Annotated in this window: 105 protein-coding genes, 6 pseudogenes and 2 CRISPR repeat arrays; of the genes and pseudogenes, 57 read left to right on the forward strand and 54 right to left on the reverse strand. The window is 70.2% G+C overall.

Going from position 1 to position 114,637, the window contains the following annotated elements:
• The first annotated feature begins 7 nt into the window (after positions 1–7).
• A CRISPR array of direct repeats spans positions 8–951; the repeat unit is 28 nt; unit sequence AAGTCCCCACGCAGGTGGGGGTGAGCCG.
• Positions 952–1,059: 108 nt separating this feature from the next.
• Both ACIBM5_RS33070 and ACIBM5_RS33075 read left to right on the forward strand, forming a co-directional pair.
• Positions 1,060–1,908 (forward strand): IS5 family transposase, encoded by an 849-nt coding sequence (locus tag ACIBM5_RS33070; protein ID WP_396010306.1) that lies wholly within the window; start codon positions 1,060–1,062, stop codon positions 1,906–1,908.
• Positions 1,905–2,354, forward strand: coding sequence for a hypothetical protein (locus tag ACIBM5_RS33075; protein ID WP_396010307.1), 450 nt, complete (start codon positions 1,905–1,907; stop codon positions 2,352–2,354). Before ACIBM5_RS33070 ends, ACIBM5_RS33075 begins: the two co-directional genes overlap by 4 nt.
• A 57-nt stretch (positions 2,355–2,411) precedes the next feature.
• Positions 2,412–2,806: direct repeats of the CRISPR family, unit length 29 nt; unit sequence GAAGTCCCCACGCAGGTGGGGGTGAGCCG.
• A gap of 395 nt (positions 2,807–3,201) precedes the next feature.
• Here ACIBM5_RS33075 and ACIBM5_RS33080 read toward each other — a convergent pair.
• Positions 3,202–4,833 (reverse strand): annotated as a pseudogene (locus ACIBM5_RS33080) (ATP-binding protein); the annotation flags it as partial.
• 110 nt (positions 4,834–4,943) lie between these two features.
• Here ACIBM5_RS33080 and ACIBM5_RS33085 point away from each other — a divergent pair.
• Entirely contained in the window at positions 4,944–5,249 is a 306-nt protein-coding gene (locus ACIBM5_RS33085) for a hypothetical protein (protein WP_396010308.1), read from the forward strand.
• Between the two features lie 76 nt (positions 5,250–5,325).
• The gene (gene ctaD / locus ACIBM5_RS33090; protein ID WP_396010309.1) at positions 5,326–7,047 is read left to right on the forward strand and encodes a cytochrome c oxidase subunit I; all 1,722 of its coding nucleotides are present in this window, start codon (positions 5,326–5,328) and stop codon (positions 7,045–7,047) included.
• Positions 7,048–7,287: 240 nt separating this feature from the next.
• Here ctaD and ACIBM5_RS33095 read toward each other — a convergent pair whose 3' ends face one another.
• From ACIBM5_RS33095 to ACIBM5_RS33110, 4 genes and pseudogenes are all read right to left on the reverse strand, one after another.
• On the reverse strand, positions 7,288–8,391 hold the full coding sequence (locus ACIBM5_RS33095) for a sensor histidine kinase (RefSeq protein ID WP_396010310.1): 1,104 nt from the start codon (positions 8,389–8,391) through the stop codon (positions 7,288–7,290).
• Positions 8,384–8,584, reverse strand: a pseudogene (locus ACIBM5_RS33100) (response regulator transcription factor); the annotation flags it as partial. The gene ACIBM5_RS33095 and the pseudogene ACIBM5_RS33100, both read right to left, overlap by 8 nt.
• A 434-nt stretch (positions 8,585–9,018) precedes the next feature.
• On the reverse strand, positions 9,019–9,330 hold the full coding sequence (locus tag ACIBM5_RS33105; RefSeq protein ID WP_396010311.1) for a hypothetical protein: 312 nt from the start codon (positions 9,328–9,330) through the stop codon (positions 9,019–9,021).
• Positions 9,331–9,529: 199 nt separating this feature from the next.
• Positions 9,530–9,931 carry an Imm7 family immunity protein gene (locus tag ACIBM5_RS33110; protein ID WP_396010312.1) on the reverse strand — a complete coding sequence of 134 codons (402 nt, stop codon included), beginning with the start codon at positions 9,929–9,931 and terminating at the stop codon, positions 9,530–9,532.
• 158 nt (positions 9,932–10,089) lie between these two features.
• Here ACIBM5_RS33110 and ACIBM5_RS33115 point away from each other — a divergent pair, with 158 nt between their 5' ends.
• From ACIBM5_RS33115 to ACIBM5_RS33130, 4 genes are all read left to right on the forward strand, one after another.
• Positions 10,090–11,070, forward strand: coding sequence for a sigma-70 family RNA polymerase sigma factor (locus ACIBM5_RS33115; RefSeq protein WP_396010314.1), 981 nt, complete (start codon positions 10,090–10,092; stop codon positions 11,068–11,070).
• Between the two features lie 240 nt (positions 11,071–11,310).
• Entirely contained in the window at positions 11,311–11,721 is a 411-nt protein-coding gene (locus ACIBM5_RS33120) for an SgcJ/EcaC family oxidoreductase (RefSeq protein WP_396010315.1), read from the forward strand.
• Positions 11,722–12,494: 773 nt separating this feature from the next.
• Positions 12,495–13,757 (forward strand): cytochrome P450, encoded by a 1,263-nt coding sequence (locus ACIBM5_RS33125; protein WP_396010316.1) that lies wholly within the window; start codon positions 12,495–12,497, stop codon positions 13,755–13,757.
• A 744-nt stretch (positions 13,758–14,501) separates the two neighbouring features.
• Positions 14,502–15,011, forward strand: a complete 510-nt coding sequence (locus ACIBM5_RS33130) for an excalibur calcium-binding protein (RefSeq protein ID WP_396010317.1) — start codon at positions 14,502–14,504, stop codon at positions 15,009–15,011.
• 57 nt (positions 15,012–15,068) lie between these two features.
• Here ACIBM5_RS33130 and ACIBM5_RS33135 read toward each other — a convergent pair whose 3' ends face one another.
• The 7 genes from ACIBM5_RS33135 to ACIBM5_RS33165 all read right to left on the reverse strand — a co-directional run bounded on the left by ACIBM5_RS33135 (position 15,069) and on the right by ACIBM5_RS33165 (position 19,325).
• Positions 15,069–15,497, reverse strand: coding sequence for an RICIN domain-containing protein (locus ACIBM5_RS33135; protein ID WP_396010318.1), 429 nt, complete (start codon positions 15,495–15,497; stop codon positions 15,069–15,071).
• 125 nt (positions 15,498–15,622) lie between these two features.
• Positions 15,623–16,234 carry a TIGR03086 family metal-binding protein gene (locus tag ACIBM5_RS33140; RefSeq protein ID WP_396010320.1) on the reverse strand — a complete coding sequence of 204 codons (612 nt, stop codon included), beginning with the start codon at positions 16,232–16,234 and terminating at the stop codon, positions 15,623–15,625.
• A 276-nt stretch (positions 16,235–16,510) separates the two neighbouring features.
• Complete coding sequence (locus ACIBM5_RS33145; RefSeq protein ID WP_396010321.1) at positions 16,511–16,936, reverse strand: hypothetical protein; 426 nt, start codon at positions 16,934–16,936, stop codon at positions 16,511–16,513.
• The gene (locus tag ACIBM5_RS33150; protein ID WP_396010322.1) at positions 16,933–17,397 is read right to left on the reverse strand and encodes a hypothetical protein; all 465 of its coding nucleotides are present in this window, start codon (positions 17,395–17,397) and stop codon (positions 16,933–16,935) included. Before ACIBM5_RS33150 ends, ACIBM5_RS33145 begins: the two co-directional genes overlap by 4 nt.
• Before the next feature lie 204 nt (positions 17,398–17,601).
• A complete protein-coding gene (locus ACIBM5_RS33155; RefSeq protein WP_396010324.1) occupies positions 17,602–17,940 on the reverse strand; it encodes an NIPSNAP family protein in 339 nt (112 codons plus the stop codon).
• Between the two features lie 158 nt (positions 17,941–18,098).
• Complete coding sequence (locus ACIBM5_RS33160; RefSeq protein WP_396010325.1) at positions 18,099–18,575, reverse strand: flavin reductase family protein; 477 nt, start codon at positions 18,573–18,575, stop codon at positions 18,099–18,101.
• 318 nt (positions 18,576–18,893) lie between these two features.
• Positions 18,894–19,325, reverse strand: a complete 432-nt coding sequence (locus ACIBM5_RS33165) for a DUF2000 family protein (protein ID WP_396010326.1) — start codon at positions 19,323–19,325, stop codon at positions 18,894–18,896.
• Positions 19,326–19,374: 49 nt separating this feature from the next.
• Here ACIBM5_RS33165 and ACIBM5_RS33170 point away from each other — a divergent pair, with 49 nt between their 5' ends.
• Positions 19,375–20,277 carry an AraC family transcriptional regulator gene (locus ACIBM5_RS33170; protein WP_396010327.1) on the forward strand — a complete coding sequence of 301 codons (903 nt, stop codon included), beginning with the start codon at positions 19,375–19,377 and terminating at the stop codon, positions 20,275–20,277.
• A 361-nt stretch (positions 20,278–20,638) separates the two neighbouring features.
• Here ACIBM5_RS33170 and ACIBM5_RS33175 read toward each other — a convergent pair whose 3' ends face one another.
• Positions 20,639–21,391, reverse strand: a complete 753-nt coding sequence (locus tag ACIBM5_RS33175) for a TetR/AcrR family transcriptional regulator (protein ID WP_396010329.1) — start codon at positions 21,389–21,391, stop codon at positions 20,639–20,641.
• An 86-nt stretch (positions 21,392–21,477) separates the two neighbouring features.
• Here ACIBM5_RS33175 and ACIBM5_RS33180 point away from each other — a divergent pair, with 86 nt between their 5' ends.
• Together ACIBM5_RS33180 and ACIBM5_RS33185 are read left to right on the forward strand one after the other, a co-directional pair.
• On the forward strand, positions 21,478–22,899 hold the full coding sequence (locus tag ACIBM5_RS33180) for an MFS transporter (protein WP_396010330.1): 1,422 nt from the start codon (positions 21,478–21,480) through the stop codon (positions 22,897–22,899).
• Between the two features lie 264 nt (positions 22,900–23,163).
• On the forward strand, positions 23,164–23,811 hold the full coding sequence (locus tag ACIBM5_RS33185; RefSeq protein WP_396010331.1) for an NAD(P)-dependent oxidoreductase: 648 nt from the start codon (positions 23,164–23,166) through the stop codon (positions 23,809–23,811).
• Positions 23,812–24,014: 203 nt separating this feature from the next.
• Here ACIBM5_RS33185 and ACIBM5_RS33190 read toward each other — a convergent pair whose 3' ends face one another.
• On the reverse strand, positions 24,015–24,647 hold the full coding sequence (locus ACIBM5_RS33190) for a TetR/AcrR family transcriptional regulator (protein WP_396010333.1): 633 nt from the start codon (positions 24,645–24,647) through the stop codon (positions 24,015–24,017).
• Between the two features lie 98 nt (positions 24,648–24,745).
• Here ACIBM5_RS33190 and ACIBM5_RS33195 point away from each other — a divergent pair, with 98 nt between their 5' ends.
• A complete protein-coding gene (locus tag ACIBM5_RS33195) occupies positions 24,746–25,693 on the forward strand; it encodes a TIGR03620 family F420-dependent LLM class oxidoreductase (RefSeq protein ID WP_396010334.1) in 948 nt (315 codons plus the stop codon).
• A gap of 246 nt (positions 25,694–25,939) precedes the next feature.
• On the opposite strand, the gene ACIBM5_RS33200 is transcribed toward ACIBM5_RS33195, so the two are convergent.
• Together ACIBM5_RS33200 and ACIBM5_RS33205 are read right to left on the reverse strand one after the other, a co-directional pair.
• Positions 25,940–26,707, reverse strand: a complete 768-nt coding sequence (locus tag ACIBM5_RS33200) for a DNA polymerase beta superfamily protein (RefSeq protein WP_396010335.1) — start codon at positions 26,705–26,707, stop codon at positions 25,940–25,942.
• A 199-nt stretch (positions 26,708–26,906) separates the two neighbouring features.
• Positions 26,907–29,504: an ATP-binding protein gene (locus ACIBM5_RS33205; protein WP_396010336.1), complete on the reverse strand. Its 2,598-nt coding sequence runs from the start codon at positions 29,502–29,504 to the stop codon at positions 26,907–26,909.
• Between the two features lie 337 nt (positions 29,505–29,841).
• On the opposite strand from ACIBM5_RS33205, the gene ACIBM5_RS33210 reads away from it, so the two are divergent.
• Positions 29,842–30,942: a hypothetical protein gene (locus tag ACIBM5_RS33210; RefSeq protein ID WP_396010337.1), complete on the forward strand. Its 1,101-nt coding sequence runs from the start codon at positions 29,842–29,844 to the stop codon at positions 30,940–30,942.
• A 201-nt stretch (positions 30,943–31,143) separates the two neighbouring features.
• Here the strand turns inward: ACIBM5_RS33210 and ACIBM5_RS33215 are convergent, their stop codons facing one another.
• On the reverse strand, positions 31,144–32,091 hold the full coding sequence (locus ACIBM5_RS33215; protein ID WP_396010338.1) for an alpha/beta hydrolase family protein: 948 nt from the start codon (positions 32,089–32,091) through the stop codon (positions 31,144–31,146).
• 154 nt (positions 32,092–32,245) lie between these two features.
• On the opposite strand from ACIBM5_RS33215, the gene ACIBM5_RS33220 reads away from it, so the two are divergent.
• Positions 32,246–32,617, forward strand: a complete 372-nt coding sequence (locus ACIBM5_RS33220) for a MerR family transcriptional regulator (protein WP_396010339.1) — start codon at positions 32,246–32,248, stop codon at positions 32,615–32,617.
• 165 nt (positions 32,618–32,782) lie between these two features.
• Here the strand turns inward: ACIBM5_RS33220 and ACIBM5_RS33225 are convergent, their stop codons facing one another.
• From ACIBM5_RS33225 to ACIBM5_RS33235, 3 genes are all read right to left on the reverse strand, one after another.
• Positions 32,783–34,078: an MFS transporter gene (locus ACIBM5_RS33225; protein WP_396010340.1), complete on the reverse strand. Its 1,296-nt coding sequence runs from the start codon at positions 34,076–34,078 to the stop codon at positions 32,783–32,785.
• Entirely contained in the window at positions 34,075–34,674 is a 600-nt protein-coding gene (locus tag ACIBM5_RS33230) for an ArsR/SmtB family transcription factor (RefSeq protein WP_396010341.1), read from the reverse strand. The genes ACIBM5_RS33225 and ACIBM5_RS33230 overlap by 4 nt, the downstream gene beginning before the upstream one ends.
• An 895-nt stretch (positions 34,675–35,569) precedes the next feature.
• The gene (locus ACIBM5_RS33235) at positions 35,570–36,886 is read right to left on the reverse strand and encodes a M48 family metallopeptidase (RefSeq protein ID WP_396010342.1); all 1,317 of its coding nucleotides are present in this window, start codon (positions 36,884–36,886) and stop codon (positions 35,570–35,572) included.
• An 842-nt stretch (positions 36,887–37,728) separates the two neighbouring features.
• On the opposite strand from ACIBM5_RS33235, the gene ACIBM5_RS33240 reads away from it, so the two are divergent.
• Together ACIBM5_RS33240 and ACIBM5_RS33245 are read left to right on the forward strand one after the other, a co-directional pair.
• A complete protein-coding gene (locus tag ACIBM5_RS33240) occupies positions 37,729–38,202 on the forward strand; it encodes an SRPBCC family protein (RefSeq protein ID WP_396010343.1) in 474 nt (157 codons plus the stop codon).
• Between the two features lie 46 nt (positions 38,203–38,248).
• Positions 38,249–38,389 carry a hypothetical protein gene (locus ACIBM5_RS33245; protein ID WP_396010344.1) on the forward strand — a complete coding sequence of 47 codons (141 nt, stop codon included), beginning with the start codon at positions 38,249–38,251 and terminating at the stop codon, positions 38,387–38,389.
• Between the two features lie 132 nt (positions 38,390–38,521).
• On the opposite strand, the gene ACIBM5_RS33250 is transcribed toward ACIBM5_RS33245, so the two are convergent.
• The 4 genes from ACIBM5_RS33250 to ACIBM5_RS33265 form a co-directional block, all read right to left on the reverse strand.
• On the reverse strand, positions 38,522–39,754 hold the full coding sequence (locus tag ACIBM5_RS33250; RefSeq protein WP_396010428.1) for an FAD-dependent monooxygenase: 1,233 nt from the start codon (positions 39,752–39,754) through the stop codon (positions 38,522–38,524).
• Between the two features lie 149 nt (positions 39,755–39,903).
• A complete protein-coding gene (locus tag ACIBM5_RS33255; protein ID WP_396010345.1) occupies positions 39,904–40,644 on the reverse strand; it encodes a maleylpyruvate isomerase family mycothiol-dependent enzyme in 741 nt (246 codons plus the stop codon).
• Entirely contained in the window at positions 40,641–41,477 is an 837-nt protein-coding gene (locus tag ACIBM5_RS33260; protein ID WP_396010347.1) for a fumarylacetoacetate hydrolase family protein, read from the reverse strand. The genes ACIBM5_RS33255 and ACIBM5_RS33260 overlap by 4 nt, the downstream gene beginning before the upstream one ends.
• Complete coding sequence (locus ACIBM5_RS33265; protein WP_396010348.1) at positions 41,474–42,628, reverse strand: cupin domain-containing protein; 1,155 nt, start codon at positions 42,626–42,628, stop codon at positions 41,474–41,476. Before ACIBM5_RS33265 ends, ACIBM5_RS33260 begins: the two co-directional genes overlap by 4 nt.
• A gap of 73 nt (positions 42,629–42,701) precedes the next feature.
• On the opposite strand from ACIBM5_RS33265, the gene ACIBM5_RS33270 reads away from it, so the two are divergent.
• Positions 42,702–43,475, forward strand: coding sequence for an IclR family transcriptional regulator (locus ACIBM5_RS33270; RefSeq protein ID WP_396010350.1), 774 nt, complete (start codon positions 42,702–42,704; stop codon positions 43,473–43,475).
• Between the two features lie 104 nt (positions 43,476–43,579).
• On the opposite strand, the gene ACIBM5_RS33275 is transcribed toward ACIBM5_RS33270, so the two are convergent.
• Entirely contained in the window at positions 43,580–44,341 is a 762-nt protein-coding gene (locus tag ACIBM5_RS33275) for an IclR family transcriptional regulator (RefSeq protein WP_396010351.1), read from the reverse strand.
• A gap of 69 nt (positions 44,342–44,410) precedes the next feature.
• Between ACIBM5_RS33275 and ACIBM5_RS33280 the strand changes: the two genes are divergently transcribed.
• From ACIBM5_RS33280 to dmpG, 3 genes are read left to right on the forward strand one after another with little or no spacing between them, the layout of a single operon-like run.
• Positions 44,411–45,229, forward strand: coding sequence for a 2-keto-4-pentenoate hydratase (locus tag ACIBM5_RS33280; protein ID WP_396010352.1), 819 nt, complete (start codon positions 44,411–44,413; stop codon positions 45,227–45,229).
• On the forward strand, positions 45,226–46,227 hold the full coding sequence (locus ACIBM5_RS33285; protein ID WP_396010353.1) for an acetaldehyde dehydrogenase (acetylating): 1,002 nt from the start codon (positions 45,226–45,228) through the stop codon (positions 46,225–46,227). The genes ACIBM5_RS33280 and ACIBM5_RS33285 overlap by 4 nt, the downstream gene beginning before the upstream one ends.
• Positions 46,224–47,228, forward strand: coding sequence for a 4-hydroxy-2-oxovalerate aldolase (gene dmpG, locus ACIBM5_RS33290; RefSeq protein ID WP_396010354.1), 1,005 nt, complete (start codon positions 46,224–46,226; stop codon positions 47,226–47,228). Before ACIBM5_RS33285 ends, dmpG begins: the two co-directional genes overlap by 4 nt.
• Before the next feature lie 401 nt (positions 47,229–47,629).
• Here dmpG and ACIBM5_RS33295 read toward each other — a convergent pair whose 3' ends face one another.
• Together ACIBM5_RS33295 and ACIBM5_RS33300 are read right to left on the reverse strand one after the other, a co-directional pair.
• Positions 47,630–49,108, reverse strand: a complete 1,479-nt coding sequence (locus ACIBM5_RS33295; RefSeq protein ID WP_396010355.1) for an APC family permease — start codon at positions 49,106–49,108, stop codon at positions 47,630–47,632.
• Between the two features lie 74 nt (positions 49,109–49,182).
• Complete coding sequence (locus tag ACIBM5_RS33300) at positions 49,183–50,406, reverse strand: amidohydrolase family protein (RefSeq protein WP_396010357.1); 1,224 nt, start codon at positions 50,404–50,406, stop codon at positions 49,183–49,185.
• Positions 50,407–50,694: 288 nt separating this feature from the next.
• Between ACIBM5_RS33300 and ACIBM5_RS33305 the strand changes: the two genes are divergently transcribed.
• From ACIBM5_RS33305 to ACIBM5_RS33330, 6 genes and pseudogenes are all read left to right on the forward strand, one after another.
• Positions 50,695–51,390 carry a GntR family transcriptional regulator gene (locus ACIBM5_RS33305; protein WP_396010358.1) on the forward strand — a complete coding sequence of 232 codons (696 nt, stop codon included), beginning with the start codon at positions 50,695–50,697 and terminating at the stop codon, positions 51,388–51,390.
• A gap of 489 nt (positions 51,391–51,879) precedes the next feature.
• Complete coding sequence (locus ACIBM5_RS33310; protein WP_396010359.1) at positions 51,880–53,214, forward strand: VWA domain-containing protein; 1,335 nt, start codon at positions 51,880–51,882, stop codon at positions 53,212–53,214.
• A gap of 448 nt (positions 53,215–53,662) precedes the next feature.
• Positions 53,663–53,938: a hypothetical protein gene (locus tag ACIBM5_RS33315; protein ID WP_396010360.1), complete on the forward strand. Its 276-nt coding sequence runs from the start codon at positions 53,663–53,665 to the stop codon at positions 53,936–53,938.
• A gap of 38 nt (positions 53,939–53,976) precedes the next feature.
• The gene (locus tag ACIBM5_RS33320) at positions 53,977–54,990 is read left to right on the forward strand and encodes a hypothetical protein (RefSeq protein WP_396010362.1); all 1,014 of its coding nucleotides are present in this window, start codon (positions 53,977–53,979) and stop codon (positions 54,988–54,990) included.
• Between the two features lie 1,012 nt (positions 54,991–56,002).
• Positions 56,003–56,374, forward strand: coding sequence for a peptidase inhibitor family I36 protein (locus ACIBM5_RS33325; RefSeq protein ID WP_396010363.1), 372 nt, complete (start codon positions 56,003–56,005; stop codon positions 56,372–56,374).
• 530 nt (positions 56,375–56,904) lie between these two features.
• A pseudogene (locus ACIBM5_RS33330) lies at positions 56,905–57,169 on the forward strand (Tn3 family transposase); the annotation flags it as partial.
• Positions 57,170–57,253: 84 nt separating this feature from the next.
• On the opposite strand, the gene ACIBM5_RS33335 reads toward ACIBM5_RS33330, so the two are convergent.
• Complete coding sequence (locus ACIBM5_RS33335; protein ID WP_391582390.1) at positions 57,254–57,808, reverse strand: TetR/AcrR family transcriptional regulator; 555 nt, start codon at positions 57,806–57,808, stop codon at positions 57,254–57,256.
• A gap of 260 nt (positions 57,809–58,068) precedes the next feature.
• Here ACIBM5_RS33335 and ACIBM5_RS33340 point away from each other — a divergent pair, with 260 nt between their 5' ends.
• Positions 58,069–59,250, forward strand: a complete 1,182-nt coding sequence (locus ACIBM5_RS33340) for a 4-hydroxybenzoate 3-monooxygenase (RefSeq protein WP_396010364.1) — start codon at positions 58,069–58,071, stop codon at positions 59,248–59,250.
• Between the two features lie 759 nt (positions 59,251–60,009).
• On the opposite strand, the gene ACIBM5_RS33345 is transcribed toward ACIBM5_RS33340, so the two are convergent.
• On the reverse strand, positions 60,010–60,351 hold the full coding sequence (locus tag ACIBM5_RS33345; RefSeq protein WP_396010365.1) for a hypothetical protein: 342 nt from the start codon (positions 60,349–60,351) through the stop codon (positions 60,010–60,012).
• 280 nt (positions 60,352–60,631) lie between these two features.
• Positions 60,632–62,107, reverse strand: coding sequence for an ATP-binding protein (locus ACIBM5_RS33350; protein WP_396010366.1), 1,476 nt, complete (start codon positions 62,105–62,107; stop codon positions 60,632–60,634).
• Between the two features lie 670 nt (positions 62,108–62,777).
• Here ACIBM5_RS33350 and ACIBM5_RS33355 point away from each other — a divergent pair.
• Entirely contained in the window at positions 62,778–63,884 is a 1,107-nt protein-coding gene (locus ACIBM5_RS33355) for a hypothetical protein (protein ID WP_396010367.1), read from the forward strand.
• 423 nt (positions 63,885–64,307) lie between these two features.
• Here the strand turns inward: ACIBM5_RS33355 and ACIBM5_RS33360 are convergent, their stop codons facing one another.
• Entirely contained in the window at positions 64,308–64,553 is a 246-nt protein-coding gene (locus tag ACIBM5_RS33360; protein WP_396010368.1) for a hypothetical protein, read from the reverse strand.
• Between the two features lie 927 nt (positions 64,554–65,480).
• The gene (locus tag ACIBM5_RS33365) at positions 65,481–67,094 is read right to left on the reverse strand and encodes a HEAT repeat domain-containing protein (protein WP_396010369.1); all 1,614 of its coding nucleotides are present in this window, start codon (positions 67,092–67,094) and stop codon (positions 65,481–65,483) included.
• A gap of 517 nt (positions 67,095–67,611) precedes the next feature.
• Here ACIBM5_RS33365 and ACIBM5_RS33370 point away from each other — a divergent pair.
• A pseudogene (locus tag ACIBM5_RS33370) lies at positions 67,612–67,938 on the forward strand (DUF6508 domain-containing protein); the annotation flags it as partial.
• Positions 67,939–67,955: 17 nt separating this feature from the next.
• Here the strand turns inward: ACIBM5_RS33370 and ACIBM5_RS33375 are convergent.
• Positions 67,956–68,117, reverse strand: a complete 162-nt coding sequence (locus tag ACIBM5_RS33375) for a hypothetical protein (protein ID WP_396010433.1) — start codon at positions 68,115–68,117, stop codon at positions 67,956–67,958.
• Here ACIBM5_RS33375 and ACIBM5_RS33380 point away from each other — a divergent pair.
• Positions 68,094–68,312 (forward strand): hypothetical protein, encoded by a 219-nt coding sequence (locus tag ACIBM5_RS33380; RefSeq protein ID WP_396010434.1) that lies wholly within the window; start codon positions 68,094–68,096, stop codon positions 68,310–68,312. The two genes, ACIBM5_RS33375 and ACIBM5_RS33380, sit on opposite strands and share 24 nt — an antisense overlap.
• Before the next feature lie 616 nt (positions 68,313–68,928).
• Positions 68,929–69,465, forward strand: coding sequence for a GNAT family N-acetyltransferase (locus ACIBM5_RS33385; RefSeq protein ID WP_396010370.1), 537 nt, complete (start codon positions 68,929–68,931; stop codon positions 69,463–69,465).
• 761 nt (positions 69,466–70,226) lie between these two features.
• On the opposite strand, the gene ACIBM5_RS33390 is transcribed toward ACIBM5_RS33385, so the two are convergent.
• On the reverse strand, positions 70,227–70,730 hold the full coding sequence (locus ACIBM5_RS33390) for a hypothetical protein (RefSeq protein WP_396010371.1): 504 nt from the start codon (positions 70,728–70,730) through the stop codon (positions 70,227–70,229).
• Between the two features lie 551 nt (positions 70,731–71,281).
• Here ACIBM5_RS33390 and ACIBM5_RS33395 point away from each other — a divergent pair.
• Together ACIBM5_RS33395 and ACIBM5_RS33400 are read left to right on the forward strand one after the other, a co-directional pair.
• Positions 71,282–71,497, forward strand: a complete 216-nt coding sequence (locus ACIBM5_RS33395) for a hypothetical protein (RefSeq protein WP_396010372.1) — start codon at positions 71,282–71,284, stop codon at positions 71,495–71,497.
• 4 nt (positions 71,498–71,501) lie between these two features.
• A complete protein-coding gene (locus ACIBM5_RS33400) occupies positions 71,502–72,008 on the forward strand; it encodes a hypothetical protein (protein WP_396010373.1) in 507 nt (168 codons plus the stop codon).
• A 368-nt stretch (positions 72,009–72,376) separates the two neighbouring features.
• On the opposite strand, the gene ACIBM5_RS33405 is transcribed toward ACIBM5_RS33400, so the two are convergent.
• On the reverse strand, positions 72,377–72,559 hold the full coding sequence (locus ACIBM5_RS33405; RefSeq protein WP_396010436.1) for a hypothetical protein: 183 nt from the start codon (positions 72,557–72,559) through the stop codon (positions 72,377–72,379).
• 41 nt (positions 72,560–72,600) lie between these two features.
• Between ACIBM5_RS33405 and ACIBM5_RS33410 the strand changes: the two genes are divergently transcribed.
• The gene (locus ACIBM5_RS33410) at positions 72,601–73,128 is read left to right on the forward strand and encodes a hypothetical protein (RefSeq protein WP_396010437.1); all 528 of its coding nucleotides are present in this window, start codon (positions 72,601–72,603) and stop codon (positions 73,126–73,128) included.
• 196 nt (positions 73,129–73,324) lie between these two features.
• Here the strand turns inward: ACIBM5_RS33410 and ACIBM5_RS33415 are convergent.
• Positions 73,325–73,725, reverse strand: a pseudogene (locus tag ACIBM5_RS33415) (RidA family protein).
• 101 nt (positions 73,726–73,826) lie between these two features.
• Between ACIBM5_RS33415 and ACIBM5_RS33420 the strand changes: the two are divergent.
• The 6 genes from ACIBM5_RS33420 to ACIBM5_RS33445 all read left to right on the forward strand — a co-directional run bounded on the left by ACIBM5_RS33420 (position 73,827) and on the right by ACIBM5_RS33445 (position 78,756).
• On the forward strand, positions 73,827–74,210 hold the full coding sequence (locus tag ACIBM5_RS33420; protein WP_396010374.1) for a winged helix-turn-helix transcriptional regulator: 384 nt from the start codon (positions 73,827–73,829) through the stop codon (positions 74,208–74,210).
• A gap of 442 nt (positions 74,211–74,652) precedes the next feature.
• Entirely contained in the window at positions 74,653–76,110 is a 1,458-nt protein-coding gene (locus ACIBM5_RS33425; protein WP_396010376.1) for a radical SAM protein, read from the forward strand.
• On the forward strand, positions 76,107–77,123 hold the full coding sequence (locus ACIBM5_RS33430) for an aminotransferase class I/II-fold pyridoxal phosphate-dependent enzyme (protein WP_396010377.1): 1,017 nt from the start codon (positions 76,107–76,109) through the stop codon (positions 77,121–77,123). Before ACIBM5_RS33425 ends, ACIBM5_RS33430 begins: the two co-directional genes overlap by 4 nt.
• The gene (locus tag ACIBM5_RS33435) at positions 77,120–77,260 is read left to right on the forward strand and encodes a hypothetical protein (RefSeq protein ID WP_396010378.1); all 141 of its coding nucleotides are present in this window, start codon (positions 77,120–77,122) and stop codon (positions 77,258–77,260) included. The genes ACIBM5_RS33430 and ACIBM5_RS33435 overlap by 4 nt, the downstream gene beginning before the upstream one ends.
• Positions 77,257–77,859: a hypothetical protein gene (locus tag ACIBM5_RS33440; protein ID WP_396010380.1), complete on the forward strand. Its 603-nt coding sequence runs from the start codon at positions 77,257–77,259 to the stop codon at positions 77,857–77,859. Before ACIBM5_RS33435 ends, ACIBM5_RS33440 begins: the two co-directional genes overlap by 4 nt.
• Before the next feature lie 267 nt (positions 77,860–78,126).
• Positions 78,127–78,756, forward strand: coding sequence for an alpha-ketoglutarate-dependent dioxygenase AlkB (locus tag ACIBM5_RS33445; RefSeq protein WP_396010381.1), 630 nt, complete (start codon positions 78,127–78,129; stop codon positions 78,754–78,756).
• A gap of 56 nt (positions 78,757–78,812) precedes the next feature.
• Here the strand turns inward: ACIBM5_RS33445 and ACIBM5_RS33450 are convergent, their stop codons facing one another.
• Positions 78,813–79,556, reverse strand: a complete 744-nt coding sequence (locus tag ACIBM5_RS33450) for an alpha/beta fold hydrolase (protein ID WP_396010383.1) — start codon at positions 79,554–79,556, stop codon at positions 78,813–78,815.
• Positions 79,557–79,634: 78 nt separating this feature from the next.
• The gene (locus tag ACIBM5_RS33455) at positions 79,635–79,943 is read right to left on the reverse strand and encodes an ArsR/SmtB family transcription factor (RefSeq protein WP_396010384.1); all 309 of its coding nucleotides are present in this window, start codon (positions 79,941–79,943) and stop codon (positions 79,635–79,637) included.
• 61 nt (positions 79,944–80,004) lie between these two features.
• On the opposite strand from ACIBM5_RS33455, the gene ACIBM5_RS33460 reads away from it, so the two are divergent.
• Positions 80,005–80,988, forward strand: coding sequence for a zinc-binding dehydrogenase (locus ACIBM5_RS33460; protein ID WP_396010385.1), 984 nt, complete (start codon positions 80,005–80,007; stop codon positions 80,986–80,988).
• Positions 80,989–81,374: 386 nt separating this feature from the next.
• A complete protein-coding gene (locus ACIBM5_RS33465) occupies positions 81,375–82,277 on the forward strand; it encodes a hypothetical protein (protein WP_396010387.1) in 903 nt (300 codons plus the stop codon).
• A gap of 19 nt (positions 82,278–82,296) precedes the next feature.
• On the opposite strand, the gene ACIBM5_RS33470 is transcribed toward ACIBM5_RS33465, so the two are convergent.
• The 6 genes from ACIBM5_RS33470 to htpX all read right to left on the reverse strand — a co-directional run bounded on the left by ACIBM5_RS33470 (position 82,297) and on the right by htpX (position 87,751).
• Positions 82,297–82,743 (reverse strand): hypothetical protein, encoded by a 447-nt coding sequence (locus ACIBM5_RS33470; protein ID WP_396010388.1) that lies wholly within the window; start codon positions 82,741–82,743, stop codon positions 82,297–82,299.
• 277 nt (positions 82,744–83,020) lie between these two features.
• A complete protein-coding gene (locus ACIBM5_RS33475) occupies positions 83,021–83,899 on the reverse strand; it encodes a hypothetical protein (RefSeq protein WP_396010390.1) in 879 nt (292 codons plus the stop codon).
• A gap of 65 nt (positions 83,900–83,964) precedes the next feature.
• Positions 83,965–84,495 (reverse strand): SigE family RNA polymerase sigma factor, encoded by a 531-nt coding sequence (locus ACIBM5_RS33480; RefSeq protein ID WP_396010391.1) that lies wholly within the window; start codon positions 84,493–84,495, stop codon positions 83,965–83,967.
• A 669-nt stretch (positions 84,496–85,164) separates the two neighbouring features.
• Complete coding sequence (locus ACIBM5_RS33485; protein WP_396010392.1) at positions 85,165–85,770, reverse strand: peptidase; 606 nt, start codon at positions 85,768–85,770, stop codon at positions 85,165–85,167.
• Between the two features lie 500 nt (positions 85,771–86,270).
• Entirely contained in the window at positions 86,271–86,831 is a 561-nt protein-coding gene (locus ACIBM5_RS33490; RefSeq protein WP_396010393.1) for a hypothetical protein, read from the reverse strand.
• Entirely contained in the window at positions 86,831–87,751 is a 921-nt protein-coding gene (htpX, locus tag ACIBM5_RS33495; RefSeq protein ID WP_396010394.1) for a zinc metalloprotease HtpX, read from the reverse strand. The genes ACIBM5_RS33490 and htpX overlap by 1 nt, the downstream gene beginning before the upstream one ends.
• An 851-nt stretch (positions 87,752–88,602) precedes the next feature.
• On the opposite strand from htpX, the gene ACIBM5_RS33500 reads away from it, so the two are divergent.
• From ACIBM5_RS33500 to ACIBM5_RS33520, 5 genes are all read left to right on the forward strand, one after another.
• Complete coding sequence (locus tag ACIBM5_RS33500; RefSeq protein ID WP_396010395.1) at positions 88,603–88,989, forward strand: hypothetical protein; 387 nt, start codon at positions 88,603–88,605, stop codon at positions 88,987–88,989.
• A gap of 24 nt (positions 88,990–89,013) precedes the next feature.
• Positions 89,014–89,430, forward strand: coding sequence for a hypothetical protein (locus tag ACIBM5_RS33505; protein WP_396010396.1), 417 nt, complete (start codon positions 89,014–89,016; stop codon positions 89,428–89,430).
• A gap of 269 nt (positions 89,431–89,699) precedes the next feature.
• Complete coding sequence (locus ACIBM5_RS33510) at positions 89,700–89,894, forward strand: hypothetical protein (RefSeq protein ID WP_396010397.1); 195 nt, start codon at positions 89,700–89,702, stop codon at positions 89,892–89,894.
• Positions 89,895–90,408: 514 nt separating this feature from the next.
• Complete coding sequence (locus tag ACIBM5_RS33515) at positions 90,409–91,023, forward strand: hypothetical protein (protein WP_396010398.1); 615 nt, start codon at positions 90,409–90,411, stop codon at positions 91,021–91,023.
• Positions 91,020–91,520, forward strand: coding sequence for a hypothetical protein (locus ACIBM5_RS33520; protein WP_396010399.1), 501 nt, complete (start codon positions 91,020–91,022; stop codon positions 91,518–91,520). Before ACIBM5_RS33515 ends, ACIBM5_RS33520 begins: the two co-directional genes overlap by 4 nt.
• Positions 91,521–91,589: 69 nt before the next feature.
• Here ACIBM5_RS33520 and ACIBM5_RS33525 read toward each other — a convergent pair whose 3' ends face one another.
• Positions 91,590–91,853, reverse strand: a complete 264-nt coding sequence (locus ACIBM5_RS33525; RefSeq protein ID WP_396010400.1) for a hypothetical protein — start codon at positions 91,851–91,853, stop codon at positions 91,590–91,592.
• Between the two features lie 29 nt (positions 91,854–91,882).
• On the opposite strand from ACIBM5_RS33525, the gene ACIBM5_RS33530 reads away from it, so the two are divergent.
• Positions 91,883–92,254 (forward strand): hypothetical protein, encoded by a 372-nt coding sequence (locus tag ACIBM5_RS33530; RefSeq protein WP_396010401.1) that lies wholly within the window; start codon positions 91,883–91,885, stop codon positions 92,252–92,254.
• Between the two features lie 990 nt (positions 92,255–93,244).
• On the opposite strand, the gene ACIBM5_RS33535 is transcribed toward ACIBM5_RS33530, so the two are convergent.
• Positions 93,245–93,385: a hypothetical protein gene (locus tag ACIBM5_RS33535; protein WP_396010402.1), complete on the reverse strand. Its 141-nt coding sequence runs from the start codon at positions 93,383–93,385 to the stop codon at positions 93,245–93,247.
• 379 nt (positions 93,386–93,764) lie between these two features.
• Between ACIBM5_RS33535 and ACIBM5_RS33540 the strand changes: the two genes are divergently transcribed.
• On the forward strand, positions 93,765–95,912 hold the full coding sequence (locus ACIBM5_RS33540; RefSeq protein ID WP_396010403.1) for a HEAT repeat domain-containing protein: 2,148 nt from the start codon (positions 93,765–93,767) through the stop codon (positions 95,910–95,912).
• Positions 95,913–96,439: 527 nt separating this feature from the next.
• Here ACIBM5_RS33540 and ACIBM5_RS33545 read toward each other — a convergent pair.
• The 6 genes from ACIBM5_RS33545 to ACIBM5_RS33570 form a co-directional block, all read right to left on the reverse strand.
• Positions 96,440–97,057 (reverse strand): hypothetical protein, encoded by a 618-nt coding sequence (locus ACIBM5_RS33545; protein WP_396010404.1) that lies wholly within the window; start codon positions 97,055–97,057, stop codon positions 96,440–96,442.
• A 160-nt stretch (positions 97,058–97,217) separates the two neighbouring features.
• Positions 97,218–97,622: a hypothetical protein gene (locus ACIBM5_RS33550; RefSeq protein WP_396010405.1), complete on the reverse strand. Its 405-nt coding sequence runs from the start codon at positions 97,620–97,622 to the stop codon at positions 97,218–97,220.
• Positions 97,623–97,882: 260 nt separating this feature from the next.
• Positions 97,883–99,355 (reverse strand): hypothetical protein, encoded by a 1,473-nt coding sequence (locus ACIBM5_RS33555; RefSeq protein ID WP_396010406.1) that lies wholly within the window; start codon positions 99,353–99,355, stop codon positions 97,883–97,885.
• Between the two features lie 261 nt (positions 99,356–99,616).
• Positions 99,617–99,781, reverse strand: coding sequence for a hypothetical protein (locus ACIBM5_RS33560; protein ID WP_396010408.1), 165 nt, complete (start codon positions 99,779–99,781; stop codon positions 99,617–99,619).
• Between the two features lie 576 nt (positions 99,782–100,357).
• On the reverse strand, positions 100,358–101,761 hold the full coding sequence (locus tag ACIBM5_RS33565; protein WP_396010409.1) for an alpha/beta hydrolase: 1,404 nt from the start codon (positions 101,759–101,761) through the stop codon (positions 100,358–100,360).
• Positions 101,762–102,366: 605 nt separating this feature from the next.
• A complete protein-coding gene (locus tag ACIBM5_RS33570) occupies positions 102,367–102,888 on the reverse strand; it encodes a hypothetical protein (protein ID WP_396010410.1) in 522 nt (173 codons plus the stop codon).
• Positions 102,889–103,612: 724 nt separating this feature from the next.
• Here ACIBM5_RS33570 and ACIBM5_RS33575 point away from each other — a divergent pair.
• From ACIBM5_RS33575 to ACIBM5_RS33605, 7 genes and pseudogenes are all read left to right on the forward strand, one after another.
• Positions 103,613–103,918: pseudogene (locus ACIBM5_RS33575) on the forward strand (replication-relaxation family protein); the annotation flags it as partial.
• Positions 103,919–104,114: 196 nt separating this feature from the next.
• Positions 104,115–104,411: a hypothetical protein gene (locus ACIBM5_RS33580; protein ID WP_396010438.1), complete on the forward strand. Its 297-nt coding sequence runs from the start codon at positions 104,115–104,117 to the stop codon at positions 104,409–104,411.
• 425 nt (positions 104,412–104,836) lie between these two features.
• The gene (locus ACIBM5_RS33585; protein WP_396010411.1) at positions 104,837–105,475 is read left to right on the forward strand and encodes a replication-relaxation family protein; all 639 of its coding nucleotides are present in this window, start codon (positions 104,837–104,839) and stop codon (positions 105,473–105,475) included.
• On the forward strand, positions 105,469–105,768 hold the full coding sequence (locus tag ACIBM5_RS33590) for a hypothetical protein (RefSeq protein ID WP_396010412.1): 300 nt from the start codon (positions 105,469–105,471) through the stop codon (positions 105,766–105,768). The genes ACIBM5_RS33585 and ACIBM5_RS33590 overlap by 7 nt, the downstream gene beginning before the upstream one ends.
• An 830-nt stretch (positions 105,769–106,598) precedes the next feature.
• The gene (locus ACIBM5_RS33595) at positions 106,599–109,919 is read left to right on the forward strand and encodes an RHS repeat-associated core domain-containing protein (RefSeq protein WP_396010414.1); all 3,321 of its coding nucleotides are present in this window, start codon (positions 106,599–106,601) and stop codon (positions 109,917–109,919) included.
• 65 nt (positions 109,920–109,984) lie between these two features.
• Positions 109,985–110,116, forward strand: a complete 132-nt coding sequence (locus ACIBM5_RS33600) for a hypothetical protein (RefSeq protein ID WP_272923975.1) — start codon at positions 109,985–109,987, stop codon at positions 110,114–110,116.
• 7 nt (positions 110,117–110,123) lie between these two features.
• Entirely contained in the window at positions 110,124–110,366 is a 243-nt protein-coding gene (locus tag ACIBM5_RS33605; protein WP_396010415.1) for a hypothetical protein, read from the forward strand.
• 546 nt (positions 110,367–110,912) lie between these two features.
• Here the strand turns inward: ACIBM5_RS33605 and ACIBM5_RS33610 are convergent.
• On the reverse strand, positions 110,913–112,418 hold the full coding sequence (locus tag ACIBM5_RS33610) for an ISL3 family transposase (protein ID WP_396010429.1): 1,506 nt from the start codon (positions 112,416–112,418) through the stop codon (positions 110,913–110,915).
• A gap of 825 nt (positions 112,419–113,243) precedes the next feature.
• On the opposite strand from ACIBM5_RS33610, the gene ACIBM5_RS33615 reads away from it, so the two are divergent.
• Positions 113,244–113,753 carry a hypothetical protein gene (locus ACIBM5_RS33615; RefSeq protein ID WP_396010417.1) on the forward strand — a complete coding sequence of 170 codons (510 nt, stop codon included), beginning with the start codon at positions 113,244–113,246 and terminating at the stop codon, positions 113,751–113,753.
• Here the strand turns inward: ACIBM5_RS33615 and ACIBM5_RS33620 are convergent.
• Positions 113,695–114,504 (reverse strand): IS5 family transposase, encoded by an 810-nt coding sequence (locus ACIBM5_RS33620; protein ID WP_396010418.1) that lies wholly within the window; start codon positions 114,502–114,504, stop codon positions 113,695–113,697. The genes ACIBM5_RS33615 and ACIBM5_RS33620 overlap by 59 nt on opposite strands.
• Positions 114,505–114,637 lie beyond the last annotated feature (133 nt).

The following is a 114,637-nucleotide window of genomic DNA, read 5'->3' on the forward strand; positions in this document are numbered from 1 at the left end:
TCGAGTCAAAGTCCCCACGCAGGTGGGGGTGAGCCGGGCAAGAGGGACAAGGTGAAGGGGTGGGCCGAGAAGTCCCCACGCAGGTGGGGGTGAGCCGTCGCGGTAGCGCACGGCGCCTTCGATCGAGTCAAAGTCCCCACGCAGGTGGGGGTGAGCCGGGCAAGAGGGACAAGGTGAAGGGGTGGGCCGAGAAGTCCCCACGCAGGTGGGGGTGAGCCGCCTCGCCGACTACCAAGACCGGTTCACCGCGTGAAGTCCCCACGCAGGTGGGGGTGAGCCGCGCGTGGTGCTGTCCGACCCGGTGTACAACCAGAAGTCCCCACGCAGGTGGGGGTGAGCCGATGACGACCGAGACCGACCGGCGCGAGCGCGAGAAGTCCCCACGCAGGTGGGGGTGAGCCGATGACGACCGAGACCGACCGGCGCGAGCGCGAGAAGTCCCCACGCAGGTGGGGGTGAGCCGATCACGCCCGCGTTGTCGCACCGCGGGCATACGAAGTCCCCACGCAGGTGGGGGTGAGCCGCAGGCCGCTTGACCAGTGATCAACCGTCAGGCGAAGTCCCCACGCAGGTGGGGGTGAGCCGTCGGTTGTGGACTTGGCCGGTGGGACCCGGACGAAGTCCCCACGCAGGTGGGGGTGAGCCGGTCTATGGCACCCAGCCGGGCGCACAGCCCACGAAGTCCCCACGCAGGTGGGGGTGAGCCGGTTTGTGGGCGCATGGTGCGCGCACTCGGCCGGAAGTCCCCACGCAGGTGGGGGTGAGCCGCAGGCGACGTGGACGCCAAGCGTCGCCCGGTCGAAGTCCCCACGCAGGTGGGGGTGAGCCGTCGCTCTCCCGTTCGTTCGTGATCCACTCGCCGAAGTCCCCACGCAGGTGGGGGTGAGCCGCCGGCGTTGGTCCCGATCTCGGCGTACCCGGTGAAGTCCCCACGCAGGTGGGGGTGAGCCGACCTCAGAGGGCGGTCTGTGAGTCTTTGATGGGTTCTGTCGTCACCTGATGGTGTGGACGGCGGCGGAATCCGTCGGCCCCCGGCTGCTGATCTGTTGGTGTGATGATGTGAGTGAACGCAAGCCGTACCCGAGTGACTTGTCGGACGAGCAGTGGGCTCTGATCGAGCCGGTGATCACCGCGTGGAAGGGCCGGCACCGCTCGGTCAGCGGCCACGAGGGCGCCTATGCGATGCGGGAGATCGTGAACGCGATCCTCCACCAGGGCCGGACCGGCTGCCAGTGGGCCTACCTCCCGCACGACCTGCCGCAGAAGAGCGCGACGTACTACTACTTCGCCGCCTGGCGGGACGACGGAACCGACCAGGTCGTCCACGAACTGCTGCGCTGCCAGGTCCGCGAGAGGGCCCGCCGATTAGAGGACCCGACCCTGGTGATCCTGGACACCCAGAGTGTCCACGCCGCCGCCGGGGTCCCCACCGCGACCACCGGCCTCGATCCGGCCAAGCGGGTGTCGGGTCGCAAACGCGGACTGGCCGTGGACGTCCTCGGCCTGGTGATCGCCGTGGTCGTCGTCGCCGCCAACACCCACGACAACGCCGCAGGTATCGCCCTGCTGGACCGGGTCGCCGAGCACACCGGCGGCACCGTCCGCACGGCGCTGGTGGACCAGGGCTTCAAGAACCGGGTCGTTGCGCACGGCGCCGGCCTGGGCATCGACGTCGAGATCGTCGAACGCAACCCGCAGCAGAAGGGGTTCGTCCCGCTGCCCAAGCGCTGGAGGGTCGAGCAGACCTACGCGATCCTGATACTGCACCGGCGCCTGGTCCGCGACTACGAGCACCGCCCCGCCTCCTCCGCCTCCCGCGTCCACTGGGCGATGACCCACGTCATGGCCCGCCGCCTCACCGGCACGAACACCCCCACCTGGCGCGAACCGCAGGCGGTGGCAGCGTGAACATCGAGCCCCTGCTCGACGCACTCGGCCTCCAGGAGGACGCCGCCCACGCACTCGCCGACGAATTACGCACCCGGATCACACACTTGCAGAGCCGACTGAGGGACGCCGAGACCCACCTCGAACACCTCGCGATCACCCGCAGGACCGTCACCGCCCTCGCCGACCGGATCCCCACACAGAGCGCCTCACCCGACCTGCCCGACCACCCGGACTACCCCCGCATCCTCAACGTCTGCAACGACGCCGACGGCCCACTGCGAGCCCGAGACGTCTGCGAAGCACTCGACCACCAACCCCTCCCGAAGAACATCGAAGGCACCCGCGCCAAGCTGAAACGCCTGGTCAAGCTCGACCTTCTCACCGAAGTCGACACCGGCAGCTTCACCACGAAGCAGCAGCCGACAGACCCCGCAACCACCAGCCCCGCTCCAGCCTCACCCTGAAACGGACATCAATTCACGAACCGTCCTCTCAGAAACCAACAAATCCAAATCGATACCGAAGTCCCCACGCAGGTGGGGGTGAGCCGCAGCTGCTCAACCCGGAGACCTGGTGTGCTACGAAGTCCCCACGCAGGTGGGGGTGAGCCGCTGTCCAGCCGGCTCATCGACACCCTGACCACGAAGTCCCCACGCAGGTGGGGGTGAGCCGACGTCGACTGGCGGGCCTACTCCGGCCTGGACGAAGTCCCCACGCAGGTGGGGGTGAGCCGTGGATCGGAATGGCCGGGGATTGGGCGGCGAGGAAGTCCCCACGCAGGTGGGGGTGAGCCGCGGAGGCGGGGGCCAATCCTTGATCTGGCGGTGAAGTTCCCACGCAGGTGGGGGTGAGCCGGCAACGAAGGTGGCCGGCACGGTCGTGCGCAAGAAGTCCCCACGCAGGTGGGGGTGAGCCGGCCGTCTGCAGGGCGGAATGGGGTTGGGTTCGAGGCTTGGGGGAGTCGGGATGGCCTTTTGCCCGCCTCCGCTGGGGTGCGGTGTGAAAACTGGGCTTGGGTGCGGCTGCTGTCGGTGGGTGGCTTCGGAGTTCGAGGGGGCTTCGGCTATCGACGCCAGGCCGTGATGAGGTCGGCGGGCCCCAGCGGAGGTCGAGCGGTTCGGTCGGGACGTCGGAGGCGATTCCGGACAGGGAGACCACGGCCAGGGCGGTCGAGCCGAGGGTGAAGCCGGGGACCTGCGGAGCGGCTGCGGCGAGGTCGGCCATGTCGTGGCGGTCGAATGGGCTTGACAGCCATTTGATGGAGCCGACCAGACGGATGTGGCGGGCGACGGGTGCCCGGTCCGCGCCCACGATGTCTACCTCGGGATCGAAGCGGCGGTTCCACCAGCCGCCGACCGCCTCGATGTCGTCCCACGGCAACCGGCCGTCGCCGGCGGCGAGTTCGAGCGCCTCGCGCACCAGTGGTTCGACGGCACGGCCGCGCCACGCTGCCCAGCGGCGCTCTACGAGCCGGTACGCGGCTTCCGGCCGGCCGCGTCGCACCTGCTCCTGCGCTCCGCGCAGGACGGCGAGGTACAGCCGCAGGTTGCTGTCATGGATCCGATACAGCGCTGGTTTGCCCGGTTGGGTGGAGATCGGTTCGTCCGTCGCGAGGACGCGTTTCTCCTCGACGAGGCGGCGCAGTACGGGGGACAGCGAGCCGGATGGGATGGCGCCGCTCCTGCCGCCGGCGGTTGCCGCGATGTTCGCATGGGTGCGGTTGCCGCCGCCGACGGCCTCCAGTACGCGCCGTGTCTGGTCCGGGGCGGGGAATTCGGCCAGTAGCGAGGACTCGGGGACGCCGAAGATCGGAGAGGCCGGGTCCGCGCACTCAGCCCGGAGGAACGAGAGCGCGGGGGTGCCGTGGGGCCAAGCGCGCAGGATGCCGGGCAGGCCGCCGCAGACCAGGTGCGCGTCGATGGCGTCGGCGGCTTCGAGCCCGAGTGCGTCCGCGGTCTCGGCCGGGTTGAGCGGGCCGAGAACCAGGTTGTCCGCGCGACCGTAGAACGGCCGGTCGTACGCGGTCAGCCGCTCCATCATGTGGAGATCGCTGCCCAGGAGCAGCAGGAGCACCGGGCGCTTGGACAGCAGGCGGTCCCATGCGGTCTGCAACGCTCCGTCGAAGAGGTCGTCCTGCTCTGCGAGCCAGGGGAGTTCGTCGATCACCACGATGGTGGGCCGATCGGGGCAGGACGGCGGCCAAGGACCGGAAGGCGTCGGGCCAACTGCCCGCGCCGCCCGACGGGACCAGCTCGGAGTCTCCCGGCAGCGACGATTCCGCCAGTCGGTCAGGAAGTCCGCAACCGCCTCGACCGGCGAAGCGCCCTTGGTGGCGGTGAAGAACATGTACGGCGCCCCGGCCGCGTCGCAGAACTCCTGGACCAGGCGCGACTTGCCGACCTGCCGCTGACCGCGCAGCGCGAGCGCGGCTCCGGCACCGGTGGTTGCGACCCGCTCGAGACGCTTGGACAACAACGCCAGCTCGGGGGGAGATCGGGCGTTCAAAGCCCGATGTCCGCATCCGGGCGTCGCGTCCAGGTCCACTCTCGCGGCCGGCGAGGAGTTCGCGGATGCGTTCCAGGCGGGCCAGGTGGGCTCGGCCCATCCGCGCCCCAATGCCCCGGCTTCCTCGCGAGCGGCCGGGCCGGTCCGACGTGGTGCCGGGCCGCACGATCCGCACTGCCCCCGGCCCCCACCACGAACGCCGCCCCGGCGATCCAGGCCTTCTGGGAGCGCGTCTCCGGCTGTGACCAACCGGTCCACGAGGAGAACGAAGAGAACCGACGAGACACGAAGAGACACCACAAGAACGACGAGACGACAAGAACGACGAGACGACGAGAACGACGAGACGACGAGAACGACGAGACGACGAGTAACGAAGAGAAGCGCAGCGGCCAGCCGCCCCGTCGGCGCCGGACCGTGTCCGATGTCCCACGGCATGCCGGCGGGGGAGCCGTTCGGCTGAACGTCGCCTGGTGGTGCATGGATCGGTGGGGTAGGGGAACGGGGTGCGCGTTCGCCGCGACGTGTTGTCGCGGTGCCGTGAGGGGATGGCTGTGGACGCACGGTTCCTGAGTGAGGACGAGCGGCGGGCGTGGTCCGCCATCGAGGCCGAGTTGCGGCTCGACGCGGTGTCGCGTCGATCGCCGCAGGCCTTCGCCGCTCCGCTGTCGGAACGCCGGCTGCGCGTGATCGCGGGCGCCGCGATCCTGATTCCGGTGTCGTTCGCATGTGGCGTAGTGGCGGTGACGAGGTTGGCGCACCCAGTGGTTCTCGCTCCGGTCGCATCGCTCGCCGTACTGGGAGCACTGCTTATGACGGCGTGGATCGTACGCAGTCATCGCTGTCGCCCGTGATCGGCGTCCCCCCTCCGGTGCGCCGGTCGACCGTCTCGACGCGGCTCCTTCTTTCCGACTCTTCCGTGGAGCGTGCATGACCGACGTCCAGGCCCCGGTGTCGCCTTCCGGGCCCCGCACCGTGGTTCCGCGCTCTTCTCGTCGCGGCGCGATCGTGGTGAAGTGGCTGACCACCACCGATCACAAGACCATCGGCACCCTGTACCTGACGACCTCGTTCCTCTTCTTCCTGTTCGGCGGCGTGCTCGCGCTGGCGATGCGGGCGGAGTTGGCGCGCCCGGGCAACCAGTTGCTCACGAACGAGCAGTACAACCAGGCATTCACCATGCACGGCGCGATCATGCTGCTGATGTTCGCAACGCCCCTGTTCGCCGGGTTCACGAACTGGATCATGCCGCTCCAGATCGGCGCGCCCGATGTGGCGTTCCCACGCCTGAACATGCTCGCGTACTGGCTCTACCTCTTCGGCTCGCTGATTGCGGTCGCCGGTTTCCTCACGCCGCAGGGAGCGGCCGACTTCGGCTGGTTCGCGTACACCCCGCTCAGCGGAGTAGTGCGCTCGCCCTCCGTCGGCGGCGACATGTGGATCATGGGACTGGCCATGTCCGGATTCGGCACCATCGTGGGCGCGGTCAACTTCATCACCACGATCGTGTGCATGCGCGCGCCCGGGCTGACGATGTTCCGGCTGCCGATCTTCTGCTGGAACGTGCTGTTGACCTCGGTCCTGGTGATCATGGCCTTCCCGGTTTTGGCGGCGGCCCTGTTCGCGTTGGAGGCCGACCGCAAGTTCGGCACCCACGTCTTCGACCCGGCCAACGGCGGCGCCCTGTTGTGGCAGCACCTGTTCTGGTTCTTCGGCCATCCCGAGGTCTACATCATCGCGCTGCCGTTCTTCGGCATCGTCACCGAGATCCTCCCGGTTTTCTCCCGCAATCCCGTCTTCGGCTACAAGGGCCTGATCGCCGCCACCATCGCCATCGCCGGCCTGTCGGTCACCGTCTGGGCCCACCACATGTTCCCCACCGGCGCCGTGATGCTGCCGTTCTTCTCCTTCATGACGTTCCTCATCGCCGTCCCCACGGGTGTGAAGTTCTTCAACTGGATCGGCACCATGTGGCACGGGTCCCTGTCGTTCGAGACGCCCATGCTGTGGTCGATCGGCTTCCTGGTCACGTTCCTGTTCGGCGGCCTCACCGGCGTCATCCTCGCCTCGCCGCCCCTCGACTTCCACGTGACCGACTCGTACTTCGTCGTGGCCCACTTCCACTACGTCGTCTTCGGCACCGTCGTGTTCGCCATGTTCGCCGGATTCCACTTCTGGTGGCCCAAGTTCACCGGCAAAATGTTGGACGAGCGACTCGGGAAGATCCACTTCTGGACGCTGTTCGTCGGCTTCCACACCACCTTCCTCGTCCAACACTGGCTCGGCGCCGAAGGCATGCCCCGCCGGTACGCGGACTACCTCGACTCCGACGGCTTCACCACGCTCAACACGATCTCCACCCTCGGCGCCCTCCTCCTCGGCCTGTCCACCCTGCCCTTCCTCTACAACGTCTGGAAGACGCACAGGTTCGGACGCGAGGTGGTCGTGGACGACCCCTGGGGCTACGGACGCTCACTGGAGTGGGCGACCACCTGCCCGCCGCCCCGCCACAACTTCACCAGGCTGCCCAGGATCCGTTCCGAATCACCGGCCTTCGACCTGCACCACCCCGAGATTGCCGTCCTGGACTACGAGACCCAACGCGGCATCGAGGGCGTCCTGGACGTCAACCCCGACAAGATGGGGAAGTAGCGACAACGAGCGATCAGCCCGACCGCTCGCCGCTCGCCGCTCGCCGCTCGCCGCACGGCGGACGGAGGACGGCGGGCGGAGGACGGCGGACGGCGGACGAGGAGTTGCGGGTCCACGAACCCGCCGGCCGTCTGCTCGGGCGCGCCGGCGGCTTCGTGGTGCGGAGGAGTTCGTGCGGCGCTTCAGCACCGGACGCAAACCGGAGCCGAATGCCAGAGCCGCACGCCGGAGCCGAACGTCCTACCCTCCCCGTGGAAGTCGGATCGTGACGAGGAGACCGCCGGTGGGGCGGGGGGTGAGGTCGAGGGTCCCGTCGTGTGCTCGGACGATGCTGTGCACGATGGCCAGCCCGAGGCCGACGCCCGCCTGCTCGTCGGCGCGTACGCGTCCTGTTCCGCGTTGAAAGGGTTCGGTGAGGGTCGGTACCAGTTCCGATGGGAGCGAATGGCCCGTGTTCTCGACCCGCAACACGCTTGCGCCGTGCTGCGACTCGGTGTGGATCGTGACGGTGCCGTCGGCGGGGAGGTTGTGGACGACGGCGTTCTGGACGAGGTTCGTCACCATCCGCAGGAGCAGCGCCGCAGAGCCGACGGTCTGTGTTGTCTCGCCGGTGACGTCGAGCGTGATCCGGCGCTTTTCGGCGAGCGGAAGCAGTGTTTCGGCGGCTTCTTCGACGATGAGGGAGAGGTCGACGGGCTCGCGGGTGAAGCTCCCGTGGTCGGCGCGGCTGAGCAACAGGAGCGCCTCGGTGAGGTCGATCGCCCGCGTGTTGACAGTGTGGAGGCGTTCGATGACTTTGCCCTGGTCCGGCGTGGGGTCGTTGCGGGCGGCGTCGAGGAGCGTCCGGGAGATTGCCAGCGGGGTGCGCAGTTCGTGGGAGGCGTTCGCGGCGAACCTTTGCTGTTCGGCGACGTGGTTCTCCAGTTGTTCGAGCATGATGTCGAACACGTCGGCGAGTTCGCGGAATTCGTCTCGGGGGCCTTGCAGGCGGATCCGGTGGGACAGTGATCCGTTCGCGGCCAGCCGTGCCGCGGATGCGATCCGGGTGAGGGGTGCGAGCATTCGGCCGGCGAGGATCCATCCTCCCAGGAGGCCGACCACGAGGAGGCAGGCCAGTGCCGTGGCCGCGGCGGGGACGAAGCCGCGCAGGAGGTCGGAGCGGCCGGGTCCGACGATGATCACGCCTCCGAACTTCTTCTGGAGGCTTGGGGCGTCGTCGTCTCGTACCCAGCGCAGCATGAACACCCAGACCACGGCCAGCAGGAGCACGCCGGCGACGAGGAGGAATCCGGCGTAGCTGAGGGTGAGTTTCAGTCGGGCGCTGAGCCTTGGGCGTCTATTCATGAGTGCCGCCAGGGTGGGTGGTGTCCATGCCGGTGTCGATTCGGTGGCCGACGCCGGGCGTTGTGGCAATCAGCCAAGGTTCGCCGAGTCGTTCGTGCAGGGCGGTGACGGCGATGCGGACGGCGTCGGTGCAGGGGTCGGGGTTGGCGTCCCGGGTCCGCTCCGGTGGCTCTTTGCCACTGATGACGTCGCCACTGATGACGTCGCCACTGACGACGTCGCCACCGATGGCACCGCCTTCGGCGGCGATCGCTGCCGGTCGGAGGTCGTCACGGACGGCTTCGGCCGGCAGGAGCTCGTCCTCCACGATCAGCACGCACATCCACGAACCCTAAACAGGGCGGCGTATCGCCGACGTATGCAAAGCATGCAATCCGGCACGCCGCTGCCATGCCGCGGTACGCCCCGGTACGCCTTTGCGCGGCGCGGCATGGTCGCGGCCCGGCCGGGATGCGCTGGGCGACGCGGACGGTGCAACCGAAAGCGGATCCGTCATCTCACGCTCTCCCATCTCGTGCGATCACCGACCGCGATGAGAACATCTCACAGAGCGCCGGACGGAGCCACCGCCGACGCCGGTACCTCCCCACCATCCGCGCGCCTGCGCCACCGCGGCGCACAAGGCCCTCAGCTGGTCGCTTTGCCTTCGCCGATCTCGTAGGGCGGAGACTGGCGGTTCCGGACTGCGTCGAACTTGTCGATGATTCGGCGGAGTTCGCGGGCACCGCGAGGTGACAGAGCCTGCGTCACGGTGTCGAGGAGCGCACGGGCTACGAGAGGGTTGCCGCAGCAGTACCAGTGCACGTTGCCCCACTCGTAGTCATGCCACTGTTCGCGCTGGGGGCGCTGGACGTAGTCCTTCCACAGCCGCACGGCCGAGCCGACGTCTCCCGGCTCCAGGTAGTTGCGGGTGCGCTCGAGCCGGAAGATCTCCGACAACGTGCGTGCCGACAGTCCGTCGATGGCAGACGTCGTCTCCTGCGCCCTGTGGCGGGACTTGCCGGCTTGGATGTGCCCTGGCCGTCTACGCGGCATGGGCCTTTCGGTTTGTCGTCACGCCGCACATGTTGTCACATTTGGATTCGGCCTTGGCGCGCATTTCGTGATGCCGAGCGCCGCCCAGATGTCCCCGATGGACCTAACCTTGGAAGGGATCTTCGAGCACCGGGATGCACGGCGACAGCAGCGAGTCCGAGTACTCGGTCAGTTGCCCACGAACCATCCTGATCACGCGAACCTCGTTTTCGTGGCCGGGGTCCTCGTCGTCCCGCACATGCAGAAGGCCGTAGGAGCCTGGCGCCCGATCGCCGACCTCGGCGAAGAACGCCAGGATCGCTGCGTCACGATGGTTCGGGAAGCCGCCAAAGTGGATGAATACCTCTCCGTTCATCCAGCGCAGATCCAGCAGGTAGGGACTGTCGATCTCCCGGATGCGTTCCTGGATGCCCTCGGCGACCCTTCGAAGACGATCGTCGCCGTGGTCCGCATCCTCGGTGCCCGCACTGGGCTGAACGTTGATCCACCCGTGATATTCGAACATCTTTCGGACCCTACAGGTCCTCGTCGCAACGGACATGAGTGAAGGGCTCGCGGGCGGCACCCGGGCGAGGGACTTGGATGCGGTGCCCGACCGGGCCGCAGAGGCGTGTGATCGCCTCGCGGGTATCGTGCCCGTGACAGAGGCAGAGGGGTGTGGGTGTGACGGCCGAGGTTGCGGGTTTCGATGCTCTGGTCGAACCGTTTCGTTCGGAGTTGCTGGCGTACTGCTACCGGATGCTCGGCTCGGTCCACGACGCCGAGGACTTGGTCCAGGAGACGTACCTGCGGGCGTGGCGGGCGCGGGAGCGGTACGACGAGACTCGCAGTTCACTGCGTACCTGGCTCTACCGGATCGCGACGAACGTGTGCCTGACCGCCTTGGAGGCCCGCGGCCGCCGACCGCTGCCGTCGGGTCTGGTGGCCGCGTCGGAGCCGCTCGCACCGCTGGTGCCGGGAGAGAACCTCGCCTGGCTCCAGCCCCTGCCGGATTCCTTGGTGGACGCGGGCGATCCGGCCGGGATCGTGATCGACCGCAGCAGCCTGCGCCTGGCGTTCGCCGCCGCTCTGCAGTACCTGTCGGCGCGTCAGCGGGGTGCGCTGATCCTGCGTGACGTGCTCGGTTTCTCGGCGGCGGAGGCAGCGGAGATCCTCGGCGCCACCGTCGTATCGGTGAACAGTTCCCTGCAGCGGGCGCGTACCCGGGTGAAGGAGGTCGGGGGTCGACAGGAGCTTCGTGGCGAGCCGTCGACGGCCGAGCAGCGCGCCTGGGTCGATCGATACATGAAGGCGTTCGAGCAGGCCGACGTCGAGGGTCTCAAGCGGCTGCTCACCGAGGACGTGATCATGGAGATGCCGCCGATGCTCAACTGGTTCGCCGGTCCCGGCAAGTACGGCATGTTCATGGAGTGGGTCTTCGAGGTCGCCGGTACGGACTGGTCCCTGCAGCCCGTCGCGGCCAATGGGCAGCCCGGTTTCGCCGCCTATCGGCGCGTCGGTGACGGGTACGAGCTGCACACGCTGCAGATCTTCACCGTCACCGCCGCGGGCATCAGCCGGAACTCGGTGTTCCAGGATCCCGAGGTCTTCGCGTCTTTCGGCTTGCCGGCCCGACTCGACGCCGGGGGACTCGCGACCTCCTGATCGCCGCCGAGCAGGGTCCGATGACGACCGCGGCCGACGAGGCGGCATGGGAAGCCGCGATCGGACTGCTTCGGGCGGCCAGGACACGGTTCGGAGGGGGCGGCGGTACGGCAATCTCTCCGGGCCGAGCATGCCTCGACATCTTTTTCCCGCGGGCGCGATGAGTTCCGACGCCGCCGCCGGTATGTAGTGACGAGTTCGCCGGAACACCCCCGGCGGACCGTTCACAAGGGAGATCCGATGTCCGACAGTCGTGCTGAGGACAGGGCCGCCATCCAGGCCGTCCTGATTGACTCCTACAAGGCGTGGGAGGGCGGCGACGCCGAGGGCATGGTCGCCGACTACACCGCGGACGCGACCGCCATCATGACCGGCTCGCTCCGGGACAGCCGTGAGGTCATCCGCGAGAACATGGCGCTGGCCTTCGCCGGGCCACTCAAGGACACCTCGACCTACAACAGGCAGCTCAGCCTGCGCTTCGTCGGAAGGGACGCCGCGATCGTCGTCAGCGAATCCGGCATCCTGTTCCCCGGTCAGACGGAGGTTCCGGACGCCGGCAAGGTGAACGCGACCTGGGTCTTCGAGAAACGGGACGACCGGTGGCTGATCGCTGCTTACCACAACAGCCCGGTAGTGGCGCCCGGGCAGTGAACCGGCGGTGAACCCTCCCTCGTAACCGACAGTGACGGCGTGTCGTGGGACGCACGACTACGCCGACGTCGCGCCGACACGGACGCCGACGCCCCCGGCCGGCCCCGGGCCTGCGCAGGCCCGGACCTGCACCGACAGACAGCGCGCCCGGGGTCGGCCGGGGGCGCAGCCATGGTGGACCATACGCAGGGCGGATCCGTGTTACGTATGGGCCACCGGCCACTGGCCGACGGCCACCAGCCGACGGCCACCAGCCGACGGCCGACGGCCGGGCCGTCGGGGGATCGGAGCAGCCTCGGCTCTCCTGGCCCACCCGGGCCGACCCGCCGCTGCACTTGGCCCGGCCCGGCCCGGGCCCTCGCCGGCCGCCGCTGTCTCCGGCGCGGCTACCTCGGTCCCGTGGGTCAGGGTCCAGCCCACCGGGAATCCCCGCGGAGGCATCTCGTCCCGGAACGCGGAGGGGCGGGCGTGGCGAGGGGGAGGGTTCGCGGGCGTTGCGGGCGTCGCGAAGGGGAGGATTCGCGGGCGCTGCGGGCGCTGCGGGCGCTGCGGGCGCTGCGGGCGCTGCGGGCGTCGCGAAGGAGGGAGGGTTCGCGGGCGTCGCGTAGGTGGCGGGCCTTGCGGGCGTCACCGGTGTCTCCGGCCCCGGGGTGGTCGTCGAACGCTCATACACCCGGCACGCGTTGCCATGCCGGCCTTGTGCCCGCTCTGCGGCTCGACCATTCTCGACGGAGAACGAGAACGTGTTGCGGAAAACTTCACGGGGGGCACGGATGGAACTCGACGACGCCGTACTGCACTTCCCGTTCGCGAGCGGGCCCGGTGGCACCCAGCCGGAGGAGTTCCGCGAACTGCGCGCCGGTTGCCCCGTCGTGCCGGTGATCCTGCCGTCCGGGGACCGTGCATGGCTGGCCAGTCGGTACGAGGACATCCTGACCGTCCTCGATGACCCGCGGTTCAGCCGCGATCTCTCCCGCGCCGGCGCCCCGCGACTGGCCGAAGGCTTCGACGCGTCGCTCGTCAAGGACATGATCGTCGGCATGGACCCGCCGGAGCACACCCGGATCCGGCGGATCGTGCAGGGCGCCTTCACGCCGCGCCGGATCCGTACGTGGGAGCCGCGAGTGCGGGCGGTCGCCGAGCGGCTCCTCGACGACTTCGCCGCCGGCCCCGGACGGACCGGCGACCTGTACGAGGGGTTCGCGCTTCCGCTGCCCATCCGGATCATCTCCGAACTGCTCGGGATCCCGGACGACGACGCGGCCGACTTCCGGCGCTGGACCGAGACGGGATTGTCGCTGACTCGCTGGACGCGCGAGGAGATGCTCGCGGCACACCGCGAATACGTCGACTACGTAGGCGCGTTGATCGCGGCACGACGAACCGCCGGCGTGGCCGACGGCACGGGCAACGGCACGGGCAACGGCGCCGGTGACGACGAGCGTCAGGGGGACCTCCTGGACGCCTTGGTCGGCGCCCGCGACCAGGATGACCGGCTGAGCGAGCACGAACTCGTGCAACTCGTCCGCGCGTTGATCTCCGCCGGCCACGAGACCACCGCCACCGTGTTCACCCGCGGCCTCTACACGCTACTCACCCACCCCGAGCAATTCGCGCTGCTGCGCGCCGAACCCGAACGCCTGGATGCCGCCGTCGAGGAAATCCTGCGGTACGTGCCGCCCGGCTCCGGCGGCACCCCGCGCATCGCCACCACCGAGATCGAAATCGGCGGCGTCCGGGTCAAGCCGCACGAAGGGGTCATCGCCCCGTTCGGCGCCGCCAACCACGACCCGGCCAGGTTCGCCGACCCGGACACCTTCGACATCGCCCGCGTCGACCCGCCGAGTCACATCGCGTTCGGCCACGGGCCCCACCACTGCCTGGGCGTCCACCTCGCCCGGCTCGAACTACGGGTCGCATTCGAGACAGTGCTGCGCCGTCTACCGGGCCTCGAACTAGCAGTACCAGCAGAGGAGTTGGCGTGGTCGGAGGGCCTGCGAGTGCTCAAGCTGCAGGCCCTCCCGGTGCGCTGGTGATCCGCCGACACACGGCGCACCGATCGGCCCGGCACGAGCTCGGCGATCACCGCGAACGGGGCTCCGAACGGGTCGAGGGCCTGCGTATCGCGCTGCGCAACAGCAAGCAGGGGGCGCAGCGAGCAGCGACCACGACCATGCGTCGTGTCCGCCACCATCGACGAACCGGCGCCTTCGAAGCGGAAATCACCTTCGAATCACCCGAATCACCCATCCGCGGGCTCTGCCTGGCCTCCGCCCCCGACCGCCGCGCCCCCCGGGGGACGATGAGCGCCATTGCGCCCCTGCGTCGTCCAGCGTCGGGCGTCAGGCGGCGGGCAGTGGGGGTACAGGGCGTGGGCGTACGCACCAGACATCGCGTCGGTGAACGTTGCCCGGGACGTCGGTGACGACGATGTCGACGTCGATCGCCGACATGCGGTCGAAGCCCACGGGGGTCGGGGGTCGGGGCAAAGACTTCCATCAACGGGATCAAATGGCGTGCTTTGCCGCGGCGTTCGGTGTTGGCGATGCGCCGGATTGATGACGTTGTGCAGTGAGTTGACACATCCGTGACAACCACCCGGCTCACCCGGGCGCCGCGTTATCTCGCTGCCGGATCGTGTTTGATGTTCGAGCCTTCGAGTGGGTCGTGATCGGGGGCAGTGCCCTTCGAGGTGGCCCAACTCCTCCGGTGGCGTGGGGGCAGTCTGCGGCGGATGATCGTCGTGACCGTTCGATCACCTTCCGTATTGGAGTTGTGTCGTGCGTATTCGTCATGCCGCCTGCGCGGCCGTCCTGGCCTCCCTCGCCGTGCTGCCGTTGGCCTCTTCGGCGCAGGCCGCGCCGGGGGATCGGGACTGCGCGGACTTCGCCACGCGCGAACTGGCCCAGGCCGCGTTCGACCTCGACCCCTCGGACCCCGAACGGCTGGACGCCGACAACGACGGCCTGGCCTGCGAGGACCGACCCTCGGCCCCCGCCGGCGCGTCGACCGCGACCACCCCCGGTACCGCCGCCGTGCCCGGGACCACCACGACCGTCCCGGCCCCCGCGGGTGTCGTCGACGCCGCCGACGCCGTGACCGGCCGCACGCCCGCCGGCGGAGTGGACACGGGCTTTGGGCCCGTCGCCGGCGACGATGCCTGGTCGGCGGCGGGAGCAGCCCTGATCGCCGGTGGTGCTTTGATCGGTGTCGGGGCCTTCGTGGCTCGACGTCGGTCCAACGCCGGTGTCGATGTCACCGCCACGCCCCTGTCCACCGTGGCGACATGACACCGGCCGGCCTCGTCCCGTCGGGACGAGGCCGGCCGGTCGCGGCGGGTCATGCCGTTACACGTCGTACGGCAACGTCCAGCGTATGCCGGGCTGTCCGACACAATCCCAGAGCTGGGCGCGGGCACCGTTGGACCTGGAGGAGTTCTCGGTCTCCAGGCACCGGTTGCTGGTCCAGCTGACGATGTCCGACGACTGGGTGCCGGACTGCCAGAAGAACGCCCAAAGCGAGCCTTGTTGGCCGACGCAGCTCCACTGCTGGACACGAGCGCCGTTGTAGCCGTTGGAGTTCTGGACTTCCAGGCACTTGCCGCTGTTCTTGTTCACGATCTTGTAGAGGCCGTTGGTCTGCCGCACCGGGTACCAGTCGTCGCCGCGCCGGGAACCGCGCGACCATTGCTGGACACGAGCACCATTGGCGGTGGAGGAGTTCTCGACTTCCAGGCACAGGCGGCTGTTCGTGTTGACGACACGATCGAAGTCCACCAGACGACCGTTGTGTTCTCCCCGCAGGGACCGTCGAGCACGCACGCGCGTATCACCTCGCGCTCGCAGCGGACGCGACTCCGCCAGGAGAGACGAGGGTGCCGTGGGTCGTGGACCCCCGGGTTTTACGACTCGGGGTTTCGGCCCATGCGGTGCAACAGTCGGTCCTGTGGCGATGCGTCCCGGGCGGGTTCCCCGTCGGGTGCCGCGAAGAAGCGATGCGTCGTTTCGGCGGCGACGGGGGTCTCCGCCAGGCCTGCGTAGATTTCGTCGAGATGGGAGCCGATCCACCCGACCAGCCCCGCATCCAGGGCGTCGTCGACGCCGATCGCCCGGGCCAGATCCCACGTGTGGATCACGCTGTCCGTGGTTCGCACGGCGATCGCCTGCTGCCCGTTTACCCGACCCAGCGGATAGTCGAGGACGCGCTCCAACGCGCCGGGCAGTGCGAACGCGGCTGCGCATTCGCGCACCGATCGGATGTACGCGGCGACCGGATCCGCACCCGACGCGTCCTCGTCGCGGAGGCGAATGAAGTCCGCGCCGGTACCGCCGTGAAGGAGTTGAACGTAGCCGACGTTCCCCCGGGTCATGTGGTTGACCAGTTGACGTACATCCCACTCACTGCAGGGAGTGGGCCACGTCCACTGTTCCGGCCGCACCATTCGCAGGCGTCGCTCGAATTCTCGGCCGGCGAGGACGAATCGGTCGATGAGTCCCTCGCTTGAGTTGAGCACGCATCCCAGCATGGTCGCGAAGGTAGCCCACGGCCGGCGGAAATCGGACCTCGCTTTTGCCCATGGCCCGGCCCGGCGGGCGTTGCGCCGGCAGGGCGCAGCGGCGATGCCTCGCACGATCGTTGTCCGACCCTGGACGGAGCTTCCGGGTTGTGCGGCGGGGCCAGGAGTTCCGGTACGCCCAGGACGGTGTCGTGGGGCGTGAACGTGCGGGCGAGGTCGCTGACGAGGGTGGCTTAGCGGGGCCGGGCGTCGAGGGTCGTGTTGGAGCGGTTGTTACGAGCCGGTGCATGCCGTGAATGCCAGGGCGTAGCACAGGGCGTCCTCGCCGATCGCCGCCGGGAGTGCGGGAATTCCGGTGTTCGCGGCGGCCTGGCGCCATGCCGCGCCCAAGATGGCGCCGCCCACCGAGGCGCCGGCTCCGACGAGGGCTGCGATCGTTGCCGCACCGCCCGTACGACGCGCCAACATCGCGGCGGCCGTTGCTCCGAGCAGGACACGCGGAGCCAGGCCCGGCAGGCTCAGTCGGGACGGGACGTCGGGGCGCTTGTCCGCGACGAGTTCGCCGATGGCGGCCGAGCCGACGGCGAGCCGGGACAGCTTGCCTGCGCCGCGAGTGGTCAAGCGAACGGCCGTGACCCCTGCCTGGCTTCGGCCGCCGCTGGCCACACCCACCAGGAAGGCCCGCACGAGGGCGCTCACTTGCGGTCCATCGTCGCGAGCGCCGCGTACGTCGTGAAGCCGTAGGCGATGTGCGGCACGATGTCCGCGATCCAGTCGGCCGTCGACCACGTACGCGGGTCCGACACCCGCAGTCCGGCCATCGGGCCGTTGGCGGCGATCATCGCGGCGGCGCCCACGAGCAGCGAACCCGCCCAGATCGGCGGCCGTAGGCCGATGCCACGCAGCGCGCCGAAAGCGGCGCCCACGCCTACGCCGGTCGCGATGCCCGACAGCGCGCCGAGCCCGGTCAATCGGTTCGCGCGCGTGTCGGAGTCGCCCTCGACCGGGCGCCCGATGCGGCGCGCGATGGTTGCGACGGTGCGTTGTGGCGTTTCACTGGCCGGGCGCGCCCGGCCGGCCATGTCGGCGTAGGTGACCGCATCGAGGGCGGTGGTGCCGGCCGCGCCGGCGGCGGCACCTCGCAGGATCCCTGAGAGCATGACCACCCGTTGCCCACGCGCCGTATCGGCAAACCGTCGTCGAGCGACCCGTCCAGATCCGCGTCGGCCGATTCGCCGCCGTTCCACAGAGCTGTCCGCCCTCCGCTGCCACCCGGTCGTCCATCCGTGCGCGAGTCCCGCGCCCGGCAGCGCACACTGCCCGGAGCCGGCAAGCCGTGCGTCCGCCCGCCGGTGTCGATTCCGTCAATCCCGCGGCACGGCTTCGGGACCGACGTCCCCCGGCAGCAACGGCCGCATGAAGGTGCGCTCGTAGCGCACGACACAACCGCTCTCGTCACGAATGCGATCCGCGGCCACGAAGTCGGGATCCACGCCGAACAGGTCGCGGTACTGCTCGTAGGCGGCCAGGCTCGGGAAGCTGAACAGGGCCAGGGCCCGGTCGCTCGCCCCCTCGGCAGGCAGGAAGTAGCCATGGTGGGTCCCACCGTGGCGGCCCACCAGTTCCATCCAACAACGCCCGAACCGTTCGAACGCCTCGATTTTGGCGGGATCGATCGTGTAGTCGACGACGCAGGTGATCACCCGAACATCCTTCCCATTCGAAGAGGCTTTCGGCACGGTTCGTCCTTCGACCGCAGGTCTCGAACGTCGCCCGGCGATGTGTTCGGCGCGGGGGCGTCCACGGTGGGGCTCGGGAGACGCCGCCCACCGCACGCAGCGCGTCTGCCGTCGCCCGGGGGTCAGTGCTCCGGATGGCCCGGGGCGAGGTCTCGGACATCGGTGTAGGTCAGCAGGTCGGTCGGGGTCGGGTCCGGATGTCCCGGGGCCTCGATCGGAGCCAGGACGATCCCGGTGTGGTCGCCGAGGTCGACCGCGTCCACGACCCGACCCACGAAGCGCCGGGGGCAGTCGGTCAGCAGCGGGACGCCGGCGGGGCCCTCGGTCCACGCGCAGTGCGCGAACTTGTCCATTCGGTCGCCGGTTTCCTCGCCGAACAGGGCCGCGAGCGGGTGTAGAGACGAATCCGGCGCGTGTACCGCGAGTACGGGCGCGGCGGTGGCGACGCCGTGGGTGTGGTTGAGGGTGGAGACGCAGACCAGGAACCGAGGCGGTTCGATGCTGCACTGGGTGGCGAAGCCAACCAGGCAGCCGGAGCGCTCGCCGGTGTCCGCTCGGGCCGCGGTGACGATGAACATCGGGTAGTCGAGTGCCGCCACGAAAGCATCGAAATCGGCGCGAACACCGGGATCGGGATCAGGATCGGGATCAGGATTGGGACCGGGATCGAGACCGGCAGCGGAATCGGTACGGAGATCGGGACCCACCGGCTCCGTGTGACCGCTCCGCGAGTCGTCCACCATGTCCACCATGTCCACCTTCCCCGTACCGCTCGTACCGCTCGTCACGACCGGAGGGTTACTGCCCACCACCATCGGTCCTACGCTCCCGCGCGTACTGCCCACCACGCGAACATCGCCGCGCCGGAAGCGCGTGCGTACCTGCGTGTCGCTACGGCCCGCGATGGGTGCGGCTGGTTACGGATGCATCTCCGCCCCCTTGAAGACCTTGTCGACCACGTTGCGCGGCCCGTGCACGGCCAAGCCGACCAGATCCAACCGCTCCCGCCGGACGCCCCGTACCGCCGCCCGGTTGTCCCGGTCGTTGCCGGTGGCGAAGAGGTCGGCGGTGAACACCGCCACCGGCAGGCCGCGACCCACCGCCCGGGCGTTGGCCGAGGCGAGCAGTTCACCGCTGCCCTGGAAGACCAGTACCGGCTGCCGGAACATCGGCAGATAGGTGGTGTCGTCGGCATCGGCATAGGGTTCGCCGATCACCTCGGGAATCCGTGTACCAAGGCCGCTGACCAGGAACGCGGTGACGTTCAACCGCTGCCATACGGCCAGGTCCGCGCGCAGGAGCACGGCGATCTTGGTGTCGAAACGAACGGGTGCGAGCTGGGTTTCCATGCCCGCATCGTGTCCCTGGCGGACGGTGATCGTCTTGTACGATCCTGACATGGTTGCCGGCTCGGAGATCGTGGCGTGGCGGCCGTCGGTGGCCGGGGTGAGCGAGGTGCTGCACGCCCACATGACCGATCACGCGTACCCGATGCACACGCACGCCGCGTGGACGCTGCTGATCGTCGACGACGGCATGGTCAAGTACGACCTGGATCGGCACGAGCACGGCGTGCTGCGGCGCGCGGTGAGCCTGTTGCCGCCGCACGTTCCGCACAACGGCAGCGCGGCCACCCCGACCGGCTTCCGCAAGCGGGTGCTCTATCTGGACTCCTCCCATGTGGCCGACGACCTGATCGGCCGGGCCGTGGACCATTCGGTGCTCGACGACCACGCACTGCATGGACGGGTGCATCGACTGCACACCTTGCTGCTGCGACCGGGCGAGGAATTGGAGGCGGAAAGCAGGCTCGCGTTCATCGCCGAGCGGTTGCGTGGGCACCTTCTGGGCCGAGTCGCCGCACCTACCGTCGTGCGTGACGCCGGATTGGCCCACCGTCTGCGCGATCTACTCGACGAGCGTTTCGTCGAGGGCGTCACCCTCGGTGCGGCGTCCGAACTGCTGTACGCCCACCCCACCCATCTGGTCCGCGCCTTCAGTCGGGAGTTCGGCATGGGCCCGCACCAATACCTGACCGGACGCCGAGTCGACCTCGCCCGCGCCCTCCTGCTGGACGGCATGCCGCCGCACACCGTCGCCGTGACCGCCGGCTTCTACGACCAATCTCATCTGAACCGCCACTTCAAGCGCACCCTCGGCATCAGCCCCGGCCGCTTTGCCCGCACCGGGGCACGTTTGATGACCGCCGCCCGGCCGAACGCGCGGAGCACGGCGAGCACGGCGAGCACGGCGAGCACGGCGGCCGGTACCACCGCGTCGACGCCGGGCGCCAACGGCTGAGGGCCGGCACCCGTTCGGTCCCCGCTTGGTCCCGCCGGTCCCGATCGATCCGATCGGTCCCGCGCGGTGACGCGTTAGACGGCGCACGCGGCCCACCACCGACAACGCCCGCCGTTGCCTTGCCGCCCACCGCTGCGCCTTCGGTGGGGCGGATGCCGACTCTCCGAGCCGCTCGATCTGTCCGGGCCCGAGTTCGGCGCGTGTGGCCGCTCGCCGGTGCCGGTGCCGCTGCGCCCGGGCTCCGATGTGTTCCACGCCGACGGTGTACCCGCCACCGGCTCCTCGTGGTTCCACCCCATGCCGCCGGGAACAGCCGTACCTCGTTGGCGGCCCACTGCCAGGCGACGGCTCATCCCCGCAGTCACATCGGCGTGGGTGCGGCGGTGTCGTCCCGGTCGGATGTGGGCCGGCTGGGGGGTTGGGCGAGGAGGCCGTCGATGATCACGCGCAGTTTCCACGCGGCCCTGGCGTTCCGGTCGCCGCCGGTGAGCGTCGGTGCCAGGGCTTGCAGGGTGGGGTACCGCTCGGCGGGCAACGCCCGGAAGGTGGCGTCGAGTCGGGCGGTGAACGTCTCGGGTTCGGTCGGGTCGGCGGCGGACGAGGGTTGTGTGGGGGCCCGCCGAGGCCGCGGGTCGTCGGCGTTCTCCAGGGCGGTCGAGTAGATGTACTGGCCGAGCAGGTCGATGGCCCAGGAACAGGCGTCGTCGTCGAGGCCGCCCGCCCGGAGCAGGCGCGCCGCCTCCTCGGTCAGGCGCAGGCCGTGCGGGCCGGGGAGGGCGTCCCGCAGGCCGACGGAGGCGATGTCGTTGTGGCCGGCCAGGGCGGCGACGATGCGCCCGACGAGCAGTTCGAGGCGGGTACGCCAATCCCCGTCGTCCTCGTCGGGCACGACCACGTCGGCCACCGCGTGGTCGAGGACGAGTGCCATCAACTCCTGCCGATCGCGCACGTAGACGTAGAGCGAGGCGGGACCGGTTTCGAGGGCCTGGGCGACGCGCCGCAGGCTCACCGCTTCGCAGCCCAACTCGTCGACCAGCGCCATGGTGGCGGCCAGGACGGCGTCCAGGCCGAGCATGGATTTCGAGGGGCGGGAGCGCGAGCGGGCTTGCGGCATGGCACAACCCTACCTTGACGAATGCTGTTCGTTAAGGGCATCCTGCTTGACGAACAGTGTTTGTTAAGCCTGGTTGGGAGACCCCCGTGACCGTTCCTGCTTCGACGTCGGCCGCCCGCGCGGCACCGCCCGCGGCCCATCCGCATCGGTGGCGGATCCTGGCGGTGGTGCTGCTCGCGCAGGCCCTGGACCTGTTGGACGCGACCGTGATGAACGTGGCCGCCCCCTCCGTTCGTGCCGGGCTGGGCGGCGGCGCGGCGATCATGCAGTGGCTCACCGCGGGGTACACGCTCGCCTTCGGCGTCCTGCTGATTGTCGGTGGTCGGCTGGGCGATCGGTGGGGTCGGCGGCGGTTGTTCGTCCTGGGCGCCGCCGGGTTCACGGTGGCCTCCGCGGTGTGTGCGGCGGCGCCTTCGCCGGCCGTGTTGGTGGCGGCTCGGGTGGCGCAGGGTGCGCTCGGCGCGTTGATGATCCCGCAGGGGTTCGGCGTCCTGAGCGCGGTGTTCGACGAACGCGAACGCGGCCGCGCGTTCGCGACGTTCGGACCGGTGATGGCGCTCGCCGGCGTCGGCGGCCCCGTCCTCGCGGGCGGCCTCATCGCCCTCGACCCGGGCGGACTCGACTGGCGGCTGATCTTCCTGATCAACCTTCCGCTCGGCGCACTGGCCGTGGTCGGGGCGCTGCGGTGGATGCCGGCCGACCCGGGGGACCCGCTGGTGCGGATCGACCCGCCGGGTGCCCTGCTGGTCGCAATGGGGTCCGCGCTCGTCGTCCATCCGCTGATCCAGGGCAGGGAAGCGGGTTGGCCGTGGTGGATTTTCGCGGAGATCGCCGCCGGCATCGTGGCCTTCGCCGCCTTCGGTCGACGTCAACGCACCAGCCGCTCGCCGGTCCTGGTGCCCAGCCTGCTGCGCAAACCCGCGTTCGTCGGCGGCCTCGCGGTCACCGCCGCATTCTTCACCGGCCTCGGCGGACTGCTGCTCGTCCTCTCCCTCCACCTCCAACTCGATCTCGGCCGGTCCGCGTGGGAGACCGCGCTCTCCCTGTCGCCGCTCGCCATCGGCATCGGGCTCGCCTCACTCGCGGCCCCGGCGGCGGCCGTCCGGCTCGGCCGCTCACTCCTACAGTTGGGGCTGGGGATCGAGGCCCTCGGCACGCTCGGCCTTGCCGCGGTGGCCGCGTCGGGAAGTCCCGCCTGGGCGCTGTCGATACCCACCCTGGTCGTGGGCCTGGGCGTGGGACTGGTGTCCGGCACTCTGGTCCGGTCGATCCTGGCGGCGGCCGAACCCGCCGAGACGGGCAGCGCATCGGGCACCCTCAACGCCCTCCAACAACTCTCCACGGCCCTGGGCGTCGCGGTGTTGGGCACCGTGTACTTCGCCACCCACGACCCCGGCGCCCCCGACCCGGGGGCGGACGGCCTGGTCATCGGCGCTCTCGTGGTCACCGCGACCTGCCTGCTCGGCGCAGCCCTCGTACTCCTGCTGCCCCGTACTCGCACCCCGTAGCCGAAAGACGGACGGGCCACGCCCGGGGTCGTCCCGGATCGGCCGGTATTCGGGCGCGCTTGTGCACCTGTGCACTCATACGCCCCTGCACTCATATGCCCGTGCGCCCGACGCCTGTGCGCCCGACGCCTGTGCGCCCGACGCCTGTGCGCCCGACGCTCGTACGTCCTGCGCACGTACGCCCGACGTCCGTGCACCCATACGCCCCTGCGCCCGACGAGCAACCCGCACCAACCCGCCCATCGACCACGTGAGGACCCCATCATGAGCAATGTCATCGTCTTCGGAGCCAACGGCCGCACCGGACACCTCGTCGTCCGGGAAGCCCTGCGCCTGGGCCACGACGTCACCGCCGCGGTGCGCGAGCCGGCCCGGTGGCAGCCTCCGGCCCCGGAAGACTCGCCCGGTACGGGGAAGGCGAACGTCGTGCGGGCCGACGTGCGCGACACCGCCGACGTACGCGCCGCCGTCGAGGGCCACGACGTCGTGGTCTCCGCGATCGGCCCGCCGGGGCGGCACGCGCACCGGCTCTACTCCGACGCGGCGCGGACCCTGGTGGCCGCGATGGAAGACGCCGGCGTACCCCGGCTGATCGCGGTCACCTCGGGCGGAGTCCACCACCGCGACCCCAACTTCCCCTGGTGGTACCGCAATCTCGTCACCCCCCTGGTTCGGGAGTTGTACGACGACATGCGGCTGATGGAAACGATCGTCCGCGGAAGCACCGTCGACTGGACCTTCGTCCGCCCGGCCCGATTGCAGGACGAACCCCCCACCGGCAACTACCGTGTCCTCGACGCGAGCAACCCCAAGGGCGGCCGGAAGGTGACCCGCACCGACCTCGCCCGTTTCATCGCCCGCGAACTCGACGAACACCGCTGGTCCCACGCCGCCCCAACCCTCGCCGAATGACCCACGAGGCTCGGGCGCGCCGGCCCACCGTCCACCGCCGAACGATCGATCGCCACCCGGCACCGCACACGCACGGTGCCCCCGCACCAACGGGCGCAGGCGATCACGGTGGTTGGGTGACACTTCGTTCCGCGGCCCGACCCGGTTGTTGCACAGGTGCCGGCGATCCGGGACGGGTACGTGGGCGGTCGTCCGGGACCGCGTCAGGGTGCGGGCGTTGTGCCGGCCGCCGCGTGTGCGGAGTCCAGGACCAGGCCGAGCAGTCGTTCGGGTCGGCTCGGACCGTCGTCCCGCGTGGTGGCGAGGGCGATCCCGGCGACGAGTTGGACGAGGTCGCCCGCGTCGACGTCGGTGCGTGCCGTTCCCTCGCGTTGCGCCCGGGAGAGCACGGTGTCGGCGGCGTCCAGGACGATGCGGTGGCAGTCGATGCCGAAGTCGACGGTTTCACCGAGCATCGCGACGACGCCCATGCCTTGGTGGAGTCGTGCGTGCGCGAGCAGGGCCGCGAACCAGGCGGCGAGCGCGTCGTCGGGTGTGTGTGACTCGCACAGGGCGTCGGCGAGGCGGCTGAGGGCCGTCACGCGGTCTTTGACGATCGCGACCATCAAGGCCTGGCGGTTCGGGAAGTGCCGGTAGAGCGTGCCGGGACCGACCGCGGCGCGTCTGGCGATCTCGTTGAGCGAGGCCTCGGGTCCGCTTTCGGAGAAGACCTCGCGGGCGGCGGTGAGGATGCGTTCGCGGTTGACGCGCGCGTCCGCGCGCGACGCGACCGGGGTGGGCGGAGGCACCGAGGCCGCCGTGTCGGTCGAGTCTTCGGCCTGGTCGCGCTTTGTCATCGCGTCCGCCTTCCCACTGGCTATCCGGAGAGCTTCTCCGTATCGTATCCCGAGACGTAAGCGGAGAGGTTCTCCCCTTGTTGCGCGAGGAGTATTTCATGCACGACGACAGGCACGCCGACCTCGGTCCCGTAGGTGTCTGGACCTTCGCGTTCGACGCGCAGCCGGCCGGGGCGGTCCGTGACGCGGCTGCGGAGATCGAGGAGTTGGGCTACGGCGCGATCTGGTTCGGCGAGGCGTTCGGCCGGGAGAGCTTCGGCCAGGCGTGGCTGCTGCTGTCCGCGACGACGCGCCTGACGATCGCCTCCGGCATCGCCAACATCGCCTTCCGTGATCCGATCGCCGCGGCGACCGCGAGCCGCACACTCGGCGACGCCTTCCCGGGCCGCTATCTGCTCGGGCTCGGCGGCCATCGGGTCGACGACACCGTCCACGACCTCGACGGCTACCCGATGCCGGCGCGCGGCCGTGCGGTACACACGATGCGCGCCTATCTCGACTCGATGGACGCGGTGCCTGCGCACGGGCCCCGCCCCGATCCGGCGCCGCGGCGCGTGTTGGCGGCGTTGGGTCCGAAGATGCTGGAATTGGCCGCGGAGCGCACCTGGGGTGCGCACCCGTACTTCGTGCCGGTCGCGCACACGCGGAGCGCACGGCAGATCATGGGCCCGGACGCGTTCCTCGGTGTGGAACTCGCCGTGGTGTTGGACACCGATGTGGCACGGGCGCGCGAGTTGGCCACCACGCATGTGGCGATGTACGTCCAGAGCGCGCCGCACCAGCAGGCCAACGTGCGCAGGCTGGGATTCGGTGACGAGGACATCGTCGGGGGGCCGAGCCGGCGCCTGGTCGACGCGATCGTCGCGTACGGCGACACGGATGTGCTCCGGCAGCGGGTGCGCGAGCACTTGGACGCAGGCGCCGACCACGTGTGCGTGCAGGTCCTTACAGCGGCCCCGGGCGAACTCCCCGTCCGGCAATGGCGCGAGCTGGCGCCTGCGTTGACCGACCTGGGCACAGGCGCCGCGGCGGCGGCGTCTCGATGACAGTGCTGCGGCGGGCGGCCGAAGGTGCCCCGGCCGCCCGTCCGCGTCGCCCGCCGGGCGGAGCGGCCCGCACGCGCCGTTGCGAAGCGGAAGTCACCATCACCATCGGCGAGTACGGCACGGCTACCGCTTCGGCGGCAGCGACCGGGACCTGGGCGACGTGGACCGACGCCCGCTCCGACCGACGCGGTTCGTGGCCTCGGACGATGTCCCTTCCACAAGCGCCTCGCCCACGCACGTACCGGCTCAGAGTCCGGCCAGGCGTACTCTCACCAGGAGGTCGTGGAGCGCGTCGTATCCCTCGGGCCGTTCCGCAAGCGCGGATGCCTCGTGCGCGTCGTCCAGCGCTGCCCGCAGCCGTTCGATGTCCGCTCGCACCGCGTCGGCCGCGACCAGGCCGTCCAGGGCCCCATGCTCCGCCTCGCGTTTCGCGGCCACCAGGTCGCCCAGGTACGCCGGTGCCGCGTCCGGGCACAGGTCGGCGAGTTTGCGCAGGTCGGCGACCACCTGTCCGGTCCTCATCAAGTGGATCCCGGTCAGCAGCACCCGGAAGGTGTAGAGCAGCGGTTTGAGCTCGCCGGTCCGGTCGAACAGCCGCGACTGGGTGCGGGCGAACCCGGCGTAGTGGTGCGCGTGGTGTCGGGTCACGAGTCCGGGGGCGAGCGTCACCAACTCGGCATGCGCCGCCGTGGTGTGCACGACAAGCGGCGAGAGCAGTTGCTCCAGGACGTAGCCGTTGCGGCGCAGGAGCAGCCGCACGAACTTGCCCAGGTCGTGGGTCACCAGGTCGTTCTCCACGCCGTCGGCCCGCCACATGCGCGCACGCGTGTGCTCGCCCTCGCGCAGCCCGACCAACTCGGCCGCAGGCAGGAGGTGTACGCCCCGCAGGTCGACGTCGGAATCCTCGGAGGGAAACCCGTACAGGTGCGCGCCGGACACGGTGGCGAACACGAGCGGATCCGGCTGGTCGGCCGCGATCGCCGCGAGGCGTTCCAGCTCTATGTCCAATGCCACGACGGGCCCTTCGAGACGGCGCTGCGAGAACCGGCATCCTAACTCGCGCCCCGAGGTGCGCCTTCCCCGGCAGTCCACCGCCACGGCGTCGGCGACGTGGTGGTCTCCGAAGCGGATCGGGGAGGCGTACCGGGCTGCGTGGCGATGGCGCGTGTGGCGCCACCGTCCGAGTAGGGCCCCGGCAACACGATCTGCTGCGTCATGTTCTCGGGTGTGGGCCCAACAGGCCTGCGGCGCGGGCGGTTTCGGTGGCCTCGCGGCGGGATGTCGCGCCCAGTTTGTCGAGGATCGCCGCGACGTGGTGTTCCACGGTCCGCACCGACAACACCAGGTGCCGGGCGATCTCGGCGTTCGTGCGACCTTCGGCAAGCAAGTCGAGGACGTGCGATTGGCGGGTGGTCAGTCCCGCCGGATGGGTGCGGGTGGCGGGTACGGGGCCGCGGGGCACGCGGCGCAGTCCGAGGGCGCGCAGTCGGGCGCGGACCAGGTCGGCCGCGGCCGAGGCGCCGAGTCCGTCCAGTATGCCCAGTGCCGTCAGGGTCGGGTCGAGTTCCCCGGACTCGGCGAGTTCCAAGGCCTGTTCGTAGGGTGCCCCGGCGGCGGCGAAGCCCTGCGCGGCAGTTCGCCAGTCGCCGCGCAGGCTCGCCGCGTACGGCTCCGGGCAGCCCTCGAACGGCTCGGCCGCCGGCCCCGATCGGGCCAGATGCCACAGGAGTTCGGCGCGGAAGGATTCCCTGCCGGGCCGGTCCAGACACGGCAGCAGCACGTCGCGGACGACGCCGGCGGCTTCCGGCCGCCGGGCGAGCCAGGCCCATTCGGCGTAGGCGATGCCGGCGTAGGCGAGCCCGGGCAGGGAGCGCTGGCGCAACGCGCGATGCCACGCCTGGATCAGCGGTTTCTCGGCGCCGGCGTCGCCGCGGCGGGCCAGGAGCCGCGCGTACGGCGGGACGCTGTAGACGTAGAGCATCCCCGGGTCGTCGACACCCTCCACGAGTGCCCGCAGTCCCTGCTCGGCGGACGCGGTCTCGCCGCGTCGCATCAGGGCCAGACAGCGGTGCACGTCCAGGTTGTAGGCGTGCGACCAGAAGCCGCATTCGCGAGTGAACGCCAAGCCCTCGTCGACGCACCGGTCCAGATCGGCCAAGTCGTCGAAGCGGTAGAGCAGTTCGGCGAGGTTGGTATAGGCGCGGGCGGCACTCTCGTGGGACCCGTCGTGCAGGGCGCCGGCCAGGCTCTCGCGGACGCAGCGCAGCGCGGAGGCCGGTTCGCCCAGGTCCGCCCGGGCCACCCCGAGGTAGTTCAGGCACAACGAGATCAGCTCCGAGCAGCCGTGTTCCCCGGCGAGCCGCCGCGCCTGGTCGAGGACGCCGACGGCGCGTTCGCTGTGGCCGGTCAGCGCGAGCAGCGCTCCCTGGTGGGTGAGCGCGGATGCCAGCGCCGGGGTGCGGCCGAGCGGGGCCAGGACGCGGACCGCCCGGGACACGGCGTCCTCGGCGGCGTCGGTCTCGCCGGTCATGTAGTGGTGGCGCGAGAGCCGGACCAGGGCCCGGCCGAATGCCGCCGGGTCCTCCAGCGCTTCGTACCGGCGCACCGCCTCCTGGCCCGCGCGTACCGCCGAGGCGAAGCGGTGGGCGTTGTACAGCTCCCAGGCGTAGTCGTCCATCAGGCCCGCGCGGTCCGCGGCGGTGAAGCGGTCGGGGTGGCGCAGCGCGGCCTCGAAGTGCGTGAGCGCCTGCCGGTGCGAGCCGACGCGCGCCGCCTCCCGGGCGGCGGCCGGGGCGTGGGCCGCGATGGTCTCGGCGTCGTCGGAGCGTATCGCGTGGTGCAGGAGTCGGTCCCGGTCCGGTTCCCGCCGGGTGAGCAGGGCGCGCACCACGGCGCGGTCGAGGGTACGGCGGCGCAGGGCGGGCAGGCTGCCCTCGATCGCGCGGCGGGCCAGCTCGTGCCGGAACGCCAGCCCCTCGGGCCGTACTTCGACGATGCCGCGCCGTTCCGCCTCGGCCAGGGCGTCGAGTCGGTCGCCGAGCAGTTCCTCGGCGAGGCGCAGGCCCACGTGGGTGGGCACCACGGACAACTGCTCGAGCGCGGTGCGGCAGTCCTCGCCGAGGACACGCACCCGGGCCAGCACGGCGTCCGCGACGGTCTCCGGCACCTCTCCGGGGGTGTCGGCGAGGACCTCGGTGACGTAGAACGGGTTGCCGCAGGTGACGGCGTGCAGGGTCCGCGGATCGCGTCCGGATCCGGCGGCGAGTCGGGCGACGGCGTTCGGGGACAGCGGTCGCAGGGGGAGTCTGCGCACCCGGGCGCGGCTGAGGGCGCCGAGCAACCTTTGCAACGGATGCCGGGTACCCAACTCGTCGTCGCGGAAGGTGAGGACCAGGACCGTGCCGAGGTCGTCGACGCGTCCGGCCAGATAGGTGAGGGCGTCCAGGGTCGCGTCGTCGGCCCAGTGCACGTCCTCGACGACCAACACCGCCGGGCCCGCCTGCGACATTTCCGCGGAGATCGCGGCGAACACGGCCTCGCCCGCCGCCCCTTGGGTGAGGGTCCGCTCCAGGGGACCGCCGGTGCCCGCGGCGGCATCGCGCAACGCGCCGAGCGCGCGCGGCGCCATCAGGTCGTCGCAGGCGCCGACGAGGACCCGCACGTCCGCTCCGACGGCTTCCGTGAATGCTCGGATCAGGCTGGTCTTGCCGATCCCGGCCTCGCCGAACACCAGTACGACGGAGCCCCGCCCGTGCCCGGCATCGTCGCTCGCTGCGAGTAACTCGGCCATTTCCCGGTCGCGTTCCAGCATGGCGCCCCCACCGACATCCTGCCCCGCCGCCGATCCGTTGTCGCCTCGATGTGTGCCCCCCATGGCGGTCACGGCACCGGACGACGCGGCCTCGTCCACCGAGATCCACCGGACACGGCATAGGTGGCCACGCTCCCCAACATAGGTGGCGACCACCGATGCCGACCACCGGTCAACGCCCGTAGAACGGTCGGGTCGACACCTCGCCGGGGGAGCGGCGGCGACGGCCTTCGACCTATGGCGGTCCGCGGTCCGCGGCCCGCGGGCCGGTCACGACGCGAGGCGTCGACGGGCACGGCAAGGCAGCACACAACGGGAATAGGAATATGGGGGAGAAATGACCCAAGTGGAGACCCAAGTGGAGTCCCCGGCGGTCGTCGACCGTAGCGCAGAACCACCGTCCGAACCGGACCGCCGGGTTCAGCGGCCCGCGCCGCGGTTGGACATCGAAGCCGTCGAACCGCCCGTCGAGTCCGACGAGGCGCTGGTCAACAACGCGTTCGCGCTCGACAGTTCCTACATGGGCGTGGCGGTGCGCCCGGGCGGGCCGAGCGGCGGCTGGTTCCGGATCTTCAAGGTGGGCGGCTGGTTCCAGGGTGGCGCGGACCAGCTCGTGGCGATGGACTGGACGCCCGGCTTCGCCACGGTCCACGAAGAGGCCCTGGGCGGAGCGCTGACCTCCGCTCCCGGAGCGACGCTGTGGAAGAACCGCCAGCGCATAGATGTCTTCGCGCGCGGCCTCGACTCGGCGACCTGGCACCACTGGCGCGATTACCAGCAGGGTGTGACCGGCTGGAACGGACCGCACAGCCCGCCGGACAACACCTCGATGACGGCCGTATGGTCGTCCGCGGACCATCTGCTGCACTACGCGGTCCGCGGCACCGACAAGCAGTTCTGGACCGCGACCTGGAACGAGTCGACGTTCTCCTCGTCCGGCTGGGGGTTCACGCGCCCCGGTCCGGTCGAGTTCACCTCGGCCTGCGCGGGGGCCAGTCCCGAGATCGACGTGATGCGGCTGTACGCGCGCGGGGCGGACGGCTACCTGTACCGCACGCAGGGACGCCAGTCGACACCGTCCAGTTGGGAGGCCTGGCACCGGGTCGGCAACCAGCCGGTGCAGCTGGCCAGTGCACCCACCGCGGTGAACTGGGGCTGGTGGGCCGAGGAGATCTTCGCGATGGGCGTGGACGGGCACGTGTGGAACGCCTGGTACCGCGACCAGGAGGGCTGGAACTGGGAGAAGCTTCCCAAGCCCAACAACTCCACGGCCGGGCTCTACCGCCAGGCGACCCCGATCGTGGCGAGCCACCAGGTGGGGACGCTGGACCTGTTCGTCCCGGGTCACACCAAGGAGTTCCTGACCAACCGCTGGAAGGGAACCTGGCACGGGTGGCGAGGCGTGGTCGTGCCGAACCACTTCTATCCGGTGCAGTAACCGCACCGCGCGTCACCCACGTTTCGCGGGTGGATGTGCCGTGAAGCCGGGACACCACCCGCGGAGCAGCGCCGCCCCATGGCTTGCTCACCTCGCAGCCGGAGCCGGTCGGCGGGGCGGCGCCGCCGATCCGGTCGCCGCGGCGCGAAATCGTCGGTCCCACCCCGCCGGCCACCGGGAGGTGGTTCGCTGTCCGGAGCTTCACTTGCACTCGATCCGCCCCAAGGGGGCGACGCTCTCCGACAAAGCCTTCTGCGCTGCCGTCCAGCCGGCGTCCTCGATGCCGAGTGCGTGGCGAAGGTAGGCCCAGGTGACCCGTTGGATCAGGGCCACGCGCTCGGGGTTCTCGTCCGTGGTCTCCCGGACGTCGTAGCCGGCGATTCCGCCGAGGGAGTGCTCCGCCCCGAACAGGGTGAGCAGGCTCTTGCGTCCCGGGCTCAGGTGGTAGGGGTCGGCGAGCCACTCCGGCCCCCTGACGGACAGCGGTGAATCGTCCTTGTCTCCCGCGACCACGAGGGTCGGCGTGGTCATGTGCGCGAAGTCCGGTCCCTTCAACCACGGGAGGTTCTCGGTTGCGTAGGGGGTCAGGTCGGCTCCGCCCCGGCCGGCCGTGGCAAGCAGCACGCCCGCCCTGATCCGCGAGTCGGACAGGTTTTCCGCATTCTCGGTCACCGGATCGAGGACGCGCAGGCCCAGCAGATTGCCCGCCGTCTGGCCACCGAAGGAGTGTCCGGCCGCGGCGATGCGGCTTCGATCCAGGCGCCCGCCGAGACCGGGAACGGCGGCCTCCAGCAGATCGAGCCGGTCGAGGATGCGCTTCATGTCCCGCACGCGGGAGTGCCACAGCCGCGGTGTGCGGGGATCGTCCCGGGGAAGGCCCACGGTCCTGGAGTCGAGATGGGTGGGCTGAATCACCACGAAACCGTGAGCTGCCCAGAAGTCGGCCAGGGGTCCGTAGCCGTTCAAGGACGACCCGAAACCGTGCGAGAAGACGATGATCGGCAGTTCGTTTCCGGTCGTCGGCGCGGAGATTCTCACCCGCAGGCCTTCGCCGCGGCCCGGTGCGTCCAGCACCACCGGCTTCACCGAGACGATCGGGACGGGGGCGGTGATGGGCACGTCCGTGGACACCACGTCTGATGCGGTCATGGGCAGAGCTTCCTTCGCATTTCCGATGGGGAAGGTGTCGAACAAGCCGGTCACGGTCTCGTCCTGCGCCTCGATGTGAGCCGTCGCGAGATACGCTAAAACCTGACGCTGACGTCAGAGGCAAGAAGTGTTGTCCGGCTCACATCGGAGAGACATGCGTATCGGCGAGCTCGCCACCAGGACGGGCGTGAGCGTTCGGGCGTTGCGCTACTACGAGGAACAGAACCTGCTCGCCTCGGAACGCAGCCCCAGCGGCCAGCGACAGTACCCGGACAGCGCGGTCGAGCGCGTCCGATTGATCCAGCAGTTGTACGCCGCCGGGCTGCCCAGCAAGTCGATCGCGGATCTACTGCCGTGTGTCGTGAACGGTGAGGCCACGCCGGAGCTGCTCGACCGGCTTTCGGCGGAACGGGATCGCATCGACAGCCGGATCGGCGACCTGGTGGGAGCCCGGGACAGGCTGAGCACCGTCATCGCCGCCGCCACCGCGAACTGGCGAACAGGCGAACGCTGCCGACCCCGGTAATCGACATGCCGGGCTCTGTGGTTGGGACGGGGGGACGCCCGGCCATCGACCGATTGATGAACAAGATCGGCGCGCATGCGGTCGGAGCGGTGGCGCAGACGCTGACGACGAGCCCGCCGGCCGACCCCCATCCCCGAAGCTTTCGTGACACCTTCCGCGGGAGCGTCACAACGATTCGGGTGCACCCGCCCGAACGGGATCCCCGGTTTTCGGGTGACCCGGACCGCCGGTCGCGGCAGCGGCACGCAGCGCCGCCTCGACCCGGCGGTTGCCGGTCATGGTCGCCGTGACGGCGGTCATCGCGAGGAGGAGGCCGGCGGCGGCGTAGAGCGGGGTCCGTACGTCGTACGCGGTGGCCAGCCAGCCGCCGAGGAAGGCGCCGAACGGGGCGGCGCACATGGCGAGCATGCGGGAGGTGGAGGCGACCCGGCCCATCAGGTGGGCGGGGACGATCGCCTGCCGGAGGGAGGGGCCGAGCACCATCGTGGCGCCCATGCCCGCCCCGCAGACGGCGAGCGCGAGGCCGGCGACGTACGGGTTCGGGGCGGCCGCAAGGCCGAGGATGGCGAGGCCCTCGACGGCGGCCGTGCAGGTCAGCGCGGTGCCGGTGCCCAGTAGTCGGCCGAGGCGGGAGGCGATCGCCGCGCCGAGGAGGCCGCCGGTGGCCTCCGCCGTGAGGAGCAGGCCGAAGCCGAAGGTGTCGATGCCGAGACGGTCGTGCGCGAAGAGGGCGAGTACGGTCTCCACGGCGACGAAGGCGATGTTCCCGACGGCCGGACGCAGCGCGAGTCCGAGCAGCAGCCGGTCACGGAAGACGTACGAGGCCCCGGCCCGCGCCTGCCGCAGCAGCGACTCACGGGCCTGCGGCACGGGCCTGGGCGCGGCGGGCAGCGACCGTACGAGCAGCGCGGAGAGCGCGAACGAGACCGCGTCGGCGAGCAGTGGGACCGCCCGCCCGAGCGCGAGCAGCGCACTGCCCGCGGGTGGCCCCGCGAAGCCCGAGGCGGCGGTCTGGGCGCCGCGCAGGCGGGAGTTGGCGCGCTCCAGGAGCGCGGGGTCGCGGCCGAGCAGATCCGGCAGATAGGCCGTGGCGGCCGTGTCGAAGAAGAGTCCGCCGAGGCCGAGGAGGAAGGCGACGGCCGCGAGCAGCGGAATGCTCAGGACGTCGAGCGCGGCCGCCGCCGCCGGTATCGCGAGCAGCACCGCACGTGCCGCGTCCGCGACCCACATCGTGCGCCGGCGGTCCCAGCGGTCCACCAGTGCTCCGCCGAGCAGCCCGAAGAGCAGCCACGGCAGCGTGCCGGCGGCCGTGACGACGGCGAGCGCCATCGGATTCCGCGTCAACGCCAGCGCGAGCAGCGGCAGCGCGGCATGCGTCACCCCGTCGCCGAGCGAGGACACCGTCTGCGCGGTCCACAGCCGTCCGAACCCGGTCGGCAACTTCCGGATGTCCGAGGTCACTTGGCGTCCCCCTCGGCCTGTTCGGGTTCGGCTTGCTCGGGTTCGGCCTGTTTGCGTTCGGCCTGTTCGCGTTCCGCCTTCTCGTGCGATGCCGGGTGGAACAGGGCGAAGACGAGTGACGCGTCCGGCAGCGACGGATCGGACAACTCCCGGTACTCGTCCGCCAATGCCTCCAGCTGTGCCCCCAGCTCCGCGAACTGCTCGTCGGTGAGCCGCAGATGCGCCATCCGTACGTGCCGCTCACCGTCGACCGGCGCCGCCTCCAGGTCTGCCACCGCATGCCGCATCAGCACATCCGGCCCTCCCTCGCCCGGATCCGGCAACACGATCGACCGCGCGGCCATCGCGTAGTACCGCTCGGTAACCCCCCGCACCTTCCGCGTCCGCACCACCTTCACCAGGCCGGCCCGTTCCAGCAGCCGCACGTGGTAGCTGGAACTCCCCTTGGCAAGGCCGACCCGCTCGGCGATCTGCGTGATCGTCGCGGGCTCGAAGCGGAGCACGGCCATGATCCGGTGGCGCGTGAGGTTGGAGACGGCGCGCAACTGCGCGCCAGTGGTGACGTGAAGCGTCTCGGGAAGATCTTCGGCAGGCATGCGCTCAATGGTCAACGATTCTTGACCATTGAGCAAGGGGGTTTCGTGCGGTTCCTGAATTCGCTGCCTGGCGCGATCGGCCTCGGCCTCGGCCCGAACCTCGACCTGGACCTCGACTTGGACCTGGACCTCGTCCGGTGCGCCGGGCAGGCGGGTCGGAGTGCGCGGTACGCGGCCCAGGCGCGGGCGGCATCGGTCAACGCGCGGGGCCGGGGAGCCGGTTCGCGCCTGGTGATGTCCTCCCGGTATCGCGGGCCCCGACCCCGGCGAAGTCGGTGAGCACCCGACCGGGGATGCCGCGCCGCGGGCAGTCGCGCCGCCCCCGCCCGCGCCGCGGCCGCCAACTGCCCCCTCGGTCGCCCCGTCCACAGCGCGAGTTGCGGGGCGCTAGTGGTCGCCCGCACTCCTGCGGCATCCAACGCTGCGTCACCGGCGACGAAGCACACCGCGATCTGCGTGCCGCCCACGCGCCGGGCCCGCTGCCAGGCCTTCACGGTCCGGACGGGGAAGGCGAGCGTGGGCACCGGTCACGGCGCGGCAGTGGAGCCGGCCGGCCCCCGCCGTCCGCCATGGTCGTTCTCGGTCCCGGTTGCGTTGTTCGCTACGCCGGGTTCGGGGGTGATGCCGAGTCGGGTCGAGTCCTGCTGCCCGTTCAAGCTTGGGCCCGGCGCTCGCGCATGGCTCTGACGGCGGCGTCGTGCGGCGTCACTGTGCCCGATTCCGGGTTGTCTTCGCTGACGGACCCGGGAGCGAACTCGCGAGGAGGGGCCTCGTCGAGGTTTCCCTCCTTGGGAGGTCGCCGCCGGGCCGATTTGCTCGCCGAGTGAGGGCTTTCGTCGTGGTGCGGTTTTCGGGACGGATGTCGGAGGAGGTGGGGAAAGGTGGGCCGGGGGCGTCAGTGTGCCGGTCGGTCCACCTGATCGCGGATGATCCGGCGTGCGGTTGCGGCGCGGACGTCGGCGAGTTCGCCCGCCACGGCCGCCCAGACGCCCTCGTCGACGGGGACGATCCCCTCGAACCGTTCGCCCTCGAGCGCCTGTCGCCGGCGCAGCCGGGTGGGCGGGTGGGTCGCGTCCACGCTGTGTCCGTGCAGCGTTGCGACCCGGCGCAACCGTTCGTACTCCTGTTCCGGGATGCGCGCGATGTGTGCGGCCAGGTCCTCCCACAGCGTGTGTTCGGAGACGGTCTCGCCCCGCCGCGCCCCGGGTCGTCCTCGGGTGTTGGCCGCGACCGCCCGTCGGTGCAGTTCGGTGCGTACCGAGCCTTCGACCAGGAGCAGGTCCAGGAGTTCGACGACCGCCGCCGAGGAGGCGACCCGCGCGGCGGTCCGGTCGGCGAGGTATTCGGCGCGCTGGGTGGCGCGCAGCGTGAGGTGGTCGAGCAGCATCAGCATGCCGTGCACCGCGGTCCGGGGTGGGAACAGCACGATGTCGACCAGGCCGGCGGGCCCGCGTTTCCCGCTCGGGGCGAGCAGGTAGCGCCAACCGTCCAGGGAACGCAGGGCATTGCCGACGACGAGCCCGTGTCGACTGTCGCCGTTCGCGTAGTGGGCGAGTTCGTGGCCCAGGAGCGCGACGCGTTGCCCCGGGGTGAGGATCTCCCACAGGCCGAGCCCCAGGCGCAGGACCCGGCGCTGCCGCAGGCCGTGGGTTCGAACACTCGCGTTGACGTCGGCGTCGACCTCGACGACGTGCACCCCGGTCGTGCCGGTGGCCGCCGCGACTTCGTCGATCAGGGCGAACAGCTGCGGCGCGTCGACCCGTTGCAGGGCCGGCACGTTCTTGTCGAGGGCACCCAGGCGCGGGCGCAGGGTCAGGGCTGCGAGCAACAGCACGACGCCGAGCGCCGGTTGGACCCCGGTGGACCAGCCGAGCACGATCAGCAGGAGGCCGCCGACGGCGAGGCCGAGGGTGATTCCATGCACGGCGAGCGCGGTGGTGAAGGCGAGCACGGCGTAGACGTCACGGCGAGGACGGGCGGCCGGATCTCGCAGGACTTCGGCGAACAACTGCTCCGCGTGCAGGCGTGCCGAGCGCCTGCGCAGTTCCTCGATGCGCCCGTACCGGGGTTCACGGCCGCCGGGGTCGACGTTCCAGTCGCAGCTCGCGCACCATGTCACGAACCGCGGATCGACCGGCATGTCCGCCCCGCAGTCCGGACACGGCTCCGCGTCCGGCTTCGCGTTTTCCACCGACGTGTTTAGTGTTTCCATGATCCCTTCCCCGACGGCCCCTCCCCGGGGCGCCCCACCCTGCCGACGTGCTGACGGCGGCCACGCAGGGTAGCGCCCCGCCGTGAAATCCCGAACGTGGGGGCATGGTTGGGGGGGTCCCACCAGGGTGGGTGGCCACCGCTTGTCCTTGCGCAGCGGCGCGGGTCCGTCGTATCGCCGACGCCGCGGTGTCCTGCGGCCCGGACAAGGTGCCGCTCACCGGCGGCGTATACACGAGCAGGAACGGCATGCGACCGTGCAGATATACCCGCTCGGCGCATCGAGGAGCCGGCCGCTCACCGTTGTGAACAAGGGTGCCTCCAACGGGAGGTTCGATGTCGCGGCGATGTGCGTGAACTCCGTTGTGGCGTGCGGCTGTTCGACTCATGTCAAGACGAACGAGCTGATCGATCCCGGGTAGCGGGGTCTCCCTCAGCGCCGTCTGCGGCGGCGACCAGGTGCCTCTCGGCGGCGGGATATGCGTGAGCACGACGACCGTGCGGCAGCGCGACTCCGTGTCAAACGTCTCGGACGGCCGGCTCGTTGGTGTAGTCAACTCGCGGCGATCAGCGGACAGTTCCACGTGTACGCGATCTGCGCCACGAGATGAGGCGGCGGCGAGGTGGTCAAAGCCACGGTGTCCAGGCCGGTTCCGGTGATGCGTTCGGTTTCGTCGGCGATGGCGGTGAGCGCGGCTCGGCGGAGATCGGGCGGGCAAGGTCGGCGATCCGTGCGGCGGTGCGCTGCGGGTCTCCTCGGTTCGAGCAGGAACGCCGTAGCTTTCCTGGACGAGTGGGTCCGAATCCTGGGGGCAGGGGTGTCTGTAGGGCATGATGATCCGTATGGAGACCCCTGACTCCGCGCTCTCGCGCGCCCCTGCCGCGTACGTCTGCCTGATCGTTCGCAAGCCCGCCGAGGAGGTGTTCCGTGCTTTCGCCGACCCGGCTGTGACCTCCCGATTCTGGTACAGCAAGAGCAGCGGGCCGATGGTTGCGGGCGCCGAGTTGCGCTGGGAGTGGGAGACGTACGGTGCATCGGCCGAAGTCCGGGTCAAGGAGGTCCAGGAGGACCGGCTGATCCGGTTCGAGTGGGGCAACTACGGGCAGCCGACCACCGTTGAGTTGCGGTTCACTCCACAGCCGGCAGGAGCCACGTTCGTCGAGGTCACCGAGACCGGTTTCGAGGGCTCGGGGGATGATGCCCTGCGCTGGGTGAACGACACCGTCGGCGGATTCGCTACAGCCCTGTGCGCCATGAAGGCCCTGCTGGAACACGGCATCGAACTCGGCGCCGTCTCCGACCATCACCCAGTCTGACCGGCACGGCTCGCACGCGGTCAGGGGCCCCTACCTTCCCGGCGCGGTGCGGCGGGGAGGGGAGCGCGAGGCCCGTCCGGGCTTCTTCGGGCACCTGGCCGCGCCGCCCTGTCGTTGGTTGCCGCCTCCGGGTCGGGCGGCGGACGCCGAGGACAAGCCGCTGCGGCTGCGGGTGGCGCCCGAGTGAGGTCTGACGGCCGGCGTTCGTCACCCACGGCCGGCGCCATCGCCTGCCGGCCCCGGCTTCCACCGCGCGGCCCCGTATCGCACCGCGCGGTCGGGACGTCCTCGCGCTCGGGGTCGGGTCGGGCCGGCCGTGTCACCGATTCGTGGCCGGAGCAGTCCCGAGCGGGATCGGTACGAATGCGGGGGGCTCCTCGTCCGGTTCCAGTGCCGTCGGGCCGTACAGCCAGTCGACGAACGTGTAGTCGTGGGTGTCGCGTTCCCGCAGGATCGCGTTGCGCTGTGCGCGGGCGAGCCCGTCGAGGTGCCAGAGTTCGCCCCAGGCCCGGGCGGTGCGCTGTACGCGGTGGCAGTGCTCGGGGCGGACGGCCTGGTAGGCGGCCAGAGCGGCGGTCCAGTCCACGGTTTTGTCGGCCGCGCGATTCCGGGCGGCGTGCCGGGCCAGCACCCAGCCGTCTTCGAGCGCCATGATCGCGCCTTGGGCCAGGTATTGCAGGGGCGGATGGGCCGCGTCCCCGAGCAGGACGATCCGGTCGTACACCCAGGTGTCGATCGGTTCGCGGTCGAACATGCGCCACCACCGGTCGCGCCACATCAGGGGGATGCCCGCGCGGACCCGGTCGGTGGTATCCGCGAAGGCCTCGTCGAGTTCGTCGGGTGTACCCCAATCGTCTTTGCCGGCACGGGCTTTCGGTGACTCGAACACGGCCACCTGGTTGAACATCTCGCCGCCGCGCAGGGCGTACTGCACGAAGTGGCAGCGCGGGCCGACGTGTACGACGACGGCGTTCTCGTGCACATGGTGGTCGCGGACGCTGTCGATGGGAACGGCGCCGCGGTATGCCACGTAGGACGAGCTGACCGGCGTGTCACCGACGAACCGGTCGCGGGCGACCGAGTGCAGGCCGTCCGCCGCGATCACCACGTCGGCGTGCTCGGTGTGCCCGTCGGCCAGGAGGACCGACGGGCGCGGGCCGTCGTGGTGGTACTCGATGACCCGGCTGTCGGTGGCCAGGTCGACGCCGGCCCGCCGGCACGCGTTCAACAGCAGGGTGTGCAGGTCGCTGCGGTGGATCACGATGTACGGGAAGCCGTAGCGTCGTTCCAGGTCGCGCAGATCCAGGCGGGTGAGCTCGGCGCCGTCGACGGCGTCGAACATCACCATGGAATCCGGCACGACCCCGAGCCTCTTGGCCTCGTCCAGCAGGCCGTACTCGTGCAGGATGCGGGTGCAGTTGGGAGCGAGTTGCAGGCCCGCGCCGACCTCGCCGAACTCCGTTGCCTGTTCCAGCACACGGACCCGCAGTCCCTCGCGGGCGAGGGCGAACGCCGCGCCGAGGCCGCCGATTCCGCCACCGACGACGAGCACGTCCGTCGTGTCGCGGGGCGTCGTGTGGCCGGATGTCGAGTTCCCGGGCGCCGGGTCACAAGGCATCGTGCGGCCGGTCGTGCGGCCGGATGTCGGGTAGCCGGACGCCGGGTCGCGAGGCGTCGTGTCGCCGGTCATCGCGTGTGTCCTCACAGCCATGCGCCAAGCGCGGGCGCGGGTTTGCCGGACTCGGTGGGGAGAACCGCGACGCGACCGGTCAGGTATGCGGTGATGTCGGCCAACGGGGCGCGGACCACCACCGGTTCACCATGGCCGGCGAGTCGCCATGTGTGGTCGATGTCGGTGGCCGTGAGATCGACGGTGGGGCCGGACCCGGCGCGGTGCTTCCCGGCGGCTTCGGTGGTCAGCCGCTTCAGGAAGTCCTGGGGGAATGCGTCGAATCCGATGCCCACCGCCAAATCGACCGTGTGCACGCACACTTCGCGAGCCCGGAGCCAGGGGATCTCCCGGGCAGGCAGGACGCGGCCCTGGGCGGTGACCACTTCGTACGTCCACCGGTCGGGGGTGAGCGCGTCGAGGCCGACCGCCAGGTCGGTGGCGGATCGGGTCAACCTGTTCACCAGTTCGGCGCCGGTCATCGTCGCGCCGCGTTCGATGCCGGCCCGACGCTCGTCCGCGGACGTGTACATCGGGGTCGGCTCACCGGTGGCGGCCCACCTCACCAGGTTGCCCAAGGCGTCCGCGTTGCCGGCCACGTGTGCGGCCAGGTGGCGCCGGGTCCAGCCGGGCAGGGGAGTGTGTGCGTCGAACGCGGCTTCGTCGAGTGCCGCGCAGGCGTCGAGGAACCGGGCGGTGCCGAGTCGCATCCAGCGCAGCGGACCGTCGGGCGCCTCATTCACCGGGGCGGCGCCGGCGAGTGCGCCGCTCATCCGGCGTCCGCGACGACACGGTTCACCAGGCGGCCGATGCCGTCGATTTCGGCGACCACCGTCGAGCCCGGGCGCAGGTACCGGTGCGGGGTGCGGGCGTGGCCCACGCCGCCGGGTGTGCCGGTGGCGATCACGTCGCCCGGGTTGAGCCGGATCACCGAGGAGACGTACTCGACCAGCGCGACCGGGTCGAACAGGAGGTCGCCGGTGGTGTCGGACTGCATCACCTCGCCGTCGACGTCGAGTCGCACGTCGAGCACCGGACGTACACCACCGGGCAACTCGTCCGGGGTGACCAGGTAGGGGCCGACGGGTGTGGAGGCGTCCCACATCTTGCCCTGCAGCCACTCGCGGGTGCGGAACTGCCAGTCGCGGCACGTGATGTCGTTCAGCACGGTGAAGCCGGCGATGGCGGCCTCGGCCTCGGCGGTGCTCGCCCGGCGCACCCGTCGGCCGATGACGACCGCGAGTTCGACCTCCCAGTCCAGTTCGGTGGTCTCGGCCGGGTGCGGGATGTCGTCGGCCGGCCCGGTCAGGGAGTCCGCGAACTTCGCGAACAGCGTGGGATGGCTGGGGAGTTCACGCCCCATCTCGTGGATGTGGTTCTTGTAGTTGAGGCCGACGCACACCACTTTGGACGGCTGCGGCACGACCGGGGCGAAATCCGCGCCGGCGAGCGGGAAACGGGTACCGGAGGCGGTCGCGGCCCGCTCGCGCCAGTCCGGGTCGGCGAGCAGTGCGCCGACGTCGGCGGCGCCGAGGTCGACCAGTTCCTCTTCGGCGAGCAGGACGGCACGGGTGCCGGCGGGGGTGCGCAGGGTGGCGAGCTTCATCGGGGGTCCTCGTCGGTGGTGGAGCGGTGGAGTCGCAGGGCCTCGAAGATCGGCGCGTCGCCGAAGCGGAACAGGTCGAGGGCGCCGCTGTCGGAGTCCGTGGTCCCGGCCTCGGAGCGGGCCGAGAACGGTGTCCAGGACGGCACCGTGAACAGGTCGCCGCGAGTCACGGACCAGGTCCGATCGCCGACGGTGATCGAGCCGGAGCCGTCGAAGACCTGGTAGACGGAGGATCCGGTCTCGGTGAACGGGGCGGTTTCGGTGCCGCGGGTGACGCGGTGGAACTCGGCGCGGATCGTCGGCAGCACGTCGGCGCCGGTGGCCGGGTCGGTGTAGCGGACGGCGGCGTGACCGGGTTCCACGACACCCTCGTGGCCCTCCTTCGCCAGTTCCAGTTGGTCGTCGAGCGCCCGGTCGGTCACCGCCCATTTGTAGGAGAGCAGCGGCGAGCCCGGGGCAGCGGCGGCGGGTGCGCGGAGCGGACGCAGCCCCGGGTGACCCCAGAGCCGTTCGGAGCGGGAGCGCTCGGGTGTGATGCGCTCGGCGGCATCGAGTCGGTCCCGGCCGAACTCGAAGAACTGGGTCTCGGCGCTGTACTGGAACGGGATGTCGAGGCCGTCGATCCAGGCCATGGGGGAGGCGGTGGCGTTGTGGTGGGCGTGCCAGTTCCAGCCGGCCTGGGGCAGGAAGTCGCCGCGGTTCATGGGCACCGGGTCGCCACCGACGACCGTCCACACGCCGGAGCCCTCGACGACGAAGCGGAAGGCATGCTGGGTGTGGCGGTGCTCGGGGGCGTCCTCGCCCGGCATGAGGTATTGGATGGCCGCCCACAGCGTGGGGGTCGCGAAGGGGCGGCCGTCCAGGCCGGGATTCGCGAGCGCGAGGGCCCGCCGCTCGCCGCCGCGGCCGACGGGCACGAGTTCGCCCGCCTGCTCGGCGAGCCGGAGCAGGTTCCGCCACTTCCACAGGTGCGGCACCGCCCGTGAGCGCGGGTGGGTCGGCATCAGGTCGCCGATCTCGGTCCACAGCGGGACGAGCAGTTCACGGGCGAATCCCCGGTACAGCGCCTCCAGGGCGGGAGTCGCCTCCGGTGGGTTCGATGCGGATACGGCGGGCGGCTTGGCGCGCGGTTCGACAGGTCCGACGGTCATGCGTATACCGTGACGTCCCGGCGCAGGACAGAAAACAAGATTCTGTTTTGCAGAATGCCCTTCGGGAGGCATCGTGGACAAGCCCCTCAAGACCCCGCCGCCGTACGCCATCACCAGCGTGGACAACGCCCTCAGGACGGCCACGATGTTGCAGCTGGAGGGCCCGATGACGGTCAGCGAGGTGGCCGGGCGTCTGGGCGTCGCCGTCTCCACGGCGCACCGCCTGCTCGCGATGCTCGTCTACCGCGATTTCGCCGTCCAGGCGTCGGACCGCACCTACCGGGTGGGCCCGGTGCTGGAGCTGGCCGCGCACTCGCAGTCCGCCGTCTCCCGGCTTCGTGCCGCGGCGCTGCCGCACCTTCGCCGTCTGGTCGACCTGCTGGGGGAGTCGGCCAACCTGGCCGTACGCACCGGCGAGACGGTCCGGTTCATCGCCAGTGTCGAGTGCGCGCGGGCGCTGCGGGTGGGCTCGCGCGAAGGCATGGTCTTTCCGGCGCACCGCACCACCGTCGGCCTGGTGCTGCTCGCCGAGCTGGACGACGCGGAGCTGGAGTCGCTGTACGCGGCCGAGCGCTGGGAGAACCGGGCCTTCGACGGGCCCGACCTGGACGAGCTTCGCGCCGAGCTGTCCCGCGTCGCCCGCAACGGCTTCGCGGTCAACCAGAGCCGCTCCGAACGCGGCCTGGTCGCCGTGGGGGTGTCGGTGCGCGGCGCGGACGCCACGCCGGTCGGCGGTCTGTCGGTCTCGATGCCGAGCATTCGCTACGACAGGACGCGGGTGACCCGGTTGGTCGCCACGCTGCGGAGCGCGGCGGTCGCGCTGGAACGGGACCTGGTCGCCGGCTGAGCCCCGCGACCGGGGACCTCCGACTCGGCGAGCGCGCCTACCGTGCGCCGGGTGGGCCGTCCTGAACCCCGGACGGCCCGCCCCGGGCGGGTGCACGACGGGGGTCAGGACAGCGCGTCCCGGCGCGCGAGGACGCCGCCCAGGGTGGTCGCCGCGGCGCGCAGCGCGGCCACGTGTGCCTCGGGACGGAAGCGGGGGCTGGGCCCGGCCACGCTGATCGCCGCGACGGGCTCGTCGTCCGGGCCCAGGACCGGCGCGGCCACACACACCAGGCCGACCGCGGCCTCCTCGTACTCGAACGCGACCCCGTTCTCCAACGCGGCCTCCAGCTGGCGGCGCAACAACCCCGGGGCGACCACGGTGTGCGCGGTGCGCCGCGCCAACGGCGCGGAGAGCACGGTGCGCCGCAGGTCGTCGGTGCCGTGCGCGAGCAGCGCCTTGCCGATGGCGGTGCAGTGCATCGGCATCCGGCCGCCGACCCGGGACGGGCTGCGCGCCTGCCGGTGCCCGCCGATCTTGGCCACGTAGACGACGTCGGTGCCCTCGCGCACCCCGAGGTGGACGATCTCGTGGGTGCGTTCGTACAGGTCCTGGAGGAACGGCATGGCCAGTTCGAGCAGGCCGCGTTCGACCGACGCGCGCATGCCGAGCTCGAACACGGTGCCGCTGAGCCGATAACCCGCCGGCAGCCGGTCCAGCAGTCGCAGCGCCACCAGTTCCCCGGTGAGCCGGTGCACGGTGGCCTTGTGCAGGCCCGTGCGGCGCACCAACTCGGCCAGCGGGACGGCGCGGTCGTCGATGGTGAACGCCTCCAGAATGGCGGTCGCCTTGCTCAGGACACTGTTGCGGTCGGGGGTGTCGGGCACCCGTCCAGCGTATCGCTGAGCGAGACGTTTTGGTTGTGCGGCACTCTCGCAGGTCGCGACGATGCCGGTATGACCAGTACCTCCCCCCACGGCGAAGACGCGGTGCGAGCCGCGGCCGAACGGCTGCTCGCGGCCGCCGAAACGGGTAGACCCTGCGCCCCGGTCCGCGACCTGATCGGCCCGGACGACCTGGCCGCCGCGTACGCGGTCCAGCGCCGCGTCGTCGACGACCGACTGGCGCGCGGTGCCCGCGTCGTCGGCCGCAAGATCGGCCTGACCTCCGCCGCCGTCCAGCGGCAACTGGGCGTCGACCAGCCCGACTTCGGTGTGCTCTTCGACGACATGGGCTACGCCGTCGGCGACGTCGTGCCCTACCGCGCGGTGCTCCAGCCCCGCGTCGAGGCAGAGATCGCGTTCGTCCTCGGCGCCGACCTCGCCGACGGACCGCTCGACCGCGCGCACGTGCACGACGCGATCGACCACGCGGTCGCGGCCCTGGAGATCTGCGGCAGCCGCGTGGCCGACTGGGACATCCGCTTCGCCGACACCGTGGCCGACAACGCCTCGTCCGGCGCGTACGTGCTCGGCACCGTCCGCAAGAGCCTCGGCGAACTCGTGCCGCGCGAAGTAGCGATGACCATGACGATCGGCGGCGACGTGGTCTCGACCGGCACCGGTACCGCCTGCCTGGGCGACCCGGTCGAGGCGGTCGCCTGGCTGGCCCGGCAGGCCCGCGACCTCGGCGATCCGCTGCGCGCCGGTCAACTCGTGCTCTCCGGCGCACTGGGGCCGATGCGCCCCGTCGTTCCCGGCGACACCGTCCGTGCCGACATCACCGGCCTGGGCACGGTCGCGATCGATTTCGGCTTCGACGAGGAGGGCTCATGAACAGGACCAAGGTCGCCGTCATCGGATCGGGCAACATCGGCACCGATCTGATGATCAAGGTGCTGCGCACCGCCGAGCATCTGGAGATGGGCGCCCTGGTGGGCATCGACCCGGACTCCGACGGCCTGGCCCGGGCGCGCCGACTCGGGGTCCCGACCACCCATGAAGGAGTCGACGGACTGATCGCCATGCCCGGATTCGCCGACATCGGGATCGTCTTCGACGCCACGTCGGCGAAGGCGCACGTGCACAACGCGGCCCGACTGCGGCCGTACGGCAAGCGGCTGGTCGACCTCACCCCCGCGGCCCTGGGGCCGTACGTCGTCCCCGCGGTCAACCTCGAACAGCACCTCGACGCCGACGACGTCAACATGGTCACCTGCGGCGGGCAGGCCACCATCCCGGTGGTCGCGGCGATCGGCGGCGTGGTCCCGGTCGAGTACGCCGAGATCGTCGCATCCATCGCCTCCAGGTCCGCAGGACCCGGTACCCGCGCGAACATCGACGAGTTCACCGAGACCACCTCGGCCGCGATCGTCGAGGTCGGCGGTGCCCGGCGGGGCAAGGCGATCATCGTCCTCAACCCCGCCGAGCCGCCGCTGATCATGCGCGACACCGTCCTGGCACTGGTGCGCGCGCCCGGCCCCGACACGGCGGACGAGATCCGTCGTGCGGTGGCCGCGATGGTCGCGTCCGTCGCCGAGTACGTACCCGGCTACCGGCTCAAGCAGGAGGTCCAAGTGGCCCCCGTCCCCGCCGACCAGCCGCTGGAAACCCTGCTGGCCCCCGGCGCCGACCGGCCCACCCACCAGGTCTCGGTGTTCCTGGAGGTCGAGGGCGCCGCACACTACCTGCCCGCCTATGCCGGAAACCTCGACATCATGACCTCGGCCGCGCTCCGCGTCGGCGACCGGATGGCGGCCCGCGACGCGGCCCGCGGCACGGCCGCCGGCACCGACCGCGGCACCGCCCGGCAGCACCTGGAGGCCGCCCCGTGAGCACCCCCATCTTCGTCCAGGACGTCACCCTGCGGGACGGCATGCACGCCGTTCGGCACCGGATCTCCACCGCGGACGTCGCGCGGATCGTCGCCGCCCTCGACCGGGCCGGCGTGGACGCCATCGAAGTGGCGCACGGCGACGGGCTCGCCGGCGGCTCGCTCAACTACGGCCCCGGCTCGCACAGCGACTGGGCCTGGATCGAAGCCGCCGCCTCCGTCCTGGAACGGGCCCGGCTGACCACCCTGCTGCTGCCCGGCGTCGGCACCATCCACGACCTGCGGCACGCCTACGACCTCGGGGTGCGCTCGGTCCGAGTCGCCACCCACTGCACCGAAGCCGACATCGCCGCGCAACACATCGCCGCGGCCCGCGAACTCGGCATGGACGTCTCCGGCTTCCTGATGCTCTCGCACATGGCCCCACCGGAGGCACTCGCGGAACAGGCCCGGCTGATGGAGTCGTACGGCGCGCACTGCGTCTACGTCACCGACTCCGGCGGCCGACTCACCATGAACGACGTCGCCGCCAGGGTGCGGGCATACCGGGACGTGCTGCGCCCGGAGACCGAGATCGGAATCCACGCCCACGAGAACCTCTCGCTCTCGGTGGCCAATTCGGTGACGGCGGTGGAGAACGGCTGCCTCCGCGTGGACGCCTCGCTGGCCGGGCACGGCGCGGGCGCCGGGAACTGCCCGTTGGAGGCCTTCATCGCGGTCGCCGACCTCTCCGACTTCGACCACCGCTGCGACCTGTTCGCCCTCCAGGACGCCGCAGACGACCTGGTCCGTCCGCTCCAGGACCGCCCGGTCCGGGTCGATCGGGAAACCCTCACCCTCGGCTACGCGGGCGTCTACTCGTCCTTCCTGCGACACGCCGAAGCCGCGTCGGCACGGTACGGAGTGGACGTCCGCGACCTCCTGATGGAATGCGGACGCCGAGGTCTGGTCGGCGGCCAGGAGGACATGATCGTCGACATCGCCCTGACCCTGTCCGCCTGACCGACCCACAGCGGTCGCCGCCCGATTCGCGAACCCCGCCCGCCCCGGTGCTTCCGTGCGCCGGGGCGGGCGGGGGGAGCGCCGACCCCTCGGCTGCCCTGGTTCGCAGGACGGCACGCCCATCGGCGCCGCCCTCGCACCACCGCCGCGCGACGTGCGCCGGGTGCTCTCTCGGCCATCGCCGGTGGGCCGCGCCCGCGCGGTCAAGGCTGTTGACCGTCGACGGCACGCGCACCCGTGCTGCGGGCGACACCGTCGCCTACCGCCACGGCCACGACGGTCACCGACTCCGAGGCCTCATGATCCGCACCGTCCGGCCCGCCCGGACACGTCGATGCCGCCTCCGCCGACCCCGGGATCGGGTGGGGGGAAGCGGCAACCACGTAAGAGTCCGGGTCCGTTCAGTCGCGCTCGACGTCGGTTGTGGTCAGGAGCGCGTAGCGCTCGGGGTCGGTAAGGCGGATGTGCCGAGCCATGAGCAGCCCGGCGCAGAACACCACCGGCAGCGGCACGAGCAACGCCGCGTCGACTCCGTCGGACGCGCCGGTGAGCAGGTCGAAGTGGATCACCGCGAGCACCGTCAGCAGGACGAGTCCGGCGCACGCGGCAAGTGGCGCGAGTACGACCCGAAAGAGCGAGAAGCCGCGGCGGTTTCGGCGGAAGAACCCGTACACGGCCAGTGCCGCCAGCGCCTGCATGGCCATCACGCCCAGCACGCCCGCGCCGTTGGGCCACAGGAAGGTGACGGTGTACGGGTCCACGTCGGCGAGCGCGCCGACCACGACGACGGCCAGGCCGAACGCGCTCTGCACGAGCACGGCCAGGCTCGGCGACCCGGTCCGCCGGTCGACCCGGCCGAGTCCGCGTGGCAGCAGGCCCTCGCGACCGAGCGCGTACATGTACCGCGTCGCGGCGTTGTGGAACGCGAGGGTGGCGGCGAATGCGCTCGTGATGATCAGCACGTGCATCGAGTCGGCCAGCCACGGCCCGACGAAGTCGGAGCCGGCGGTGAAGACCATGTCGGCGCCGCCGGCGCCGTTCGCGACCTGCACGGACTTCTCGCCGCCGAACGCGCCCATGATCACCCAGACGGTGAAGGCGTAGAACAAGGCCAGGAAGCCGACCGCGATGTAGGTCGCCCGCGGCACGGTGCGGTCCGGGTCGCGCGCCTCCTCGGCGTAGATCGCGGTGGCCTCGAAGCCGGTGAACGCGCCGATGGCGAGCACGAACATGCCCGCGACGCCGTCACCGGACAGCGACGAGGGGTCGAAGACACCCATGTCGAAGGTGGATCCGCCCCGATCGCCGAGCACGCCGATCTCCAGCACGAGCAGGACCAGGACCTCCAGGGCGAGCGCGATGCCGAGCACCTTGGCGCTGAGCGTCACCCGCAGCCACCCGAGCCCGGCCACCCCCGCGACGCAGCCCAGGGCCCAGAGCCACCACGGCAGATCGAGCCCGGTCAGGTCGGCGACGCCCGTCGAGGCGAAGTACCCGAAGCACGACACCAGACCGATCTCGATCAGGTTGTACGACACCACCGCGACGTACGCCGCGCCCACGCCGACGGCCTTGCCCAGGCCGCGGGCGATATAGGCGTAGAACGCGCCGGCGTTGCGCACGTAGCGGCTCATCGCGGTGAAGCCGGTCGCGAAGAGGGCGAGCAGCACACCGGAGAGCACGTAGCCCAGCGGTGCGGCCATACCGCCCATGCCGATCGCGGCGGGCGCGACGCCGGCCATCGCGGTGAGCGGGGCGGCGGCCGCGACCACGAAGAACACGAGGTCGGCGGTGCCGATCGCGGACTTGGCGAGCGCGCCGCCGGAATCGGTGGGCTCCGCGACGGAGGGCGCGGCGGGGGATTGCTGACGGGTCGTCATGGGTGGTGTCTCCGGGGCAGGGGAGGTGACCGGATCGACGGTGCGGGTCGAACCGGTGGTCCGGTGTGGGGTGTTCAGCCGAGCAGGCGACCCTCGGCCGCGACGGTGCGGCCGGCGTGCAGGACCAGGCGGCGGGCGGGGTGCGCGGCGACGGCCTCGGGCACGGACGCGGCCTCGACGACCACCAGGTCGGCGCGGGCGCCGACGGTGAGGCCGTAGTCGGGCAGACCGAGCGCGGTCGCGGCGGCGTCGGTGACCAGGTCCGCGGCCACGGCGAGTTCGTCGTCGGTCATCAGGTCCTGGCGCAGGCCGACAATGGTCGCGCGCTCCAGCATGTCGCCGGTGCCGTAGGGCCACCACGCGTCGCGGATGTTGTCGGATCCGGCGAACACGCGCACGCCGCGGTCGCGCAGTGCGAGGACGGGCGGCATCGAGCCGCTCGGGCCGTTGGTCAGGATCGACACGCCCGCGGCGGCGAGTGCGTCGGCGGTGCGGGCGAACGCGGCCGGTTCGAGGTCACCCAGGCAGTAGGCGTGGCTGACGGTGACCTTCCCGGCCAGGCCGACCGCGGCGGTGCGGGCGGCGATCTCGCGCAGTTGTCCCGCGCCCGACTCGCCGCCGTCGTGCAGGTGCAGGTCGATGCCCGCGCCGTGCCGTTCGGCGAGGCCGAACACGACGTCCAGGTGGCCCTCGACGTCGTTGTCGAAGCCGATCGGATCCAGGCCGCCGATCAGGTCGGCGCCCTCGCGCAGCGCGGCGTCCAACAGGTCGGCCGTGCCCGGCGCGGTCACGATGCCGCTCTGTGGAAACGCCACGAGCTGCACCGAGAGCACGTCGCGAAAGCGCTCGCGAACCTCCACGAGGGCGTGCAGTCCGGACAGCCCGAGCTGCGGATCGACGTCGACGTGCGAGCGCACGTGGCCGGTACCGAGCGCCACGATCCGCCGGACCAGGTGTGCGGCCCGCTCCGCGGTCGGCACCCGGACCCGCTCGCGCAGGGCGCGCTCCGCCGCGACCCGCTCGCGGATCGTGCCGCCGGTGACGTGTGGCTGCCAGTCGCTGCCGAGGAAGGTCTTGTCGAGGTGGACGTGACCGTCGACGAACGCGGGCAGGACGAGGGCGCCGGCGACGTCGATCGTGGTGCCGACCGGCGGCTCGTCGCGGGCATCGCGGTCGCCGACCGGGTCCAGCGCGGCGATCCGGCCTGCACGGATCGTGATGTCGGCGCGGGTGCCGTCCGGCAGGGTCGCGTCGAGAAGCAGGTCGGGATGGGACGAAGTGGGCGACGGAACGGTCAAGGCGGCCTCCTTCAAGGGCGCGGCGGTGGCTCACCGTATCTGGTATACCGAATACCAAACAAGGGTCTCGGACGTCTCGATTCCGTCGCGCGGGAACACTGCGATGATCTGCGAAGGCCGATCGAGGACGACCCGCCCGACCGGTCGGACCGGCGGGGAGGAACGACCTGCCCGACCGGTCGGACCGGCGGGGAGGAACGACCTGCCCGACCGGTCGGACAGGCGGAGAGGAACGACCCGCCCGACCGGTCGGACAGGCGGCGACACGAGTGGGAAGGCGCGGACAGCGTGGAGGACATCGCGGCGGCTCGACGGCGGCCCAGCATCGGCGCCGCCGACCGCTCGCTGCGCGACCAGGTGTACGAGGAACTGCGCGAGCGGATCATCGAGGGCGACCTCGAACCCGGCCGCCGCCTCGTCGAGCGGGAGATCGCCGCCGAACTGGAGGTCTCCCGGGTCCCGGTCCGCGAGGCGGTCCAGCGCCTGGAGGTCGAGGGCTTCCTGACCGTGCACGCGCGCCGCGGCGCGGTGGTCACGCGGCTGCTCGCGCCCGACCTCGCGCACTTCTTCGACGTCCGGGAAAGCCTGGAGGCGCTCGCCGCGGGATTGGCCGCCGAACGCGCCGACGCCGCCGGGTTGGCCCGCCTGGGCGAGTTGTTGTCCGCCGCACACCGGGCCACGGCCGCGAACGACGCGCGGGACATCGCCGCACTCAACGCGGCCTTCCACGCCGAGATCGTCGCGCTGTCCGGCAACCCCATGCTGGTCGGGATCATGGAGCCGCTCAACGGTCGGCTGCGCTGGCTGTTCCGGCTCACCGCCGGCCCCGACGACCACCCCGTGATGTGCCGCGAGCACGAGGCGATGTACGCCGCGATCCGGTCCGGCGACGCCGCGGAGGCCCGCCGCCTTGCCCACGAGCACGTGGTCGCCACCCGCGCCGCCACACTGACGACGCTGCCCGCCGCCGAGCCGAGCGCCTGACCCCGCCGGCCGGCGCCGTGTCACCCGGCGGGCCGAGCCGGGCCGAGGCAGCCGGGGTGGCCGGTGCCTGCACTGTTCTGCCGCGCGCGTGCGGAACCCGGCTCGCTCGGCGACGCGTTCGGCGGCACGGTCGAGCCGTGGCGGTCGCACCGACTGGAAAAGGCCAGGATCGGGGGACGCCGCACCGGTTAGCGAAAGCGGCCTCCGTGCGCAATCGGCCTGGTAGTCGCGGGCGTTGACGAGGAGTTGGCTCGTTACATCCGGGTCGGCGCTCCTCGACGCGACGATTCCGGGCAGGAATCCCGTCAACTCCCGCACGTGGAGGCTGAGTTTGTGCACGGCCGGAGGCGCCGGCCGACGGCTGCTGCTCGCCGTCCGGCCGCTCGGGGTTCGGGGCCCGGGCTCAGGTTTCGGGGCTCGGGGCTCGGGCCTTGGGGCTCGGGCCTTGGGGCTCGGGTCTTGGAGCTCGGGCTTCGGCAGGATGGTGCCATGACATTGCCATCTCTGCGTCAAGGTGCCAACCTGCGTGTCGAATCCACGCGGCTTCGGGTGGAGCTGTCGTGGTCCGCCCGCGCCGGCGTGCCCGACGTCGATGCCTCCGCGCTGCTGCTCACCGATACCGGACGCGTGCGTGGGGACGCCGACTTCGTCTTCTACAACCAGGCGCGCCACCCGTCCGGCGCGGTGACACACCTGGGCCGAGACGAGACCGGCGACGGCATCGTCGATACCTTCGCCGTGGATCTCGCGCTGGTGGAGGAGGCGATTCACCGGGTCCTGCTGTGCGCGTCGGCCGACGGCGGTACGTTCGGCCAGGTCCCGGACCTGCGCCTACGGGTGCTGGACGCGGTGACGGCGGTCGAGATCGCGCGCTTCGACATGACCGCCGGGATCGAGACGGCCTTCGTCGGCGGCGAGTTGTACCGCCGTCACGGGCAATGGAAGTTCCGCGCCGTCGGGCAGGGGTACGCCTCCGGACTCGCCGGACTTGCCACGGATTTCGGCGTCACGGTGCACGACGAACCAGCGGCGGACCCCGTCGTCGGCCGGCCGGTTGCGACACGGCCCGCCGCCGTACCGGCCGGAAACGCCGAGGAAGCCCTTCCGGCCGGCATGCGTGAGCGCCTGTCGCTGCGCAAGGAGCGGGTGGCGGTGAGCCTTCGGAAGCGGGGCGCGGAGGGGATCGCCGCGCGGGTGATCCTGGTCATGGACGCGTCGGGCTCCATGAATTGGCTCTACGAGCAAGGCGTCGTCGCCGACGTGGTGGAACGTATGGCGGCCGTGGCGGCGGAGTTGGAGGACGACGGGGTGATGCAGGCCTGGACGTTCGCCACCGACCCGGTCCGCCTGCCCGACCTGCGCGTGGGCGAACTCCCCACGTGGTTGCGCCTGCACGTGCGTCCGGGGAGCGACGATCCCGAGCAGGGATTGCTGCCGGGCCAAGTCGACATGGTGGCGCTCGGCTTCGGCAACGAGGAGCACAAGGTGATCGCCGAGGTGCGCTCGTACGTCCGGGAGAATCCGTCCTCGGCCCCCACGTTGGTGCTGTTCTTCTCCGACGGCGGCATCTACTGCGACGACGAGATCGAGCGCGAACTCCGGGACGCGTCCGGGGAACCGGCGTTCTGGCAGTTCGTGGGACTCGGCGACGCGAACTACGGCGTCCTGAGGCGCCTGGACACGATGCGTGGCCGCCATGTCGACAACGTCGGCTTCTTCGCGATGGACGACATCGGCGACGTTCCCGATCAGGAGTTGTACGACCGGCTGCTTTCCGAGTTCCCCTCGTGGATCGAGGCGGCGCGGCGCAAGAACATACTCTGAGCGAGTGCCGTTCCGGGCACCGGCCGAGGACCCGTCCGGATCGCCGTGGCGCGGACGGGGCTCTCGGCTCGGCGCACTCGGCGTCCTCGGCGCCGTCGGCGCCGTCGGCGACGGGCGTCAGGCAGGCGAGCCGGGGGAGCGGGGCGTGTCCGCGAGGTACGTCGGGGTCTGGGCCGGCGGGACCTCCTCGGCGGTGAGCTTGCGCAGACCCGCGAAGCGCGCCGCCGGTGGGATACGTGTCCTCGGCGGCCACCAGGCCGTCGGCGTCGAAGGCTCGGAAAATGGCCATGCGTGACTCGTACAGGTAGTAGGCGTCCGGGTCGTCGATGTCGCGGCCAATGGCGGTTACGAAGCGACCCGGCTACGACGAACGCCGCATGCACACGGCGCTGTTGCTGCTTGCCGGTGCCGGTGCCGGGGGGTCAGGTCGGAACCGGGGCGGGACCACGTGCTCTTCCGGGCGGAGGCCAGCGGTGCCCTGCTGAAGCCCTTCGACGACGGGTGGCCCGCGGTGCTGTCGGTGGGCCGCGACGGAGCCCGTTTCACCGATTGCGCGGATCTGGCCGAGACGGTGGCCGGCCTGCGCCCGACCGAGGACCGGTTCTACGCCCTGATCGAGCGCATGGCCGAGGACGAGGAGCAGGCGGACAGCGAGTCGGACGGCCCGTTCCACTGCGAAGCCCCGCGCGACCCGCTCTTCATCGACCCGGAGGTGCTGCGGTAGCGGAGCCCGGAGCAGATCGGGCAGGGCGCGTAGGGCGGGTGGGACGCGTGCGCGGTTGTGCTGCGTCCTGTTCGCGAACTCGTTTCTCGTCGTGTCGCGGGGCGCCGGCGAATTCCTCCAGCGAACGGCGTTTTATACCAAGCCGATTGCGGCCGCATCCGGTCGGCGCCACAGTGAAAGGCGGGGGATCGACGACCGCACGGCGACCGGGGGTTTCGATGCTGGTGTTCAAGGGCGACTTCGCGATCGAGGGGCATGGCTACGCGACGGCGGTGGCCCGCTTCAAGTCGCTCGGCCTGTGGGACACGATCGAGGCCGACCAGGGGACCACCCTGACGATCGCCTCCCGCAAGAACGGCCGGCAGGGCGATACGACACTGATCGTCGGCACGGTCGACACCGTGGCGACCATTCCGCACACCTGGTGCACGGCCGGTGTCCATCTCCGGCCGGTGGAGATTCTCATCGAGATCGTCGCCGGCTGCGGCCAGGCCCTGACGCTCGAACTCCTCGCCCACGAATGGTGCCTGCACGGTGCGAAGGACTGGGACTTCGTCCAGCGGATGCGGCACGAAAGCAACCCGGAGAAGGTCAAGACGCTCGCTGTCACGGTGCTCGGCACCGCGAAAACCGCCACCGAGGTCGTCGAACACCGCGAACTCGCCGAGAACACACACGATTTGTTCCGCACGACTTTGTTTCGCCTCAGGGGCCAATACCCGGACCTCGCGGACGGCCTCCTGCAGGCGTGGCGCGACGACATCGAGGACAACAAGGCATCCGCTCGGGACGGACACCTTGCCGAGGTGTCCTGGTCGAACGAGGACGGCGCCGAGGGCAAACGCGCCGAGAAGAGGGAACCCACCATCACCACGACCACCCTCCCGGGCGAGGAAAGCCTCTTCGGCACGACCGACAACACCGCCCTCGAGGACTGGCTCGGCTCCGACGTCGGCTCCGATGAGGACGAAGGCGAGAAGAGCGGGAAGCACGACAAGACCGCTGCCCGTGCGAAGCTCGACGAGGACCGCGACGACAACACCTCGACGTAGCGCCGGTTCGGGAAGTCCGCGGCGAGGAGGGCCTCGCCGGCAGCGGGTTGTCTTCCGATGCCCCCACCCGTCACGACGCGACCAACTGCCGTTCTTCCCGGCCCTGTCGAAGGACACGACCCTCCTGCAGCCCGCCACGACACGGGTCCGCTGCGGCGTCGACCCCCCGCGAATCCACCCGCGAACCCACCGGTAGAACCCGCGAGGCGCCGGCCCATACGCTGACGACCCGGCCGACCTCGCGAAGGTCATCGACCCACCGGCCGGGCGCGTACCTGGACACGGCCGGCGAGGAGGCTCGGGCCTCGCGGGGTACCGGCGCAGGCCCACCCCATCCGACGCGCACGCCGATCCCGATGAGCGACTGCGCGCCCACGAGAACACCAACGCACTCCTCGGGCTGCTCCGTGCCCACCCGGTCCTGTGGGTCGACGACCTGTGGGTCGACAACCCCGACCGCGGTCGATGCCGCCGAGCACAAGCCCACGCAACCGGCCTCCGCCCGGCCGTGCCAGCCTGCACGTGCCCGCCACCCCGCTCACCTGCGTCCCGCCCGCCGCCCGCAGCCCGCGCAGACGTCGACGCCCGGCACGGCAACGCCGTGCTCAAGACCCCGACCAACCCACGCCACGCTCATCCCCACGACACGGCTGCGCGCCCGCGCCGACCCGGACGCGGTCGGCGGTCGGCGGTCGGCGGTCGGCGTAACGCTGTACCACCTCCACGGCGCCGAAGGACGGGAGTTCGCGCTCGTCGTCCTGCCCTGCCTGATCGACGGGATCGACCCGAACCACCAGGAGGGCCTCACCCCCCTAGCCTTCGATGCGGCGTGTCGGACCTGCTACGTCGCAGCCATCCTTTCGGGTGATCACGGACTCGGGCCTGCTTGGAGGCGGACGCGGATGCGTAGAACCCTCACGTCGACTCGTCTCGGATTATCGACGCCGAGGGTGGGCGACAGCGCCGAAGTGTCTCGTCGGCGCCTTCGGAGGATGTGAAAGGAAGTGGCACCATGACCTTCAGAACGCGCAGCGCCGCAGTAGCCGCCGCGTTGCTGGTCGGAGCCGTTGCGATCGCCACCCCACCTGCGGCGGCCCGCACGGACTCGTCGGCCTGGCCGTGCAACTCGAATAAATTCTGCATCTATTACGGCACGAACGGCACCGGCGCGCACTACGAACTCGAGGACGGCGCCTCCGACCTGAGCGTCCTGTCGGGCAGGCTCAACGACCACGTGTGGTCGGCCCGGAACAACACCAAGGACGACTGGTGCCTGTTCCGCGACGCCGGATACAAGAACAAGATCCTCAACATCCTCGACGGCCAGAGCACCAACCTGCCATCGCCGCAGAAGAACGAGGTGAGCTCCGTCCGACGCTGCTGACCCCGACCGGAAGCAACACGCCGGAGGGCCCTCGACAGGGTTGACAGAGTCGACCGGATCGACCGGATCGACCGGATCGACCGGATCGACCGGATCGACCGGATCGACGCGGGCCACGTGCGACCACGGCCGGGCAGCGGCAACCCCGCCGCTGCCCGGCCGTCCACACAGCCGCCCTCCACGGCGGCAAACGTACTTCCCCCAACTTGCCGACCAGGTGCGGTACAAGAACGAGCGAGCCCCGGAACGCGCCCTCTCCGCCCTCACCTTCGACCTCCACGCAGGTTCACGTCCACGGCCGGCACGAGCCGGCCGTTGTCGGCTCGGGGCCGAGGGAGAGCGGCCGGCGCTCGCCGCGGCCGGGTCACATTCATCCGGCCGCGGTCGGGGGTGGCGCGGGCCCGGGCAACCAATGCCTGAAGCCGTGGGGGATATGGGGGTCGCCGATCCCGTGCCCAGCGTGTACGCGCGGCCGAAACCGAAGTACTTCGCGCGCCGGGGCGGCGCGACCTGGCTCAACAGGATCAACGCGCTACCAGGACGGCATGGAGGACCGGGTCGGCGCGCTGGGCCCGGTCCTCAACGCACTCGTACTGTTCAGCACCCCGCTACATGGACGCTGCCATGACCCAGCTCCGGAGCGACGGCTTCGAGGTCCGGGACGAGGAACTCGCCCGGCTCTCCCCGTTCGTGCGACATCACATCAACGTGCTCGGCCGGTACTCCTTCCGGCTCCCCGACCTGCCCGGTGGCCTGCGGCTCCCGCGCGACAAGACCGCCGTGGAAGAGCTGTGACGGGGCAGTGGTGGGGCCGGCGCCGGACGGTGCATCCCTATCGATCCGGGCGCGCGGGCCAGGCCGGACGGAAGGGATCAGGTGTCAGCGCGGTACGCCGAGGCCGTCGAGGACGATGCCCACGGCCCGGTCGAGTGCCTCGCCTTCGCTGAGGTCCGTGGCGTATGCGAGGGCGCGCAGGAGGAGGGAGACGTCGTCGGCGGTGACGTCGGGGCGCGCGGCGCCGGCAGCCTGGGCGCGGCGGAGTGCGCCGTCGAGGGCCGCGCGGAAGGCGTCGGCCGCCTCGATGACCGGCCGGGACAGGCCCCGGCCGTCGTCGTCGTGCGGGGGCAACAGATCCAGCAGGGTCATCTTCACCGGCCCGGCCGCCGCGAGGGACCTCATCAGGGAGGCGAAGGCTTTTCCGGGGTCCTGGCTTTCGGCGAGCGCCGGCGCCTGGGCGGTCAGCTTCTCCAGGTAGCGGCACGCGGTGGCCTCGATGAGGTCCTGCTTGGTGGCGAAATTCCGGAAGACGGTGGCGATGCTGACCCCGGCCCGCTGCGCGACCTCATCGGTGGAGGCGGCGGCCCCCTTCTCGGCGAACACATGCTCGGCGGCCAGCAGAACCTTCTCCCTGTTGGCGGCTCCGTCGCGGCGCATACCCGACCCCTTTTGCAAACGTAGTGGACACTACGTATGATGCGTAGTGAAGACTTCGCTTAAGGGTAGGGGGTCTCGCCCCGCTGCGCCAACGCGCGGAACACCCCATGTCCGGCGATCGCCATGAACAGCACGAGCCGATGAGCGCACAACCCTCCCAGGCGAAAGACGCCCACCCATCGCACCGCAGGCCCCCAGGGAGCCGGCGCGGTAACGGCCCTCCCCACGGGCCGGCAGAAAAACACCAAGGAGCACCAACCATGTCCGTAACGGACGAGAACACCACTGTCGTGATCGTGGGCTCGGGTGTCGCCGGGCTCGCCCTCGGCAACTTCCTTCTGCGCAGCGGGATCGACTGCGTGGTACTGGAGCGGCACAGCCGCGAGTACGTCGAGCAGCGCCAGCGCGCGGGGGTCATCGACCCCAGGGCCGCCCGCATGTTCCGTGAGTGGGGCCTGGAGGACCGGGTCCTCGACGGCGCCCCCTTCGCGCCGGTGCTGAACTTCCGCGTCGACGGCGAGACGCGGCCCTTCCGGTACGTGACCGACGACCACGTCGACGGACGCTTCTGCCCCCAGCAGGTCCTCGTGCGCAACCTCATCGACGTCTTCGTCGGCGACGGCGGCGACCTCCGGTTCGAAGCCGAGGACGTCGAACCGGAGGACCTCACCGGCCCTCGGCCCCAGGTGCGCTACCGCGACAGCACGGGCGTGACGCGGACCATCACCTGCGACTTCATCGCCGGCTGCGACGGAGACCACGGCGTCAGCCGGGCGAGCATCCCGGACAACGTACTCACCCGCCAGTCCCACGAGTACGGGTATGCCTGGCTGACCGTACTGGCCGACGCCCCCGCCAACCACCAGTCCATGATGGCGATCCACGACCGGGGATTCGCCGGCCAGTTCGCCCGCGGACCCCGAGCCAGCCGCTTCTACCTCCAGTGCCCGCTGGACACTGCCGTCGAGGAGTGGACGGACGACCGGATCTGGGAAGAGATCGAGGCACGCTTCGGCGAACCGGTCACCGTGAAGGGACCCATCACCAGCAAGACGCTGGTGCCGCTGCGCAGCGTGGTCTACGACCCGATGAGCTACGGCCGCCTGTACCTGCTCGGTGACGCCGCGCACATCGTGCCGCCCATGAGCGCCAAGGGCATGAACCTGGCCCTGCACGACGCCGACGTGTTCGCCACAGCCGTCCTGAAGCACGTCAAGGAGCAGGACGCGGGCCCGCTGGAGGCGTACTCCGCCACCTGCCTGAAGCACGTGTGGAACTACCAGGCGTACGCCGCATGGTTCACCGACCTCATGCACGACGCGGGAGACGTCTCCTACCACGGCGAGTTCCGGCGCAGCCTCGCACGCGCCGAGTTCGAACGCCTCTACGACTCCGAGACCGCCAACCGGCTCTTCGGCGAGTTCCTCACCGGCCTGAACTGAGCCCCCACCTCCGGGCCGAGTAAGCAGATAAGCAGAGTTCGCAGGTCTGAGCAGCCGGGCCTTCAGCCTCTGCGGGGGCCGGAACCGGCACGAGGTCCTCACGCGCCTGGCCCGGCGTCGGGCCTTGCTCCGGGCACCCTTGGCCTTGACCGGGCACGGCCACCGAGGTCCAGGTCCTCGATGTTCACGCCGGGGACCTCCTCCGCGCGGGCGGCGGTCTCATCTGGCGTCCGCCACAGCATCTTCTCCCGCAGGTGGACTTCGCGCCGTCCGAGGAGCCGGTCCACGGCCATCTTCGAGCGGGCCTGGGTCTCGGAGTCCGGCACTGCCGGCCGCTTCATCACCGCAGGTGACGAAGCGAACTCCTGCAGATAATGGGGCGTTATCTGCAGGAGGACGGCGGACCGGACCGCCTGGCGACGCTCCGTCAGCCGCCCACCAGGGCCGACGGGGGGCTCAGCGCCGGTTTCGTTCGGATGTTCCTCGACCCCCGCTATGGTTCCGGCGTGCCTTCTCGGCGCGGTCGTACCCGAAGTGGGCTCGGTGGCGGCCGACTTGCCGGGTCCGTCGCTCGCGCGGTTGGTTCGTGTGCCGGCCGCCTCGGGCCGTAGCGTCGAGCGGCCCGCCGGGCACGTCTCGTCGAGAGAACCTCGCCTCACGAATCTCGGGAGCGCGCCGCATGTCCTTCGACGCCGTATTCGAACACCCCGACATCGACCCCGACATCGCCTCCACCGACGATTGGCGGCCCGTCCCCACCTACACCGCCACCGCCACCGCCACCTGCACCGGCAGGCAGTGGACCGCCACCATCACCGGCCTGCCCGAAGGGCGCACCGCGCAGGCCCAGGGACCCACATGGGGCGACACCGAACTCGCGGCATTCTCCGTCGCCGGCGAGCGGAACCGGCGACCTACACCGTTCGCCTCCTCCCCGCAGACCCGACGGCCGCCGACGCCCTCGACGCCCTCGTGCAGGCCCGCCTCACCCTCGCCCACACCGAGCAGGCCGTACGTGACGCCGCCCGCAACGCCGCGCGCACCCTCACCGATCAGGGCCGGACCACCCGCGACGCCGGCACCGCCCTCCGCCTGTCCCACCAACGCATTTCGCAACTCGTGAACAGCCCCTCGGCATAGGCCCATCGCACCCCCACGGCGCAAACGATCCACAACAGCGCAGTCGGCCCAGGGGGAGATGTCCTCAACGGTCTTGCGCCGATCGGCCCCGCATGCGCGGGGATGCTCCGGCCGAAGGCCCGGTCGAGTCTCTACTGTCTCGTTGGATCGGTTGCACCTCGGTCGAGCAGGCCGGGGGGCACCCGGGTGTTCGACGACGAGCGGTGGAGTGGAGCGCGGCGATCGTGGTCCTGCTCTGCCGTCAGGTTCCGCTGTAGAGGCGTTCCAGGTCGACGAGTTGGAGTTCGGGGTTGTCGGTGGCGGCGGTGCGCAGGTCGTCGGTGAAGCCGTTGCCGCTGAAGCAGAGCAGGCGGGTGTGGGTGGCGTCGACGCCGGTGCGGGCGGTGAGGAGTTCGCGGATGCGTTCGAGGCGGGCCAGGTGGGTTCGGTCCATGCGTGCCTTCCATCTGGCCTCGCCGATGGCCAGGAGGATTTCGCGGCCGTGGTCGTCGCGGCCGAAGACGGCGACGTCGACCTCGAGGCCGTTCTTGGCGACGGGGTCGGGGATGGTGCCCGATTGCACGCGGACGCGGTGCCCGCCAAGGGTTTCGGGCGAGGCGTACCAGCGGGTCCAGGTGCGGCAGATTTGTTCGAAGTGTGGGCCGACGACCTTGCTGAGGAAGGTGGCCTGGGAACGGGCCCAGACGTCCGCGGCGTGGCCGGGGCGCTCGAGGTCGCTCCATTCCGGGCGCATGACCGCGTGGTAGAACGAGACGATGGGTTCGGCGATGCGGTACGCGGAGCGTTTGCCGTGGAAGGCGTCGGGATCGCGGACGATCATCCCGGTGTCCTCCAGGACCGCGAGGGCGTGGCCGAGGTCGGTGGACTTGCGGGCGAGGTAGCTCGCGATGCCGCCTCGGGTGTGGTTGCCGTCGGCGATCGCGGACAGGACGCCGTGGTAGAGGGCGGTGTCTCGCAGGTCGGGTTCCTCGGCGAGGAGGAATCGGGCCTCGCGGAAGAGCGGGCGTCCGGGGTTGAGGACGTTGCGCTGCACCCAGGGGCCGAAGTCGTCGAGGTCGGCGGGTGCGTCGCCGAGGGTGAACTCGCGGGCGTAGGCCGGGGTTCCACCGACGACGGAGTTGACGAGGAGGGCCAGGGTGGGGTCCCGGAGGTTCCAGAATCGCGCGGCGAGCCGGTAGTCGAGGGTGGGTACGACCAACTCGAGGCTCGCGCGTCCGCGCAAGGGGGCGGTTCCGGTGAGCAGGTTGCCCATGAACGACAGGGCGGATCCGCACAGCAGCAGCCGGATCGGGGCGCCGCCGCGGCGCGCGTTCGGCCCGAGTGCGCGTTGCAGGAGCGAGGGCAGTTCCGGTGACGCCTTCGCGAGGAAGGGGAACTCGTCGATGACCACGGGCATGGGTCTGCCGTCGGGGACGGGAATGGCCATCAGGGTCTCGACGGCCTCCTCCCAGTGCGCGAACCGGTACGGGATCGGTTGGCCGGTGTGGCGCGCGAGGGCCGATCCGAACTGGCGCAGCGATTCGGCCTCGGTGGCCTCGGTGGCTGAGAAGTAGAAGCCGCCGGTCTCGCGGCACAGTGCGTCCAGAAGGAACGTCTTGCCCTGGCGACGCCGCCCGGAGACCACGCCGAGGGTGGCCTCGCGTCCGGGGTAGGTGGCGAAGCGCACGAGCTCGGACCACTCGAAGTCGCGGTCGAACATGTCGGACGGCTTGTGCACGTTTCCACCCGGAGATCGGCAATGATGAACGTATCTATTATAACTGTGGTTATCAATGACCGCCGGGTGTGTCGCTGGGCAGTCGCAGCACGGTGGCCGGTCGGGTGGGTGCCACTCGGAAGCGAAGTCATGAGCCGCCACGCGTTACCCCAGGGGACGGTCGAGCGCCTCGGCCGCCAGATCCCTCCGGCAGACCAGGCATCCGCCACCGTTACTGCGGGGCTCCGGTAGTGCCGATCAGGAGATCCTCGAGTGAACTACCTTGGAGCGAGGATGATTCGCTTCGCGACCGGCAGCATCAGGTAGCAAGATGAAACTGAACAAAAATTGTGTTACCCGCTGGTAGAACCGCAGGTCATCCAGCGTCGGCCCCGCGAACGCGGGGATGGTCCCCCGAACCCGAAGTGCCGGACACAGTCAAATGGGTCGGCCCCGCGAACGCGGGGGATGTGCAAGCTGTGGTGCAGGGGCAGTTGGCGTTGTTCGTGCTCGGCCCCGCGATCACGCCGATGACCTGCTGCAACGTCGTCGGAGCCGTCGTCCGGACGCCGAGCCTGCGCAGGCAGTGTGATCAACCGTCGTCCTCGCCATCACAGTCAGCCCCATCGTTGGCGAAATGCCGCGCTCCCTGCCAAAGTTCCTGTCCATGCCCCCTGGATAGGGTGATCCGGTGACGCAGCCCCTTTCTTCCCTGATCACCGAGGCCGCGGCGCTGTCCGTGGCCGGACGCGGACTCCGGCGGTACAAGATGGGTCCGGCCGTGATCGGGGCGGGCACGGACGCAACCGTCGTGATCGTCGAACCCGGCGACCATCCGGGAGTCAGCGGCGTCCAGGACGCCACCAAGGCGCTCCTGCGCGGGGACAGAATTCCGGACCTCCACCCACGGTTCGACTTCCGGGGCACCCTGCCGATCCACCTCTTCGCCCGCCTGGACCAGGGCTGCCTTCCCCTCGGTACCGCGCTCTGCAGAGGAAGGCCATCCGCACCTGCCGACTTCGACCATGCCGCACTGGAGCTCGACCGACCGCTGGGCCGCGAAATGCTCGACGCGGTCCGACCGGCCCCGGCGCCCGGGCCGGTGCCGGATGCGGGCTGGGTCGACCACGTGGAAACGGACCCGATCCGCGCCCTGGAATCCTTCGTCCTCAGCTGGTTCCCCGCCGAGCGGAACAGCCTGGCGGAAGAGAAGCGCACGGCGGGCGAACCGGGTGATCTGCCACCGGCGTTGACGGCTTTCCACCGCTTGGCCCGTCTCCGCCCGGCACTCCACGGATTCCACGACCCGGTACTCGAACAACCCGAGCGCGTTCCCGGACCCCTCGGCGACAGGCTGGTCTTCGCCGTGATGCACGGGGCCTCCATCGACTGGTCCATCCCATGGCCGCCGAAAGGCCCGAGCAAAACCGATCCCCGCGTGTGGCACACCGAAGACCCCCGTACCGCAAACCCGGAGACGACCCTCGAAGAGGAACCACTGAGCCGCTTCCTCCTGCAGTTCACCCTCTACCAAGCCATGAATGCAGCCCCCTATCACGCACGGACCTACTGCATGCCAACCCCGCGCCTTGACTCGTTGTGGAGCATGCTGCGCCCCGTACCCCTGAGTCCGTTCCTGCCGACCTACGAGGCCGACAAGTTCTTCGTGGCCCCTGGACTGCTCGCGTCAGTCAGCAGCGACGAGAGGGAAGCGGTCGTGACCTTCGCCGCACTCCACCGCGGGACCCTGACACCGCTGCTCGAACGCGGTTACCGCTGGCTCCGCTTCGACGGATAAGGTCGACACCGCCCCTTCAGGGACGGTCCCTGGCGCGTGGCGTGGGTGCCGTCCATCGCCTCGTTGGCCCCGCAAACGCGGGGAGGCTCCCACGTCGACCGAATCCACCGCGCCATAGACGCAGTAAGCCCCTCGAACGCGGGGATGTTCCCGAGACCCAGTCCAGGCAAGGCATCCTCGCGCGGTCGGCCTCGCGAGTACGGGGGTGGGTTGATTGAGCCGGTCTCGACTCGGCTGACCGGGACGGCGCGGTGTGGGCGTTCGTACGGGGAGCTTTCCCTGTACCCACGACTGTCGTCGTAGCCGGCCCGCAGGGTCGATTCAGCCGGTCCCCGCCCCGGCGAGAGCGACGAGGGGTGTTTCGCCCTGCTTGGTGCCGGCGTCGTGCCAGGGTTCGCGAGACGTGATCGTGGTGGTGGCCTTCTACTCGCTGCGTTCGATCTGTTGCACGCGCGTATGCGATACCCCGATGAGCTCGCCGACCTTCCGATAGGAATGGTTCTCTCGCAGCAGCGCGACATCCTTCCGGCGCGTCGCCTTGAGTTCGGGGGAGACCGCCTTGATCGCGTCCATGAAAGCCGTTATGGCCTTGGCTCGTTGCGCGGCATCCCCAATGGCCAACGCGTTGCGCGCCGCCTGGCGAACCAGTTGTTCAGGGGTCGACTCCATGGGCCGATCGTAGATCTCGGTGACTCTTCTGTATATACCTCTTGCCATCGCTGGTGGGCTCTTGGGCGCCGCAAACTCGAACCTGCCTCGATGCGGGCGAGTGCATGGCGTCCTCCTGTCGCGCCCGGCGGCCTCGCGGGCCGTGCTGTGGTGTCGATGTGGGTGTTCGTGGAGTCGCGGCCGGTTCGTGGCTCGGACGGATCCTCGGGGATGGCGTGGAGTGCTTCCGGTGTCTGCCGACGGCGGCGTGGAGGGTGGAGTCGGCGCCGATCGTGGCGGTCCTCGGACGGCTCGAGGGCCGGCCACCGTCTCGGCGGGCATCGAGCGGGAGGCTCGCCGGGTGAACCACCGTGACGACGAAGTAGATCGGCCCCGGGGAAGATCAGCCACGGGCGGCAAGATGCAACCGCACGAAACGGCGTCATCCACGGGTAGATCCCCACGTCATCCCAGTGTCGGCCCCGCGCGAGCGGGGATGCTCCCGGACCTGGGCTCGTCCCGGCGTCCTCCCCGGCGTCGGCCCCCGCGCAGGCGGGGATGATCTCGCCTTTGCCGACGCGTTCCTGGCCGGCTCGATCGGGACAGGCCTGACTCCGTGCCGGTGCCCGTCTTGGAACCTCGCGATTGCGACTGCCGATTCCGGGCCCGTGTGGATCGTTCTCATGGCGTCGTGTTCGCCGACATTGCACACGTCCCAGGCTGTCTTTCATGCCGTTCACGTAAGCATCCGTGTTGCCGCGGACCGGAGTCGGGTGTCCTGGGGCAGGTCGGTGCTCGGCGCGAACGGGTCGTCGGAGGACACCACGCGACGGTCGGTGGTCGACCAGCGCAGGAGGTGCGGCCGCAGGTGGGGTGGATAGGGCGGACCGATCGACAGGAGCGTTTCGAGCGCAAGCACAGGCGGGGGGAGGGATTCGACGAGCGCGGTCAGGACCGGAATTGCTTTGGAGCGGTCGCCGGTGATGCGCCAGTGGGCTCGGCGGCGACCGTCCGTGTCCATGCGTGGGCGTCGGTGAGCCGGTCCTCGATCAGAGGGAGCAGTGGTGCGGCCGTCGGGCCCAGGCGACCTGCCTCCTCCAGGTACAGTCCGTCGTCATTGAGGCGGCGTGCCAGCAGGTCCAGTGCCGGGGCCGGGTCGGCGCCCAGGCGGGCGGCGGCGACCGTTGCGGCGGTGGCGAGTTCGTCGTCGTTGCCGCGGGCGTTGTCGGCGAGCAGGTCGAGCAGTTCGGGGTCGCGGATGCCCCAGTCGCCGAATCGTCGTACGAGCGTCACGGTGGGGCGTCGACGCAGCAGGTCTTTGAGGTCCCGCAGGAGGGTGCCGGCGGCGTGGGATGTCAGCGTGGCGAGGAGTTCGTCGGGACACGCATGACGGTGGCGCAGCGCGAGCCGTTGGTGGTCGAGGTCTTGGGTGCGGGCGGCGAGCGCGACCAGCGGCCTGGGCTGGGGGTCGGGGACGGTGGTGAGCAGGCGTTCGTCGCCGAGGAGGCCGAGTGTCAGTTGGGCGAGCTCGGCCGTGGTGGTGTCGGCGAGCGCGTGCGGCATGAGGTTGTCCCCGAGCGAGGGGTCGGGGTGGGTGGCGCCGGGAGCCCAGCGGATGACGGCGCCGAGCAGTTCGGACAGGTCCCAGGGTGTCGTCGGGTGGGGAAGGGCGGCGGCGAGGAGGGCGAGGGTGTCGTGTTCGCGGTCGCGCCAGTGGGTGGAGAGTTCGTGGGCGCGGCGTGCACCGCGGCCTTCGACGTTGCCCTGTGCGATCCAGGCGCGGGCCACCGTCGCGGTGGCGTCCGGGTCGTGGGCCAGGACGGCGGCGACGCGGGAGTCGGTGTCGCCGATCCCGGGAAAGAACTCGAGCCGATTGACCGCGAGTTCGCTGTCGCCTCCGGCGTCCGCCAGAACCGCGACCAGGTCCGCCGGGTAGGGGGCCTGTTCCTGTTCCAGGAGGGCCAGGGCGGCGACTGCGCGGACGGCGGCGACCGGGTCGGTGAGGGCGTCGTGGAGGCGCCGTGTGCGGGCCCGTGGGTCGGGATCGATGCGGGTGAGGACGATCAGGGCTTCCGCGCGGACGGCGGGAGCCGGGTCCGTCGCGTACGTCACCGCCAGTTCGCGTGTCGCCGCCGGCAGGGTCTGCGCGCTCGCGCGGCGGGCGACGCGCACCGCATGGCGACGCACCTGCGGGTCGTCGTCGCCGAGCAGGTGCAACAGGCCGGCGACTTCCGCCCCGACCCGCGCGTGCCCCTCTTCCTGGTCACCGGCCCTCGGAACGGGACCCTCACCTCCCGCGCCCGCGAGCAACGCCAGCACACCCGCTCGTCCGTGAGGGGCGTGCACGGCGGCGTGGGCGAGGAAGGGCACGGCCGCCACGGTCGCCGGATACACCGTTCCCTGGTGCAACACATGGTTGAACAGCTCGCTCAGGGCCGTGTCGGCGCGATCCGCGTCGTCGCCGTACAGGGCCCGTATCCGGTCCGGGACGTCCGTGCCGTCCCCGTAGGCGTGGTACAGCGACTGCCAGTCGATCGTGTCGAGTTCCTCGGGTGATCTCACGCCGGCGAACGGTAGCGTCCGGGACTGCCATCACACGGTGCACGGCCCCGCGTCCGCGGGGATGGTCCTCGCTCGTGATGGGAGCCGCCCGACGTGTCGGCGTCGGCCCCGCGTCCGCGGGGATGGTCCCGCCACCCGCGTGTCGAGGTACCTGCCCTCCGCGTCGGCCCCGCGAAAGCGGGGATGTTGCCCGCCCCCAAGGCCGGAGTTGTTGCGGGCCCCGGTCGGCCTCGCGCTGGCGGGGATGGTCCTGCCTTCGCTTCGTGGTGACCTGCGCGATTGCGGATCCGGGGTGCGGCGACGAAATCGGTTGGGCAAGGCCGGCCGGAGATCGCCGGGTCGGCCACCATCGGTATTCCCGGGGTGCACACTGGGCACGGGGGCACCAACGGCCGCCACGCGCACGACTCTTCGTCGACGAGATTCCCCACCCTGTCCCAGCCGCCCTGGGCCGCACCGGCGCCCCGCAGGGCCCCGCGATCAGATCCTGACCCCGCGTTTCGGAAGGGAGCCGCAAATGGACGACGGCCGCGCCCGAAAGGGCGATCTGACCACCGCCCTGCACCTGGACAGGACGCAGGCATGGGCGGAACTCGCTTCGCTCGTGGACGACTTCGTCACGCCCGCGGCCGGCGACGTGGTCTGGACCCGGCCACGACAGGCCGAGGACGGCGTCCTCGCCCTCGCCTTTCCGGAATACTCGGATCGGGTGAACCGAGCGGTGGAGCTGCTGTACGAGGTCGGCGCGATCACGCCACGCGCAGACTGGACCGCGTCGCCCCGGCCCGACCACCACAAGCCGGGCGGGCTCACCCCCGACGAAGCCGTCCTCGCCGCCACGCAGGTGGTCCGCGGTGAACGCTACTGCGACGGCACGATCGACACGGCCATCACCGACGGGCTGTCCACGCTGTGCTCGCCACCCTCGTCGAGACCCGCCGCGCCCACCGGGACGGTCCAGCGCCGGCGCCCCGGCGCGGGAAGGCCCCGGCGCGACACGTGTACGTCGGTGATCATCGACATGGGCAGGTCACCCACATCGCCCGCGACGGCCGTACCCGACTGGTGTGGAACCAGGACACCCACGCCTTCGACGTCCAAGAACTCACCTGGGCCACCACCGGATCCTGGAACAAGAAGCAGACCTACGAACAGGTCAAACACGGCTGGGACACAGCCGACGACCCCGACCACCCCACAGAACACGACGATTCCTGACCCCGCCGCGACACAACTTCTCTGCTTGAACGTGATGACTCGCCTTCGACGCGCTTCCGTCGAGCGGCTGTTCCAGCAAGGCAAATACGGAGAACAGCAATCGAAGGATGCTCAGTGGTGTCGCTGCGACGTTCGCCCCCCGCCGCAAGCATGCGTCGCGGGGCACGCCTCCACATCGAAACCGATGAGACTCTCAGGTGAACTACCGTGGGTCGAAGAAGATCCTCTTCGGGTCATCGGGCATCAGGTGGCAAGATGCAACTGAACGAAAACGGCGTTATCCGCGTTATCCGCTGGTAGAACCCCAGGTCATCCAGTGTCGGCCCCGCGAACGTGCGGATGCTCCCGCGCCTTTGGCGTAGGCGGTGTTCGTACCGCGGTCGGCCCCGCGAACGGGGGATGCTCCCTCCACCGCCCGTCACGCGAAGCTCGCCGGCAAGTCGGTGTCGGCGTACGGGACAACGTGTCCAACCGGGTACAGCCAAACGTGCACAGCTCCAAGACGACGCTCAGGGATTGATCGCGGTTATCCCGCATATCGAGCGTCCACGATCGGCAGGATCGACCACGCGCCCCGTGGCACGACAGTGCGTTCGCCCGTGAGACGGTTGCTGTCATGACAGTTGGCGCGGTCCGGGGCAGCGAGGTTGTACTCGAGACGAGTCGCCTGCTGCTCAGACCTTGGCGGGTAGCCGAGGCTGTCGTCCAGCGTGAGCTCTGGAGTGAACGTGATCCACGAGTGCCGCCGCACCGCCGAATCGACGCGGACGGACACCCCACGGTCGCCGAGCTCGAGGATTCGATCCGCGCCAACCAACCGTGGTCGATCGGGTTGTTGGCGGTCGAGCGGAAGGCCTTTCGTGACGTCATCGGCCACTGCGGGCTGGTCGACAGCGGGCGAGGATCGGTAGCGGAACCCGAACTGGCATTCGAGCTGCTACGCCGAGTTTGGCGTCAGGGATACGCGACCGAGGCCTCGTTGGCGGTTCTGGAATGGGCGAGATCGTCTGGGCACGAACGTCTGGGGGCTACGGTCTGGGACTGGAACACCGCTTCTCGCCGTGTGCTGGCCAGGGTCGGGTTCACCGAGACCGAACGGAAGGAAGTGGACGCGGTGTACGGGACCACCCTGTTCGCCACGAGACGGCTCTGACACACCGGATGTTTGGCCTTGCGCACGGCCCCGTGCAGAGCCGGCAAGCGGCAAGTGTGCCCATTCCGTCGGCAGAAGCGGATGCGGCACATGCTCGATGCCGGGGCGCCCGGGACGGAACATCACGGTGACCGTCAAAACCCTTCGTGGTGGGTCTCGCTGAGCCCGGTGGTCGGATCGAGGTCAGTTGAAGCGTCGGACCCACCTCCGCGTGTCTCACCATCTATCCGCACGACGCTGTGCACGTTCAGCTGTACTTGGGTGCGCACGTTCACTCGTACGCCGACAGTCGGCCCCGCGAACGCTGGGATGGTTCCGAGGCTGCATCGGCAACCCGAACGGTTGTCTGGTCCATCCGGGGGCGGTAGAGACGGCCCAGCCGGATGCCGGGCTTCTCGTTGGCGTCGGTGGAGGAATGCCGGTGAGGAGGCCGGCGAGTGAACTACCGTGAGCTCGAGTGGGTGGCATGATGCAACCGAATGAAAACGGTGTTACCCGCTGGTAGAAGCCCAGGTCATCCAGTGTTGGCCCCGCGAACGCGGGGATCGTTCCAGGTTTGAGCACCGGTGTCGCGGCCGTGGCGGGTCGGCCCCGCGAACGCGGGGATCGATCGCGATCGGCGGATCCGGCGTCACCACCGTCGCGGTCAGCCCCGCGCTTGCGGGGATCGTTCTGCCTGCGCAACCCGGAGTTGCCGATTCAGGTCGTCGGCCCCGCGCTCGCGGGGATGGGCGGGGCTTGCGTACACGCGGCAGCGACGGTTAGCCGACCTGCTCCACCGTCCAGTAATGGGAGGTGACGGGGACCCTCTGCACGACGAGACGGCCTGTGACACCGGGGTTGTCCACCAGACTGCCCCAGGACGCGGAGTGGTCGCCGGGTGTGTGCTCGATGTCGACGTACACAGGGCTTCCCGGACCGTCGGAACCGACGGAGACGGTCCAGTCCGCGTAAATGTCACTGCAGTTGTCGGTGACCACCACGTGGTAGGAGTCCGTCACTCGCAGGCACGCGTGCCGGCCGGAGCCTTGGGCGGAAACCTCCATCGTCCCGTTGGAGCGTTGCCGTACCTGCCAGTTCGCCGAGGTCGATGCGGTGTCCGTGCAGGCGCCGAGGGATACCGTCCCGACACTCCCGCCGGTTTTGGGCCAGATCAGGCACTTACCGTCGCCGATTGCCGGGAATCGATAGACACCGTCCATCAACGGGGCGGCCTGGGCGGGCTGAGCAAGAGCGGCAACCACAGCCAGGACAGCGGCTGTCACAGCGACGAAACGAGAACGCACGGCTGGGGACTCCTCGGACAGTCGTGGGCGAGCCGATTACAGGCGCGAAGCCGATATCGACTCACCTGCCGCTCGGTTGGCGGCGGAATCGATACTCGAACGCCGGCTCGTCGCGCCACAGCCCGAGAGGCGTTCCGTCACCCGCCCGGCCGAACGCTGTCACCCCGCGGTGTGAACGGTGCACACGCGTCGCCGCGTCCCTTCGGCAGCGGCGCGCCGGTCAGGTCTTCGGTGCCCACAAAAATGCGACGCGAACGCCACCCGAATCGCGATGTCAGTCGCGGGGTGCGTGCACGACCCGGTACCCGGACTTGCCGAGCCGGCCCGTCGAGGTACGCGCCGCACGCGGCCGCGGTGGCGGGCGCCCGCAGGAATCGGCCCTCGACCGAGAGTGGGGGTGTGCGGAACGAGCGCTGGTACCAGGCGTCGCTCGGCGTCGCGTCGGGATTCGAGGCGGCCGCCCACCCGCGACCGCTGCGTCGGCGATCAGGTCGGCACAGCTGGTGCACGCACGTACTCCGCCATCGAGGGTGAGCCCCGCCGAGGCGTGGGCCCGGATAGAAACCGCCGCCGCTGCCGACTTCGCCTTCCACGCGGACGACGCCCGCATCGAAGCCGGCGACCTGCCCGACGTGCGCGCCGCCCGCCTGGCCCGCACGGTCGCCAACGCCGCCACCGCCCCTACCCCTACCTGGCGCCCGAGGGCGCCGGTGAACTCGACGGCCGGCCGCGCGGAAGGCGCGTGACGAGGTGATCGGCGTCCACCACGACGCCGTCCTGCTCCTGGCCCACCTGGCCGACCCCACCGGCCCGGTGCCCACCGTCGCGGCCGCCGAGGAACTGCGCGCGCTGCGCGAGCTCACCGGCCACGACACCACCGCGCTCGTAACCCTGACCGCCGGGACCCTCACCCGCCGGCGGCGCGAGGCCCACTACCGCGCCGCCCACGCCGTGTCGGCGCTTCCAACGCCGCGTCATTGCCGCGACCGCCGTTGCGCGCCCTGCTCGCCTGACGCGCGCCACCGGGTTGCGCAGCCCCTCGCCGAAGCTGCGCAACCCGGCCTCGGCCACCTGGTGGGTGGGTTCACGACCGCACCTGAGCCGGCAGGGCAGGCTTTGCGTTTCGGAGCCGTGATCCGCCGCCCGTTCGTCGGCACGGCGACCGCGACCGTGACCTGCCAGGCGTACGGTCACAAACCCGGCGTGCCCCAGACCGGCGCGGGCCGCCCGGAGTCGACAAGCCCGGGACAACTTTGAAAGCCCCGAAGGAGCCGAGGTGGTCGCGGCCGCCGCACTCATCGCGGCACAGTGCCAGGGCGGCGAACCCATCAGCACGAGCTACGGTCCTGACGAAGCCGCCCTACGCCGACCCCGCATCGAGGAGCAAGGGCCGCCACGGAAGCGACCTGGCCGCCCGCCGACCGGGACGCCTGGGCCCAAGCCAAGGCGAACGGCACCATCACCATCTGAGGCCCCCTCCCGACGCGAGAACTCCGGGGGCCTGGCGGGCCGGTGGAGCCAGGCAGATGACGCGCGCCCGGTGAGCCGCCCGACGTCGAAACGGTCGAGTAGGTCATGGACGCGGTCCGGACCGCATGTGAGATACCGAGGCCGTCGCTTACGGATCAGGTCAGGTCGGCGATGTCGATGCCCTGGGCGCGGGCGAGGGCGAACAGGACGCGTTCGATGGTGTCGAGGCGCTGGGCGATGCTTCGGTCTCCGGGGGCGCCGACGGCGTCGGCGAGGGAGACCACGTTGCGGAACGCCGTCTGCTGCTCGACCTGACAGGCCACCGAACTCGCCCGCACCGGCCACGCCGACCGCCGCCGCCCCCGCCCACGCTCACCCGGTGCCGCCCCGGGCCCGGCTCGCCGTCGCCGCCGCCGGAGGCCACGCGAACGTCGCCGCCAAGGCATTGGCCACGGTCCTCCAGGAGGTCGCGGACTGCGCGCTCGTGCCGTCCGGGGTCGCGTTCAACGACAAGCTCAACCGGGCCGCGTACACCGCCGGAGGCCTGGTCGCCGCTGGCCATCTCGATGCCTCGGATGCCGAACGTCTGCTCCTGGAGGCCGCCGAACGCGCCCGCCCCGGCCACCGCCGCCGGTCCTTGTCCACCATTCGTGCCAGCATGACGGCCGGCCGCGCCAGGCCCCTGAACCCCGAACCCCGGAGCCCGCCCGTGAGCGGTATCCCGCCCTCCCGCTTCGACGCCGCGGCCGCCGCCGCCCGCATCCTCGCCGACCAGGGGACCCGCCGCTCTTCCCCGCCCAGGACACCGGACCCGCCGACAACGGCCGAATCCCGGGCCCGGGCGGGGCGCGCCATCCACACTGCGGGGATGCGGGGCGTGCCGGCGGTGATTTGGACCCAGCCGTAGGCAGCTGCGTCGAGACGTCCGAGGACACCATCGCCGACGACGACCCGTACGCGTCGTCGTATCCGGCCCGGCCAGGTCTGGTCGGAGGCGAGGAGGAGGCGGCCACCGGGCGGCCCTCGCGATGCTGGAACCTACAAGCCGGTGACCGACGGGATCCTCTGGGCGGGCCTGCACGCGCCGCGCGCTGCGGGTGAGTTCAGGTGGGCAGTTTCGTGTCGACGACGAAGCCGATCTCGATGACCTGGCCGGGGGAGGTCAGTTCGGTGACGCCGACAACCGTGCCGGCCGGGCGGTGGTCGCCGAAGTACGTCAGGTTGCCCTCCGCCGCCGCTGCGGCGTTCTGCCGCAGGTCCACCACGTACAGAACCTGCGAGACGACCTGGTTCCGGGTGACTCCGTAGTGGTCCAGGACCCTGTCCACGTTGACGTAGGTCTGCTCGAGCTGGGCGGCGAAGTCGTCTGCATAGAGGAACTCGCCCGCCGCGTCGAGCGAGAGCTGTCCGGAGATGTGGATCAGCTCGCCGGACTTGACGCCTGCGAGTAGCCGAAGTCGTTCTCGGCCGGCACGCCGTGGTTGAAGACATCGATGACGGTCACGGTGCTCGCCTTCCCGATCCGCTCTCTTGTGGTTACTCGAGAACCGTAGGAGAGTGAGCGCTGAACTGGAAGAACGCAATTTTCGGTGACTGAGGAACCTGATGGTGACTAAGCAACTGCTCAAGGACCTACCCGAGGACGCCGACCTGAGGCGCGCGGACTCCCTGGCGCGGGAAATCTTCTCGGACATCGCCAACAAGTGGGCGCTCCTGATCATCGAGGCGCTCGGCGAGCGCACCCTACGCTTCGGCGAACTGCGGAACGAAGTCGAGGGCGTCAGCCACAAGATGCTCACCCAGAACCTGCGCATGCTGGAGCGCAACGGCCTGGTCGAGCGGGAGGTGTATCCCACCGTGCCGCCGCGGGTCGAGTACACCCTGACCGAGCCGGGCCGGGCCTTGCGCGCGACGGTCGACGCCATATGCGGCTGGACCCACCAGTACCTCGGTCACATCGAGGGCGCGCGCCGTCACTTCGACGCCTGACGGGCGCTCAGCGCCACACTCTCGTTGCGCGCGTCCTTGACGATCCCGGGTTGACGGCCACCAACTCGGCCTGCGCTGCGCCCGATATCGGGCTTCCGAGCCGTCGTCCCCACGCTCTGCTGCCATTTCTCCTGAACGTCCACGAGCTTCCCGTTCCCCAACTGCTACCCGAACCGGCAGACACCCGCTGCTGCTCGAGGTGCACGAAGTCATCAGGCTTGGCGCGCTGAACTCGAAGGCGGTGTTCCGAAGGCCGCCCCCGCCGAAGCGGAGACGGCCTTCGCAACGCGGCCGTGCCTTCACCTCTGCCCGGGATACCGTCTTGGCCGTATTGCTGTGACAGCCGTCGGCGTTGGCACCGGGGTGCGATCGGGTGCTCGTGACGAAGGGAAGTTCCTCGGCCACACCGGGTTGGTCCATGGTCTCCGGGTCACCGGCGGCCGTGTCGTGGACCGCGATGGGGCGGGGCGTGTCCCTGGCGACGGATCGGACCGGGACGCCGCCTTGCGCCTGCAGTTCGGCCCATGTGGTCCGGGGCCCGTTCATGCATGATGACCGGATGAACCAGAGCCACCAGCGCTTCCACGTCATCGTGCTGTCGAACTTCGCGAAGGGCTTCGACAAGTACGCCTTCGCTTACGGCAAGGCGGGAATTCCGGAGAGTACCCATCCCGACCGGTTCCATCTGCTGACCCGTGCGGAGTTGGGAATCGGCGTCGACAAGGCGCGACGCCTGCTGGACCGGCTGGCCATTCCGGGCGATCGGCTGCTGGTGCTGGAAACCACGGTGGATCCCGACAAGTTGGTGCCCAACGTGTCGACCGGCCTCGGCACGGAACTGCACGAGGCTCGCATACGGTTGTCGGCCGTTCACGAACTCGACCAATCGGGCGACGAGTTCGCGCTGCGCCCGACAACCGTCGAGGATGCGATGGCGGCCTCCCTGCACCTGCACGCGTCGGCACAGCGTCGCTACGCCGACACGCGACCGCGCTCGGTTTCGCTTCTGCCGGTCGCGTCCGCCTGCCAGGCCCGGTGTTCGTTCTGCTTCTCCTCGGCGTCGATCTCCAGTGACCAGGCGCCGGCACGGGTCCCGTGGGACGCGGTCGCCCACTGGCTGGAGCGCGCCCGTGCGGCGGGTGCCGAGCGTGCCGTGATCACCGGCGGTGGGGAGCCCACGCTCATACCGTTCGAACAACAACTGCGCCTGGTGTCCGCCTGCTCGGCGGCCTTCCCGAAGGTCGTCCTGATCACCAATGCGCACACCCTGGCGAAGGGCGGGCATGCCGACCGGGCCGAGCGTCTCGCAGCCCTGAGCTCCGCAGGTTTGAGCGTGCTGGCGGTCTCCCGGCACCATCAGGACGACGCCGTCAACGAGCGGCTGACGATGCTGCGCACGCCGGTGAGCTCCGTGATCGACACCTGGCGCGTGGGGCGTGACTGCCGGCCGGGACTGCGGATGAGGCTGATCTGCGTGCTCCAGCACGGCGGCGTCGCCGACGCGGCCGGCGTCGCCGACTACCTTTCCTGGGCCGCGGCCCTCGGTGTCGACGAAGTCTGCTTCAAAGAACTCTACGTATCCACCAGCACCGAGTCGCTCTACTTCGACCGCGCCGCCAACGTCTGGAGCCGAGAGCACCAGGTCTCGCTGTCCGTCGTCACCCGGTTCGCCGAGCAGCACGGCCTCGAACCGGCGAGCCGCCTGCCCTGGGGCGCTCCGATCTACCACGGCAGCTGGGACGGACAGCCGATGCGCATCGCCGCCTACACCGAACCCAGCCTGCTCTGGGAACGCACCAACGGGATCGCACGCAGTTGGAACGTCATGGCCGACGGACGCTGCTACGCCTCGCTGGAAGACCGGGCCAGCGAGATCGTGCCGGAAGGCGCCACGGCATGAGGTTCGACGAGTTCCAGGAATTCCGGCAGCAGCAACTCCGTGCTTCCTCGTCGCTTCTGGACGCCGCGGAGACCAACGTGTACCGGGCGCTTGCTCCGATGCGACCGGAACCGCCGACCGACACGCGTACGGTGCACCGATGCGATCTCGCCCGTGCCTGGCTGCGGCGCTTCGAACTGCCGGATGAGTGGGCCGGCCACGCCATGGTCTGTCGAGGGGTCCGTCACGGGCTCGGCGTGGTGTTCCACCGGCTGCGCGCCGTGCAAGCGCGATTGTGGCTGCCCAGCGACGTGTATCCGGTCTACCTCGAGCTGGCCCGCGCTGCGGGCCTGACGCCCGGGACCTACCCGACGCTACCGGCGCCGGTCCTGCCGAGGTCGCCGGCCGACCATCGGCCCGAATACCTGCTGCTCGCCAACCCCAGCAAGCCGCTCGGCCGATACCTGTCCGATGCCGAGTGCGCCGCGGTGATCGCGTGGTTGCGGGTATCACCACGGCGCCGCCTGCTGATCGACAGTGTCTACGACCTGGGAGCCCCGTTCGCTGCGGGCACACGGCGATTGCTGGACACCGGACGTGCGGTCCTGCTGCATTCGGTCACCAAGGGATGGCTGTGGCCGCGCACGTTCGGCGTGGTCCTGCTGGGCCCGGCGGAAGCCGAATTGGCCGAAGCGTTCCGGGCGGATCCGCCGACGTCGGCACAGCTGAGGCTCGCCGACCGGCTGCTGACCGAGCACGGCGACGTGCCCCGGCAGGTCGTCGACGAACTGGCCGCACGGGCCGAGCGACTGTTCGAACAGTTGCCGGACGAAGTGCTCGGGGCGATTCCCCCGGCGAGCCGGACATGTCCCGGCAACTACTTCTTCCCGGTTGAAATCTCAGCGGAGACGCTCCGGCGCGAGTGCGGCGTACTCGCCATGCCGGTCGGCGTGTTCGGGGAGAGCAGTTGGGCCGGCTCCGTCCTGACCAGCCTTGCCGGCGCTTTCGACCCGACGCGGGCGGTGGCACGATGAAACCACCGGAGGACTTGGCCGTATACGACGACGCGGACTTCTACGATCGGGAGTTCACCGCGCGAGACCACGGCACGCTGTTCTTCCTCGGCCAAGCAGCCCGGGCGGGGCGGGCGGCGGCCCGGTCCTGGAAGTGACCTGCGGAACCGGGGGCATCACCCTGCCGATCGCGAGGGCGGGTGTCGAGGTCACAGGGCCTGACATCACGCCCTCGGTGCTTGCGCGTTCCCGTCAGCGTGCCGACCGCCAGTCGACCGGCTGGAAAAGGACTGCCGAGGCGCTTCGCCCTGGCGTGCTCGGAAACCAACACGATGCAGCACCTGTACAACCCGGAATCCGTGGTCGCGTTCCTCACCTCGGCGCGAAACGGGCTGCGACCAGGCGAGGCCCTGGCCCTGGAGTGTGCAACCCCGACGTGGCCAAGCTGTGCCGGCTTCCCCGAGTCGCCCCACCATCACAAGTCGGTAGTGGACCGGGACGGGTGGACCGGGGACGGGGCGAGGCTCGACGTGCGAGCGACGAACAGCTACGACACCGCTGCCCAAGTGCTGCGCTGCACGCCGGCCTGCCTACGCGGCGGCGCGCGCACACCAACAAGGTCATGCCTCGCCACTCACGGGGCGAGATCAGGGCCCAACTCCCGCGAGGTGGTCGTTCGGTGATCCCGCGGAGGCGGTGCACGACGGCGTCAGACTCGGCCGCGGCGGTCTCGAAGCGGAGATGTCGAACTCGTTGACGGGGCCGTCATGTAGCCACCCGTTCGGCCACATCGCAGGTCGCTCGGATCCCCGGCTCGGCGCCCTGGCATACCTGGCCCGCCAGTGGTGCGAGGGCGTGACGACCCGACCGTCCAGTGGATCCGGACCCGTGCTCATCGCCCTACATGGCGCCGCCAGGACGCCCGGCCGGCCGCCGACCCGGACGGCAGCCCGTCGACCGGTAGCGCAGGCCACTCACGAACACGTTCGAACGTGCGTTCGGATCAATGGGGTATCGTGGTGGAATGTCCGACTCACTCCAGGGTTCGCTCTTCGATCAGAGCGACGTCGTCCGTATCGGCCCGCCGCGGGGGCTGCGCCGTACCGTGATCGGCGGCGGTGCCTGGATCGACGAGTTGCCCGGGTGGGTGGAGGGCGCCGACACCCTGTTCACCGCGCTGGCCGAGACGGTTCCCTGGCGGGCCGAACGGCGCCTGATGTACGAACGTGTCGTCGACGTCCCCCGGCTGCTCGCCCACTACCGCGCAGGCGACGCCCTGCCGCATCCCGCCCTCGCCGAGGCGCGCGACCGGCTTTCCGAGCACTACGCGGCCGAGCTGGGTGAGCCGTTCGTCGGCGTGGGCCTGTGCCTGTACCGCGACGGCCGGGACAGCGTCGCCTGGCACGGCGACCGCGACGGCCGCGGCGCCCACGCGGACACCATGGTCGCGATCGCGTCCGTCGGCGCGCCGCGCGATCTGCTGCTCCGGCCGCGCGGCGGCGGCGAGCCGGTGCTGCGCCGTCCGCTCGGACACGGCGACCTGATCGTGATGGGCGGCTCGTGCCAACGCGCCTGGGAGCACGCGATCCCCAAGACGGCCCGGGCCACGGGGCCGCGCATCAGCATCCAGTTCCGCCCGCACGGCGTCGGCTGAGCGGACCGCGCCCGAGTGCCCGGCCGGCCTCGGGCGGCGGGGCACCCGCCCCTCCGCTACTTGAACGCAGGTCGAGTCGATCCTCGGCATCCTCGGCAGTCGGCCCGTGGACAGGTAGACGTTGACCCGGGCATCCGCGCAGACAGCGCCCGCGCCGCGTCGGTGTCGTCCGCGTTCTCCCTCAGGAGCACGAAGCCCACGTGGCTGTCGTCCGGTCGATACACGTCCGGGGCCGTGCCGACGACGAGCGGGCCACGCGTGGACGCCCCCTGGACCCGGTCCACCGTGGCCGCCACCTCGGTACGGGTGCCGCCGAGGTGGTAGGCATCGTTCCGAAGCGCCGCCCAGTCGGCCCGTCGGACACCGCGCGATCGTTCCGCGCGATCGTTCTCGTTCTCGCTTCCGCGCGACCCCCCGGGGCCGTAGCGGCGCGGGTCGAGCGCACCGCCCAGGACGACCCGGTCGACGCGGCCGGGGAACATCCGGGCGTAGGCCGTGCCGGGGTGGGTGCCGTACGAACAGCCCACGTAGGAGATGCGGCGCTCGCCGAGCGCGGCCGTGATGACGTCCATGTCGCGAGCCGTGTTGCGGGATCGGCGACAGGAAAAGCGGCAGCAACACCGCGACGCTGCGCGAGGCCGCCGGGAAGGCCGACCGACGCCTGAAGGGACTGCGCGGCAACGGCGACGTGACGATCGGGGGCCCACGTCGTCGGCGACGTCCACGCCGTTTCCGGGTGCGGCGCAGAGGGTGCCGTCGGCCGTCACCGGCTGCTGGGTCATCGTCGGTAGGGGCGTCATTGCTGCGGCCGACCCTCGGGGTCCGCCGGCCGCCGGCCGCCTGCCCGGCTGTGTTCGCCGTGTTCGGGGGCGTGGGCTCTAGAACACGTCGTGGAGGGTGTCGAGAAGGCGGGCGATGTTGGCTTCGTCGCGGCGGTAGTAGGTCCATTTGCCGCGGCGGGTGGCGATGACCAGTCCCGCTTGCCGCAGTATCGCGAGGTACTGCGAGGTGGTCGACTGTCCCAGGCCGGTGCGTTGCGCGATGTCGGTCACGCAGACGCCGATCTCGACATCCTCGCTCTCCTGACCGGGGAAGCTCATCGGGTCCTTGAGCCATACCAGCATCCGGCGGCGGGTCGGGTTGGACAGGGCCCGGAACACAGCCAGCAACTCCGCCTCCGTGAACATGCGGTGATCGTAACGCACGTACATATTGACGATTCGCAATATTACGATCTAACGTTTTCGCATGTCGACTTCGATGCGTGTGGTGGAACTCGTCAGCTTCGGTGACGCGGACACCGCGTTCGCCACCCGGGAACTGCCCATACCCGCCCCCGGACCCGGCCGGGTGCTGGTGCGCGTGATGGCCACGTCCGTGAACCCTCTCGACCTGCAGACCCGGCGTGGGGACTACCGCGACCAGGTGGCGCTGCCGGCGGTGATCGGCAACGACGTGTCCGGCGTGGTGGTCGCCACCGGCCCCGGGGCAGGCGACTTCCGCCCGGGCGACGAGGTCTGGTACCTGGCGCCGATGTTCGGCGGGCAGGGAACCTACGCCGAGTTCCACGTGGTCGACCAGGCCCTGGTCGCCCCCAAGCCCGCGCGGTTGTCGCACGTCGAGGCCGCCGCTCTCGCGCTCGTGGGCGTGACGGTGTGGGAGGCGCTGGTCGAACGCGCCGGGGTGCGGGCCGGGGAACGTGTCCTGGTGCACGGCGGAGCGGGCGGGGTCGGCTCGGTCGCCGTCCAGCTCGCCCGCGCGCTGGGAGCCGAGGTGGTGACCACCGCGCGGGCGAGGGATCACGAGTTCGTCACCGGCCTGGGAGCCGACATCGCGATCGACTTCTCGGCGGGTGACTACGTGCCGCAGGTCCGCGCGTTGGGCGGGGTCGACGTCGTGCTGGACACGGTGGGCGGGGACACCCTCGCCCGCAGCCCGCAAGTCCTCGCCGACCGGGGCCGCGTGGTGTCCATCGTGGACATCCCCGAACCTCAGAACCTGCTCGCGGCGTGGGGCGTGAACGCGACCTACCACTTCCTCTTCGTCAGCCCCGGCCGGGCGAAGCTCACGGCGCTGGGCGCCTTGGTCGACCAAGGCGAACTCCGGCCGGTGATCGGCGCCCTGCTACCACTGGCCGACATCGCACAGGCCCACTCACTGTTGGAAGGCGGCTCCACCGGCGAGGGCCGCAAACGCCCACGCGGCAAGATCGCCATCGCCGTACACCCGTGAGCGGCCGGTGCCCGCGGTGTACGAACGTCGCCTTCACGCCCGCGTGTACGAACTTCGCTGCGATGCCCGCGGTGCACGAATGTCGCGCCGCCCGGTGCGTTCGGTGAGGTCTTTCGACAAGCCGGCGGTCTGCGGCCCGGCGGTGGTGCGTGGGGTGAGGCGGCGGGTTCTCGTCGAGCGCCACCAGGAATGTTGAATCTTCTGGCAAGTCGCCTCGCCGGGACGATCAGCGCGGAACCGCGAGGGAGCATGAGTACCGATGCCCACACGGCGCAGACACCGCGCCCGCCACGCTTTCGCACCACCGACCGCGACACCGCTCGCGCACAGGTCACGAAGACCTTCGCCGAGCACCGGATGTCGGTCGGCGACCCGAGTGCCCTGGAGTGCCGTCTCGACTTGCCGCCCTCGGGTCGGCCGACGCCGGCACAGCTGGGGTACGGCGCGAACGTCACCATCGTCGCCCCCCGATGGAGTCCGCCTACCACGTCAACCTCCCCATCTCCGGCGGCAGTACCGTGCAGCAGAGCGGCTCGACCCGCGCCCCCAGGGCCGGACAGAGCGGGATTGCCATGGTCCCCATCGACCCGGTGACCATGTGGTGGAGCCCGGACGGCGTCCAGTACGCGCGCCGCCCGGGCCGGCCGGCTCGCCGGGGCGGCGATCCGCGAAGTCATGGACTACATCGAGGACCACCCGGGCCGGGAATGAGCACAGCGGACCTCGCCTCCTGGGCCGGGATCAGCGACCTGGACGTCCTCCGCCGTATTGCGCTCGCCGGCCCGGATCCCGACCCGATGACGCGGTTGTTCACCGGGCTGCGTGGAGGGCGGATCACCAGGGCGATCCCGCGTGATGCCACGCGCTGGGACGAGGTTGTCGCCGCACAGGGCTACGAGTTCCCGCTGCGGCACGGATCGCGTCCCGCCGGACTGACGTGGATGGCCGATGCGGGGGACCCGTACACGTGTGCTCCGCGTACGAACTTGACCAAGCGGCGGTTGGCGTCGCTGTCCGGGAATCCCCCGGCGTCGGTGTGTCGGGTCGTGCAGTGGCTCGCCCTTCGACGGCAGACGCTCATTTGTCGCCGGGCGCGTCGACGAACTCGGCAAACAGGAGTACCAACTCATGGACCAAATTGCGGTCGTGGTCGTCCTGCCGACGTTGTCGTGCGCGGTCAACGCCGGCCTGGGATGTGGGTCGTCACGGGCGGCTCGTGTCTGCCTCGACCTCGTCCCTCCAGTGCCTGGCCCTCTCGGGCAGCGCATTGGTTGCCACGTTCACGATGATCTTCGTAGTCGTGCAGGCCTATCGATAAGTCCGGGGCCGGTGTCTGCGCCCCACCTGCTTTTCGGAGGTGGTGGGGCGGAGACGGTACCCGATCGGGTAGTCGCTTCGGAGGAAAGCCCAACCAGCCCGGGTGCATCGAACGTGCATGAACGGTACGCGGAAGGTGCGTCGCCTGTTCTCGCGGCTGCGGATCCGGTCGGCTCGGCCGGCGTTCATGATGGCCGTGAACGGGTGACCGATTTCCGTGTTCTCGCCGTCGACGTGCAGTTCGCCCTCTGTGCCGACGTCGAGTTCCGGGCCGTCGGCGATCACCGCGCCTCGCGCGACCGGACCGACGTGCTCGGCCGGCGGCCAGTCGTACGGATCGAGGTCGATTTCCACGTCACCCGCTCCCGGCAAGGTGAGGTAGCCGCGTGCCTCGATGATCTCCATCCTTTGAGTGTGGCCCGATTCGTAGCGGGTCACGTACACCTGCGTGCCGGGTCACGTACACCTACGTGGGCGACGACCACGACACGGACGACGTGATCCAGAACGCGTGCATCGGCTTGGTCGGGAACTGGCGCGCTCTGAAGGCCATGGCGGAGCACAACGGGGGCGGGCGTCCTCGCCGCCGGGCCCGGCGGCGCCGGCCCCTTCGGCCGGTGGCCCGACGCCGGGGAGGACGAGGAGCGCGACGTCGGTCCCGGCCGGGGCGCCCCGGCCGGGAGCGACGGGGACGCCCTCGGTGCGTGCGGGTCGGTCAGGGCTGCCCTGCCGGGCTGAGCGAGGCGATCGGGAACCGCGTCGGGCCCGGGGTGGGCAGCGTGGCGGGGTCGGCGGGTGGCGGCGGGACGTAGGTGGCGAGGATCGGCGCCCAGGCCGGGTTCCTCAGGATGGACAGGGCCTGCTCGTCGGTCAGCGGCAGGGTGTTGCGGGTGGGCTTGCCGTTGTCCGACAGTTCGCCGTTTCCGTAGCTCAGTTCGACCATGGTCTCCCCGGTGACGTAGTTGACGGTCTTCCAGGCGATGCCCTTGTCCGGAAAGGGCTTCTCGAAGGTGCCGAGCAGCGTTCCGTCCGGTGCGTTGCGGCAGCCGCCGAAGTTGTTCTCCTTGGGCTTCGGCTTGCCGTCGGCCATGGTGCACCCGAAGAACCGCTTGCCCACCATGTGGAAGGTCACCTCGACCACGCCCTGGCCGGTGTCCCAGGTGACCTTCGCGTAGAGGCCGCCGTCGATGGCGGTGTTGGTCGTGACCTGCTTCGTCCCCCCGGGCAGCAGGCTCGTGATGACCGGACCGAGTCGCTCGGCGAGGGGATTCGGTGCCACCGGCTGCGCCGGCAGTTCGGGGTTCACGCCACCGAACCATCCGTCGATCCGGGACGGCGACGGATTCGCTGCGGGCCCCGCCTTGGTCGCCGGACTCGTCCGCAGCTGTGCCGCGCCCAGCACGCCCGCCGCGATCACTCCCACCGCCAGGGTCGCCCCGACGGTCTGCCCCAATGCGCGCCGCCTTGCCCGGCGGCGGCCGCCCTCGGCCGCCCGGGCAGCCAGCCCCGCGCCCGGCGGGATCACCAACTCGTCCAGTTCGGCGCGTAGTTCGCTGCGAAACAGGTCTTCGGTCTCCACTTCGTGCCCTTCCACGACGTCGGTTCCTCTCATGTGTTCCGCTCTGTCCGCCGCCGGCCGCTTCGCCGTGCGCCGTATCCTCACGGCCGACCCTCCGCGGCGCCCTCGCGGATCAGCTCCGGCACGCGCTCGCGCAGCCTGGCGAGTGCGCGCATCGTGCCGGTCTTGACGGCGGACCCACCCATGCCCAGCCGCCGTGCGGTCTCCTCGACGCTCAGGTCCTCCCAGTACCGCAACACCAACAGGGCGCGGTCGCGTGGTTCGAGGGTGTGCAGCGCGTCGACGAGGGTGAGCCGCAGTTCGGGGTCGCCATGGGCAGGGGCGGGGGTGCGGGCCAGTGCGTCGGCATCCATGCCCGTCATCTCGCCGCTGCTCTTGCGGCGGCGCCCGTCCAGGAACGCGTTGACCAGGACGCGCTTGGCGTAGGCCTCCGGGTGCTCCTGTCGCTCGAGCCTCGGCCACGCGACGTAGACCTTCTCCAGCGCGGTCTGCGCGAGGTCCTCGGCCAAATGCCAGTCGCCGCAGAGCAGGAAGGCGGTGCGGCGCAGCGCGGTCTGGTTCGCCTCGGCGAACTTGGCGAATCCGATGCGTTCCCTGTGGAACCAACCCATCCCGCTCCCCGCTCTGTCGACGACCTCGCAGAGTCTTGACGTATCGAACCTCCGGTTCGGTCACACCCTTTCGAAGCACGGTCAGGGCGGGGCCAGTGAGGTATCGCGTCATGGTGCTTGAGACTCTGCGTCGGGAACCGGTGACGGTTGGACATTGGACAGTCGAGGACCGACGCCCACAGTGATGACGTCGGCGTGAAAGCGGGTCGGACAGTCCACAAGCCAAGTCGATGTCTCGGCCGGCTTTCCGATGCCGTATGTCTCCCGCAGGCGGGCGGACAACTCGCGGACGTCGGGCGCGGAGAACACGGTCACCTCGGCGCCGTCCGCGTCGACGTCGATCCTCCTCGCCCTCGCCCTCGCTCTTGCCGAGTCCCACCTGTACGGGAGGTCGCGGGTGTCGACGCACCCAGACCGTGTGGTGTGGCGAACTCCGCGGCCCGTCGTGGCCGGTCCCCCTGGGCGGCTGATCCCGAACGCGGTACCGCCCTCACAAACTCGACGCGGCGGGTCGGTAGCGCGTTCGGCGTACACGACTCATGGTGCTGAACTGCCGTTGCCGGAGGCGCCGGCCGAGCCGGCGGCGGCGCGGGCGGACGAGTACGCGGGTGCCCGGCGACGGCTGAAGACCTGCCTGGGACGCAACCGCCCGACGCGGCGTCGGTGATCTCAGATCAGGGACACGCCGCGGCCGGCGAAGAACTCGGCGAACTCGGCCGTGGGCAGGCTGGCGGTACGGGCCTGCTCGGTGTGTCCGGACGGGTTTCTGAAGTGCACGGTGTCTCCCTGGCGGTGGGTGACGAGCACGAGGTGCCCGCCCTTGCCGGGGGCGGGGTTCTCGGGGCGGCGGATCTCCTTGTGGACGGAGGCCATCACCAGCCGCCCGCCGTCGAGCAGGGCGAGGAGGCCGGGCACGGTCAGGGTCGGGTGCGGTTCGGCGCCCAGCGGGTGGACGTCCTGTACGTACTCGACGAAGGGGGCGTAGATCAGGCCGCGGATCGCTCCGGTGTCCGGGTCCTCGGTGTAGGCCCCGTACTTCCGTGCGTCGTCGAGGAGTTCGAACATGGTGGGTGCGTCGCCGGTGCGGGCCAGGAGTGCCATGCGCAGGCAGGCGATGCCGCACATGTGGCCGCACCACCGGCCGTATGTGTCGGGGTCGGGGGCGCCGGACTCGGCCCAGCGGGGATCGGCGGTGCGGGGCAGGCCCTCGTAGGCGATGGCGGCGATCAGGTCCGGGCTGGCGTACTGCGTGACGGTGGGGAACTGGTCGGACACGTGCGGGCTGTTCCTTCCGGTGGGCGGCCTGGTTGATCGGCCGGTAGAAGGTGGGCAGGTCCACGCCGCCGCCGGAGATCACCACTCCGATCATCCCCGAGTCGTGGGGGAGGAGACCGCGAAGGACGGCGGCCGGGGCGCAGGCGCCGCTCGGTTCGGCCACGGTCTTGAGGTGGCGGAACGCCAACGCGATGGCGGTGGTGATGTCCTGGTCGGTCACGGTCACGGTCACGTCGGCGTCCAGGAGCTTGGCGTTGACGGCCCAGGTCAGCGGCGAGGGGCTGGTGTGTCCGAGGCCGTCGGCGATGGTGGCGGGGATGTCGGGCAGGGCGATGCGGGCTCGGCCAGCTGGTGGGTGGGTTCACGACCGCCCCTGAGCCGGCAGGGCAGCTTTTCGTTTCGGGACCGTGATCCGCCGCCCGCCCGCTCGTCGGCGCCCCGACCCCGACCGTGACCGCGACCGCGACCGCGACCCCGACCGTGACCTGCCCGTCGTACGGTCACAGACCCGGCGCGCCCCAGACCGGAAACCACCGGGACAGGTCGGATTCGAGCCGCAGATCGTCGGAAACCGCCGCGTTCACCTGGATCTCCAGCGCGGTGTCGCGCTTCTCGTGCCCGCCCGGCACCGGTGCGAAGGGGTAGAAGGTGCCGCGCTTGTACAGGTAGACCAAGGCGAGCCGGCGGCCGTCGGGATGCCCGAACGCGGCCAGTGAGCAGAGCAGTTGCGGACCGAAACCGCCATCCTCGAGCGCGCTGTTGATCGCATGCAGATCGGTCACCAGGGTGCTCACGTCCTCGGGCGGGCGCTCTGCGAGCAGCCACGTGTACCCGTACTCGTCCCGGCTGCTCCGCAACCCCTCGACCAAGTCGTTCAGGTCGCGCAGCACCTGGTCGAACGCGCCGCCCTCGACGGTGGCGAAGCACACCGACCCGGTGCCGGTGGGGTGGAACCCGACGGCGATCTCCAGGGTGATGGCCGCCGAGGGCAGGCCGAACAGTTGGTCGAGATCGGGCGTCACCGGCCTGCTTCGGCCGAAGACGGAGTCGAACAGCCCCATCAGGCGGCACCGCCGAGTTCCGCGCTGATCCGGCCGAGCTGCTCGAGGCGCCGTTCGAGCGTCGGGTGGGTCGCGAACAGGTTCGCCAGGCTGTCCTTGGAGGCGACGGCCGGCGCGAAGAAGAACGCGTTGAAGGGTTCGGCCCGGCGCAGATCGCGGGTCGGGATCCGGGCCATGGTGCCGCTGATCTTGGTCAGGGCGGAGGCGAGCGCGGAGGGTCGACCGGTGAGCAGCGCGGCCGAACGGTCGGCACACAGCTCGCGGTAGCGCGACAGGGTTCGGACGAGGACGAAGCTCAGCGTGTACACCACCACGCTCACCGCGGTCACCACCAGCATCAGGACCGCGGTGTTCTGGTCGCGGCGCATCCCGCCGAAGAGGCCGAACTGTACGCCGACGCGGGTGAGCAATCCGGCCAGGACGCCGAGGAAGGATGCGATCGTCATTACCGCGACGTCCTTGTGCGCGACGTGCGAGAGCTCGTGCGCCAGGACGCCTTCCAACTCGGCCGGCTCCAGACGGCGGAGCAGCCCGGTCGTGGTGCACACGACCGTGTTCCTTCGGTTGCGGCCGGTGGCGAAGGCGTTGGGCACATCGGAGTCGGCGACCGCCACGCGCGGCTTGGGCATGTCGGCGAGGGCGCACAGCCGGTCGACCGCGCCGTGCAGTTCCGGCTGCTCCTCGGGGGTGACCTCGCGGGCGCCCATGGCGAACGCCGCGAGTTTGTCGCTGAACCAGAACTGTGCGACGAAGACACCGCCGATCAGCACGACTGCGAGCGGCCAGGCCCGGCCGAGCATCACCACGAGCACGCCCACGAAGACCACATAGAGCAGCCCGAGCAGGAACATGGTGGCGAGCATGCGGCCCACCAAGCCGCGATCGGTGCCGAATCGGGTGCCGGCGCTGGTCCTGGTCATCGGTTCCTCCCTCGCGGGGGACCTGGCGGCGGTCCTCGCGAACGACCCGAATAGGTGGATAAGGAGACGAATCGGGTCCCACTTTGATTCTGCCTCGCCGGCGGGCCCAGCGGGGGGTAGAGCGGAGGCAAGGGGAGACGGAGGCCATCGACCCCGCACGCCGAGTTCGCGGTTCCGAAGGCATGTGGCCGAGCCGGGGCATGCGAAGGCCCTCGAAACCGTCTTCGGCGCGGAGAGCCCCGACGTGCGAGTACAGGAGCCTTCACGGGAGGACCCGAACCACGAATCGGACGGCGAGAGCCGTCCCGAGGAGGTCCGTGCTCCCGCCTGCGCCGTTCCGGGCCAGGGCCGGATCCATCGGACCCGTGTTCACGGGCGATCCTCGTGTCGGCCGGGTCCGCATGATGGGTCCCGACACGATTGACCGCGGACCGTTCATCGGTTCAGCTCGGTCGTGACGGTGCTGCGCCTCGTCCCGGCGTAGGCGCGCGGCGTTCGGGCCCCGGGCCGCCGCATGCCGCGACGGCTCAGGCACGTGATACTGGCGCGGCGGTCGCCGGCGCGGCGGTCCTGTCGGCCCGTGGATGGTCTCGTTCCTGTGCCGAGGGGGTTGTGGATGGCGGGGTGGGAGAACGATCCGGTCCACCGGGCGGTCGTGCGGGCTTTCGTGGACGGCGAGCCTGAGATGCACGAGGGAGGTCCGCTCGATGTTCGCGCCGTGATGGCGGCCGTTTCCCGGGCAACCTGGGTCTCGTTCGCCTATGACCGCCTCCCCTGGGACCGTTTTCCGCGCGGTCCCCAGACCAGGGAGGACGTGGCGCTCCTGTGCTCCGACGATGCCGAGGTGGCGCGTGGCGCGCGTGGTGCGTCGTGGACTGCGCGGGGTGCGCTGTGAGTTGGCCAACAGTGCGAGGTCGGTGTGTGCGCTGGTCGTGCCGTTCCTCCTGCGGATCGCGGCCGACTCCCGACACCGCCACCGCGCCGCGCCGCGCCGCGCCGACAGCCTGGTCCTGGCGGGCGAGACCGCACGCCGGAATCCGGGCCCCGGGCTCCGGTCTGTGCACGCGCGAGGAGCTGCCGAGCGTTGCCATGCCGACGACATGTGGGTTCACGAACCGAGCGGATACCCGGGACACGGGTCGCTCCAGGCCGCCCGCGCCGCCATCGCCGCAGACGCGCACCTCGTCACGGCGCTGCTCGAGGACCCCGACCCGCATGTGCGTTCCGCGGCCGCCTAGGTCCTGGCCGCCGCCTCCGCGCGCGTGCAGGACATCCGGGGCGCCCTCCTTGCGCGCCTGCCCGCCGAGGACGACCCGGCCGTGCGGGCCGCCCTGGTGCTCGCCGTCGCGCAACCGGCCCGCGAGCACCCCGCCACCACCGGCGCAGCATGGACCAGGACGCTGTGGTCCGACCCCGGCACGCCACCCGAAGTGCGCGTGAGCGCCGCGTTGGGCTGGCTGTGCCTGACCGACGCGCCCGCCCCCGACGAACTCCTCACCACAGTGGACGAGTGCGCGACCGACGCCACGGCCCGACTGATGGCGCCACTGCCGTGGATGCGCGGGATCGACCACAACGGCGACGAGGCACTCGGACTCTGCCTTCGCAGGCTGCTTCACCCCGACGCCCCCGAACCACGGACGGACGACCCCTGGGCACCGGCCCCGACGTCCACCTGAGAGCCCGCGAGCCCGACCCGGAGTCGGAGGCGACAGGGACGGGTCGAAGTTCGTGGCCGTCTTACCGCAACCCGCACCGCGCTCCATCCTCCTGAACCGGGCAGGCACCCGCCACCACCCGCGGCATCACCGCACCCGACTGGCCGCCCGGTCGCGCCCCCGAGGACTGCCGACTCGAACCGGACCAGTACACGGCCCCGCTCAATGGCCGCACCACCCACACCACACTCGAGGCCGCACCGGCACAGGCGACCATCACCACCGCGCCATTGGGCGCCGTCGTCCACCTGTGGGACGGCGCCGCCTTCACCACCCACATCCACACCGGCGACACCACCACACTGCCCTACCCGCACCCCCTCGACGACGATCCCTCCACCGGACGACGCGGCACGGCAGTCTGCACCCGCCGCGGTGACCACACCGGAACCGGCCGGCTGATCGCCTACCGTGCGGCCACGTGAGGGCACCGTCGACCTGGAGCGGCACGTGGTGATGTCCGCGGAGACGGCGTCCGGCCCTCGTCGCGGACGACATCGAGCGGATCACGCGGTTCGATGTCGGGACACACCGAACCCCGCGGTCGGCCGGCCCGGTCCCGTACGTGGAGTTCGCCCTCCGGGATGCCCGGCAACGCCTTGCCCCCTCGCCCGCCGCCGACCGGGAACCGCAGCCGCCGACCGACCGGCGGCCTCGAGGGGCGACCGCGTGGGAACCCGTTCGCCGAGCCCGAGCCCGAGCCCGAGCCCAAGTCCGAGTTCGCCGCCGCCGACAGCCGATGCGACTGGTAGCGTCCGCAGAGTAGTCGTCCGGTGACGGAAAACGCGCGGGGGTGCGATGGCCGGGGAACAGTTCGTCGTGGATGTCGCCTGGTTGGACGGTATGACCGGTCATCTGGGGCGGCGCGGCCGACGCAGCCCGGCAGGCGTTGGACGCCCTGAAGGGAGACCGGGCCGAAGCGCACCGGCCCCACCCGTCATGGACGCGGACCTGCGCCGATACGACGTCGACGACCCCACCGACAAGGACCACCGGACCCTGAACCTGGCCAAACTCATGCTCGGCGGCCAAGCCGGGCTCGGCAACCCGAGAGCGGTGCAGTTCCTCAACCACTGGCTCGAGAACACCGGCACACCGGTCGAGTTCGACCCCCAGACGATGATCCGCGAGGTCCCGGGACTCAAGGGCGCCATCGACCGGGCGATCGCCGAGAACGCCGGCAAGGGACGATTCGACTCGCAGTGGAAAGCCGGCGCCATCCACGAGGACATCACCGCGCTCCAACAACAGGGCAAGTCCGCCTCACCCGAACTCCTGGACTGGTACTACGCCCTCAACGGATACCAGTACCGCATCAGCGGCGACGTGAAGGAAATCGACGGAAAGATCGTCGGCGACATCCGCGTCGACGTCTCCAAACGCTACGACTGGGGCAACCCCGGCGGAAAACCCCGCGCCGACATCGACCTGAAATTCACCGACGTCCCCCAGGAAGACCTGGCCCGCCTCAACGCCACCGGACTCGCCCAGGACTACGACGTCCGCGGCAGCACCACCTTCTGGGTCGAGACCCCGGCACCGGCCAAATCGTGAACCGCAACCGGACCGTCCGTCCCCGCACCGCATCACTGCTCCTGCTCGTCGCGATCGCCCTCCTCGCCGGCGGCCTCATCCTGTACTGGGCGCCATGGCAGGGTCCGGAAAAGGATCCACGCGCCGAACGCGGCAGCGACCCGAACACGTCCCTGAAACAGGCCCTCGAACGAACAGGCGTCACCCTGCCGCCCGACGCCGCCGACATCCACTACTTCTGGGCCGGCAACCCCATGGGCGAAGGCCTCGACATCACCTACCACGCGACATGCGCCGGCATCCCCGAACTGCTGCGCCAGACCGGCCTGCCGGCCGAACTGCGACCGGGCTACACCCCGGAACACATGAGCCCGTTCACCGCCACCCACCGCTGGCCCCACGGCGTACCGACCCGGGGGGTCACCGAAGCCCGCTTCGGCGACTACATCAAAGAGGTCGCCGCCGCCGAACTCGGCGACGGCAACTGCGCGATCTTCCTCCACTGGTTCCTCGGCTGAACCGCATCGGGATGGTCGGGATCGACCCGGCCGAGCTTTCGACGCGCGCGGCAGACCTCCTTCGCCATGTCATGGGCCAGGCCGGCGAGGTGGGTGGCGCGGCCCGGTTGCGACACCCGGTGCGGTCCACACGCGCACGTCACCCTTCCACCGCTCGCAGGCCCGGGCCTCCTCGAGATGGGCGCCCTCCGCGATCTGTTCCCAGCTCGCGCCGCGCTCGTGCTCCAACACGGCGGCGACGACGACCAGGTCGGCGAGGCCGGCCGGTTCCAGCGCGACGTTGAGGGCGTTGCCAGGCGCTAGCGGCCGTTTCCGGTGGATCACCGCCACCATGCTTCGGCCGCCCTGGATACGGTGCTGACATGGCGACGATCCTGCGGCACCCTCGACCTGGATTCACGTGGGATTGGTGGGCCGTAGACGCCGGGGGATTTCTCGTGCAGTTCTGCGACGGGCCCGCCCCGGAGCACCTGCTTGCGCATGTGGACCGCATCGACGCTGCATCCACATGGGCGGAGGAACACCGACCCACGTGGTTCAACCGTGATTCCCTGCCGCTCCACGCCTTCCGCTGTAGCGGCGAGTTGCCGACATACAGCCGGCGCGGTGTCCCGGACTCCCCGTTGCGACTGTCCGACGCGCCGACAGTCATCGCGGAGGTTGCGGCCCTGGTCGAACTGAACCGGACAGTGGGAAATACCTGGACGATCCACCTCGATGAGGGCTGGGTATAGGTAGGTTCCTTCATCTGGTCACCTTTCTGACCGGATGAAGATGGCGGCGAGATGGAGTCCGGCCAGGTAGACGGTGGGGTTCTTGTCATAGCGACTGGCAAGACCGCGCCACTGCTAACGCTGGTTGATGCAGCGCTCGACCGTGTTCCGCAGCGCGCCGGGCTGTCGATGGTGCTGTGCGGTGTTGCCCGAGGCCCCTGGTGGGATGGGCAGTCGGGGTGCGTGAGGGCCGCAGGAGGGCGTCCAGGCCGCTTGTGGATCGGTTTGTGATGTTGAGGTTGGGTGTCGTGGTTGGCCGCGTGGATATGTCGTCGATGGTGTGACGGGTCTGTCTGGTCGCAGCCAGGCAGGGCCCCTGGTCGAGTTATTTCGGTGCGGTTTTGCGGCGTCATGGAAACGAAGGTTCCGCAGGTCGGTGTCCTGCAACTTCCTTTGGACCGCCCCCTGGTGTCCGACTTCTATCGGAACGTCGTGCCCGCGTCATCGGAATGCCCTTTTCGGCGTCATCGTGGCGTGGGTTCCGTCTTTCCGGAGGAAGCCGGTGTTCCGAGAGCCACATCGTCCGGTTCTCGGGGCGGGGCAGGAAAAAGGGGGAAGAGGGGAGCGGTGGTGATCGACGTGCCCCAGGACGACCTGTGGGCGACGGGTGTGGTGCCGGCAGCTGCGGCACGGGAACAAGTGATCGTCCGCCTCACGGGGTTGGGAGCTCGGGGCGCGTTGACCCCCGAGCACCTCCGACTGGCGGCAGCCGCAGCGGGGAAGTCACCACGCACCCTGCAGCGCCGGCTGCAGACGGCCCGTGAGGAAGGCCGTACCGCCCCTCGCCCACGGCCACGGTTCACCATCACCGCCGACCTGCACGTCCGGCCAGCGCTGTGGGGCGGGAACGCGGCAGCCGAGCACCGCGAGTTGATCGCCGAGGCCCCTGCGGCCGCCACACACCGCACCACAGGAACAGGGAACACGAGCACGGCCCCGCCGGCCGTTCCGTCACTGGCCACACTGCAACGCGCGATACGCCGAGACGTCGACACCGGCCAACGCGCCGCGTTCAAAGGCGGGAACGCGCCCGCCGCCCGGGAACGCCCGCTCGATCGCCCGATACACCGGATCGTCCTGCCACCTCGTCACCCACGACCCCTCTCGAATGCGTGCCCCCGGCCCCGACCGGCCCGCCCCGCGAAGGTAGCTCGCGCCCCGACGACCCACGATGGGCGTCGGGCGAGCCGACGGCAGTGTTCGGGACGACCGCCGACCCCCACACGCGCCCCGCCCTGAGCATGCCTGACGCGCGCAGCCGTCCGTAGAACTTCGGCGGCGTAGCGGCCGATCCACTCGAGCGGGGCCGGGGCGTCGGGTTGATCCGCGACGACGACACCCGCAGTCGCAGGCGCCCATCCACACACCGTAGGCCCGGTATCCGACACTCGCCGCGCCCCACGGGGGGAATACGCCGCGTTGCTCGTCCGGGGAGGGGACGGTGTCGGTGCCCTGCGGCATGGTGCCGCGCATGATCAACGACTTGGATGGTATCGCCTGGTCGTCGATGGGCCACGCCTACGGCCCGGCCGACGACGTCCCGGTGTGGTTGCGGGCGATGACCTCGCCGGACGCTGAGATTCGCAGCCGAGCACTCGACGACTTCTACGGCGCGGCCCATCATCAAGGCGACGTGTACCCGTGTACCGTGGCGAGCCTTCCGTTCCTGTTCGACATGGCCGACGATCCCGCGACGCCCGACCGCGCCTCGATCGTCGCACTGCTCCTCAGCATCGGCCGCGCCGCCGTCGATCGCGGCGACACCGTCTACATCGCCCCCGACGGCACCTTGTCGACGGCGACCGCCGACAGCGCCGCGCTGATGCGCGAACGCGCCGACGCCTTCGTCGCCTACGCCGCGGACCCGGATGTCCGGGTACGGAGCGCGGCGATCGAGGCACTCGGCCTCTTCCTGGACGACACCGACCGGGCACTCACGATCCTGCGGGAACGGTTGCCCGTCGAGAACGGGATCGAGGAACGACTGCGGATCATAGGGACCACGGCCGACCTCGCGCTGCGACTGCCGCTCGCACGAACCCCCGCCATGGCATGGCTCGACACCCTCACGGACGACACGACCGCAGACCCCGGCATCCGCCTCGCGGCCATCGTCCACCGAGCCCGCTGCGCCCCGGAGGACATCGGTGACACCGTCGTGCCCACGGCGATCGACCTCCTGCGCGAACTCACCCCCCCACCGCGCCACGACGCCGACGTCCAAGGATGCCAAGGCCGTTTCGGAACGTGCGCGTGCACCACCGGCACCGACACCCCGACGTCCGAGGACGTTCCACCGCAGATCGCCGCCGCGTTCGCGGACCTCGAACGGCACAACCGTATCCACGCACCCACCACACCCCTGCTGCGCACCTTCCACGACGCCCTCGACGCGCGCCTGCCCGAACGCACCACCCTGCTCACCGAACAACTCCGCAGCCCGGACCCCGCCACCCGCCACGACGCGATCCGCATGGCCCGGGACCTGATCACGACCTGGCGAGGCGACCACCGCGAACTCGTCCTGCTGCTCGCGAACTGCCTGCTGCCACACGACGCGTACACCGCCGCAGCAGCGGCCGAAACCCTCCAAGCCCTGGCACCGGTCGCCCAACCCGCCCGCGAAGCCCTCGCCGCATACGTCACCGCACAACGCACCACCCACGGACCCGACGCATGGGCGCACCCGCACCCACTGCTGCGCCGCGCCCATCAGGAAGCCGTCATGGCACTCGCACGCCTGGGGGACGTGCGAGCGGTGCCCGCACTGCTGACGGCCTTGGACGACGACGTGGACGCCTGGCGCGCCGAACAGGTCGCCGGACATCTGCGCGTGGCCGCCGACGAACTGGTGCCGCGGTTGTCCCGCCGCCTCGCCGACATCGACCTCGCGCGACAACGGTCCGCCATGAGCGCGGGCGCCATCCTCCACGCTCTGGCCGAGCTGGGCGACCCGGCGGCCGTCGACGCGATCACCGACTTCGCCGGTGCGGCGGTTCGCCACGAGCAGTGGAGCACCACCGCCTCGGCCCTGGACGCACTCGCATCCTTCGGCACCGCTGCCGCAGCGGCCCTGAGGGTGATTCGTCCCCTGGCCGACGCAGCGGACGTGAACGTGCGCGCGGCCGCGACCGCCGCCCTATGGGCGCTCGAACGCGACCCGGCAGACGTCGTGCCCCGACTGGAGAAGCTGCTCGACAGCGAACGAAATCACGAGACGATCGAAGTTCTCGGCCGGATCGGCCCGCCCGCCCGAGCCGTACTGCCGCGTCTGCGAGCCATGTCGGACGACGGACACGAGTGGACCCGTGTCCACGCCGCGGCTGCGCTGTGGGACATCGCGGGCGAGACCGAGGCCGAACTCGTCCTACACACGCTGTCTGACGCCTGGGCGAGGAACGACACGACCTCCAACCATGTCCTGGCCTGCCTGAACCGGATGGGACCGGCCGCCGCGCCGGCCCTGCCCCGCATCCGGGCGGAACTCGCGCTGCCCCGCCGCAGCGGTCGCTACGCCAACCTCGCCGACGACGAGGAACTGCAGTTCATGTGCCGTGATGTCCTGGCGCGCGTTGCCGGCGTGTCGAACGATCCGTCGAGGAGCGTGGACACGTGGTGAAGCGGACCAGTCCGGTGTTGTCGGCGGCGTCGTGATCGGGTGTTCTCCGCTGGACCCGACGTGTCGTACACCCTCGTGCCGCGAACTCGTCGGTTGCGGGAGGACGTTGTTGTCCGTGCCGTGCGGCAGCATGACGCCTGGTTGCCCGGGGCGAGGATGCGGGGTCGGTGACGTTCGGGGGAGTGTTGCTGCGGACGTGTTCGAGGGTTCGGTGCGGGTGGCGTACTCGCAGATGTACCTCGACAGCCGCGTCGACGGGGCGGTGATCGAGGGGGAGCACTGGGCGGGTCAGGCGAACGGCTTGTGCGGCGCCGCGGTGGAGGGGTTCCTGTTCCGGGTAACCGGTATGCACACCGGCCACGTCGGGCTGACCATCGAGGTCCACGACACCCCATCCGCGGTGGACGGCCGGCGGGAGGACGTGGTCGAGGCACCGTTCACCCCGCCGACCCGCGTCGTGCGGCTCGTGCGGTGGGTCGACTTGCGGTGCGCAAATGGCCCGGATCGGCCCCGTGCGGCGGTCCTGCTCAGTCGTCGAACCACACGACCAAGCGCACGTTGTCGTCACCGTACGGTGCTGCAAGCGACTCCATGGCCTTCCACACGGGTTGCCACTCCCCGGTCTCGGTGATGGCGTCCTTGCGGCGGAGGGTGACCGATCTGTAGAGCGTTTCCCCGACGAGCCACTCACTTCCTTCGGGCCACTCCCGCTCTTCCCCTCTCCGGAGACCGACGGCCTCGGCGAACGCAGCACTCCAGGACGACTTGCCCGTCAGCCTGAGCCCGTTCGCGGTCCGGCGGTACTGGTGAAGCCGGCTGTCCGGCCTCTCCGCACGCTCGTCCCAGTCCACCGCCTTCACCTCGGCCCACGTGATCCATGTGGTGCCGTGAAGGCCGTCCTCGCCATACCACTCGGTCAGCTGCGCGAACCGCGCACTCACCGTGGCCGAGGCATCGGCCGGCAGACCACGGTCTGCGGCCAGGGGACGGAAGTTCGCATGGTTGCGGACTCCGAAGAGACAACCGAACGCATCGTAGTCACGGTTCCCGTAAAGGGAGCCGAGGTTGTGCGCGGTGTACCAGGTCGGTTCCCGATCGCCCTGCGGCGCCCGGTACTCCAGGAAGCCGGTGATGTCTGTGCCCATGCCAGGCATGATGCCGACCTCGTCAACCGAGTTCGTCCGCACCGGATCGACAACCCTGCGCAAACGTGAGCCACCTCGTCGGGAAGGACCGAGCCGACGGCATGTGATCCGAACGAAACGGCCCGGCCGAACGCTGAACAGATGTGCGGGCGCGGCGACTTCAGCGCGCCCAGGTGGCCGCCCGTAGGTCACGGACCCCGACGGCGTTCGGGTGGCGTCGGGCGAGGTCGGTGACGATGCGGCGGATGGAGGGCCGGTCGCGCACTTCGCCGGGCGCCTCGCGGTGGGCGGCGGCGAGTTCGACGGCGGTCTGTTCGGGCCTGCCGAGTTGCCACCACGCGCGGGCGCGATCGGTGTGCAGGCGCCCGGGCGGCTCGGCGGTGGGGAACTGCCCCGGCTGCAGGTCGCGGCCGGAGTACAAGGCCGCGCCGGCTTCGCCGAGGGAGTACAGCACCCCGACCCCGTACAACCCCACCGACGCGGGCGTCACCGTGAACACCGTCCGGGCCTCGGGCTCGGACGGCACCCGCAACACGGCGCGTTCGGCGTCGGCCATCAACTCCAACGCGTTCGCACGCTCCCCGGCACCCGCACACGTATAGGCGGCTGTGCACGATCTGGGCGTATGCCGCGGCCTGTTCCGGCGTCGTCAACCCGGTGGCCTTCACCCGCGCGGCCGCCTCCGGCGTCACCCGCTGCGCCGTGGCCTCCTGCCCCTGGTGACGCAACACGATGCCTCCTGCGTGGCCTGACCGCTGCGCCGCTCTTCTTCGTGCCGCCCATGGGGGCGATCAGGGGCGGCACGAAGTCTGGGCGACTCGACGGCTACAGGTCCGCAAGGGCCAGGAGCCGCTCCATGCCCGCGACGGGAAGGAACGGCGAAGTCCCGGCGGCCTCCGCGACGCGCTCGGAGGGGTCGGCGAGGAGTCGGAGAAGGGCCGGGAGCGGGAGGTTGCGGTGGGGTGCAGCAGCTCGGCGGACGCGGTCTTCCGGGTCGGATGCCAGCTTCTCGGCGATTTCCGTGGGGAGATTCGGATCGCGGGGCGCGAAGGACCGGAGCCTGGGCTCGGGGTCGGTGGCGAAGCGGCGCAGGACTTCCGAAGGGAACGTCAGGACCTCCTTCATGTCCCACCAGAAGGTGAACTTGTCCCGCCGGCGGTAGCGGCGTTCGATGCTCTCGGCGGTCGCCGGATCAACCAGGTGCGGGGCGCCGGCTGCCATGGTGAGGCGGACCATCTCCTCCTCGTCGTCGAGCAGCCGGGCCACCGCGCCGGCGGGAAGGGTCTTGCCGAGGGCCGCCGAGACTCGGCAGCCGACATAGGGCGAGTCGATGTGTGGCAGCGGATCGGCCGTGACCCAGTCCAACCGCAGGATCCGCAGTTCGGTGGGGGCAAAGTCGTCTCGAAACGACTGGAGGAGTGCTTCGTCGGTGGCGTCGGGGCCCGGGTCCGCCGTCGAACGGGCGATCTCATGGACGGACGCGTGGATCTGCGCTCGCACGTGCTCCGGCGTGTCGGGCCGAGCGAAGACCTGCACCCGGACGTTCAAAGCCGGATCGACGGCAAGGACGTCGCGGACCGACGGCGGCAGTTCGGGATGTCGGGCGAGCTGAGCGCGCACCTCACTGTCCGGGTCCTCGGCGAGCTTCCGGAGGGTCTTCGCGTCGAGAACGACGTGGATCACCGCGCCCGCCCGGGTCGCGGGGTCTGCCAACAGGGCCGGTAGCAGGTCCGAGGGCGGTATCGGATGCGGCAGACGCGCGAAGTACGTCGAACAGGCCGCGGCGCGCACGCCCGGCTCGGGATCGGTCAGCAGGATCCGACGAATCGACTCCGGCGCTTGTGGCCAGTGCTTCGCCAACGCGGCGCGGATCGCGGGATCGGGGTCGGCGGCGAGGCGGCCCCGGAGGTCGGGCGGCGTGTGATCGCCCTTGGCCAGGTATTCGCGGACCTTGGGATCGGGATCGTCGATGAGCTTCTCGAACATCTGCCTCGGTGCGGTCGCCGCGTGGATGACGAGCGCGGACCGCACCGCATTGTCCCTGTGGCCGGCCAAGCCGAGGCGGAACCGGTCCGGCAGCCGGTCGTTGAGCGCCAGGCTGTGCAGAAGCCAGTGGTCGTCGATCGCGATGATCTCGGCGATCATGTCCTCGGTGAGGTCTTGGCGTCTCGCCACGTTGCCCCCTCCCCGTCGCCATGCGAACAGTCGCCGGACCATGGAGGCCGGCAAGGCCGGGTTCATCGCCAGCCCGTCCATGACCTTGTCGATGTGGACCGGAATCGGGGTGTCAGCGTCCATGCGGGCAGAATGCCAGGCGAGCTTCTGACGACGCTGCCTGGCTTCCGCCGCTACCGATCGAGAGCGGTTCGCAAGACGACGGAGCAAGGTCGCCGGGTGCCGCTCGGCGTCCCCCGCAGCACCTTCCCGAAGTACTCGTCGGCGTCGACCGGTTCCATATCCCACAGTGAAAGGGACCGCCCGGGCCAGGCGCAGAACACTCGCGGACAGTGCCGTTCACGATCGTCGCCGAAGCTCGCGTGAGAACGAAGTGGGTGACGGTCACTCCTCGTCGAACCCGTGAACTCCCATGGCCGTCCACTCCGGCATCCGTTCCTGCTGGATTGTGCGGTGCCGGATGGCGACCTCCTCACGATCGAACCCGCCGGCGGGGTCGATGTCCGCAGCCGCGAAGTAGGCGTCGAGCGGGGAGGGATCGCCGGTCATGACCAGGCGTCGGCAGGCGAGTGCGTGAGGGACGCGGGCCGGCCCGTTCTCGCGAAGATGCGCGACCGGAGCTCGGCGCGTAGTCGTATATGGAACTCCCGTCTCGTCCAGGTGCCCGGTTCTGGTCCCCGGGCACCTGGACGAGGCCGACGCCGCCCTCGCCCTCTCCTCGAGTACCCGGAACGGACCGGCACTGAGCGGACGAGCACCCGACTTCCGAGACGGTCGAATCGCCGTGCGACGGCCGAAAGCGTCGATGCCGTCGGACCGGTATCGCGCAATGGCCCGCATATTCCCCGATGACACCTACCTGTCGAAACTCGGACGACTGACGTACTCCCCGGCCCTTCTGCAAAGCACGGCCCTCACGCACCGGGCGCAACTCCCCGCTCTGCCAACCGCGTTGACCGCCCGCAAACTGACCGGCAGGACAGTGACCCGGCGTCGGCGAAACGGCCGGCACCGGTCGACGACGAGGCGCCCTCGATCGGGCTTCGGAGCCGGTCGAGGGCGTGTGTCGGGCGGGCCGGGGAGTCGGGGTCGGGAGGGGTCGATCGGTGCGCGACGCGCGTGGGGTCAGAACGGACCGATCGGTGGGCGAGGCGCGTGGAGGGTTGCGCCGCGAGGCCGGCTTCCGTCCTGTGCGATCGACGGGTCGTGGAAGCAGAACAGGTCGCGCGGGGGCAGGGTTCCGGTGCTCAGGAAGTCGTGTGCTCGGGTGAGCGCGCAGGACGGCGCCTCGGGGTCGTAGGCGCCGTGGTTTCCTCCGTCCACGGTGATCATGCGTGCCCGCTTGCCCAGGGCGAGGCGCATGCGCAGTGCGCCCGGATAGGGCGTGGCCGGATCCCGGGTGGTTTGGAGCAGGAGGATGTTGCTCGCTCCGCGGTCGGTGATCCGTACGGCCGGCTCGACCGGTTCGGGCCAGAACGCGCACGGCCAGATGTTGGTGCCCATGCCGCCCAGGATCGGGAACAGGGCCCGGTTGAGCGTTACTTCGCGCTGGTAGTGGGCGATGTCGCGCGGGGCACGGCTGTCTCCGCAGGTCACCGCGAGCAGTACGGCTGTGTCGTTGTCCCGGGGGATGCCGGAGCGATCGAGGCGCTGGACCGTGTCGAGGTAGCCCCGGCGTACGGCGTCCGGGGTGGTGCCGAGGCCGAGGGTGTCGTGCCGTTCGGCCGCCCAGGCGGCGAAGTCCCCGAACCGCGTGTCGAACCCAGGGTCCCAGGACGCCCATCGATCGTGCCAGGTGGCGTTGGGGTCGACGTTGGCGTCGAGGGCGATCCGGTCGGTGCGATCGGGGAAGAGTTCGGCGTACACCGCTCCCAAGTAGCTGCCGTAGGAAGCGCTGAGATAGGAGAGCTTGCGTTCGCCGAGGGCGATTCGGATCCGGTCCATGTCGCGCGCGGTGTTGGCCGTGGTCACGTGCGGCATCAGGGCGCCGCCGTTGGCGAGGCAGTCGCGCGCCAGAGTACGGGCGAAGTCCGCGTTGTCCGCGATCGATCCGTCCGGCGCCGGAAACGGGAAGAGACGCTCGTTGGTGATTTGGGTGATGCGTCCACACGTGATCGGCGTGCTGTAGCCGAGACCGCGCGGGTCGAAGCCGATCAGGTCGAAGCGGTCCAGGACGTCCTGCGGATACAGGTTGACGAACGTGCTCGGCCGGTTCAGGCTCGCCGCGCCGGGCCCGCCCGCATTGTGCAGCAGGATGCCGCGGCGCAGCCCCGACTTGGCCGTGGCCAACCGGGACACCGCGATCTCGATCGTCGGGCCGGACGGGGCACGGTAGTCCATCGGTACACGCAACGTCGTGCACCGTAGTCGCGGGTCGACGGGAACGCCGTTGGGGTCGGGCGGACAGGTCGTCCAGGTGAGCGTCGGTGGTCGTGAAGGGGCGGCCTCGGCCGGAATCGCGGCGGTCAGCGTGGCCGTGAGCGCGATCACCACTGCCCCGCGGACGGCGTCGCCTAATCGTCTGGTCATAGGTCTAGACCATAAGGAAGGGGCGGGTGCCGCGTCACCCCCGAACCGACTCCGGTTCGGGGGCACTTGACTCACCGGCTTCACCCACATCATCGCCACGGTGCGCTCGGCCCGGTTAAGCGCGGCCTGCCTCGCCGGTTCGTCCGGGCCGGACGGACCGGGACGCCGCCTCGTCTCCGACGCCGATCGGCCTCGGATCGGCGCACGTGCCGCCCGCGCCCCGCGCGTCGGGGCCGCACATGATGGCGACACCTCGGTGCCGGGGACGGACCACCACGTGACCGAGGCGCGGTCGGGAGTGGGCCGGCAGATCGAGTGGCGTGACCCGTTGACAGGTACCCGACCGCGGCCCAACGTGCTCCATCACCGGACAAGGGTTTCCCGACTGTCGACGTTCAGCACCAACTTCGCGCGGGTGAAAGACCGTTGCCGGATGTCGCCTGCCTTTACCGGAGCCGAAAGCCCGGCCGATTCCATCGGCGGGCCAAGGGACTTCGGTGCAATCACGCACCGCTTCACTCATATCTGGTGGGACCGACAAACCGGGACGACGACCGACTCGTCCCGGACGGGCGCGAGCCCGTCCGGGACATGTTCAGCTGGGTTCAGGCGTGAGTGAGGACGAGCACGGGCATCGAGGCGGGCACCGACACTACGAGGGTGCCGTCCTCGCGGGCGGTGATCGTCGCGTCGCCGAGGACCGCACGGCGCCCGTCGGGCCGCCGGTCGACGAGCGCGGCACCGGTGGGTAGGTCAGCCATGGGGAGTGTCTTCACGGCTGCACCGTCACCCTGGGCCCAGTGGAGAGGGCTGTCCATTCCGATCATGTGGGTCCACGAGTTGTTTTTCGCGGCGGTGAACCGCACGCGCAGTCGGGGGTGTCCTTCGGTTTCGGTGACGTCGGTGTAGCCGTCGACCTCGTAGGCGTCGACGATCTTTCCGCGCCAGTGGGCGAGGACGACGCCGACGTCCTGGGGGTCGAACATCAGGGTCGTGGTGCTCCGGCCCGCGAGCGGGCTCCAGCTTCCGAGCACGACTTCTTCGGCTGGGCGCTCGCCTTTGAGGACGGAACTCCAGCTTTGGCTGACGGACACTATGCATGCCAGGGACTTCTTGGATTCGGACACAACTCTCCCCGAGGGGCGTGGATTTCGGTCGATCGACCGAACGTTCCAAGACTTACCTCTTTTTCTCATTAGAGCAAGAGTTATTTCATAATCATTCGACTCCGTAGAGTTACAAACCTTCGGTCGGCGCAGGGCCGCGTTCCTGGGGGATAGGCATGGCCGGACACCGCCCCCGCGCGAGTATCCGGCGGCGCGGCGAGCGCGGGGAGGGCACCGCCGCACACCGCCCGATGAAGGTCTTGCGCTGGTGGGGACCCGTGGTGCCTACTGGAAGTCGTCCGCGTTCGGGGCGTGTTGCCGATCGCGGGTCCCATCCGCCGGTGTTTTTGCCGTAGCGGACCGCTGGGCCGCCGTCGGGTCTTGCCCGAGTCTGCGCCGCGCCCCCGGATTCCCCCTCCGGCGATTGCTCGCCCGCGCCCCGTCGTCGCATCCGGTTGGTGCCGGTTTCGTCCTCGGACGTGCCCCCGGCAACTCGGGCGGCAAACCGGGTGGCAACTCCGACGGACGCTCTCATCGTCCGGGGTGCTCCCCACGTCCGCGCAGGTCGCAGTGCCTGTATGCAGGCTGGTGGTGTCCCGGACTGTTTGTAGAGAAATGTTCTCTCTCCAATCCCTCCGGCGGCCGTCGGGGGATTGATGTCCACACCCGCGTTGCCACGGTCAGCCGTCATCTCTCACGACCTGCTCCTCCCGGCTGTCCCGGTCCGACCCGCCCTCTGGAGATCATGCAGGCCGTCGACCGCTTCCGGCCCCGCGCGGACCGCGGCTCGTATCCCTCGCACTTCGTCCTGGCCCCGGCCGGCGCCGCAGTGGTGGCCGTCGACGCGGAACAGGAGACGAAGCCGGCGATCCGCCGGGCCCGCCGCGACCGCGAACTCGGCCTCAAATCCCCCAGCGGGCTCCGCCACCTCTTGGGCGTCAACGGTTTCCACACTGCCCTGGAGGCCCACGCCCGCACCCACCCCGACACCGAGGTCGAACGCTGGCTCAGCGAACGGGAGATGCCCGAACCCGGCGTCTACTCGCACCGCGCACGTCCCGACTGTCCTGATCTGGCGAGAAGGACCCGCCCAAACCACCCTCGCCCTCGAGTACGACACCGGCACCGAACGCCTGACCCTCCTCGCCGACAAGATCGACCGCTACGCCACCCTGCTCTCGCTCGACCCCCACGCCGCGGACGGATGGGAAGCCGACGAACTCTTCGGCCACGAACGCCCCCTCGTATTGTTCGTCTTCGCCTCCGCCGGCCGCGAGACACAAGCCCGCACCGCGCTGCGCCGCACCCCGACCACCGTCCCGATCGCCACCGGCGTGTGGACCTCGGGCACTTCCCCGGCCGAAGCCCTGTGGTTCCCGCTGAACGCGCGACCGCCCCGCGTACGCCTGGCCCAACTGGCTGCGGTCGCTTCGGCGACGGCGGCACTCGCGCCGATCGAGACGGGGACGACTCGCACGCCCGGCCGAACCGGGTTCGCCGCACCGCCGGCGGCGGACGCCTGGTTCGAGGACGACGACGTCTAACCCTGGTAGATCCGCACCATCACACGGACGCGCACCGCACCGTGCGCGCACGCACCGCCTGGGAGCACAGCGGCGCACCGCACCGTGCGCAGGCGGCGGACGCACCGCATCGGTGTCCCGCACCGCCTCGCGCCGCACGTGCGCGCGTGATGCGGGGCGGTGCGGCGACTTGAGCGGGTCGGCTCGGGTCGTGCGGTGCGGTGCGAATCGATGCGGACGATCGGGACAACAGGGGCTGGTCAAGGGGGCAACCGCCGCGGACCATCCTGGTCAAGGCGAAAAGGGTGTGTATCGGGTCCCCTTGTCCAGTGTCGAGCGGTGTCGCATCAGTGCGCGTTCGTGCCGGTCACAGCGTTGTACAGACGAAGGACAAGGGGGTGTTCGTCATCCTTCCGGCACGTATCAGCTCGTTCCGGGAGGCCCCGATGTCCACCGACCCCGTCACCCACATCGCCGCACCCACCGATCCCTGGGCCGCACCCGTGGCCGAACCGCCGACCGTGCCTCCGCAGCCTGTGGTGCCCGCGCGCCCAGCCGCGCCCATGGCCGCACCGTCGGCCGCGTCCACAGCGCCGGCGGTGTCGGTGGGTGTGACCGTGGCGCAGGGTGTGCTCTTGAGTCTGGCGTCGATTCGGGTGGCCTCCGCCGCGCAGTTGCACCGGTTCGTGAACCCGCACGCCGCGACAGCGGACGTCGTGCGCCGCGAGGCGTCCGCCCTGCGCGAGCGGGGCCTGGTCGACCGGGTCCGGGTCGGGAACTCCCTGGTCTGGCACCTGGCTCCCACCGGCCGCATCGCGGTGGACGACTCCGGCATGACACCGCCCCGCCCCCGCGCCGCGACCGGCCGCAAGGCGTTGGACAGCGCCCTGGTGGACCACGCCCTGGCCGTCACCGCCACCGCGGCCGCGTGCGTGCGCCACGGCCTGGGACCGGTCACCGACTGGCAGGTCGAGGTCGCCCACCCCTTCGACAAACACAACCCCGTCGCCGACGCCGTCGTCACCACGAACACCGGCGGCCACCTGGTCGAGATCGACCGCAACACCGAATCCACCCCGTGCTGACGAAAAAGCTCCGGGACTGGACCCGCTGGGCCGCACACCGCGTCCACGTCGGCCCCCGCCACCTCATCGGCTCCACCCGACCCGCCTGGGACGCCCGCTACACCACCCGCCCCGACCTGTGGCTCGTCCTGGACAACCGACTCGCACAGGACCTGCCCCACGTCGCCGCGGAGTTGCGCCGGGAACTGTTCAACGCCCGTGCCGTCCACGAGAGCCTGCCCGTCCGCGTCACCCACCTCCGGTCCCTGATCGCCCAGGGTCCCCGCGCCCGGATCCGGGTCGGGATCTCGTGATCCCCGATCCCCCCGCGGGCGCCGGGACAAGGGGTGGTTGTCGAGGTGCGGGCCGGCATGCGCTCTACGGTGCGAACCGTCGGCTTGACGAAATGACGAGAACCGCAGGTCACACCCCTTGTCCGGGTCATCTTCGGAAGCCGGCGACTCTTCCCTGCCCTGGGGAGGAGTCGCCTTCGTCTCTTCACCCACCGTTCCGGCGGGGCGCCGAGCCGCAGCCCGGGCTCCGCACGCCACCGATACGTCGACCACTGGGCTCCCCGGGCGTGGGACCGTTCGATGCGGACGTGGCACCACCATCCGGAATCGGCGGGACACCCCGATGGGGTCGTTCCTCTCGGGTTCCGCCTGTGGTGCGTGACGACTCGATCGACGGCCACCTCTTCGATTTCGATGACGGGGTTCCGGATGCCCATCGGCTGAGGCGCCGGCGCGGCCGGTGCTCCGATCCGTGCCTTTTTAGAGCATTTTTATGGGTATCAAGAGCAATCGCGGGAAAGCTTGGAAATCGCCTGCCAAAGATATGTTAAAGATGGAATTCGCGACGCGTCGAATCCGGCCAACTTTCCGAGCGGCCGAAATTCCACACTTGAATCGTCGTTTGTGGGGCAGTCGAGAGAACCCCAGGTGGTGATGTGATCACCGAGGGTCGATCTTGAAAATTGTCCGATGACAACTGTTTGCGTCATCGGGCGAATGAATTTCTGGATTGGCTGGTTGGTTTGTCGTCAGAAATCCTGCCTTGAGGTAGTCCGTCACTTCTTCGTGTGACTCTGTCAATCTTCTGGGGCTCGCACCCCGCCGTGGGGTGCGCAGGCTCTGGGGGATCGATGAAGGAAACCCGAGTTCGGCGTGCCCGCAAGCGCTCCGACCGGTCCGGAAGCACCGCGATACGAGCGGGCGCGCTGTCCGCGTTCACCGCGTTGGCGCTGGTCGTGGCCCTGACGCCGTTCCAGGCGTCGGCCGCGCCCGAGGCGCCTGCCGCCACCAAACCCAAGTGGGGGCACGGCACCACCCAACCCCTGCCGCCCGCCCCGGAAGGAGTGACCAAGCCCGTCCCCAACATCCCACGCGGAGGCACCGTCACCGCCGCCCGGGACGGGGTCCAGCCGTTCACGCCGGTCGACTGGGACGCCGGAGAAGTCCCCTGGCACACCTACCGGTCCTACCGCCTGTCCGACTCCACCGTCGCGAAGGTCGACGTCTCCACCGGTAACCTGATGATCGCCGGCACCGACCTCGACATCGCCGGCACCGGCCAACGCCTGCGCGCGACCCGCACGTACAACTCGTTCTGGACCATGAGCCAAGGCGCAATGGGCGCCCAACTCCCGAACCTGCAACGCGATCTTCGCGAGTGGGCAGGCTCCGTCGACGTCCAGGGCGAGTCCGGCGACACGATCAGCTTCGTCAAGAATCCCGACGGCACCTTCACCACCCCCAAGGGCTACAAAGTCGACCTCACCAAGGACGGCGCCGGCGTCTACACCCTCACCTGGCGCGCCGACGGCCGCAAGGAGACGTTCACCGCCGCCGACGGCCTCACTTCGATCACCGAACGCAACGGCGGCACGGTGACCATCACCCGGCCGACGTACGGGGAGTTCAAAGCCACCGACACCCGCTCGGGCCGCTGGATCGAGTTACGGACCGCGGAGAGCGGGCCGACCTGGCAGAACTACAAACTCGTCGACAACACCGGCCGCACCACCACCTACCACGTGGAAAACACCGCCCCCGGCACCGGAAACCCACCTCGACTGACCGCGGTGGACGACGCGGACGGCAACACCATCCACTACGCCTACGACTCCGACGGCCGCGTCACCCAAGTCACCACCGCCATGGGCCACATCACCCGCTTCACCTACGACGCCTCCGACCGGGTCACCTCCGTCACCCAGGTCACCCACCTGCCCACCGGACAGGAGGCGACGACGCTGTACGCGTACTCCGCCGGCCACGAGGACGCGGGCATCAACACCGTCACCGACCCGCGGGGCAACGCCACCACCTACGCCGTCCAGGCCGACGGCAAGGTCGACCGCGTCACCGACGCCCAAGGCCACAAACGCGACACCACGTGGGACAGCAACGGCAACGTCGCGACCGCGGTTGACGCCATGGGCACCGGAAGCAACCCCGGCAACGTCAGCACCTACGGGTGGGACTCCTCCGGAAACCTGACCTCCGCGCAACTTCCCACCGGCGCCACCGCCTCGCTGACCGGCTACCAGTCCTACGCCGGCGCCCAACTGCCCGCGGGCCTGACCGACCCGAACGGCAACAAGACCTCGTATTCGTACGACACGTCCGGCAACACCCTGGGCGTCAGCGACGCCACAGTCGGCGGTTCCGGCGCCCAACTCACCCACACCTACAACCCGGCGAGCCCGACCTGCGGCGGCTTCAAGGGCCAGCGCTGCACCAGCAAGGACGCGAACGACAACGTCACGTCCTTCACGTACAACGCGACCGGCGACCTGACCAAGGTCGACGCCCCCGCATCGTTGGGCGTCACCCTCTACACCTACGACGCGCTCGGCCGCCCGGTCACCGTCAAGGACGGCCGCAACATCACCACCACCTACACCTACGACAAACACGACCGCGTCAAGACCGTCACCACCCCCGGCAAGAACGTCGTCTACGAGTACGACAAGGACGGCAACCAGACCAAGCGCACCGACGCCGCCGGCGTCCTCAAAGTCGAGTACGACGACCTCGGCCGCGAATGGCGCCGCACCATGCCCACCGGAGACCAGACCACCCTCGGATACGACGCCGCCGGCAACACCATCCGCTACGCCGATCCGCTCGGCCCGGTCCTGTACACCTACGACACCGTCAACAACCTGACCACGCTCAAGGACCCCTCCGGCGCGGAGACCACGTTCGCCTACAACGCCAACGGCGAACGCACCTCCACCACCTACCCCGGCGGCGTCGTCCAGGCCGTCGACCTCGACAACAGCGGCCGCCCCAAGCAGGTCAAGGCCACCAAGGGCACCACGATCCTGACCGAACTCAACTACACCTACGCCTACGGGAGTTCGAACACCGACGGCTCCAAGATCCGCACCCGCACCGACAACGCGGGCGTCAAGAACACCTACACCTACGACACCCTCGGCCGGCTGACCAACGCCCGCGAGGCCGACAGCGCGAACACCCAACTCGCCGCGTGGCTCTACTGCTACGACAAGGCGGGCAACCTCACCGCCACCTCCACCACGACCACCGCGTGCGGCTCCGCAGGTACCACCTACACCTACAACGCCGCGAACCAGACGTCGAACAGCGGCTGGGCCTTCGACGCCAACGGCAACGAGACCGCCGCCGGCGGCGGTCTGCCGCGCACCGATGAGACGTACAACGACTTCAACCAACTCACCGCCATCACCCGCGGCACCACCTCCGCCGCCACCTACACCGGCACCACCAACGCCGAACGCCTCAAATTCGGCGCCACCGACTTCCACTACGGCTCCGAAGGCCTCACCGCGACCGTCACCAACGGCGTGGAAACAGGATTCGTCCGCGAACCCTCGGGCAGCCTCACAGCCATGAGCACCGGTGAAGCCCACTACTACTACCTCACCGACGCACAGGGCTCCGTCATCGCCATGACGGACAAGAACGGCAACAAGGTCAACACCTACGCCTACGACCCGTACGGCAACGCCCGCACCACCACCGAGGCAGTTCCCAACCCGCTCCGCTACACGAGCACCTACCTCGACACCACAGGCCTGTACAAGATGGGCGCCCGCTACTACGACCCCACCGTCGGCCGCTTCACCCAACGCGATCCCGCCGGCAAGGAAGCCAACCCCTACGCTTACGCGGCCGGCGACCCGATCAACCGGGCCGATCCGACGGGGACATGGTCGCTCAAGAGCGTCGCCTCCAAGGCGACCAAGAAGTTGGGTTCTGCCGGAAACATTGCGACCGGATGGCAATTCGGGGAGAAACTCGTACAAGGAGACCTACGCGGTGCGGCGGGTGTCTCCGTGGGCTTCCTGGCCGGAACCGTCACGACCAGCGTCTGCACCAGCTTCACCGGGGGTGCGGGGGCCGTTCCCTGCGCGGTGACCGGAACGTGGGCCGGCGACCAGGCAACCGAAGCATTCGACAAGTACACGTCCTAGGAAACCGGGGCGGGGTCGAGGTTGCGCCCGATCCCGCCCCTGTCCCCTCGAGAAGGCAGGACACCATGGAAGGTCAGATCGATAACCTCGCCGCCGGCTTCATACCTGGGGGACCGGTCGGAACGATCGGGGGGCTGGTGGTGGTGATCCTCGTCTGGGTCGTCTGGTTCTGGGCCCGCCGCGGCAAGAAGAACTGAGACCGCCATGAGCGACAGAACCGACGACGGATGGCGTCACGCCTCCCCACTCGTCGGCGTCCTGACGGGCGCAGCCCTCTATGCGGTACTCGTCGTCGCCTGGTACGTCAGCGGTACGAGCGGAGCGACACCGTGGCTCAAGTCCATACCCGCATTCGCCATCCCGATCGCGGGCCTGTGGATGGCTCGGAAACAACGCGACCGTAGAAACCGTCGCGCGTCGAAGGGCAAGCAACAAGACGACCGTTGATCCTAGTGGCAAACACCATGATGATCGCGGCCGCTCACCAGTCGAGAGGACGAACTCGGCCGAACCTGAGGTCGACACATCGGACTCAACGACCTGGTCCGGGCTCCTGCATTCGGACTGGACCCACAGTTGATCGAAGATGGACCGCCTGTTCGACCGGGAGATCGACGAGCTCGCCGCCCGGATCCGCCGGAGCGGGGCGGGATGACCCGTCCACGGGACACCGGCCTCCCCCCGGCCGGTACCCGTGAGACGAACAGCGGCCCCGACCACACGCGTGGTCGGGGCCGCTGCCTCGTTCCCGTCGCGGGGCACAGCCCGCACAGCCCACCGACAGATGAATGTGTGGACCCCGCGAAGAGCACGCAACCCACAGTGACACCAACCCCGCCCGGCGCGCGGGCACTTCACCCCAACGATGCGGACACGCCCGCCCGAAAGAGCGATCCGGCCGGCCCGCGGAGGACTCCTGCCCGATCCGCTTCCGACCAGGGTCTGTAAATCGAACGGCTCTGTCTCACATTCGGTGGTAGCTCTCCGTGGTGGTCATGGGAGGAGGATGCGGTGGCGGAGGAGGTGGAATCCTGCCCGTCCGTGCATTTGCCTCATGATGCGTTTCGTGCGGGTGTTGACGCCTTCGGTGCGTCCGTTGTGGTGAGGCAGGGTGAGGGCCGCGTTGACGGCGGCGCGGTCGAGTTCGAGGCCGTTCGCGAAGCCGTGCAGATGCGGGAGGTTGGATGTGCGGACGGTGCCGATCCACGTCGTGAGTCTGGTGTCGTTCCCTGCTTCCGGGGCCAGTAGTGCGGCGAACTCACCTATGTATGCAGCGAGTTGCGTCATCTCGGGGCAGGCGGCAGTGAGGTCTTGGATGAGTTGGGCGTCACTCTCGCGCAGGTTGTCGGGGCGAGTGAGGAGGAGGCGGGCGAAGCGCCTGGGGGTGATCACTGGCCGATCGCCTTCGGCTCGCCCTTGCGTGATGTAGCGGTGCAGGAGGTTGAGGCTGCCCGTGTAGCCGAGCTCTTTGATCTCGCGGTAGAGGTGGAGGACGGGTACCGCCGGGTCGGCTGCGCGTCGCGTTCGGAGGTGGTCGCGGTAGGGGTCGACGAGGGTGGGCCGGTAGCGCGGGGCGCGTCGCAGGGCGTCGGGTTCGCGGATGCGCGCGTAGCGTTTGACGGTGTTCAGGGACACGTCGAGCCGGCGGGCGCATTCGAGGAGGCCGACGCCCTTGGTGAGCAGGTCGTGAACCAGGTGCCAGCGCTCGCGGGTCGTATGTTCCTGGACGCCGCCGGGACGGGGTGGGTTGACGGTGGCCCAGCAGGAGCTGTGGGAACGGATCTCGGCGAGAGTCTTGTCGCACAGGTTGTGCCACAGATGCCACCGGTCGCTGACCTGGACCGCGTCGGGTAAGGCGCGTCGGACGCCCTCCGCGTAGGCGCCGGATCCGTCCCGGCAGACGATCTCGACACCCGGGTGCTCACGCAGCCAGGACTCCAAGGCGTCCGCGCCGCGACCGGGCAGGACATCGATGCGTTCGCCGGTCTCGGCGTCGGTCAGCACCGTCGCGTAGCGGTGCCGACGCTTGAGCGCGAAGTCGTCGACACCGAGAACACGGGGCACCTTGAGGGCCGGCAAGGGGATGCCTGCCAGTACGCGGAGCGCGGTGCACCGCGACATCCCGGCTCCCAGCGCCTTCAGTGTCCGCGCACCGGCGCGGCCGGCGAGCTCCCTCACCACGACGCGGACCTGAGCCAACGACCTTACGGTTCGCCGCTGATAGCGCTCCAGCAGACCTGGGATCTGCTCACGGAACGTGACCCGAGGGCAGGTCGGCGTCGGACAGACGAGACGGCGAACTTGGGCCACGACGACCACCCGGCGGGCATCGACGGGGACGTCCGTCACCGTGCGTTCGTGGAAGGCGTGCACACGGCCTGTCCGACCGCCGCAATCCGGGCAATCCACCGGAACGCCGGGAGCCCGAGCCCGCACTCGGATGACCTCGCCGTCGTCCGCAATCTCCTCAACCACCAGCGGGGACAGACCCGAAAACACCACGCCCACAAGCTCGTTCGCACTCAACATCTGCACATGATCACGGACCTTACAGTCCGTCACCACCGAATGTGAGACAGAGCCGTTCGATTTACAGACCCTCGGCGACCCGATTACACGGCGGGAGTGGGAGCACTACCTCCCCGGCAGACCGTACCGTCCCCCGTGCCGGTGACGCTTCGGGCCGGTTGCGCCGCGGCATCGATGTCGTGGTTGGGTTGGTTTGGGGTGTTTCCGGATTTCCTGCTTGGTTTTTCCTGTCGGAAGTTCCTTACGGCTTTCTGGCTCGGCTGTCGGGTCGGGGTGGTCGGTGTCGGGTGCTCCGTCCCGGCTGCTTTGAAAGATCATGTGTTGGCCAGTGGATTTGCAGGATCTGGGATTTTGGATCTTGGCTGCGTGGCCCTGGGTTTTGCTGTCTTCTCGACTGTGTCTGGCCTGGGGCCTGTGGATTTGCAGAATCTGGGACGGATGTTCGGTTCCGTTGGGAAAATCTGTGGGACGGAGGACGAAGTCGCCTGTCGGTGGGCGTTGGTGTCGTTGCTGATCGGTGTCCTTTCAAGGGCCGCCTCGGCGGGTGGGGCCTGGAACGCCCGGCCGATCGGCGGGACTTGGCGTCGTTGAGCCGAACCGGGTTCGCGGGCGTGGCGGTTCCTACAGTGCCTCTCGGTTTCCTGTCGAGTTTTCCTGTCTTGTTTTCCTTAGAAGCCGTTGTCTTATCGAAAGTAGTTCCTGCGTTTCCGCTGGTCAGGCATGAAGTCTGGTGCCGTGCGGGAGGGATGACGTGTCGCGTCGTTTCGTTCGTGGGGGTTGCCGGTGCCGTCGGTGATGGGGTTGCTGGAGGAGCGCGAGACGGCTGCCCGGGTGCGGGTGGAGGAGTTGCGCGCGGAGGTCGACCGGGTCTTGGCCTTGTTGCGGGACGCCGAAGTGCTGCTGGAGCGCCGGGTGGTCGCCGTTGAGGAACTGGCCGAGGCTCTGGATGCGCGGGTGCCGGTCGAGCAGGCCGTGGACGTCGAGCCGGTGCCGATCGTCGTGAAGCCGGCGAGGTCCGGTTCGGTGGTGCCGCACTGGCGCGCGGGGACGGCGGTGGCGGTACTCGCGCCGGACTACCGGCGGATCGTCGCGTTGGTGGACGAGGGTGGTGGGGTCGGGCTGCGGGCGAAGGATCCGGCGCGTGAGCTGGGTCTGGAGCCGGTTCCGGCGAAGTTGGAGGGGGTGCGGTCGAAGGCGAAACGGCTGGTGACGCGGGGGTGGTTGGCCGAGGAGGTGCCGGGGGTGTTCACGCCGCGGCCCGCGGACGGGCCGCGGCCGAGTGGCGGGCCAGGCGGCGGGTCATGAGCATGCTCATCGACCACCGGATGACTGCTTCGCTGCTGGTGGGGAGGGTTTCGTAGTCGCGGGCCAGGCGGCGTGAGCGCATCAGCCAGCCGAAGGTGCGCTCCACCACCCAACGGCGCGGCAGGACGACGAAGCCGTGCATGTCGTCGGTGCGTTTGACCACCGTCAGGGCGATGTCCAGGTGTTCGTCCGCCCAGTCGACCAGGTCGCCGGTGTAGGAGCCGTCGGCCCACACCCGGCGGATCTTCCGCAGCAGGCCGCCGGCGAGCCGGGCGAGCAGGGTGCGCGCGGCACAGCGGTCGGTCACGTCCGCGGCGGTGACCAGCACGCTCAGCAGCAGCCCGAGGGTGTCGACGACGATGTGGCGTTTGCGGCCGTTGACCTTCTTGCCGCCGTCGTAGCCGCGCGACGCGGACGGCACCGACGCGGCGGCCTTGACCGACTGCGCGTCGATGCTGCCCGCGGTCGGCTCCACCGCTCGGCCCCCGGCGACGCGGCACCTCGCGCGCAGCCGGTCGTGGAACTCGCCGGCCAGGCCCTGGTCGCGCCAGCGGCGGAAGAACGCGTAGACCCGGTCCCACGGCGGCAGGTCGGCCGGCATCGCCCGCCACTTGATGCCGTTGTCGACCAGGTAGCGGACCGCGTCGACCATCTCCCGGTGGCAGTATGCCTCCGGCTGCCCGCCGCGGCCCTCCAGCCACCGGGGCACCGGAAACGCGCCGCGGACGACGGCCCACTCCGCGTCCGTCATGTCCGACGGATACACACGCACCCGGCACGGCCGGCCGTCCGCGTTCCCGTACACATGCGCGAGGCAATCACACTGCAGGGGCCGCGAATTGGACTTGCCCGCCGCAACCGCGTACAACCGTGACAACAGGGCC

The organism is Embleya sp. NPDC050493 (genome assembly GCF_044458105.1).
Classification (GTDB): Bacteria; Actinomycetota; Actinomycetes; order Streptomycetales; family Streptomycetaceae; genus Embleya.

Coding starts and splice junctions, on each gene's coding strand:
- ACIBM5_RS33460 (WP_396010385.1), top strand. CDS start 80,005: ATGTCGACTTCGATGCGTGTGGTGGAACTCGTCAGCTTCGGTGACGCG.
- ACIBM5_RS33185 (WP_396010331.1), top strand. CDS start 23,164: ATGAGCAATGTCATCGTCTTCGGAGCCAACGGCCGCACCGGACACCTC.
- ACIBM5_RS33125 (WP_396010316.1), top strand. CDS start 12,495: ATGGAACTCGACGACGCCGTACTGCACTTCCCGTTCGCGAGCGGGCCC.
- ACIBM5_RS33605 (WP_396010415.1), top strand. CDS start 110,124: ATGAGCGACAGAACCGACGACGGATGGCGTCACGCCTCCCCACTCGTC.
- ACIBM5_RS33240 (WP_396010343.1), top strand. CDS start 37,729: ATGGAGACCCCTGACTCCGCGCTCTCGCGCGCCCCTGCCGCGTACGTC.
- ACIBM5_RS33595 (WP_396010414.1), top strand. CDS start 106,599: ATGAAGGAAACCCGAGTTCGGCGTGCCCGCAAGCGCTCCGACCGGTCC.
- ACIBM5_RS33435 (WP_396010378.1), top strand. CDS start 77,120: ATGAAACCACCGGAGGACTTGGCCGTATACGACGACGCGGACTTCTAC.
- ctaD (WP_396010309.1), top strand. CDS start 5,326: ATGACCGACGTCCAGGCCCCGGTGTCGCCTTCCGGGCCCCGCACCGTG.
- ACIBM5_RS33430 (WP_396010377.1), top strand. CDS start 76,107: ATGAGGTTCGACGAGTTCCAGGAATTCCGGCAGCAGCAACTCCGTGCT.
- ACIBM5_RS33565 (WP_396010409.1), bottom strand. CDS start 101,761: ATGACCAGACGATTAGGCGACGCCGTCCGCGGGGCAGTGGTGATCGCG.
- ACIBM5_RS33230 (WP_396010341.1), bottom strand. CDS start 34,674: ATGCCTGCCGAAGATCTTCCCGAGACGCTTCACGTCACCACTGGCGCG.
- ACIBM5_RS33195 (WP_396010334.1), top strand. CDS start 24,746: ATGCACGACGACAGGCACGCCGACCTCGGTCCCGTAGGTGTCTGGACC.
- ACIBM5_RS33215 (WP_396010338.1), bottom strand. CDS start 32,091: ATGACCGCATCAGACGTGGTGTCCACGGACGTGCCCATCACCGCCCCC.
- ACIBM5_RS33375 (WP_396010433.1), bottom strand. CDS start 68,117: ATGTCGATGATCACCGACGTACACGTGTCGCGCCGGGGCCTTCCCGCG.
- ACIBM5_RS33545 (WP_396010404.1), bottom strand. CDS start 97,057: ATGGGCACAGACATCACCGGCTTCCTGGAGTACCGGGCGCCGCAGGGC.
- ACIBM5_RS33095 (WP_396010310.1), bottom strand. CDS start 8,391: ATGAATAGACGCCCAAGGCTCAGCGCCCGACTGAAACTCACCCTCAGC.
- ACIBM5_RS33530 (WP_396010401.1), top strand. CDS start 91,883: ATGGCGACGATCCTGCGGCACCCTCGACCTGGATTCACGTGGGATTGG.
- ACIBM5_RS33205 (WP_396010336.1), bottom strand. CDS start 29,504: ATGCTGGAACGCGACCGGGAAATGGCCGAGTTACTCGCAGCGAGCGAC.
- ACIBM5_RS33265 (WP_396010348.1), bottom strand. CDS start 42,628: ATGACCGTCGGACCTGTCGAACCGCGCGCCAAGCCGCCCGCCGTATCC.
- ACIBM5_RS33260 (WP_396010347.1), bottom strand. CDS start 41,477: ATGAAGCTCGCCACCCTGCGCACCCCCGCCGGCACCCGTGCCGTCCTG.
- ACIBM5_RS33615 (WP_396010417.1), top strand. CDS start 113,244: ATGGGGTTGCTGGAGGAGCGCGAGACGGCTGCCCGGGTGCGGGTGGAG.
- ACIBM5_RS33480 (WP_396010391.1), bottom strand. CDS start 84,495: ATGGGTTGGTTCCACAGGGAACGCATCGGATTCGCCAAGTTCGCCGAG.
- ACIBM5_RS33455 (WP_396010384.1), bottom strand. CDS start 79,943: ATGTTCACGGAGGCGGAGTTGCTGGCTGTGTTCCGGGCCCTGTCCAAC.
- ACIBM5_RS33335 (WP_391582390.1), bottom strand. CDS start 57,808: ATGCGCCGCGACGGAGCCGCCAACAGGGAGAAGGTTCTGCTGGCCGCC.
- ACIBM5_RS33585 (WP_396010411.1), top strand. CDS start 104,837: ATGTCCACCGACCCCGTCACCCACATCGCCGCACCCACCGATCCCTGG.
- ACIBM5_RS33150 (WP_396010322.1), bottom strand. CDS start 17,397: ATGCTCTCAGGGATCCTGCGAGGTGCCGCCGCCGGCGCGGCCGGCACC.
- ACIBM5_RS33420 (WP_396010374.1), top strand. CDS start 73,827: ATGGTGACTAAGCAACTGCTCAAGGACCTACCCGAGGACGCCGACCTG.
- ACIBM5_RS33220 (WP_396010339.1), top strand. CDS start 32,246: ATGCGTATCGGCGAGCTCGCCACCAGGACGGGCGTGAGCGTTCGGGCG.
- ACIBM5_RS33120 (WP_396010315.1), top strand. CDS start 11,311: ATGTCCGACAGTCGTGCTGAGGACAGGGCCGCCATCCAGGCCGTCCTG.
- ACIBM5_RS33310 (WP_396010359.1), top strand. CDS start 51,880: ATGACATTGCCATCTCTGCGTCAAGGTGCCAACCTGCGTGTCGAATCC.
- ACIBM5_RS33620 (WP_396010418.1), bottom strand. CDS start 114,504: ATGACGGACGCGGAGTGGGCCGTCGTCCGCGGCGCGTTTCCGGTGCCC.
- ACIBM5_RS33255 (WP_396010345.1), bottom strand. CDS start 40,644: ATGAGCGGCGCACTCGCCGGCGCCGCCCCGGTGAATGAGGCGCCCGAC.
- ACIBM5_RS33170 (WP_396010327.1), top strand. CDS start 19,375: ATGGTTGCCGGCTCGGAGATCGTGGCGTGGCGGCCGTCGGTGGCCGGG.
- ACIBM5_RS33340 (WP_396010364.1), top strand. CDS start 58,069: ATGTCCGTAACGGACGAGAACACCACTGTCGTGATCGTGGGCTCGGGT.
- ACIBM5_RS33445 (WP_396010381.1), top strand. CDS start 78,127: ATGTCCGACTCACTCCAGGGTTCGCTCTTCGATCAGAGCGACGTCGTC.
- ACIBM5_RS33515 (WP_396010398.1), top strand. CDS start 90,409: ATGGACGCGGACCTGCGCCGATACGACGTCGACGACCCCACCGACAAG.
- ACIBM5_RS33325 (WP_396010363.1), top strand. CDS start 56,003: ATGACCTTCAGAACGCGCAGCGCCGCAGTAGCCGCCGCGTTGCTGGTC.
- ACIBM5_RS33085 (WP_396010308.1), top strand. CDS start 4,944: ATGGCTGTGGACGCACGGTTCCTGAGTGAGGACGAGCGGCGGGCGTGG.
- ACIBM5_RS33450 (WP_396010383.1), bottom strand. CDS start 79,556: ATGACGCCCCTACCGACGATGACCCAGCAGCCGGTGACGGCCGACGGC.
- ACIBM5_RS33385 (WP_396010370.1), top strand. CDS start 68,929: ATGACAGTTGGCGCGGTCCGGGGCAGCGAGGTTGTACTCGAGACGAGT.
- ACIBM5_RS33210 (WP_396010337.1), top strand. CDS start 29,842: ATGACCCAAGTGGAGACCCAAGTGGAGTCCCCGGCGGTCGTCGACCGT.
- ACIBM5_RS33540 (WP_396010403.1), top strand. CDS start 93,765: ATGATCAACGACTTGGATGGTATCGCCTGGTCGTCGATGGGCCACGCC.
- ACIBM5_RS33235 (WP_396010342.1), bottom strand. CDS start 36,886: ATGGAAACACTAAACACGTCGGTGGAAAACGCGAAGCCGGACGCGGAG.
- ACIBM5_RS33295 (WP_396010355.1), bottom strand. CDS start 49,108: ATGACGACCCGTCAGCAATCCCCCGCCGCGCCCTCCGTCGCGGAGCCC.
- ACIBM5_RS33600 (WP_272923975.1), top strand. CDS start 109,985: ATGGAAGGTCAGATCGATAACCTCGCCGCCGGCTTCATACCTGGGGGA.
- ACIBM5_RS33525 (WP_396010400.1), bottom strand. CDS start 91,853: ATGGTGGCGGTGATCCACCGGAAACGGCCGCTAGCGCCTGGCAACGCC.
- ACIBM5_RS33190 (WP_396010333.1), bottom strand. CDS start 24,647: ATGACAAAGCGCGACCAGGCCGAAGACTCGACCGACACGGCGGCCTCG.
- ACIBM5_RS33285 (WP_396010353.1), top strand. CDS start 45,226: ATGAACAGGACCAAGGTCGCCGTCATCGGATCGGGCAACATCGGCACC.
- ACIBM5_RS33175 (WP_396010329.1), bottom strand. CDS start 21,391: ATGCCGCAAGCCCGCTCGCGCTCCCGCCCCTCGAAATCCATGCTCGGC.
- ACIBM5_RS33280 (WP_396010352.1), top strand. CDS start 44,411: ATGACCAGTACCTCCCCCCACGGCGAAGACGCGGTGCGAGCCGCGGCC.
- ACIBM5_RS33165 (WP_396010326.1), bottom strand. CDS start 19,325: ATGGAAACCCAGCTCGCACCCGTTCGTTTCGACACCAAGATCGCCGTG.
- htpX (WP_396010394.1), bottom strand. CDS start 87,751: ATGACCAGGACCAGCGCCGGCACCCGATTCGGCACCGATCGCGGCTTG.
- ACIBM5_RS33560 (WP_396010408.1), bottom strand. CDS start 99,781: ATGACCGGCGATCCCTCCCCGCTCGACGCCTACTTCGCGGCTGCGGAC.
- ACIBM5_RS33110 (WP_396010312.1), bottom strand. CDS start 9,931: ATGTTCGAATATCACGGGTGGATCAACGTTCAGCCCAGTGCGGGCACC.
- ACIBM5_RS33360 (WP_396010368.1), bottom strand. CDS start 64,553: ATGGAGTCGACCCCTGAACAACTGGTTCGCCAGGCGGCGCGCAACGCG.
- ACIBM5_RS33555 (WP_396010406.1), bottom strand. CDS start 99,355: ATGGACGCTGACACCCCGATTCCGGTCCACATCGACAAGGTCATGGAC.
- ACIBM5_RS33490 (WP_396010393.1), bottom strand. CDS start 86,831: ATGGGGCTGTTCGACTCCGTCTTCGGCCGAAGCAGGCCGGTGACGCCC.